Origin of the sequence: Billgrantia tianxiuensis (assembly GCF_009834345.1) — a bacterium.
GTDB lineage: Bacteria > Pseudomonadota > Gammaproteobacteria > Pseudomonadales > Halomonadaceae > Halomonas > Halomonas tianxiuensis.
The window spans coordinates 4,273,748-4,385,572 of record NZ_CP035042.1 but is presented as its reverse complement, the minus strand read 5'-3'; the positions used below and the strand labels follow the sequence as shown (position 1 = coordinate 4,385,572).

Genomic DNA, 111,825 nt, shown 5'->3' with positions numbered 1-111,825 from the left:
CGCCGTGCTGGCGATGGCACGGGGCCTGGGTCTCGACGTCGTTGCCGAGGGAGTGGAAACCCACGGCCAGCTCGACTTCCTGCAGCAGGCTGGCTGTCGGTTGGTGCAGGGCTATCTCTATTCGCGACCGGGGCCGGCCGACGTGATCGAGGCTCAGTGGCAGGCGCTGAGGTCGGATACGTCGGGACTGATGCTGCGAGCCGAGCCAACGGCCTAATACAACGTATCGGGTTGCCTAGTGAGCTGCCGGTAATGCCTTGAAGGCGTCGAGAGCTCGCTGGCGGGCAGCCTTGTGGTCGACGATAGGTGACGGATAGCCGGCTTTGGCCCGCAGAGCCTCGCCAGGTGCGTGGCGATCCCGGGGCGATAGCTCGGCTAGCTCGGGCACGTACTCGGCGATGAAGTGTCCGTCTGCATCGAAGCGATGCGACTGAGTGGTGGGATTGAAAATACGGAAGTAAGGTGCGGCGTCGGTGCCGGTGGAGGCGGCCCACTGCCAGCCGCCGTTGTTGGCACAGAATTCGCCGTCCACCAAGTGGCGGAGGAAGAACGCTTCCCCGCGCCGCCAGTCGATCAACAAGTGCTTGCTCAGGAACATCGCCGCGATCATTCGTAACCGGTTGTGCATCCAGCCGGTGTGTATCAGCTGGCGCATGGCGGCATCGACGATGGGAAAGCCAGTACGACCCTCGCACCAAGCGTTGAAACCCCTCTCGTCGTCGCGCCAGGCGAGCGCTTCGGTATGCGGCTGGAAAGCGCGATAACGACACACTCGGGGAAAGCCCGCCGCTACGTGCTGATAGAACTCCCGCCATACCAGCTCATTGACCCAGCTGACGATACCGGCATCGCCCTCTGCCAGGCTACCGTGGTTCTCGGCCAGCACGGCTTGCAGGCATTGGCGTGGGGACAGCATGCCCAACGCCAGGTAGGGAGAGAGTTCGCTGGTACCGGCGATGGCCGGGAGGTCTCGTTGGCTTGCATAGCGGCGGGCACGAAAGCGCAGGAAACGTTCCAGGCGATCCGCCGCGGCCTCCTCGCCGGCGGGCCAGAGCCTGGCATCGACCGGGGTTTCCGCACAGGGGGGCAGGGGGCGGATGCGCTCGCTTTCGATCCCGATATGGGGCTGTGGGGACGGTCTGTCGCGCAGCGCCAGGCGCGCTGCCGTCAATTGGCGATGCCAGGCACGGGCAAAGGGGGTGAAGACGCTGTAGTAATCGCCTTTTCCCGTCAGCAGCTCGCCTGGGGCGAAGGCCACGCTATCGTGATGGCCGGTTGCCGGTAGCCCTACTTTCTGAAAAGCATCGACGACGGCCGTGTCGCGGCGCTGCTCGTCGAGAGGGTATTCGTAATTGAAGTGCAGGGCGCCGGCGCCGACTTCCCGGGCGACCTGCAGCAGTACGGCAGGTGACTGCGCGAAGGTGTCGATGTCGCGATGCAGCAGGGGAATACCAAGGCCTGCGAGGGTGTCGCCCAGTGCGACGACGCCTCGATGCCAGAAATCGAGCTTGTTGATACCGTGGCCGTGCTGTCGCCACTGGGGAAGGCTGCGCAGGAATACGGCCACTACCGGGCCCTGGCGGGCCGCCGCGGCCAGTGCCGTGTTGTCATGCACACGCAGGTCGCTGCGAAACCACATCAAGGTGCAGGCCACGATCCGGTGCCTCGCGGTGGGTTCAATGTTCGAAGATCAACGACCGCATGCGCGTCATGGCCAGGGGCAGGTCGTCGCCGAGCAGCTCCACCAGGCTGTCGGCCAGGTCGCCGCTGCGAATCCGTGCAACCGGTCCGCACAGGCCGAGGGGGGCATCGAGCTGCTCGGCCAGGCGCGGAAGCTGACGCCGGATCAGATCGGCACGCTCGGCGCGGCCGCTGACGAGCACCAGGGCGGCGGCCTGCAGGCGCTCGACCGCCAACGGCAGCTCGCCGAGCGGCAGGGCGCCGTCCAGTAGGGAGACGCGATAGCCGGCGTCGCTTGCGGCCAGTGCCGCCAGCAATAGCCACAGGGCCCCGGGGTCGTCGGGCAGAGGTGCGATCAACAGCGCGGGCCCTCTGGCCTGCTGGTTGGCATGGTAGAGCCGAATGCCGATGCGGGTGCGCAGGAACGATTCCAAGTAGCGACGCTGCAGAGCGGCACCGAGCTGGTCGGCCCAGTGTTCCTCGAGTTCACGTACTACCGGCTGCCACAGTTCCGCCAAGCAGGTGGCCACAGGATAAAGTGCCAGGCTCTGGGTGAAGAGCGTTTCCATCTGGCCTTGGTCGAGCGCTTCGATGGCAGCCGTCAGCAGGCGCCGTTGGCTTGACCAGTCGCCGGAGATGGGTTCGGCCACTGGCGCGGCTTGCGGTTGGTCGATGAGTTCCTTGACCTGACTGACCGGTACCCCGCGTCCGAGCCATTGCAGGATCCGCTCGACTCGCTCGATGTCCTCGCGGGCATAGAGGCGATGCCCCTTGGGCGTACGCTGAGGGCGGATAAGGCCGTAGCGGCGCTCCCAGGCGCGCAGGGTGACCGAGTTGACACCGGTGATGCGGGACACCTCGCGAATGGGATAGAGCGGTGTGTCGGCCGGATGGGTCGCCTTTTCGGTCATTCTCGCCTGCCCTTTGTGGTGTCTTGGTCCCGTCGTTGAGGAAGTTGCCGTCTGGCCGCTACCGCAGCCCATGGTCTGGGAATATTGTACACTAAACGAGCGATGTACAACTGAAGGCGATCACGGTCAAGTTGGCAGCGGCTCCCCCGCCTGTTCGGCGATCACCGCGGCCAGGGCATCAATGAAGGCGGGGTGCTCACCGACGGGAGGCAATAGCGTTAGTTCGATGCCGGTATGGGTCGCCGCGAGAGCCTCGACCTGAGCGGGCACGTCCTTGCGCAGGTGGCGCCCGGCGGCAAAGAACAGCGGCAGGATCTCGGCGCGTTGCACGCCTGCCGAAGCGAGTTCGGCCACGGTGCTTTCCAGCGAGGGTTCGCTAAGCTCCATGTAGGCGAGTCTCAGCGAGACCTGCATGCGTGTTGCCAGGGTTTCATGAAGGCGCTCGAAAGGGGCTCGCCATGCAGGGTCGCTGGAGCCGTGGGCGAGCAGGATCAGGCTATAGGACATGGCAGTCTCCCGTGGCCAGGACATGAGCGGCGAGCGAAGTCGCAGCCAGCTCGTTTGGTTGTCCCAGAGTAGCAGAGTCGTACAATGACTGTATAACGAAAGGCAGCGAAGCGGCGAACGAGACCATTAGCCGAACGACGGGAGAGAGGCTATGCGAATCTTGATTACCGGTGGCAGCGGTTTCGTAGGGCAACGCCTGTGTTTACGGCTGAAAGAAGCAGGGCACCGCCTGCAGGTGGTGTCTCGTGACCCGGCATCCGCCCGGCGCAAGCTGCCGGAAGGTGTCGATGTGCGACGTTCGGTGCTCGACTTCGTCGACTCGCCGCCACATGCCATCGTCAACCTGGCCGGTGAGCCCATTGCTGCCCGGCGTTGGAGCGACGAGCAGAAGAATCGGCTGATCGACTCCCGCGTGAACGTCACCCGCGACCTGGTGATTCTTTGCGAACAGCTCAGGCAGGCCAACGGCAAGGCGCCGCATGTCATGGTGTCGGGATCGGCGATGGGCTTCTATGGCGACCAGGGAAGTCGCGAGGTCACCGAACAGACGCCGCCTCACGACGAATTCGCCCACCGTCTGTGTAAACGTTGGGAGGATACTGCTCTCGAGGCGGCCGATTTCGGCACTCGCGTGGCGTTACTGCGCACCGGGCTGGTGCTGGACGTGGGCGGTGGCAGCCTCGAAAAGATGCTGCCACCGTTCAAGCTGGGCCTGGGCGGACGGTTCGGCGACGGCAAGCAGTTCATGCCATGGATACACCGTGAGGATCTGGTGCGCAGCATCCTGTTCCTGCTCGAGCGTGACGACCTCGACGGGCCGTTCAACGGCAGTGCGCCGCATCCCGTCACCAACGCCGAGTTCACTCGTATCCTAGCCAGGCAGCTCAACCGCCCGGCGGCCCTGCCGGTGCCGGCATTGGTACTGGAAACCGCATTCGGCGAGATGGCGCGGCTGCTGCTGACCGGTGCGGACATGCGCCCGGCGCGCCTGCTCGAGGCCGGCTTCGAGTTTCGCTTCCCGACGCTGGAGCAGGCGCTAGCCGACATCCTCGGGAAGCGCTGATGCGCTCGGCGCTTCCCGGTCTCGGCTTCAGCGGCTCTCTTCTCCCACCGTGACGATGACCCTGACCGCATCCAGCCGCAGCCGGGTACCTTCGATGGCGTCATCGAGTTCGCGGCGTTCGCGACGCAGCGCCTCGAGTTCCTCCTCGCGCACTGCCGGATTGAGGCGTGCCAGAGCCTCCAGGCGGGCCAGCTCCCCGTCGAGCTCCCGGCGCATGCGCACCTGGGCGGATTCGACAATGCTTGGCAGCTCACGCTCGGCTTCTTGCTCGCCTTGGGTGAGCAGGTCGCGCAACTGGTCGTGACGGCTGCGAATCAGGTCGCGGGCCATGGCTTTCTTGACCTTGCGCAGGTTCTTCGACAGGCCGGTGAACGAAACCTTGTCGCTGAGTACTGCGCCCGATTCGTCGAGCAGCACGCGCACCGCGGTCGGCGGCAGGAAGCGGTTGACGTGTAGCCGCTTGGGCGCCGGACAGTAGGTGCGAAACACCAGTTCGACCATCAACCGCCCGGCCGGTATTGCGGGATGCTTGAGCAGCGCCAAGGCGGTATTGCCCATGGTGCCGTCGAGGATGCGCCCCATCATCTCGCGCAGCAGCGGATGTTCCCATGAGAGGCGCTGCACGTCGTCGCGGGCCAGGGCACGCTCGCGCGACAGGGTGGCGGTGAAGCCTTCCTCGCCCTTGGCCAGTCCGGGCAGGCCATCTAGCATCTGCGGGCTGGGCTGCAAGTGCAACAGGCCGCCACCGAGTTCCTGGCTATCGACGCCGAAGATATCCAGTGCCTGGTCGAGGTAGCGTGTCAGTGCCGGATCGTCGTCGAGCTCGCGGATTGCCGCGGTCACCGCTGCGGCGCGAGCCGGGCGACAGGCGTTGAGTTCCAGCAGGCGGTTGCGTCCCGCGTCGCGCTGGGCCAGGCGGTTCTCGAACAGTGCCCGGGTCTCGTTGATGACGTCCTCCAGCGCTTCGTCGTCGAGCAGCGCCTCGGCCAGGGCATCGCCGAAGGCGTTGAATAGTTCGCTGCCGACGCCGTGGGGCGCAGCGAAGGCATCCATCCCCTCGCTGAACCAGCGCAGCAGACGCTCGCCGGGGCTGGCCTCGAACAGCGGCACGTGGATCTCGATGGCGTGGCGTTGGCCGATCCGGTCCAGGCGACCGATGCGCTGCTCAAGCTGGTCGGGATGCTGCGGTAGGTCGAACATCACCAGATGACGGCAGAACTGAAAGTTGCGTCCTTCTGAGCCGATTTCCGAGCATACCAGCACCTGGCTGCCTTCTTCCTCATCGGCGAAGGCGGCTGCCGCACGATCGCGCTCGACCAGCGTGAGTCCCTCGTGGAACACCGGAGCATGCAGCCCGCCCAGTACCCGCAGGGCCTCGGCCAGGCCTTGGGCGGTCTCGCGACCATGGGCGATCACCAGCACCTTGTCATTGGCGAAGCCCTGCTCGCCATCGTCGGCAAGCCGCTCCAGCAGCCAGGTCACGCGTGGATCGATCTGCCACCAGGGCTCGGCATTGAGCGGGTCGTCCGAGAGTGCGCGATAGGTTGCATCGGGGTAGATCAACACATCGGGGTGGTCGAGCCCGGTCTCGATCAGCAGCTCGTCGAGGTAGTCCTCGTCGCGCTCGAGCTTGCGCAGCACGCGACGGTAGGCCGAGGGTAACGCCAGTGTCGCCAAGTGCAGGCGACGCTCGGGAAAGCCGCCCACATGACGGCGGCTGTTGCGGAACATCACCCGGCCGGTACCGTGCCGGTCGAGCAACTGCTCGCGCAGCTGGTCGCGGGCGCTGGCCTGCTGCTCTGGGCTGCTCTCGGGGTTGGCCAGGATATCCAGCAGGGCCAGGCTGTCGGACTCGTCGATCACCTCTGTCACGCTGTCGTGAGTGTCGCGGCCGCCGGCGGGGAGCTTCTCCAGAGCGTCGATGGCCTGGGCCACTTCCACATAGTGTTGTTCCTCTTCGCGGAAGGCATCGAGGCTGTGGTAGCGGTCCGGGTCGAGCAGGCGCAGGCGGGCGAAATGACTTTCGAGCCCCATCTGCTCGGGGGTGGCGGTCAGCAGCAGTACCCCCGGCACTGCCTTCGCCAGGCGCTCGACGCAGGCGTAGCCGGGGCCGACTTGGTCGGCACTCCAATCGAGGTGATGTGCCTCGTCGACGATCAGCAGATCCCAGTCGCTACTGGCGGCCTGCTCCTGGCGATGCGGATTGGCGAACAGCCACTCCTGGCTGGCCAGAATCAACTGGCCGGATTCGAAGGGGTTGCTCTCGGCCTGGGCCAGGCTCTGCTGCTCATCGAGCAGGGTCACTTCCAGGGCGAAGCGGCGCAGCAGCTCTACCAGCCACTGGTGAGTGAGGCTCGGCGGTACCAGGATCAGGGCGCGCTGGGCACGACCGGTGAGCAGCATGCGATGCAGGATCAGGCCGGCCTCGATGGTCTTGCCCAGTCCTACCTCGTCGGCCAGGAGCACGCGCGGCGCGTGGCGGCGGGCCACTTCGTCGGCGATGTAGAGCTGGTGCGGAATCAGGTCGATGCGCGGCCCGGCCAGGCCCAGAGCCGGATTCTGCTCGATGCGATGGTGATGATGCAGGGTGCGGAAGCGCAGGTCGAACCAGTCGTTGCGATCGACCTGACCGGTCAACAGGCGGTCGCGGGCCTGATCGAAACGCATGGTATCGGCCAGGCGTGCCTCGGGCAGCTCGCGCAGCTCGCCTTGATCATTCTCACCGATATACACGATCAGCCCATCGACCTCCTTGCTGTCGTCGACGGTCAGGCTCCAGCCCTCGGCGGACTGGACGCGGTCGCCACTGCCGAAAGCCACGCGGGTCAGCGGGGCCTGTCGGCTGCTGTAGGTGCGGGTTTCCTGGCTGGCGCCGAATAGCACGGTGACGCTACGGTGATCGCAACTCAGGATGGTGCCCAGGCCCAGATCGGCCTCGCCGTCGCTGATCCAGCGCTGGCCGGGTGAAAAGTCGCTCATGATGCCTCGGTCGATGCGGAATACAGTGCGCTGGCTGCTGGCGGAGGAAGTCCCGGCAGCAGCAGGGCGGGGGATTCTAACGCAAAGCCCGCCATGGCTTAAGGCTGGTGGAGAAGCGCGGGAAATGGTAGGGCGAGGTGACGGGGAGCACTGGGCGCCGCGCCGCTCAGCGATTTGCTTGCTCAGGCATGCGGGCTGCTAGTGGCGCCGCAACCAGCCGTCCAGTTGCGCTCGCGAGAGTTCACCCACGTGGCGTTCCACCGCGCGTCCGTCTCGATCGAACAGCACCGTAGTGGGCAGTCCCGGCGACTCCATGGTCTTCATCATCTCCTGGCTGGGGTCGAGCAGCGGATAGCGGAAAGCCAGCTCTTGTTCATCCAGGTAGCGCATCACTTGTAGCAGTTCTTCGCCTTGATTGATCACCACCACGGTAATGCCTTCGCGGGTATCGACCTCGGCCAGCAGCGGCATCTCACGCAGGCAGGGAGGGCACCAGGTGGCCCATAGGTTGACCACTACCAGGTCGCCGCGCAGTGCCTGCAGTTCTACCGGCTCGCCGTCGAGGTTTTCCAGGGTGACGTCGGGCAGTTCGCGAATTGGCATGTCGTCGCCCAGCGGGGCCAGGGTGACCAGTACCAGCCACAGCGCCGAGGCGCCGATGGTCAGGCCCATGGCGCCTATCATGGGCAGCAGCCGGTCGCGCAGTGCCCAGCCGGTCCAGATCAGCGCTGCGAGCAGCCCCCACAGGCCGTGATAGCCGGGTTGCCATAGCTTGAAGATATCCAACGGGGCGGCGGCATAGGCGTCGAGGTTCATGGCAACGTGGCCCAGGCGGGCACCGACCAGCCAGGCCAGCAGCAAGCCGTTGTACCAGCGTGCCCGTGCAGTCGGCGACAGCCCCAGCAGCAGCCAGGCCGAGAGCAACAGCAGCAGGGCGCAGCCAATGGCGTACAGCCGCGGCACGGATATCAGCACGGGGCCCAGGGCAAAGGCGTCCATTGGCTCAGCTCCGAGAATGAGGGTCGGCGCAAACGGCAAGACCGGGTAGAATCATTGAGTTGCATAACCTTACCGCGTCAGGCAGAGCAAGCCTACTGCTCACGACCTGCATTGTCACCCGGCGGGAGCCCTCCATGGCACACAAGTCGTTCGATCCCCTGCGCGCCCTGGCCATCGGCAGCCAGGCGCTGGGCTTCATCCTGATCATCACGCTAGAAACCGTGATGGGCGGTGAGGCCGCCCGGCCCTGGCAGGGGGTGACGCTGGCCGCCATGGTTGCGTTCGCCCTGGGCCTTGCCCTGGCCCGGCTCTATCGGCGCAACAGGGCGCGCAAGGAGATGGCTCGCCGTCTGGCGGATGACGATGACGAGCCCTGAGCGAGGCGGCATGCGACGAACCCGAAGCCGGTGCCTGGTACTCTGCGGCCTGTTGGCCTTCGTGCTGCAAGGCTGTGCCGCTGCGCCGGTACCGCGCGAGCATGGGGCCCCGTTGACCCCAGCCGAAAGCGAGGCTACCTGGTTGGGCCAATGGGCGCGGCTGAGTGCCTCGGCTCACCCCGGCAAGAGCGGCTTCGCCCTGCTGTCGAGTGGCCAGGATGCCTTCAGCCTACGGGTCCTGCTCAGCGAACAGGCCGACCGGCGGCTCGATATCCAGACCTACCTGATGGGCGATGGGCAGACGACCCGAATGTTGCTGCGTCGTCTGCTGAGTGCCGCCGAGCGGGGTGTCGAAGTGCGCCTGCTGATCGACGACATGGGCGCGGTGGGCCAGGGGCGTGAGCTGGCGGCGCTCGACAGCCATCCCAACATCCAAGTGCGGGTCTACAACCCCCTGGGCGTAGGTCGCGGGACACTGATAGGTCGCGTGCTGGCCTCCGCCCCGCAGGCTGCTCGCCAGCAGCGCCGCATGCACAACAAGCTATGGATTGCCGACGACTCCCTGGCCATTGTCGGCGGACGCAATCTGGGCGACGAGTACTATAGCGCCAGTGAGCCGCGCAACTTCACCGATCTCGATCTGCTGACTCTCGGACCGGTGGTGGAGCCGTTGTCACACAGCTTCCACCTCTACTGGAACCACGGCCTGGCCCAGCCCATCGGACGCTACCATCGTGTCGGCGGGGATGCTTGGCGGGAACTGCAAGCCTCGCTCGCCGAGTGGTTCGTGACTCATGCCGACTCGCCCTATTTCGCCGATCTGCGCCAACGCTATGCCGACGTCGAGCAGGGGTCGCTGGTGGGCAGACTGCACTGGGGGGAGGGGATCGCGCTGTGGGATGCGCCGGGCAAACCAGCCTGGCGCGGCAGGCCGGCTCTCGAGCATACCATGGCTGGCGAACTGCTCGAGCAGGCTGGCGATCCAAGCGAGCGGCTAACGGTCGTGTCCGCCTACTTCGTGCCGGGCGAGGCCGGTACGCAGTTGCTGCAACGGCTGGCCGAGTCCGGCGTCGAGGTCGAGGTGTTCACCAATTCGCTGGAGGCGACCGACGTGCCGATCGTGCACGGTGCCTACCAGCCGCGGCGCCACGCGCTGCTCGACAGTGGCGTCGCCCTGTACGAGATGCGTGCCGAGAGCGAGCCCGACGACGACATCGGCTTCGGCGTAGGCTCTTCTGCGTCCGCCTTGCACATCAAGGCGCTCGGCATCGATCGTGACCGCATCTTCGTCGGTTCGGCCAACGCCGACCCACGCTCCGTGTGGTGGAATACGGAAGTCGGGGTGCTGGCCACCAGTCCGGGGCTGGCGGCCGAGCTGCAGGCCCTGGCAGAAATCGGCAAGTTGCCGGCGCTGAGCTACCGGGTCGAGCAGGATGCGCACGGGCGACTCAACTGGCTGACGGCACACCAGGGGGAAGCGGTTTCGTTCGAGCGCGAGCCCGGCGGTTTCTGGCGTCGCCTGGGGGCCATGCTGGGGCGGCTCAAATGGCTGGAACCGCTGCTGTAGAAGCGTATGGCTCGGCGCTTCACGCCGAAGTTGATAGTGTCAGGCTAAATAGTTGGTTCATTGCCGAACCACTTATTCAACGACAGTGCAGCTTCGTCTGCGGGCTGCGGTTCGTGCATGTAAAACCCCTGAATCTGGTCGCAAGCATGACGACGCAGGTACTCTACATGCGCTGCCGACTCGACGCCTTCGGCGACCACCGTCAGGCCCAGGTTCTTGCCGAGGTCGATGATGGCCTCCGTGAGGCTGCGGTCGCCGGCGTTGTCGAGAAGGTCATGGATGAACGAGCCGTCTATCTTGATCGTGTCGAGAGGAAACGCCTGCAGCTTGGAGAGCGAGGAGTAGCCGGTGCCGAAGTCATCGATCGCGATGCGCACACCGATTCCTCTCAGCTCCTGCAGGACTCTGACGGCTTTTGGCATGTCCTGCATTATCATGTTCTCGGTGATCTCTACTTCGAGCAACTCGGGGCCATGCCGCTGGCCTGAAGCGCGCCCTTGATGTCTCTGAGCAGACCATCGTCGAGGAACTGACGGGCCGAGAGATTGACCGCCATGCTCAATGCCGGGAAGCCGGCCTTCTGCCAGGCGACATTCTGTCGGCATGCCGTGTAGATGACCCAGCGGCCGATGGGGACAATGAGACCATTTTCTTCCGCCAGCGGTATGAACTGCTTGGGCAGTACCAGCCCGAGTTCCGGATGTTGCCAGCGAAGCAGTGCTTCCATGCCGATGACGCGGCCGGTCGCCATGTCGAGCTTCGACTGGTAGTAAAGCAGGAACTCCTGGCGCTCCAGCGCCTTGCGCAGGCTCGACTCGAGAGCCAGTCGCTCCAAGGAATCTGTCTTCAACTGCTCGGAGTAGTACTGGGCGTTGTTCTTGCCCTCTTCCTTGGCGTGATACATCGCCACGTCGGCGTGCTTCATCAGGGTTTGCTCATCCTCGCCATCGGCGGGATAGCGGGCAATGCCGATGCTGACCGTGATACGAAACTCCTGGCCCACCAGTGTGAAAGGGGTGCTGACTGAGGCAAGGATCTTGTCGGCAACCTGGTTGATCTGGTTCGGCTCCGTGATCTCCGGGAGCAGAATGACGAACTCGTCACCACCCAGCCGGGCGACGGTGTCGCTTTCCCGTACCGCGCGGCCAAGTCGCCGGCTGACCTCCCGAAGCAGCTCATCGCCCGCGTCGTGGCCAAGCGAGTCGTTGATCGCCTTGAATCGGTCCAGATCGAGAAAGAGCAGCGTCAATTGCTTGTCGTAGCGGCGAGCGTGCTGTATCCCCTTGGTCAACAGACGGCTGAAGTAGGCTCGGTTCGGCAGCCCCGTCAGGTTGTCGTGGAAGGCAAGATATTCGGCACGCCTGGCGTGGTCCAGGCGCTCTTCGAGTACCCTGGCCTGCGCCCTGCGGAGCTTCCAGCTCAGCTGGCCGAGCAGTGTCAGCACGGCGAGCGCAACGAAGCTGACCAGCATCGCGCGCCAATAGTAGGTGTGCCGAAGCTCAGCGGCGGCGGCCATCTGCTCGTCCTGGGAGAGACCGACGACGATGGCAATCGGAAACTCGAACAGGGGCCTGGCCACCAGGTAACGCGGCACGCCGTCCCATTCGCTGATGCTTACCCGGGCGGGCTCTTCGAGGCCGCTGTTGCCTTCCAGCAGATGTGCATAGTCGATCTGCTCACCCGTATGCACCGTTTCGCCGGTACGGCGAACCAGAAAAATGCCCTCTTCCCCTGCCAGGGCCAGTACACCTTGTTTTTTCAGCGTATTCGGCTCGTAGCCGCTGACGAAGTACTCTGCGCTGACGAGCACGGATACCCAGCCCGGCTCTTGCTGTCCGTTTTCAGACAGGCTTCGGTGGAAGGCCAGCCTGCTGTCCTGCGCGGACGCGGCCTGATGGTGAAGCTCGACCCTCAGGCTCTCCTGCCCAGCAACGGGTGTCGTGTCATCCGTGTGCGAGGGCCCGTGCGTGCTGGCGATGACGTTGCCCTCGGCATCGCTCAGACGGACCTCGAACAGCAGGGCTGGGGGGAGCATGTCCTGCTGGCTCAGTTCATCCAGGACGGCCTGCGGCGGGCGTTCGTCGAGGCTGTAGCGCACCAGCTTGAGGGTGGTATCGATCTCGCGCAGCGCCCGGACGACCTGGGCCTCGTAGGTCTCCGCCATGTCGGCGGCCAGTACCGCCGCCCGGCGGTCGGCAGCTGACTGCTCCCGTGCGGTCAGGTTCCACGTGACCAGCCAGATGGCTGCCAGCGCCAGCAGGGCGAGGCCCATGAAGAGGGTGCCGGGCTCGACGAGGCGATGCAGCCAATGCCGCCTGGTGAGAGGTGGGCCCGTAGCGGTGCCGGCGTCTGAGGCGGATTCAATCAATGGCCACCACCCGCAGGCGCTCGTCGACGTAGGCGTCGTCCACATAGCCGATGGCAGTGGCTTGCCCCGCCACGAAGTCGGCCATGGCTTGGTGATCTGCCAAGCTGCGTGGTGGCTGGCCGCGGCCGGTGAAGATCAGGCGCGACCAGTGCATCTTGATTTGGGCGGGCGTCTGGCCCAGATAGTTGCGATAGAACGCGATGTAAGCCGGGGAGTTCTCGCGCTGGTCTACGGGCATGGCGGGTTGCCCGCCAGGGAAGCGGTTGGTCCGGCCCAGGTAGATGTCGGCCAGCTCGCTGCGGGTGAGGGTGCTCACTGGGCTTTGGGCGGAAACCACCACCACGGCATCGGCCAGGGCAAGGCTCGATGCCAGGCCGACGAGCAGGATGCAGCCGGTCTTCGTGAGTCGCGAAGGCATTCTTGTCTCCTCAGAACACGAAGTCGAGCGCTAGGCTGAACAGATTGACCGAACCGCCGGGCTCGAAGCCTGGCTGCGAGTTGACCAGGTAGCCGCGAGATCCCCCTTGTGGTTCATGTGGTCGAACTGGGCCTTGACCGCCATGTTGTTGCTGAAATCCCAGCGTACACCGACAGAAACGCTTTCCTGCTGTGGCTGCCCCTGAAGCATGGAGTTGAGCATCGCATCCAGTGGTTCGCTGCCGGGCTGTGAGAGGCCCGGGGTGGACGTCTTGCTGAGAATACGCTGACTGGCATATGTCAGATAGGGCGTGAAGGCGCCCAGGCGGTAGCCACCGGAAATGTACCAGCCGCGGTTATCCGCCAGGAAGGTGCGGCTGCTGGTCTGGGTCCATTCGCCCATCACGAACCAGTTGCCGGGATCGTAGCGAGCCCCCAGGCTGATGGCTTCAAAGGTTTTGTCATCGACATTGTAGCGATCGGCAATGGCATCTCCTTCAGGGCCAAACATTCTGAAGACATCGAATAGCGGGTTGAAATCTTCAATGCTCAGGCGGTAATGGCTGTAGGCGGCAAAGAGACTGATGCTGCCCCGCTCCACGGTATTGCTGATTGTCAGCCCTTCCCGAGCGCGTGCCTCGGCCGTGGCTCGGCTCAGCGTGGCATCGATGTAGGGAAAGGTGGCATCGTTTTGCCCATAGGTGGCCCGAAGCGTGTTGGTGACGCTTGCGATATGGGAGCGGTAGCTGACGTCCACACCGTCAGCGCTGGAAACCGGTATGGTGCGATAGACTTCCAATGGCGGGCGGATCCAGGGCGTCGCGTAGCCTACCTTGCGATATTCTGAATTCATGAAAACCGGAAGTATGACGCGGCCGACTCTCAGGCTCAGGTCGGGAGTCACATCGAAATTGATGTTGGCCCACTCGATTGCCGGCCTGAACTGGCCATCGTACTGCTGCTCGGTGACGACCTGCACCACGCTTGAGAGGCGAGGCGTAAGGTTGGCGGTAAGCTGCAGGCCCAGCCGGCTGTCGACCTCGGCACTCCAGTCACTGGTATGGCCAGCCCCTCTGGGCATCAGCATGCTCGAAACGAAATCTGCCTGGTCCTCGCTGGAATGCACCACGCCAAGCGTGCCAAAGCCATTCAGGGACAGCGAGGGGGTATTCGCTTGTGAGGCAAGGGGAAGCCCGTATGCCAGGATCAGCGAGGTGAGGAGAGCAAGAGGTAGCTTTCTCGACATATGGGAGACCACGTGCGTGGGCGGTGATACATGGCCGCCTCCGAGAGGTGGCGGAAGGCTGATCGAATGATTGACTTCGCAGGCAGGAGAGGTGCGTCTCTGCTTTCTTAAGCGAGCTATCGGCAGGGGATCGAAAAACTTGAGGTCGGAGGGACGTAAGCTGGTGACGAACGCGCGGCTGTCTTCACTACGCAAAAACCGCCACCCGGCATGATCCCCAAGTGGCGGTTTTAACTGAATTCTTTGGTCGGAGTAGCAGGATTCGAACCTACGACCTCTGCCTCCCGAAGGCAGCGCTCTACCAAGCTGAGCTATACTCCGTTGCTGCTCTCGAACTGCCGCGAAAGACCGCTCGATGCCGGCTCTCCGGGAGCCGACGGATGGGCATTATACGCAAAACCTTCGTCCTTGCAAGCCCCTGTGGCCAGGGTTCGTGCCGCTCAGCTCTGGCGTTCCACCGCCAGGCGGGCGAGGTTGGCCATGCTGTCGCGATAGCGGCTGGGAGGGAGGAAATCGAGCTGCTCCAGCGCCTTGGCCGACATCTCCTCGGCCCGTGCGCGGGTGTAGTCCAGTGCGCCGGTGTCGCGCACGATGGCAAGCACTTCGTCCAACTGCTCGAGCCCGCCCTGGCGAATGGCCTGGCGAATCGTCTTGGCCTGGTCGGGGGTGCCGGCGGCCATGGCCTGGATCAGCGGCAGGGTCGGCTTGCCCTCGGCGAGGTCGTCGCCCACGTTCTTGCCCATGGTTTGGGCGTCGCCCTGATAGTCGAGCAGGTCATCCACGAGCTGGAACGCCAGGCCCAGATAGCGGCCATAGTATTGTAGTGCCGCTTCCTGCTGTGGGTCGGCTTCGGCCAGGATGGCACCGCTGTGGGTGGCCGCTTCGAACAGCATGGCGGTCTTGCCCTGTATGGTTTCGAAGTAGACCGCCTCGTCGATGTCGGGGTTGCCCACGTTGGCCAGCTGTTGCACCTCGCCCTCGGCGATCACGCAGGTGGCGCTGGACAGAACGTCCATGATCCTGAGCGAGCCGATTCCTACCATCATCTGGAAGGAGCGGGAATAGAGGTAATCGCCTACCAGCACCGAGGGGGCGTTGCCCCAGGCTTCGTTGGCGGTGGCACGGCCGCGGCGCATATGGGACTCATCGACCACGTCGTCGTGCAGCAGGGTCGAGGTGTGCATGAACTCGATCAGCGTGGCCAGCGAGATGTGCTTGTCGCCCTCGTAGCCCAGTGCGCGGGCCGCGAGCAATACCAACAGAGGGCGCAGACGCTTGCCGCCGCTGGCAATGATGTATTGGCCGATGGTTTCCACCAGCGGAACCCGCGAAGCCAACTGTTCCATGATGGTGCGGTTGACCGCAGCGAAATCGTCGGCGACCGCTGCATGGAGCGACGAGGCGGAGGTGTTGCTGTCAGACGAGCGGGTAGAGGCGTTGGCTGGCATGGGGCAGTGTCATCGGGCTGTGGGCCGGCCTGCCGGACTTTGGCAGTGGCCTTGGGTTGCGGGTCATGCTATGGCCCCCCAAGAGAGCGTCAAGCTATGCTGCGGTGGGCCCGGAGGTACGGCAGCGCCATTCTGCCTGTAAGGCTCGAGGTCGCTTGAATGGTATGCTGGGCGCGGTTATAATGCGCGGCCCACTCATCACGCTCCCTGTCAGATGGCTGCCAAAAGGGGCGCCACTCGAAGCAGGTCGATGAAGAGCCAACCCCGATGAGTTCTGGAGAGATACGCACATGTATGCAGTAATCAAGAGCGGTGGCAAGCAGTACCGCGTTCAGGAAGGGCAGACTCTCAAGCTCGAGAAGCTGGAAATCCCGACTGGCGAAACCGTCGAGTTCGACCAGGTGCTGCTGGTTGCCGATGGCGACAACGTGACCGTTGGCGCTCCGCTGGTCGATGGTGCCAAGGTGGCTGCCGAGATCGTCTCCCACGGCCGTGGCGAGAAGATCCGCATCATCAAGTTCCGTCGCCGCAAGCACCACATGAAGCGTCAGGGCCACCGTCAGTGGTTCACTGAAGTCAAGATCACCGGGATTTCCGCCTAAGCGGCTTCCCCTTAACGAGCGAGGACTTTGCAATGGCTCATAAGAAGGCAGCCGGCTCTACCCGTAACGGCCGCGATTCAGAATCCAAACGCCTTGGTGTCAAGCTGTATGGCGGCCAGGCCGTCACCGCTGGCAACATCATCGTGCGCCAGCGCGGCACCCGCTTCCACGCCGGTACCGGCGTCGGCGTCGGCCGCGACCACACTCTGTTCGCCCTGAGCGATGGTGTGATCAAGTTCGAGACCAAGGGTCCGAAGAACCGCAAGTTCGTCAGCGTCGTCTCCGCCTGAGAACGCTCGAACCGGCAGATGGAAGGCCCCGCTCAGGCGGGGCCTTCTTGTATCATGACGGTAGAGACCGTCGGGAGAGTCACAATGCAGTTCGTCGACGAAGCCTCGATCATCGTGGAAGCCGGCAGGGGCGGCAATGGTTGCCTTAGTTTCCGCCGCGAGAAATACGTGCCCAAGGGTGGTCCCGATGGCGGCGACGGCGGGCATGGTGGCAGCGTCTACCTGGTCGGGGACGATGCCCTCAACACGCTGATCGATTTCAAGTATCAGCGTTTCTACCAGGCCGAGAGCGGACGTCCCGGCCAGGGGCGCCAGATGAGCGGCCGGGCCGGCAGCGATCTGGTGGTCAAGGTGCCGGTGGGTACCACGGTGATCGACGAGGACACCCTCGAAGTGATTGCCGACATCACCGAGATCGGCCAGCAGGTGCTGGTGGCCCAGGGTGGCCGCCGTGGGCTCGGCAACATTCACTTCAAGTCGTCGACCAACCGGGCGCCGCGCAAGACCACGCCCGGCACCGACGGCGAACGGCGCAACCTGCGCCTGGAAATGAAGGTGATGGCCGATGTCGGCCTGCTGGGCATGCCCAATGCCGGCAAGTCGACCCTGATCCGCTCGGTGTCCGCGGCCAAACCCAAGGTGGCCGACTACCCCTTCACCACCCTGGTGCCCAACCTCGGCGTGGTCAAGCTGGGTATGCACGAGCACTTCGTGATGGCCGACGTGCCGGGGCTGATCGAGGGTGCCTCGGACGGTGCCGGGCTGGGGCTGCGTTTCCTCAAGCACCTGACTCGTACCCGCCTGCTCTTCCACGTGGTCGACGTGGCGCCGTTCGACGAGTCCGACCCGGTCGAGGTGGCCCGGGCCATCGCCCACGAACTCGAGCAGTTCTCGCCGACCCTGGCCGAGCGTCCGCGCTGGCTGGTGCTCAACAAGCTCGACCTCGTGCCGGAAGAGGAGCGCGAGGCGCGAGTAGCAGCCATCGTCGAAGGGCTTGGCTGGGAAGGGCCGGTGTTCCGCATCTCGGCAATCAGTGGAGAAGGCACCGATGCCCTGGTACAGGCGGCGCATCGCTGGCTCACCGAGCAGCGCCGGTTGGAAAACGAGGATGAGGAGGCCGCCGAGCGCGAGCGCGAGATGCGTGAACGCATGGAGGCTGAGGCGGTGGCGCGCACCGAGGCGCGGTTGGGTCGCCGGCGCAAGCGCCGCGATCAGGACGAAGATGACGATGACTTCGATGATGATGATTACGATGTCGAGGTCGAATACGCTCCTTGAGGTAACAACTGGCTGCGCTCGGCCATACGGCGTTACACCTTGGCTATTTGCAACAGCAAACTCCGCTCTTTCGCCAAGGTGTGCCTTGTCTGGCCGTCGCTCGCTCAGTTTCTCTGGGTTTGAGGTTCAGCCTTTGTTGGAGAGTGAACAGGTGAGCAACGAGCGGGTTCCGGGTCGCGATGCGCTGCGTGGCGCTCGCCGGGTGGTGGTAAAGATCGGCAGCGCGCTGTTGACCAACGATGGGCGCGGGCTCGATGAGGCGGCCATTGGTGGCTGGGTGGACCAGATCGCCGCGCTGCATCGTCAGGGTCTCGAGGTGGTGCTGGTGTCGTCGGGCGCCGTGGCGGCCGGCATGGTGCGGCTGGGTTGGCAGGCCCGACCTTCGGCGGTGCATGAGCTGCAGGCCGCCGCGGCGGTGGGTCAGAACGGTCTGACCCAGTGCTACGAGCACCATTTCGCGCGCCATGGCCTGCTCACTGCCCAGGTGCTGCTGACCCACGACGACCTCTCCAACCGCAAGCGCTACCTCAATGCCCGCTCGGCGCTGCGTACCCTGGTCGACCTGCGCGTGGTGCCGGTGATCAACGAGAACGATACCGTGGTGACCGACGAGATCCGCTTCGGCGACAATGACACCCTCGGTGCGCTGGTGGCCAACCTGCTCGAGGCCGAAGCGCTGGTGATCCTCACCGACCAGGAGGGGTTGTTCGACGCCGATCCGCGCCACAACCCGGCGGCCATGCTGATCCAGGAAGGTCGCGCCGATGATCCGGCGTTGGCGGCGGTGGCCGGCGGCGGCGGTGCGCTGGGCCGTGGTGGCATGACCACCAAGGTGCAGGCGGCACGCCTGGCGGCCCGCTCCGGTGCCGTCACGGTGATCGCCAGCGGGCGCCAGCCCGAGGTGCTGACCCGACTGATCGAGGGTGAGCGACTGGGCACGCTGTTATGCCCGGAGGAAGCGCCGATGGCGGCGCGCAAGCGCTGGCTGGCCGGCCAACTGCAGGTGCGCGGCAGCCTGACGCTGGATGCCGGCGCAGTCAAGGTGCTGCGTGGCAGCGGATCGAGCCTGCTGGCAGTGGGCGTAAAGGCACTGACGGGCGACTTCGTGCGCGGCGACATGGTGCTGTGCCTCGACGAGCAGGGCGAACGGATCGCCAAGGGGCTGGTGAACTATGGCGCCGACGAAGCTCGCCGTATCCTCGGCCAGCCGAGTCACCAGATCGAGGCGATCCTGGGCTACATGGAGGCGCCCGAGTTGATCCATCGCGACAACCTCGTCGTGCTGTGAGGCAGTATTCATGGGGCCTGTAGCATGACGCCGGGTACCTGTGGTAGTATGCGCCATCCTCTCAGACACGGCCCGTCGACAACCTTCGGGTTGACGCCATGGCCAGACCGGCTGGGAAGTGAAATTTTCAGGCCGGACAAATCGTTATCGATGCCGCCCCCGATCGGGCGGCGTTAAAGTTTTCCAGGAGATAGTCAGTGGCAAACAGCAAGCAAGCCCGCAAGCGTGCCCGTCAGGCGGAAGGCCGTCGTGTTCTGAAGGCGAGCCAGCGCGCCATGGTGCGTACCTACGTGAAGCGCGTCATCAAGGCCATCAACGGTGGCGATCACGCGACTGCCATGGCCGAGTTCCAGAAGGCGCAGCCGGTCATCGATCGCATCGCCGACAAGGACGTGCTCTCCAAGAAGAAGGCTGCACGCCTGAAGAGCCGCCTGAACGCGCGAATTAAGGCGCTGGCTGCGTAAAGCCGGACGCCTTGGAGACATCGCGAGCGTTAGTGCCCCAATGCCATGCGCATCGCGATCTCTTGAAAAAACCGGCTTAGGCCGGTTTTTTTGTGCCTGCCAAGCGGGATGATCCACATCGAACGAGTCTGGTGAGGAAAGCAGAAGGTGACGGAACGCGAGCAGTTGCCCAAGCCCGAGGAAGCGGCGCCGCTCACGGTGGCCGATGACGACCGGGCCATTGCACCCAAGGCCGGGGGGCTGATGCGCTCCGGTCTGGTGGTGGGGGCCATGACCATGTTGTCGCGGGTCATGGGGCTGGTGCGTGATGTGGTGGTGGCGACCCTGTTCGGCGCCGGCAGTGGTGCCGATGCCTTTTTCGTCGCCTTCAAGATTCCCAACTTCATGCGCCGGCTGTTTGCTGAAGGCGCCTTCAACCAGGCCTTCGTGCCGGTGCTTTCCGAATACGCCACGCGCGGCAGCAAGCGCGAAGTGCGCGAGCTGCTCGATGCCGTGGCCGGGAGTCTTACTGCGGTGCTGGCGCTGATCACTGCCCTGGCGATGCTCGCCGCGCCCTGGCTGGTGTGGCTCTTCGCCCCTGGTTTCGGCCGCGATCCGGCCAAGCTGGCGCTGACCGCCGACATGCTGCGGCTGACCTTCCCCTACCTGCTGCTGGTCTCGCTGACGGCCTTCGCCGGCAGCGTACTCAACACTTGGAATCGTTTCGCCGTGCCGGCCTTCACGCCGGTACTGCTCAATCTCTCGCTGATCGGCGCCGCCGTACTGCTCACGCCGCTGATGAGCGAGCCGGCCATGGCGCTGGCCTGGGGCGTGCTGATCGCCGGTGTCGCCCAACTTGCCTTCCAGGTGCCGTTCCTCACGCGCCTGGGGCTGATGCCGCGCCCGTGGCCCAACTTCGCCCACAGCGGGGTGAAGCGCATCCTGGTGCTGATGGCCCCGGCCCTGTTCGGTGTCTCGGTATCGCAGATCAACCTGTTGCTGGATACCGTGCTGGCCTCGTTGCTCACACCCGGCAGTGTCTCGTGGCTCTACTACTCCGACCGTTTGGTGGAGCTGCCGCTGGGGGTGTTCGGCATTGCCATCGGTACGGTGATTCTGCCGGCGCTCTCCAAGCGCCACGCCGAACAGTCGGGCGAGCACTTCGCCGCCATGCTCGACTGGGCGGTGCGTGCCGTGTTGCTGCTGGGCTTACCGGCGGCGCTGGCGCTGGCGATCCTGGCCGAACCGCTGCTGATCTCGCTGTTCCACTACGGCGCCATGACCGAGCACGACATCGCCATGGCGGCGATGAGTCTGCGCGCCTATGCCTTCGGCCTGGTCGCCTTCATGCTGATCAAGGTGCTGGCACCGGGCTTCTTCGCCCGCCAGAACACCAAGACCCCGGTCAAGGTCGGCATCATCGCCATGGTGGCCAACATGGTGTTCAACCTGATTCTGATCTGGCCGCTGGCCCATGCCGGCCTGGCTTTGGCCACGGCGCTGTCGGCCTTCCTCAATGCCGGACTGTTGGGTTGGCTGCTGCGCAAGCAGGGCGTACTGGTGTTCCAGCCCGGCTGGGGCCGCTACGCCGTGCAACTGGTGGGCGGCTGTGTGGTGATGAGCGTGGGCCTGGCCTGGCTGGCGCCGGACTGGCAGCAGTGGCTCGCGTGGGGCGTATGGGCGCGGGTGCAGTGGCTGGCGCTGCTGGTAGTGGTCGGAGCGGCCGTGTACTTCGCCTGGCTGGCGGCGCTGGGAGTCAGGCCGCGACATTTCCGTATGCGGGGGTGAGGGTGCCCGATCGGTGTGGGAGCCGGAAGCCCAGTGAAGCGGATCGCCGGCTGTCAAGGGGACAGGGGTTCGCTATAATCTTCCCCTTTGTACGTTTTTCAACCAGAAGGCTTAGCGAAGACTGAATGGAAGTCATTCGAGGACTGCACAATCTGCGCGACGAGCATCGCGGCTGCGTGGCCACCATCGGCAACTTCGATGGCGTGCACCGCGGCCACCAGGCGATTCTCGACCAGTGCCGCGAGCAGGCCTCGAAGCTGCGCCTGCCAGTCACCGTGGTCGTGTTCGAACCCCAGCCCCGGGAGTTTTTCGCCGGCGATCAGGCGCCGCCACGGTTGACCCGCCTGCGCGAGAAAGTCCGTCTGTTGGGCGAGAGCGGGGTGGACTACGTGCTCTGCCTGCCGTTCAACGAGCGCCTGCGCAGCCTCACCGCGGTGGAATTCATCGATCTGGTGCTGGTCGAAGGGTTGGGCGTGCGCCATTTGGTGGTGGGCGACGATTTTCGCTTCGGCTGCGATCGGAGCGGCGACTTCAACCTGCTGGCGGAGGAGGGTGAGCGGCGCGGCGCAGAGGGGTTCGGCGTCGAGCATACCCGAACTTTTACGCTGGACGACGAGCGGGTCTCCAGCACCCGGGTGCGCACCTTGCTGGCCAGCGGCAACTTCGCCCAAGCGTCCAGGATGCTGGGGCGCCCTTACCGCCTGGCGGGGCGTGTGGTGCCCGATCAACAGCGTGGGCGTACCATCGGCGTGCCTACCGCCAACCTGCCGCTGCCGCGCCTGCCCCTGGCGCTGCGCGGCGTGTATGCGGTGGTGACCGAGCTGCCCGACGGCAGGCGTCACACCGGCGTGGCCAATGTCGGCTGGCGGCCTACCGTGGGCAGCGACAGGCCGGTACTGGAGGTGCATCTGTTCGAGTTCGACGGCGACCTCTATGGCAAACGGATCACGGTGTTTCCCTGTGCGAGGCTGCGTGGTGAGGTGAAGTTCGACGACTTCGCGGCGCTCAAGCAGCAGATCATGGCCGACCAGGCCCGTGCTCGCCGCTTCTTTGACAGCCCGGGCCATGTGGCCGGGGAGCTTGGCCTGGCAGACGACTCTCTTCCCTTGGCTTCGGCGCCGCTGGCGCGCGAAGCTGCGAATTCCGAATCCTCGGCGGGACGTTCCGCCGACCAAGACGACGGCTGACTCCCAGGATATGAGCGACTACAAGCACACACTGAACCTGCCCGAAACCGACTTTCCCATGCGCGGCAACCTGCCTCAGCGCGAGCCCGGCCGGGTGTCGCAGTGGCAGGACATGAAGCTCTACCAGCGCCTGCGTGAAGAGCGCCGCGGCCGCGAGACCTTCGTGCTGCACGACGGCCCTCCCTACGCCAACGGCAGCATTCACATCGGTCACGCCGTCAACAAGATCCTCAAGGACATCATCGTCAAGTCGAAGAACCTGGCCGGCTTCGATGCCCCTTACGTGCCTGGCTGGGACTGCCACGGCCTGCCCATCGAGCACAAGGTGGAAACCACCCACGGCAAGCACCTCGAGCCCGAGCAGGCGCGGGCACTGTGCCGCGAGTACGCCGCCTCGCAGATCCAGACCCAGCTCGCCGACTTCGTGCGCCTGGGCGTGATCGGGGACTGGGACAACCCCTACCGTTCGATGGACTATGCCAACGAGGCGGGCGAGATCCGTGCGCTGGCCGACATGGTAGCCGCCGGTTACGTATTCAAGGGCCTGAAACCGGTCAACTGGTGCTTCGACTGTGGCTCGGCACTGGCCGAGGCCGAGGTGGAGTATCAGGACAAGAAATCCGATGCCATTGACGTGGCCTTTCCGGCCGCCGACGAGGCCAGGCTGGCCGCCGCCTTCGGCCTGGCCGAGCTGCCCAAGCCTGCCGCCATCGTGATCTGGACCACCACGCCCTGGACCGTGCCGGCCAACCAGGCGCTCAACGTGCATCCCGAGTTCAGCTACGCCCTGGTCGATACCGGCGAACGCCTGCTGGTGCTGGCCGAAGAGCTGGTCGAGAGCTGTCTGGAGCGCTACGAACTCAAGGGTGAGGTGATCGCCACCGCCAAGGGCGCGGCGCTCGACCTGATCGAGTTCCGTCACCCGTTCTACGACCGCCTCTCGCCGGTCTATCTGGCCGACTACGTCGAGTCCGAGGTGGGCAGCACCGGTATCGTTCACTCGGCACCGGCCTACGGCGTCGACGACTTCGTCACCTGCCGCGCCCACGGCATGGCGTTCGAGGAGATCAAGAGCCCGGTACAGGGCAACGGCGTCTACGCCGACGACCTGCCGTTCTTCGGCGGCCAACTGATCTGGAAGGCCAATCCGCAGATCGTCGACAAGCTGCGTGAGGTCGGCGCACTGCTGGCGCACAAGGTCATCACCCACAGCTACATGCACTGCTGGCGCCACAAGACCCCGGTGATCTATCGCGCCACGGCGCAGTGGTTCGTGGGCATGGACCTCCAAGGGAAAGATGGGCGCACCCTGCGCGAGCGGGCGCTGGAGGGCATCGAGGCGACCCAGTTCACCCCGGCCTGGGGCCAGGCGCGGCTGCACGCCATGATCGCCAACCGTCCCGACTGGTGTATCTCGCGCCAGCGCAACTGGGGCGTGCCGATCCCGTTCTTCCTGCACAAAACTACCGGCGAGCTGCACCCGCGCACCGTCGAGCTGATGGAGGAGGCTGCCAAGCGCGTCGAGCGCGAGGGTATCGACGCCTGGTTCCGTCTCGACCCGGTCGAGCTGCTGGGCGACGAGGCGGCACAGTACGAGAAAGTCACCGATACCCTCGACGTTTGGTTCGACTCCGGCACCACTCACCGCCATGTGCTGCGCGGTTCGCACCCCCACGGCCACGAGAGCGGCCCGCGTGCCGATCTCTACCTGGAGGGCTCCGACCAGCACCGCGGCTGGTTCCACTCCTCGCTGCTGACCGGCTGCGCCATCGACGGCCACCCGCCGTATCGCGGTCTGCTCACCCATGGTTTCACCGTCGATGCCCAGGGTCGCAAGATGTCCAAGTCAATGGGCAACGTGGTGGCGCCGCAGGAGGTGATGGACAAGCTGGGGGCCGATATCCTGCGCCTGTGGGTCGCCTCCACCGACTATTCGGGCGAGATGGCGGTCTCTGACGAGATCCTCAAGCGCACCGCCGACGTCTACCGGCGCATCCGCAACACCGCGCGCTTCCTGCTGGCCAACCTCAACGGCTTCGATCCGGCCCGCGACAGCGTGGCCTTCGACGACATGCTGGCACTGGACCAGTGGGTGGTGGACCGTGCCGCCCAGCTCCAGGCGCGCATCGAGAAGGCCTATGAGGAGTACCGCTTCCTCGACGTCTACCAGCAGGTGCACACTTTCTGTTCGCGTGAACTCGGCGGCTTCTATCTCGACGTGATCAAGGATCGCCAGTACACCACCCAGGCCGATTCCCTGGCCCGGCGCAGCTGCCAGACGGCCCTCTACCACGTGGTCGAGGCACTCTCGCGCTGGGTGGCACCGATCCTCAGTTTCACCGCCGAGGAGATCTACGAGAACATCCCCGGCAACAAGGGCGACAGCGTGCTGCTCGAGACCTACTACGAGGGGCTCTCGACCCTGGCGCCGAATGCCGAGATGGGGCGTGAGTTCTGGGAACAGGTGCTCGAGGTCAAGCAGGCAGTCAACAAGTGTCTGGAAGATGCGCGTAACGCCAAGGTGATCAAGGGCAGCCTGGCCGCCGAGGTGACCCTGTTCGTGGACGACGAACTCCATGCCACCCTGGCCAAGCTGGGCGAAGAGCTGCGTTTCGTGATGCTCACCAGTGAGGTGCGCCTGGCACCGCTGGCGGAGGGCCAGGACATTGACGGTGCCGAGGCCACCGAGCTGGCGGGCCTGAAGGTGGCGGTGGCCGCCAGCTCGCACCAGAAGTGCGAGCGCTGCTGGCACCATCGCGAAGACGTGGGCAGCCACGCCGAGCACCCCGACCTCTGCGGTCGCTGCATCAGCAACCTGCCGGAGGGCGCCGGTGAGACTCGCCATTATGCGTAACCGTAAACCGGGCGACGACGCCTCGGTGGCGCCGATGCGCCAGCCATTGCGCTGGCTGTGGCTGGCCGCCGCCGTAGTGTTGCTGGATCTCGGCACTAAGGCGCTGATGTCCAGCCTGCTGAGCTATGGTCAGCCGGTGGAGGTATTGCCGTTCTTCAACCTCACGCTGCTGCATAACACCGGGGCGGCGTTCAGCTTCCTCGCCGGCCATCCCGGTTGGCAGCGCTGGTTCTTTGCCGTCATTGCCGTAGGCGCGAGTGTCGCGCTCACGGTGTGGATGAGCCGACTCAAGGCCGACGAGAAGCTTCTCGGCGCATCGTTGGCATTGATCATCGGCGGGGCGCTGGGCAATCTCTACGACCGCCTGGTGCATGGCTACGTGGTCGACTTTCTCTCTTTCCACGTGGCCGGCTGGTACTACCCGGCCTTCAACGTGGCCGATATCGGCATTACCCTGGGGGCGATCGGCCTGATCTGGGAATCCGTTTTCGAAGGGCGCAAGCAGGCGCGCCGGCGCAGTTGAGTCGCCTGCTATCCTGCACACCAGACACGACCGATCGAGCGAGAGCAACGATGAGCGAATATCGCATCGACGAGGGCATGGAAGTGACCCTGCACTTCACCCTCAAGCTGGAGGACGGCACCGTGGTCGACTCCACCCATGAGAAGCAGCCGGCTACCTTTCAGCTGGGTGATGGTAACTTGCCGCCCGGCTTCGAGTACCCGCTGAAGGGCATGAGCGGTGGTGAGAGCGGCAGCTTCGAGATCACTCCCGAGCACGCCTTCGGCCAGCGCAATCCGCAGAACGTGCAGATGCTGAGCCGCGACGACTTCGAGGAGATCGAGCCGGAAGTGGGCACGGTGATGTCGTTCGCCGACCCGGCTGGCGGCGAGCTGCCGGGTGTGATCACCGCCGTCGACGAGCGCAACGTGGAAGTGGACTTCAATCATCCGCTCGCCGGGCGTACCCTGACCTTTGAGGTGGAGGTATTGGATGTGAGGCCCGCGCAGACGCATTGAGTGGTTAGCTCAATGTACAACTGCCTGAAGGGCGTCGGGGGCAGGTCGTAGCGGAGGTCTTTTGCCAGGGAAGGCAAAAGTAGCGCCCAAGGATGGGGTCACAGCGCCTCCGCATAGACCTGCCGCCGAGTTAGCCCTGACGTGAAATACCATTATTGGATGCCTCGACGCATCAAGGCGACGTAACCATGCAAGCTAACTCCGTGCGAATCCGACTGGCCAATCCCCGCGGCTTCTGTGCCGGCGTCGATCGTGCCATCGAAATCGTCAATCGTGCGCTGGACGTCTTCGGCCCGCCCATCTATGTGCGTCACGAGGTGGTGCACAACCGCTTCGTGGTCGATACCTTGCGCGAACGTGGCGCCATCTTCGTCGAGGAACTCGACGAAGTGCCCGATGACGTCATCGTGATCTTCTCCGCCCATGGCGTCTCCCGGGCGGTGCAGGACGACGCCGAACGGCGTGGTCTCAAGGTCTTCGACGCCACCTGCCCGCTGGTCACCAAGGTGCACATGGAAGTACTGCGCTACGCCAAGCGGGGCCAGGAGTGCATTCTCATCGGCCATGCCGGACATCCTGAAGTCGAAGGCACCATGGGGCGCTACGACACCGCCCATGGCGGCGCCATCTACCTGGTAGAGGACGAGGAGGATGTCGCACGCCTCGAAGTGAAGGATCCCACCCGGCTTGCCTTCGTCACCCAGACCACCCTCTCCATGGATGATACCGCCCGGGTGATCGATGCCCTGCGTGAGAAATTTCCCGAGATCCAGGGGCCGCGCAAGGACGACATCTGCTACGCCACGCAGAACCGCCAGGATGCGGTGCGTGAGCTGGCTGCCGGCTGCGACCTGTTGCTGGTAGTGGGCAGCCCCAACAGCTCCAACTCCAACCGTTTGCGCGAACTGGCCGAGCGGGTTGGTACCCCGGCCTATCTGATCGACGATGCCAGCCAGATCGACCCGGCCTGGCTCGAGGGTGTCGCCGCCGTTGGTATTACCGCGGGCGCCAGTGCGCCGGAAGTGCTGGTCAAGGGAGTGATCGAGCGGCTACAAGGATTAGGTGCCGAGGCGCCGGAGGAACTAGCCGGTCGCGCTGAGACCATCACCTTCTCCATGCCTCGTGAGCTGCGTGAGCGTGTGATCGCCAGCGATTCCTTATCCTGAGGCGGAGGTTGCGCAGAAATGCCATACCGCATGCATGAGAATCCTCGTGCCATGTTGGGAAGACAAGCCGGGCCCAGCCCGGCTTTTTGCATGACGTACCTAGCAGGTCCGGTTGTCATGATACATACTGAAACTAATTGTAACCAAGCGCGGAGGAATGCTGATTGACGAACCGCGTCCGCCCGGCTCGACAGAGTCCCCGGGTACGCGCCGAGGGCAGCGGGGTTTTACTCTGATCGAGCTGATGATCGCCGTGGCCGTGGTCGCGATCCTGGCTTCGATCGCGGTGCCTGGCTATCGCAGTCATGTCGAGCGGGCTACGCGTACGGATGCCCTATCGGGCCTCATGGAGGCAGCAGGCCAGCTCGAACGCTGTTATACGGTCAATCACTCCTATATGGATTGTGGCGTGATCTCGCTATCGCCCCGTGAACATTACTCCATCACCGTGACGAGCACCGCCGCGACTTATCTCCTCACTGCCGCCTTGAGAGCCGGCCGTTCCGACGGTTGTACGGAGAACCTGACCTTGAGTCATCAAGGCGCCCGCAATCCTCCAGGCTGCTGGTAAGGCAAGCCATGCGAAATTCCTGTTCCCCGCTGATCGAGGGGTTGATGACAAGGTGTGATGCGCAATCAGGGTTCACCTTGCTGGAAGCGCTAGTCGCCATACTGGTGCTCTCCATCGGCCTGCTTGGCGTGGCGGCCATGCAGCTCAGGGCGCTGCAGAGCGCTCATATGGGGTATCAGCGGGCAGTGGTCAGCCTGGCGGCGATCGATGCGCAGGAGCGTGCGTGGTCAGAGCTTTCGAGAGATGCCAATAAAGCGTGTCCGTCAGCGAGTGCGATCGAGAGTGGCTGGCTAGGCAACTGGTTCGGTAGCGTGCTCAACGATGCCGGGAGTGGTATTAGCGGTATGGAGTGCGATTACACCGTCACCCTTCGTTGGCGGGAGGAGCGCTACTCCACCGGTGAGCAAGGGGCTCCATTTATTTACCAGTTTCGGCTGCCAGAGCTATAGGAGCGCCCAGGTGATGCCGTTATGGGACTGGCAAGGACCTGCGCCGAGACAGTCGGGCTTCACTCTGGTCGAGCTGATGGTAGCGCTGGCGGTTGGCCTGATCATCCTTCTCGGCGCTGGACAGCTGCTTCTCATGAGCTTTCAGACATTTCGCCAGATCGAACTGATGAGCAACAAGCAGGCAGCGCTGACCTTTGCGACAGAGACGCTGGTACGAGACATAAGACGTTCAGACACTATTGCCTTCAACTCGGGCAAGGGGGAGTTGAAAGTAGAGTTTCCCAACAATGGCGATACCAGCGCCTGTAGCGCTAGGGCTCAGGTGGAGCGCATTTATCGCCTGAGCAGTCGCATGGTCAGCGCCAAGGAAGGTTGGTCGCTGGATATGGGACAAAGGTGCTTAAGCGGCACCGGTGGCATGAGTTTCGAGCCCTTGGTCACCTCTTTCATGGAAGGAGGGTTCAGCGCCGAGGAAGTCATTGATGGTGTCTGGGTGATCCGGTTCTGGCTGATGGCAAACCGGGACGGTAGCTTGATGGATGAGTTTGAGTTCCGCGCCGTGAATCGCAATCAGGCCGTCAAGTGACAACGTTCGAGGACATGGATAGCATGAACAGACAGCGTGGTACCGCACTGGTGGTGGTTCTTTCCATGCTGGCAATGTCCCTTATGCTTGGCATTTCTGCTATGCAGTCGTCACAAGTCGACGAGAGACTCGCAGGTAATTATCGCGCTGCCGTCAAAGCACAAATGGCAGCAGAGCGAACTGCTGCGCAGGCACAGAAGAATCTTCGTGATGCTGGCGTCAAGCTCACCGATTGGACATGGATTGGTTGTGACGCCGGTAGTGACCTAACGAATGGGAAGCATGCTCACTGTGTGGATTTCTCGGAGGCGGCGTGGGAAGAGGAGACGTTTTCCAGTTTTCATACGGGTGGACGCTACCTTTATGTCCTGGGTGATGCGCTTGATCTTCCTGGCGAATATTATATTTATGCCTTGGGTGAAGCGTATGCAGAAGGAACGAAAGACGCCATTGCTACATCGCTGCCTGTCTACGTCGAGTTGGTTCCAGATTACTTTCCTGCGCTCTCCCATCTATCGCCTCTGACCGTTGCCAGCCGCTTTTTCAATTTTCGTCCTGGAGACTCGGAATATCTTGGTATTTCTCGGCGAGGTGAGGGAAATGCCGGAGCTGCAATAGCCGTGCCTGATGAGAGAGATGTCGACGCTGTGATGGCCAGTATTCCGAGTGGTGGGGTGGGGAACTACGCGGCCGATGAGGATGGGAATATTGTAACGGAGCAGATTTTCGATGTCTTTTCCGAGCCTGAAAAACTGAGAATGCTCGTGAATATGATAAAGAGCCACCCTGATGTAAGTGATCGGCTGGGGTCTGCTGAAGCTCCCAGGATGACTTATATCGATGGCGATTTTACCATGCCAAAAGATGTTGGGGTCGCAGGCGGCCTGCTCATTGTCAACGGCAGCTTCCGATGGAATGGCAATGATAATTTCGAAGGCCTGATCATAGTGCTTGGTCAGGAATTTACCTATACCGGTGGTGGCAGCGGCTCGGTTATAGGGGCCCTGCTGCATGCCCCTGTCGTTGTGGATCACCACTCGGGAGAGTGGTCTCACGGCATTGCCGAAGCCGATGCTTCCGAGTTCGACCCGAGGGGTGGCGGCTCAATCATCCAGCACGATGTCGATGTCCTGAACTCAGTGGCTCAGCTGATCCCCACGAGTGCCGTGAGCCTATTCAGTGCCGAGAATGGCGGGCTCATGGAGCGGAATGGCTTTTCCATCGGCACCTGGAGATAGTTGGCAAGGTACACGGCACCTGCAGCAATGTCTGCGACGATGGCCGAGCCCCTCTGTGCCGGGTTCGACGAACCCCAATCAGGACGTAGTGGGCTTGCGGTAATGGCCAGGAACGGTCACGCGTTCCCCGTCGGGGAGCTTGCGCACGTGGGTAGGAACGTAGATACGCTTGATGACGCTGCGGCGGGGCGTGCCGTCTGCCATTGCTCGACTCCTCATCCGTTCTGATACGCCGTCACTCTAGCCAGTGGCGCTTGAGCGCGCAATCCCGCCCACAGGGTACCGCTTGGTTTACGCCTAGCGTTGGGTTGCCTAGCTTAGAGAGAGGGTTGGCAAGGAGCGTAAGGAGTCGGCATGGAGCAGCTGGACGTTGCCCTGGCGGTCGTGGGCGGCCTGGTGCTGGTCGTGGGCTTGCTGTCGAGCCCATTGGATCGGTCCTGGCTCTCCGCTCCCCTGTTTGCCTTTGCCTTCGGCGTAGCACTGGGGCCGCATGGCCTGGATGCCCTCGACCCGATGGCCTGGGGTGCTGGCAAGCGCTTGCTGGAGGAGACGGCGCGGCTGACCCTGGGCATCAGCCTGATGGGCATTGCGCTGCGCTTGCCACCCAGCTACCCCTTCGTTCACTGGCGGTCGCTACTGGTGCTGTTGGGGATCGCCATGCCGGCGATGTTCCTGATCAGTTCACTGCTGACTCACTGGATGCTGGGTTTGCCCTTGCTCATGGCCCTGCTGGTCGGCGGTACCATCTGTGCAACCGACCCGGTGGTGGCTTCCTCCATCGTCACCGGCGGAGTGGCCAAGGAGAACCTGCCCGAAGGCTATCGTCATCTGCTTTCCAGTGAATCGGGGGCCAACGATGGCCTGGCTTACCCGCTGGTATTACTGCCAATCCTGCTGATGAGCCTGCCTGCCGGCGATGCCTGGCTCGACTGGCTCGGCAGAGTGTGGCTATGGGAAGTCGGCGGGGGAGTCCTCATTGGGATCGTGCTCGGCTGGTCGACAGGCCGGGCCCTGCAGTGGTCGGAGGCGCGCGGCTTTCTCGATCAACCCTCGTTCCTCTCCATCACCCTGGCACTCACGATTCTGGTGCTTGGAGTGGGAGAACTGCTCGGCACCAACAGTATTCTGGGGGTCTTCGCCGCTGGGCTGGCATTCGACCAGGAGGTCGGCGGCAAGGATCGCAGCGAGGAAGACAACGTGCAGGAGGCGGTCAACATACTGCTGACGATGCCGATCTTCGTGCTGTTCGGCCTGATCGCCCCTTGGGCCGAGTGGTGGGCGCTGGGTGCGGAAGGGCTGGTGTTGGCGCTGCTGGTGCTAGCGTTGCGTCGCCTGCCGGCCATCCTGCTGTTGCGGCCCTGGCTGCCAACGCTGCGGGATTGGCCCATTACGCTGATCATGGGCTGGTTTGGCCCCATCGGCGTGTCGGCGCTCTATTACGCCACGCTGGTGTCGAGCCGCACCGGCTACGACCTGGCCTGGACGGCCGGCACCCTGATCGTGCTGGCCTCGATGATTGTCCATGGCGTCACCGCCACGCCGTTCGCCTATCGCTACGGGCACTGGCGGCGAATGCAGCGCGAGGGCACGCAGCGATAGGCGTCGGTGCTGGGCATCAGCGCGCCTGACGGAAGCGCTGCCGCAGTCGTTCGAACTCGGCCTCGCTCCAGCCCTCCGGCTCCGTCAGCGCCATCCAGGCGTCGAGATAATGCTCGGCGGCGATGGTATGACCGTAGCCGGGTGGCGCCCTACCCACGGCCAGGTCGCCGAGCAACTGCAGCATGGTCACCACCGGATACCAGCGCAGGTCGGGTGAGACATCGGGAGCGCGGGGCTCACGCATCCAGTCGGGCTCCCGATAAAGAATGCGCGGGTCGAAGAACGTAATCGGATCGCTACCGTATTGCAGATAGGAAATGCGGAAGTCGCCCCATGCGCTCTCGGGCGCATCGAGCCCCCGGTACTGGTTCATGAATCTCACCACCGCGCCGCCACGAAAGGTGGGTAGCCAGGCCGGTGAGCCGGGATCGCGCTCACGCGTCACGGTGCGCCAGGTTTCACTGCGGAACGGCGGGCCGCTCCACAGCGCGCCATGGAAGGGGGCGTCGATGATGTCGTAGAAGTCGAACGACAGGTCGGAGTTGAGCGAACCCAGGCTGAGGCCATGCAGGTAGAGTCGCGGGCGTGCCTCCTCGGGCAGCTCGGACCAGTACTCATAAACGGTGGCGAACAGGGCGCGCGCGTTCTCGGCGCCGTACTCCCCCTCGACGATCAGCGCGAGATGGCTGGGCAGGTAGGAGTACTGCATGGTCGCCGTGGCAATATCGCCGCGATGCAGGTATTCCACCGTGTTCTGCGCCGCCGGATCGACCCAGCCTCTGCCGGTGGGGGTGGCCAGCAGCAGCACGGAGCGCTCGAAGGCGCCGACCCGCTTGAGCTCTTCCAGTGCCAGCCGGGCACGCTCGGCCGGGGTCTCGGCGGCGTTTAGCCCGACGTAGACGCGGAGCGGCTCCATGGCCTCTTCGCCGAGAAAGGCACCGATACTCTCGGCCGAAGGTCCTTGGGTAACGAAGCGACGGCCGCGCCCCCCAGCGCTTCCCAACTGATCAGTGAATGCTCGCTGCCGGTCTTCATCGGGTCGACCGGCGGTGAAATTTCATCCAGGATCAGCTCGTCGATCTGCTGGAAGGAGTTATCGGCAGCACGCAGGGCGAGGGTGAAGATGACGCCATCAATGACCGACCAGAACAGGGTGGCCGCGGCAATCACGCCCAGCAGGTTGGAAACCCGGTGCGGCACGAAGCGGCGCAGCCTGCGGGCGAGAAAGCGAAACGTCAGCCGGAACAGCCGTACCAGCAACAGCAGCAGGGCGAATACTGCCAGGGCGATAAGGGCGATGCTGAGCGGGCGTATGCCGCTTGCCTCTTCCATGTCCATCAGAGCACGCAAGCTGTTTTGCCACGCTGAGGCGCGCCACAGAAAGATCGCCGCGATGAGAGTGCAGATACCCGCCGCCGTGAGCTTGATGGTCCGCTCCGTGCGTCGACCGGGGCGGGGCAGTTGCAGGTAGTCCCACAGCCAGTGAGCGATGAAACCCAGTGCGTAACCCGCCGAGAAGGAGAGCCCCGAGACGATGCCTTGGGCATAAGTGGGGCGCGGCAACAGGCTGGGGGTGAGCGAGAAGGCGAACAGCAACGTGCCGAGCAGCAGACCTGCCGTGGAAAAGTGCCTGAGGGCATCGCGTAGGTTTGAGGAGGTCGACTTCATGAATCCCATGGTGCTCAATGATGGGCGAAAGGGCATGGCGGTGTCAGCGCAGTCCGGCTAGCCAGGCGCTTACCAGTGCAGCGACACGCTCACGCGCAGTGGGTTCTGGTGAGCGGGACTCTGGTGAGCGGGACTCTGGTGAGCGTAGGAGGCGACAGCGATCACGACAACGACATGGGCACCTCGTTGTGGAGCAGGCGCATAGCTAGCGGCAACACCTGGTCGCGAGTCAGCGCTGCGAGAGGCAGGTGGTCAGCCTCTTCAGGCGTGACCCAACGCAGCTCGGCGATTTCAGCGGCTGCCGCCACGGGTGACGGCAGCTCGGTCAGGAAGAGATGGGCATGAACCAGGCTCTCCGGCTCGTTGGCGGCAGGCGCGGTGAATTCACCCAGGTAGCGCAATGCGGTAGGTGTCTGGCCGAGTTCCTCGTGCACTTCTCTGCGCAGTGCCGCTTCGGCCGGCTCGCCGGACTCGAGCTTGCCGCCGGCCTGCATGAAGCGTTCGGTACCGCGTTTGCGCACCAGCAGCAGGCGGCCTTTGGCATCGAGGATCAGAGCTGCGGCGATGCGCAGGATGGACTGATGAGCCTGGCTCATGGACCCGTTATTCCTCAATGGTAACGGCTCGCAACACGCGTGAAGCGTACCGGCGGGCTGTATTTCTCACCATCCGGGGCGCGCTCGGGAGCCGGGCGAACCCGCCACCCCCGCGAGTTGGCCCACTCCTTGAGTTCGCGATAGTCGAGCAGCGGATACTCGCGGGTATAGGGGTTGGGCGATGACGAGGGGAAGGCGAAGGCCACATGAGGGTAGAGGGCCAGGGCGTTGGGGCCGCCGTGGGCAGCCAGGGCCTGATCCAGGGCGTGTTGCCAGTCCTGTGAGTCGCGGGGAAGATGCGTTCCACTGCGTTGGGCATCGACGTTGGCGTAGAAACTTCCCATGACGTTTACCTCGCTTTGCAGAAGGTGCCGTTAGGTTTGCCGGCTGGGCAGGCGCTTACTCGTGCATGGCTTGTTTGGGTGGCGAGCGCCGGTGAGGCCTGACGAGGACCGTCTTGGGGCCGGGCTTTGGCGAGGCTTTGGCAGGCCGGGAAGGGGATGAGCGGCGATGTGTCTTTACGGGAACGCTTTTTCTGGACATGACGCACCTCTGGGTTGGCTACCGGGGGAACTACATGAAGGCCTTCGACTCCTTTATCCAGCTTGGTAAAGCGCCCCACTCACGTTGAGTGGGGCTAAAGAGTGAGAGGGAATCAATCCCAGCTCAACGCGCCGCCGACCTGGTACTCGGTGACGCGGGTCTCGAAGAAGTTCTTCTCCTTGCGCAGATCGATGATCTCGCTCATCCACGGGAAAGGGTTCTGCGCACCGGGGAACTGCTCCTTGAGCCCGATCTGGGCCAGGCGGCGGTTGCAGATGAAGTGCAGGTACTCCTCCATGATCGCCGCGTTCATTCCCAGCACGCCGCGGGGCATGGAGTCGCGGGCGTAGGCGATCTCGAGCTCGGTGCCCTCGAGGATCATCTGGGTCACCTCGTCCTGGAACTCGGGCGTCCACAGGTGCGGGTTCTCGATCTTGATCTGGTTGATCATGTCGACGCCGAAGTTCAGGTGCATCGACTCGTCGCGCAGGATGTACTGGAACTGTTCGGCGACGCCGGTCATCTTGTTGCGCCGGCCCATGGAGAGGATCTGGCTAAAGCCGCAGTAGAAGAAGATGCCCTCGGTGACGCAGTAGAAGGCGATCAGGTTGCGCAGCAGCTCCTGGTCGCTCTCCGGCGTGCCGGTGTTGAAGTCGGGGCGCGCCAGCGACTGGGTGTGCTTGAGGCTCCAGGCCGACTTGGCGGCCACCGACGGTACCTCGCGGTACATGTTGAAGACTTCGCCTTCATCCATGCCCAGCGACTCCACGCAGTACTGGTAGGCGTGGGTGTGGATCGCCTCCTCGAAGGCCTGGCGCAGCAGGTACTGGCGGCACTCGGGGTTGGTGATCAGGCGATACAGCGCCAGCACCAGGTTGTTGGCCACCAGCGAGTCGGCGGTGGAGAAGTAACCTAGGCTGCGCATCACGATGCGCCGTTCGTCCTCGGTCAGGCCGTCCTGGCTCTTCCACAGGGCGATATCGGCGTTCATGTTCACTTCCTGGGGCATCCAGTGGTTGGCACTGCCGTCCAGGTACTTCTGCCACGCCCACTCGTACTTGAAGGGCACCAGCTGGTTGAGGTCGGCGCGGGCGTTGATCATCTGCTTGTCGCTGACCTCGATGCGCGCCGCCCCCATCTCCAGCTCCTCGAGGCCGGCCGCCACGTCGAGCTCTTCGAGCGACTTGCGCGCCCGCGCCAAGCGGTCTCTGTCGGCGGCCTGGTAGCTGCCGCGGCTTTCCTCCACGGCCGCGGGCTGCGGCTTGGCGGCAGGTGCCGGCGCGGCCTTGGCCGGCTGCTCGGCGACGGTGGCTTCGTCCTCGTGGAACTCATCCCAGTTCAGCATGTTGTCCTCGTTCCTCGGAATAGATGGAAGACATGAGAAGGAAGCGCCCTTCGGGCGGAAGAGGGGAGTACCGCATGCGCTTTCCTCTTCATCGGCGCGCAGCGCCGTCTTCCTTCTTCGCTCTTGGTCGTTACTGGCAGGCCTCGCAGCCCAGATCATCTATCTCCGCAGCACTCGGCGCTCGCGATCCGCTGCCCGCCTTGCCGGTCAGGAAGTCCTCCACGCCGCGCGGCTCGCGGGCGGGTGCGGCGGAGGGAGCCGGTGCCGGAGCGGCCGAAGGCGCCTGGTTGCTCACCGCGTTGAGCGTGCCGCGATCGACGGTGGATTTCTCCACCGAGGTGGCGCCCAGGGCACGCAGGTAGTAGGTGGTCTTGAGCCCGCGGAACCACGCCATGCGGTAGGTCACGTCGAGCTTCTTGCCCGAGACGCCCTTGATGTAGAGGTTCAGCGACTGTGCCTGGTCGATCCACTTCTGGCGCCGCGCGGCGGCCTCCACCAGCCATTTCGGCTCCACCTCGAAGGCAGTGGCGTACTTGGCCTTGAGGTCGCCCGGAATGCGCTCGATGGGCTGGGCCGAGCCGTCGTAGTACTTGAGGTCGTTGATCATCACCTCGTCCCACAGGCCGCGCGCCTTGAGGTCATGCACCAAGTAGGCGTTGACCACGGTGAACTCGCCGGAGAGGTTCGATTTCACGTAGAGGTTCTGGTACGTGGGCTCGATCGATTGCGACACGCCGCAGATATTGGAGATCGTCGCGGTGGGGGCGATGGCCATCACGTTGGAGTTACGCATGCCCTGCTCGGCGATCTTCTTGCGAATGCGATCCCAGTCCTGGGTGAACGAGGTGTCGATCTCGATGTACTTCTCGCCACGCTCCTGCTTCAGCTTCTCGATGGAGTCGATGGGTAGCACGCCCTGGCTCCACAGCGAGCCCTCGAAGCTCTCGTAGCGGCCGCGCTCGGCGGCGAGATCGCTGGACGCCTCGATGGCGTGATAGCTGACCAGCTCCATGGAGCGGTCGGCGAACTCCACTGCCTGCTCGCTGGCGTAGGCGATGTCCTGGGCGTAAAGGGCATCCTGGAAGCCCATGATGCCGAGCCCTACCGGGCGGTGCTTGAAGTTAGAGTTCCTGGCCTGGGGGACCGCGTAGTAGTTGATGTCGATGACGTTGTCGAGCATGCGCACCGCGGTGCGCACGGTACGACGCAGCTTGGCGTCGTCGAGCTTGCCGTCGACCACGTGACGGGCCAGGTTGACCGAGCCCAGGTTGCACACCGCGATCTCGTCGGCGCTGGTGTTGAGGGTGATCTCGGTGCACAGGTTGGAAGAGTGCACCACGCCCGCGTGCTGTTGCGGACTTCTCAGGTTGCACGGATCCTTGAAGGTGACCCACGGGTGGCCGGTCTCGAACAGCATCGAGAGCATCTTGCGCCACAGGTCCTTGGCACGTACACGCTTGAACAGCTTGAGCTGGCCCGAGCGGGTCATCGCCTCGTACTCCTCGTAGCGCTTCTCGAAGGCGGCGCCGTAGAGGTCGTGCAGGTCGGGGCAAGTGGAGGGCGAGAACAGCGTCCATTCCTTGTCGTCGAACACCCGCTTCATGAACAGGTCGGGCACCCAGTTGGCGGTGTTCATGTCGTGGGTGCGGCGGCGGTCGTCGCCGGTGTTCTTGCGCAGCTCGAGGAACTCTTCGATATCCAGGTGCCAGGTTTCGAGATAGGCACACACCGCGCCCTTGCGCTTGCCGCCCTGGTTGACCGCCACTGCGGTGTCGTTGACCACCTTGAGGAACGGCACCACGCCCTGGCTCTTGCCGTTGGTACCCTTGATGTAGGAGCCCAGCGCGCGTACAGGCGTCCAGTCGTTGCCCAGGCCGCCGGCCCACTTGGAGAGCAGGGCGTTGTCGCGGATCGCGCTGTAGATAGCGTCCAGGTCGTCGGGTACGGTGGTGAGGTAGCAGCTGGAGAGCTGGCTGCGCATGGTGCCCGAGTTGAACAGCGTCGGCGTGGAGGCCATGTAGTCGAAGCTGGAGAGCAGCTCGTAGAACTCGATGGCACGCGCCTCGCGATCTTTCTCGTTCAGTGCCAGGCCCATGGCCACGCGCATGAACATCACCTGGGGCAGCTCGTAGCGCACGTCATCCTTGTGAATGAAGTAACGGTCGTAGAGCGTCTGCAGGCCCAGGTAGGTAAAGGCGTTGTCGCGGGTATGGTCCAGTGCCTCGCCGAGGCGCTCGAGGTCGAACTCGGCAAGCTTCGGATCGAGCTGCTCGAACTCGATGCCGCGGGCCACGTAGGCCAGGAACGCCGGCTTGTAGAGTTCGGCCATCTCGCCGAAGGTGGCCTCCTCGGCAATGCCGAGGAACGACAGCGCCTCGCGACGCAGGCTGTCCTGCAGCAGTCGTGCGGTGACGTAGGTGTAGTTGGGTTCCTTCTCCACCAGCGTGCGCGCGGTCATCATCAGCGCCTGGGACACGCCATCCACCGAGACGCCATCGTAGAGGTTCTTCAGCGACTCCTCGACGATGCGATTGGGGTCGACGTTCTCGAGCTCCGCGCAGGCATCGAACACCAGCGTCTCGATACGGCCGAGATCCAGCGGACGGCGGCTGCCGTCGGCCAGGGTGACATTGAGCGTGGGATGTGGCTTCTCGATGTCGGCGCCGGCTGCGGCGCGGGCGCGGGCATGCTCCTCGCGGTAGAGCACATAGGCGCGGGCGACCTTCTGCTCGCCGGCACGCATCAGTGCCAGTTCCACCTGGTCCTGGATGTCTTCGATGTGCACAGTGCCGCCGTCGGGCATGCGGCGCAGGAAGGCATGGGCGATGCCTTGGCTGGCTTGCTCCACGAAGTCGCGTACCCGCGAAGAGGCGCTGACGTTGTCGCCTTCCACGGCGATGAAGGCCTTGCGCATGGCCACGGCGATTTTGCCGGCATCGAAAGGCACCACGTCGCCATTGCGCTTGATCACGCGCAGGGCCTGCGGAGCCGTGAGCGACATGTCGGTCGAATCTGGGGTCTGGAGTTCCATGGGGCCGATAATCCCTTCTGCGTGGGGATGAGTCAGGGCGATGAAGGGCATTGACAGCCGAGGCAAGGCTTGCTAAATGCACATCATCTTGTGTCGTTCTCCTTTGAGAGCACAAGATAGTGTGCTTTTTCGTCGCCTTCAAGTGGATATCCTGTGAGTGAGCTGTGACTCGGCTGGGGGCATCCTTTGGGTTGTTGCCCCAGTCCGGGCTATGCTTCGCTGGCAAGCTGCAAGGACGCGAATTGTCATGAAAGGCATGCGAAAAACCCTATTTCGGGTATCCTTGATTCAGTAATTGGCGGGACAGGGTGTCCCGATGACAACGAAGCCCAGCACGGGGATGAGTAGGATGGATGACAACCTGGAAACCAGCGACATGGAACACGTGCTGATTATCGAGGATGACGTGCGCCTGGCCGAGCTCACCCGAGACTATCTGGAGTCGAATGGCTTCAAGGTAACGGTGGAGGCCGAGGGCTCGCGAGGCGTGGAGCAGATTCTGGCACTACAGCCCGATCTGGTGATCCTCGATCTGATGCTGCCCGGTGAGGACGGACTGTCGATCTGCCGCCGGGCCCGGCCCGACTATTCCGGGCCGATCCTGATGTTGACCGCCCGCACCGACGACATGGACCAAGTATTGGGGCTGGAGATGGGCGCCGACGACTATGTGCCCAAGCCGGTCCAGCCCAGGGTACTGCTGGCGCGCATGCGCGCCTTGCTGCGCCGCGCGGAGAATGCCGAGCAGTCCGGTGATGCCCGGCTCACCTTCGGCAACCTCGAGATCGATAGCGCCACCCGCGAGGCATGGCTGCACGGCGAGCGCATCGACCTCACCAGCGCCGAGTTCGACCTGTTGTGGCTACTGGCTAGCAATGCTGGGCGCGTGCTCACCCGCGAGGAGATCTTCAGCGACCTGCGCGGCATCAAGTACGACGGCCAGGATCGCTCCATCGACGTCCGGGTATCGCGAATACGGCCCAAGATCGGCGACGATCCCAACCATCCGCACCGGATCAAGACGGTACGCAGCAAGGGCTACCTGTTCGTCAAGGATGCCTGATCGATGCAGCGGTTCCTGGCCGATGGCTCCTTCCTGCGTGTCTATCTGGCCTTGGCGCTGGCGCTGCTGTTGACCTTCGGCCTGGCCCTGATGGGCCTGGCCTTGGTCGATCGGGTGCGAGTCGAGCAGTATCGTGAACAGCTTGCCGAAGCGCCGCTGCAACTGCTGACCTGGCGGGTGGCGGCTTTGCCCGCCCACGAGCGCGGCAACTGGCTGACCCAGCAATCCGACATGCTCGACATGCGCCTTTCCCTGCGTGAGCCGGAGAGCACCGACCTCGGCTGGTTCGAGCGTCGGCGGCTGGAGCGTGGCCGCGTGCTGGTCAAGGTTCACGACGAGGAGGGCTGGCGGCTCTATCGGCGCCTGCCGCGGGAAGAGCGCATCCTGGAGGCGCGGCTTTCGGGGCTCAATGAGCGCCAGCTGCGTGGCCTGGCACAGATGCTCGGCGATTGGCTGGCAGAGGTCGACGGCGAGGCGCGTCAGCGACGCCTCGCGGGGGTGACCAGCGATGCGTTGCCGGTTCAGCTCCGCGATCTGGCCCCCGAAGGCCTCGACAGCCACCAGCTCACCCGCCTGCGCGACGGCGAGCTGGTGATTCGCCTGCTGCCGGGCCATTGGGCGCTGACGGTCCACCTGGCCGTGCCTGCCGCCGACGGCTCGCGTCAATGGTTGTCGATTGGCCCGGTCTCGGCGCTGGAGCCCACTCCCATCTCGCTGTTGCTGCTGGTGCTGGTGATCATGCTCGGCGTTCTCGCCGCGATCATCTACCTGATCGTGCGCGGCGTCGAGGCGCGCCTAGCCCGGCTCGAGCTGGCCGCGGGGCGTATCGCCAGTGGCCGCCTCGATACGCGGGTCAAGGTCGACGGTGGCGGCTTCATCGGCCGCGTGGGGATGGCCTTCAATGCCATGGCGGCCCAGGTACAGTCCCTGCTGCGCTCACAGCAGGAGATGATCCGGGCGGTATCCCACGAGTTGCGCACACCGGTGGCGCGTATCCGCTTCGCCATGCAAATGGTCGAGGACATGACCGACGATCCGGCCATTCACCGTCAACTCCATGGTATCGACAGCGACATCGAGGAGCTCGACCAGCTCATCGACGAGATCCTCACCTACGCGCGGCTCGACAGCGGCATGGTCAACGGTGCCGAGCTGGAGCGCACCCGAATCGACTGTCGGGCCCTCGCCGAACGGGTCATCGAGACCCTGGCGCCGTTGCATGCCCATCTGCGCCTTGCTCTGGCGCCGGGCTCCGAGGTGGAGGTGGAGGCCGACCCGCGCTACCTCCAACGGGCGCTGCAGAACCTGGTGGCCAACGCCTGTCGGCATGCGCAGTCTCGCGTGCTGGTACGGCTCTCGCTGGAGTCGCGCCTGGTGCGCCTGGATATCGAAGACGACGGTCCCGGCGTTCCCGCTGGTGAGCGCCAGGCAATCTTCAAGCCCTTTGCCCGACTCGATGACAGCCGAACCCGGCGTAGCGGTGGTTACGGGCTGGGCCTTTCCATCGTGCAGAAGATCATGGCCTGGCATGGGGGTAGCGTGGTGGTCGACGACAGCCAGGAGCTGGGCGGTGCGCGCTTCTCGCTGTTGTTGCCGAGGGGGATGGGCGGCAGGAACAAGCTGCCGATCAAGCCGGTTTGATGCCTTCCAGCACCGCGAAGGAGGTCTCGCGGGCCGTGCGCAGGAAATCCTCCATCCACGCCTGTTCGCGGCTCTCGTCGCGAATCGCCGCATACAGGGTGCTCCACATGCCTGCCTCGCCGAGCCCCACCGCCTTCACGTAGTCGCGTTCCAGATACTCCGTCAACGCCCAGTTGGGTAGTGCGCAGACGCCCCGACCGCTGGCCACCAGTTGCATCATCATGATCGTGAGTTCGGCGGTGCGTACCTCGCGCGGGCGCACGCCGGCGGGGTCGAGGAACTGGGTGAACACGTCCAGTCGGGCATGCTCCACGGGGTAAGTGATCAGGGTCTCCTCGGCCAAGTCCCCGGGTTCGATGTAGGCGCGATCGGCAAGGCGATGCTGGCGGGCGACGGCCAGCAGCCCCTGGTAGCGGAACAATGGCTCGTAATGCACGCTGGGCAACGGCTGGGGGTCGGCGGTGATCACCAGGTCGAGCTGCTCGCGGGCCAGTGCCGGCAGCGGATCGAAGTGATGGCCGCCGGGAATGTCGATTTCCACCTCCGGCCAGTGGTCGCGGAAGTTATCGATGGTTGGCATCAGCCACTGGAAGCAGCTGTGGCACTCGATGGCCATGTGCAAACGTCCCGGCTCATGGCCGATCAATCGGGCCACATCGCGCTCGGCCATGCGTACCAGCGGCAGCACCTGCTCGGCCAGCGACAGCAGGCGCTGGCCGGCACGGGTGAACTCCACCGGCCGCGTCTTGCGCACGAACAGCGCCGTTCCCAGGCGTTCTTCCAGATCCTTAATCTGATGAGACAGGGCAGATTGGGTCAAGTGGACCCGCTCGGCAGCCTCGACCAGCGAGCCGGCATCACGCAGGGCAACCAGAGTGCGCAGGTGGCGGAATTCGATCATGAGTTTAACTCAAGTTCTAGGTTAATATATTTAGTTTGATTCACGTGATCGTGCCGGCGAGACTCTACCGCATCTTTCATGCGTAGAGGGATTTATCATGACATTAGCTCATGTGCTTGGCTATCCGCGAATCGGCGCCCAGCGTGAACTCAAGCGAGCCGTCGAGGCCTACTGGCGCAGTGAGATCGGGCGCGACGCCCTGGAAGCCACCGGCCGCGAGCTGCGGGCGCGGCACTGGCAGGCGCAGCGAGACGCCGGCCTCGATCTGATTACCGTGGGCGACTTCGCCTTCTATGACCAGGTGCTCAACGTCACCACGCTGGTGGGTGCCGTGCCGGCACGTTTCGCCGCCCAGGATGAACTTGCCCGCGGCGAAGTCGACCTGGACACGCAATTTCGCATGGCGCGCGGACGGGCACCCAGTGGAACGTCGGCGGCCGCCTGCGAGATGACCAAGTACTTCGATACCAACTATCACTATCTGGTCCCTGAGCTGCACGAGGGCCAGGCATTCAAGCTCGCCAGTACGCGGCTGTTCGACGAGGTGGCCGAGGCGCGTGCGGCGGGGCATCCGGTCAAGGTGGCGCTCACCGGACCGCTGACCTGGCTGTGGCTGGGCAAGGCACGCGAGGAGGGCTTCGATCGTCTGAGCCTGCTCGAGTCGCTGCTGCCGGTCTATGGCGAGATCCTGGCACGCCTGGCCGAGCAGGGCGTGGAGTGGGTCCAGCTCGATGAGCCGGCACTGGTGCAGGATCTGCCGCTGGCTTGGCGGCAGGCCTTCGAGGCGGCCTACAACGTCCTGCGCTCCTCTCCGGTCAAGCTGCTGGTGGCGACTTATTTCGGCGGGCTCAAAGACAACCTGCAGTTGGCCGTGAATCTGCCGGTGGAAGGCCTGCACGTCGACGCGGTACGCGCCCCCGAGCAGTTGACCACGGTGCTCGACAACCTGCCCGGCTACAAGGTGCTGTCGGTGGGTGCCATCGATGGGCGCAACGTCTGGCGTGCCGACCTGGGTGCGCTGCATGAGCGCCTGGCCAATGCCCGCATGCGCCTGGGCGAGCGGCTGTGGCTGGCACCCTCCTGCTCACTGCTGCACGTGCCGGTGGACCTGGAAAACGAGGATGGGCTCGACGAGGAGCTCAAGAGCTGGCTGGCTTTCGCCCGCCAAAAGCTCGACGAGACCGTGACCTTGGCGCGGCTGCTGGGCAATCGCGCCAGTGCGGAGGATCGTGCCCGGGTTGCAGCCGCCACGACGGCGCTGGATGCCCGACGCGCCTCGCCGCGGCTGCATCGGCCCGAGGTGGCCGAGCGGCTGGTCCGGGTCGGCGACGCCGAGCTTTCACGTGACAACCCCTACCTGGTCAGGGCCCGGGCTCAGCGTCGCGTGCTCGACCTGCCGCTGTTCCCCACCACGACTATCGGCTCGTTCCCCCAAACCGCGGAGATCCGCGCCGCCCGCCGCGCCCACAAGGCTGGCGAACTGGGGCAGGAGGCCTATGAAAGCCAGATGCGCGACGAAATCTCCGACGCCGTACGGCGCCAGGAAGCGCTGGACATCGACATGCTGGTGCACGGTGAGGCCGAGCGCAACGACATGGTCGAGTACTTCGGCGAGCAGCTCGATGGCTACGTCTTCACCCGTAACGGCTGGGTGCAAAGCTACGGCTCGCGCTGCGTCAAGCCGCCGGTCATCGTCGGCGACGTGAGCCGCCCGGCACCGATGACGGTGGCCTGGAGCCGCTACGCCCAGTCGCTCACCCAGCGGCCGGTGAAGGGCATGCTCACGGGGCCTGTCACCATGCTGCAATGGTCCTTCGTGCGCGACGACCAGCCCCGCGAGGTGACCTGCCGGCAGATCGCCCTGGCGCTGCGCGACGAGGTGGCCGATCTCGAGGCCGCCGGTATCCCGGCGATCCAGATCGACGAACCGGCGCTGCGTGAAGGGTTGCCGTTGCGCCAGGGTGAGTGGCAGGCCTATCTCGACTGGGCAGTGGAGTGTTTCCGCCTGACCGCCTCGGTCGCGCGGGATGCGACGCAGATCCACACTCATATGTGCTATTCGGAGTTCAACGATATCATCGCCGCCATCGCCGCGCTGGATGCCGACGTCATCACCATCGAGACCTCACGCTCCAACATGGAGCTGCTCGACGCTTTCCAGGACTTCGCCTATCCCAACGAGATCGGGCCCGGTGTCTATGACATTCACTCGCCCAACGTTCCCGAGGTGGCCTGGATGGTGCAATTGATGGAGAAGGCGGCCGAGCGTATTCCCGTCGAGCGGCTGTGGGTCAATCCGGATTGTGGCCTCAAGACTCGCGCCTGGGAGGAAGTGGAGCCGGCCCTGGCCAACATGGTCGAGGCGGCACGCGAACTGCGCCGCCGCCATGGCTGACCCCGGGCAGGCAAGCTGCGTTCGCGGTGCGTGAAAGAGGCGCCGGGCCGCAGGGCACCGATGCCTGTTATGCTGTGGCCGTTCGAACTCTGCAAGGAACTGTCATGTCGCTTCGCGTCCTTACCTCTTTCCGCCCGGCTCTTTTCCTTGCCGGCTCGCTGCTGCTGGGCGGCTGTGCCGCGCCTTCTGGCGATGGACCGCGGCCCACCGACCAGGTCGCCAGCACGGCGCCGCTATTGCCCTCCTCGCTGTTCCCGGGCGGCGCCGAGCGCTTCGAGGCCTGGCGCTGCACGCCGCAGCAGGACCTGGTGACGGCCTTCGGCGAGCGCGAGCTGCGGCTGTGGTCCGCACATGGCGCCTATCGCCTGACGCCGGCGGTGGTAGCCAGCGGCGCGCGTTATCAGCAGGGTGACCTGAGCTTCTGGAACAAGGGTGGGGAGGCGGTGGTGGAGAGCGCCAACGGCAAGCTGGACTGCCGTGCCGACATGGCGCGCACGGCGCTGACGCGCGAACAGCGCCCCGGTGTGATGTTCCACGGGCGCGGCAACGAACCGGGCTGGAACGTCAATCTGGCCCACGATGCGCCAGAGCTGAAGCTGGTGCTCGACTACGGCACGCGGGAAATGACGCTGCCCTATCGAATCACCGGCATGGACAACGCCAACGGCCGGGTAGCGCTTGCCAGCGCCGCGGCACAGCAGCCCTTCGAGTTGCGCTTGGAAGCACGGGCCTGCTTCGACGACATGAGCGGCGAGCCCTTCCCGGCCCGGGTCACACTAACCTTTGAAGGGCAAACCTATCGGGGATGCGGCCAGGGCATCGCCCCTTAAACTCTCTCGATGCGATAGACGCAGCGCCGTGCGCCGCCCAGCACGTGCTCGGTGCGCTCGACGCTGACGTCTTCGCCCAGCACGGCGCGGAACACCGTCAGCTCGGAGCGGCAAAGGTCGGGGCAGGTGTGCGCGGCTCGACAGATCGGACAGTGATTCTCGATCAGCAGCAGGCTGCCGTCCTCTTCGCGCCGCCACTCTGCCATGTAGCCCTCTCGCGTGCGGATCTCGGCCAGACGTTCGACACGGGCTTCCAACGCCGTGGCGTCACCCAGAGCGTCTCGATAGAGCGCCAGGGTCTCTCCCTGGCGCGCTTCGACCAGCTTAGCCAGGGCTTCGTCGCCGAGGGTGTCGCGCACGCTGAGAATCAGCCGTGAGGCCAGATCGGCATGGCCATCGGGAAAGCGGGCGTGGCCCGCTTCACTCAAGCGCCATTCGATAACCGGCCGGCCCACACCGACAGGACGTGGGCGTTGCGCCACCAACCCTTGGCGAGCCAGCCTGGTGAGCTGCTGGCGGGCATTCTCGCCACTGGTGCCGAGCATGTCGCCCAACTGAGCGGACGAGCAAGGGCCTTGCGTCTTCAGCAGATGCAGTAGCCTGGCGGCGGTATTCGTCGTGTGGCTGGCGTTTTTTCCATCGCGATGTCTTGACATAAAGGCGGCTGGATTTAATCTAGTGATTCCTTGGAAAAATAGCGGCGGGGCGCTCACAAGGCAAGTCGGGAGCCATCGGACGGACCTTGGAAAGCCTCGCCTTCCCACCGTGAAAAGCAAGGAGCCACAATAATGGCATTCGAACTGCCGGCACTACCCTACGAAAAGAACGCTCTCGAGCCGCATATCTCTGCTGAAACCCTCGAGTACCACTACGGCAAGCATCATCAGGCCTATGTCACCAAGCTCAACGAGCTGGTCGATGGCACCGACAACGCCAACAAGTCCCTCGAAGAGATCATCAAGTCCTCTTCCGGTGGCCTGTTCAACCAGGCGGCCCAGGTATGGAACCACACCTTCTACTGGCACTGCCTCTCGCCCAATGGTGGCGGTGAGCCGACCGGTGCCCTGGCCGAAGCGATCAATGCCAAGTTCGGTTCCTTCGCCAAGTTCAAGGAGACCTTCAACGCCAATGCCGTGGCGAACTTCGGCTCCGGCTGGACCTGGCTGATCAAGACTGCTGACGGCGGTGTCGACATCGTCAACACCAGCAATGCCGATACGCCCATTGCCCATGGCCAGACTCCGCTGCTGACCATCGACGTGTGGGAGCATGCCTACTACATCGACTACCGTAATGCGCGTCCTAAGTACCTGGAGAATGTGTGGAATGTGCTGAACTGGGACTTCGTCGCCCAGAACTTCAGCTAATGAATGTCTGCGCGGGCGAATCACTGCGTTGCGCGGTGCTGGAGCGCCAGCCCGGTCGAATCCTCACCTATACCCCATAGGCTCCGGGTGACTCGCAGCCTGCGGCTTCTCGCCCCTTCGGGGCCAGCCTACGGCTGTTTGTCGCTTCGCTCGGTACTGTGCTCCGTGCGCCTTGTGCTTCATCCCGCTCGACGATTCATTATCGAGCATGGCCCTGCCGATAGGCAGGGCCTTTTGTTTTGATATATTTTCGTATTTTCCGAATGATTGGCGCGAAAATATGCGCTTTTAGTGCAAAAAAATAAACGTACCATGGCGATTAACACAACACCTCCAAAGGGAGATCGTCATGGCTAACCGTATTCTTCTCGTTACCTCCTCCATTCTCGGCGAGCACGGGCAATCCAATGCCCTGGCCAGCCATCTTCGTCAGCGTGTCGACGAGCGAGGCGAGCTGAGTCTCACCCACCGTGACCTGGCCGTCGAATCGCTGCCGCACCTCGGGCTCGAGGAGCTTTCCAGCTGGCAGGTGGCAGCCGCTGAGCGCTCCGCCGAACAGCAGGTATTGGCCCAGCGTTCCGATGAACTGATCGACGAACTGAACGACCATGATGTGCTGGTGTTGGCCGTGCCGATGTACAACTTCGGCATTCCGTCTCAGCTCAAAGCCTGGTTCGACCGGGTGATGCGCGCCGGTGTCACTTTCCGCTACACCGAGCAGGGCCCGGTGGGCTTGGTGAAAGGCAAGCGTGCCGTGATCCTGGCCGCTCGCGGTGGCGAGTATGCCGGCACCGAACTCGACACCCAGACGCCTCATCTCAAAGCGATGCTGGGCATGATCGGTATCAGCGACGTATCGGTGGTCTATGCCGAGGGGCTCGCCATGGGCGAAGGGCGCCGCGACGCCGCGCTCAAGGAGGCCCGGCAGGCCATTGATGGTCTGGTGGCCAAGCTCTAGTAGGGATGACGCTCGCCTTCAGCAGGCCTCGGGAGTGTCTTCGACCCAGCGTTCGGCGACGAAGCCACTCGTGCACAGAGTGGCTTGCGCGTCGAGAATCCGTGCTCCTAGCTGACCCAGGGCATCCAGATCCGCGCGTGAATCGGGAGCTACCATCTCGGTGACTTGCAGTGGCTGCCATGTCTCCTCCTCGCGTATCGCCAAGGCGTAGCTGAAGGCATAGAAGCCCGGGAAGCCCAGGCGCAGGTCGGTGGCGATCAGGGTCGCCCGGCCCTCCCACTCGCGCACCTCGTAGCGCAGGAAGGGGCCGGCAAACCAATCCAGCCGCTGGCCCTTTTCGAGCGCCAGGGCGGCCGGCTCGAGCTCGGCGCCGCGGCGAAAGGTCTCCACCATTGGCGGCGTACCGCCATCCAGCAGGCCAACCAGGGTTTCGTGATGACGGTCGCCATCGATGATCGTCACCCGCCACAGCAGCGTATTGAACGGAGTGGGTTGTACCAGCCGCGTTGCCTCCTCGAGGCCACGCTCGGCGAGCACCGGCGTCAGTCGATGCTCTACCACGCCCTTGGCGAGCATGGCGAAGAGCAGGTAGGCGCAGGAGAGCGACAGCCCCCAGGCGGGGCCACGAAAGCCGTTGCCGCCGATCAGCGCGATGCCGATGCCTACCAGCAGCGGCAGGGTGTAGAGCGGGTCGATGATGAAGACCACTGGCCAGGCGCTGGGGCGTACATCGAGTGGCCACCAGATCTGGGTGCCGTAGGTGGTCAGCACGTCGAGCAGTGGATGGGTCACCAGGCACAGCACGAAGTAGACCCACCAGCGACCCAGGGAAATATCGCGGGCTGGGGCGAAGCGTCTGGCGAGCAACGCCAGCAGCGTGCCGAGGCCGGTTAGCACGAACAGGGAGTGAGTGAAACCGCGATGTTCGGTGATGTTGGCCACCGCATCGCCATAGTCGAGGAAGACGTCGAGGTCGGGCAGGGTGCCCAGAACCGCGCCAATCAGCACCGCCTTGCGCCCCAGCCGTCGGCCCAGGACGGTTCCTCCTACCGCCGCGCCCAGTGCGGCCTGTGTCAGGGTATCCATGGCTTGTGTTCCTCGTACACGCGCTTGCTCGCTTAGGCTCCGTTCCAGGCTGGGCCGAGGGAGAGGATGCGCTGATGAACGGGACAATCGTCACGATGGGCACCGGGCAGGTAGCCGGTGCTCATGAGGAACTCGCCGACGATCTCCGGGCCGGTGAAGCGAAAGGTGCGGCGGAACAGCTTGACCCATTCGTCCTTCGTCAGCGGGTGATGATGGTCGAGCCAGCCGGCAAAGCTGCCATGCGTGTCGCGCAGGGTTTGAATCACTCCCGCATTGTGAATGACAGCCTCCACCTTGAGACGGTTGCGAATGATGCCGGCATCGCCGAGCAGACGCGTGCGATCGGTTTCGCCGAAAGCGGCAACTCTATCGATGTCGAAACGGTCAAAGGCACGCCGGAATGCTTCGCGCTTCTTGAGCACGGTCAGCCATGACAAGCCGGCCTGGTTGATCTCCAGCACCAGACGTTCGAACAGCGCCGTGTCGTCTGCGACGGGAAAACCGTATTCATCGTCATGGTAGGGGCCATGCCACGGGTGCCCCGGTGCCAGATCACAATAGTGTGACATTTCCGCCTCTTTCCCCTTGTAGGTATTGGCAAGGCCGTGGTGGCTTGTCACGATTCATTATCTGGCCGCAACGCTTCAGGAGCCACCCCGCATGAAGATCCTACCCGTAAACCGAAAGACCACAAAGGTAACGGCGCTGTCGCTGCTGGCCGGTGGTGCACTGGCCCTTTACCTTGCCCTGACCCCGGGTGCCAGTACCCAAGCCGGTTCGGTGGTCGAGATGTACCAGGACCCGAACTGCGGTTGCTGCACGGATTGGGCCGAACACCTCCGGGAGGCAGGCTTCGAGGTACGCCAGCACAAGACCCGCGACATGCGTTCGGTGAAGATCGAACACGGCGTCGCTCCCGAGCTGGCTTCCTGCCATACGGCGCTGATCGAGGGCTATGTGATCGAGGGCCACGTGCCGGCCGCCGACATCAAGCGTCTGCTTGATGAGCGGCCCGACGTGGTAGGACTGACGGTGCCAGGCATGCCCCATGGATCACCAGGCATGGAGACGGGGCGCTACGACGATTACGCCGTGCTGACCTGGCGGCATGAGGACCGGACGCCGGCCGTCTTCAGCGAGTATACTCACGATTGATTCGCCGAAAGCCAGGACGACAAGGAGGGCTCATGCAGTACCTGCACACCATGGTTCGAGTCAGCGACCTTGATGCGTCGCTGCGTTTCTACTGCGACTTGCTGGGGCTGAAGGAAGTGAGGCGCAAGGAGAACGAGAAGGGGCGCTTCACCTTGGTTTTTCTCGCCGCACCCGAGGACGAGTCGCGTTCCGCCGAGCTCAAGGCGCCGGAACTCGAGCTGACCTACAACTGGGATCCCGAAGAATACGGCGGTGGGCGCAACTTCGGTCACCTGGCCTATCGGGTCGATGATATTTATGCCCTGTGCGAGCGGCTGCAGAAGGCCGGCGTGACCATCAACCGTCCGCCCCGCGACGGCCACATGGCCTTCGTGCGTAGCCCCGACGGCATCTCCATCGAATTGCTGCAGAAGGGCGAGGCGCTGCCGCCCAAGGAGCCCTGGGCCTCGATGGAAAACACCGGCACTTGGTAAGGGGAAACACTCCCAAATGCCTGCGCGAGCGAATCGCTGCGTTGCGCGGTGCCGAAGCGTCGGACCGGCGGATCCTCACATATACCCCATATGCTCCGGTTGACTCGAAGCCTTCGGCTTCTCGCCCCTTCGGGGCCAGCCTACGGCTGTTTGTCGCTTCGCTCGGTTCTGTGCTCCGTGCGCCTTGCGACCCACATGGATGTGGGAAGTGCGTTGGTTCGTCGGGAACGAACCTAGCCGCTTCATCTCGCTCGTCAATTTGTGCAGCGCTTCCCAAGATCGATGTAAAGCAATAAGGAACGAATCTCTCGATGATCAAGACTCTGCCTGGCCGAGCGCTGCTGTTGGCGTTCGTCGCCATGACCCTGGCCGCCTGCGGCGGCAAGCCGACCGAGCCCGCTCGTCAAGACGCCCCGCGTGCCAGCAGCGACCATCCAGTCGTGGGGCAACGCTGGAACCTGCTACTGATGGGGACGGACGAGCGGCTCTCCATGCCGGAGACGCCTCACTTCGTGGTTTCCCCCGATGGCCGCGTGTCCGGCAGCGACGGCTGCAACCAGATCAATGGGCGGGTAAACCTCGACGAGGGCAACCGCATCCAGTTCAGTGAGCTGGGGACTACCCGCCGGGGCTGCCCGCAGCTAGAGGATGCCCGGCGTGTGACCGGGATGATGGAGAACGCCTACCGCTTCCTCATCGATCATGACCGGCTGGTGTTCTTCGGTCGCGACCAGCGGGTCTTGGGCGGCTGGCGCAAAGCCAACTGACGAAAGGGTGGGGTTGCGCGTAACGCAACTCCACCTCTTCGTATTGGGGTGAAATCAACGTGAGATCAGCGTCTTGGGAGAGCGTTGCGCGCCTTCACCAGTCCCGCGGTGATCGCCCGTGCCAGTCCCGGCCCGACCGGAGTGAGCAGTATCCACGGCGTGACGATCAGGTTGATCGCCAGTGCGGCGAAGAATACGTCGCTGAACCAGTGGGCGCCGCTGAGGATGCGCGGGGCACTGAGCAGCACCGCAAAGACCGCACTGACCAAGGCAACACGCAGGCCGACGAAGCGCCACATGAAGGCGGTGAACAGGAACAGGTTGATGCCATGGTCGCCCGGAAAGCTGCTGCCTGAGCTGTCCTTGGTGGAGAAGTCGACCAACTCCGTCACCAGGTTGACGTTGTCGTACACCACGGTGGGGCTGGGATGAGTGTAAGGCACCACCATGCGGAAACCCTGGGCAATGACGACCGCCGAGATCAGCATGGTGAAGCCGATGCCGCCCCAGCGCATCAGACGGTGCTGGCGCTGGGTATCCTGGCTCATGGCCCACAGGTAGATGGCTAGCAGGACCAACAGGCTGATCACATCGAACAAGCGATTGTTGATGGCCGCCACGAACAGCACCCAGGCTTCGTTGTCTTCGCTCAGCCAGGCATTGGTGGTGAAGAAGACGGCGTCGTCCAACTCGGTCCAGAACAGCAGGCCGGGCGAAAGCCAGGACCACACCAGCAGGGCGCCCAGCAGGTTGAAGAGCAGGATGCGCCCTGGCGCGAAGGTCGGTTCGGTATGAGGCATGAGGGCATCGGCACGCGTTGATGAACGGTACCCTCATTCTATGTGAAAGCCGTGTTGCAGAACAGCGTTCCCTAATGCTCTCGCTTTGCTTAGGAAGCGCTGCACAAGTCGACGAGCGCTTCGCCCGCGCAGGCATCTGTGCAGGGTTTCCTTACTGCATATACCACCCGTGGCTGGCCACCACTGACTGCCCCGTCAGCGCCGCCGTGGGAAAGGCCGCCAAGTGCAGCGCCACTTCGGCAATATCGTCCAGCGTGGTGAACTCGCCATCGACGGTATCCTTGAGCATCACGTTGCGTATCACCGCTTCTTCGGAGATACCCAGCGCCTCGGCCTGCTCGGGAATCTGCCGATCCACCAGCGGCGTGCGCACGAACCCCGGACATATCACGTTGGCCCGCACCCGGTGCGCCGCACCTTCCTTGGCCACGCTGCGGCACAGCCCCAGCAGGCCATGCTTGGCGGTCACGTAGGGGGCCTTGAGCGGCGAGGCGAGCTTGCTGTGCACCGAGCCCATGTAGAGCAGGCAGCCGCCACTCGGTTGCCGGTACATCTGGCGCAGGGCGGCGCTGGTGACCAGGAAGGCGCCATCCAGGTGTACCGCCATCACCCTGCGCCAATCGGCATACGCGAGGGTGTGCAGCGGTGCGATGTGCTGGATGCCGGCATTGGCCACGGCGATGTCCAGTCCGCCCCACTCGGCCACCAGGCGTTCCACTCCGGCATCGACCGCCGCCTCGTCGGTGACGTCCATGGCCAGCGCCATGGCCTGGCCACCGCTCGCGCGGATCTGCGCGACGGTGGCCTCGGCGGCGGCCAGATCGAGATCGGCCACCGCGACCCTGGCCCCCTCGCGGGCATAGCGCTCGGCAATGGCGCGGCCGATGCCGCCGGCGGCACCCGTGATCAGTGCCGTCTTGTCAATGAGTTGCATAGTTCATCTCCCTGTCGAGAAACCCCTACCGAAAAGTCAGCGACCGCCATAGATCTCGCTGGGCAGCCAGGTCGCCAGCGGGGCGAAGAAGAACACCAGCAATAGCCCAAGCAACTGAATGGCCACGAAGGGCGCCACGCCGAGATAGATGTCGCGGGTAGTGATACCCGGCGGACAAACGCCCTTGATGTAGAAGAGGGCGAAGCCCACTGGCGGCGTCAGGAACGAGGTCTGCAGGCAGATGGCAAAGAGGATGGCGAACCATAGCGGATCCACGCCCAGGCTCATCACCACCGGTGCCACCAGCGGCAGAATGATCAGGGTGATCTCGACCCAATCGAGGAAGAAGCCGAGCAGGAACACCACCGCCAGGATCGTCAGCACGATGCCGGTTTCACCGAAGGGCAGCCCGGTAAGGGCGAAACGCACCACGTCGTCACCGCCCAGCCCACGCAGCACGGCAGCGAACACCGTGGCGCCGATGAAGATGGCGAAGATGAAGGCCGTGGTACGGCTGGTCTGGTAGAGCGCCTGGCGCAGGGTGGCAAGGCTGAGCCGACGGTTGACCAGGGCCAGCAACATGGCGCCCAGCGCACCCACTGCCGAAGCCTCGGTGGTGGTGGCGAAGCCGGTGAAGATCGAGCCGAGCACCGCCAGGATCAACCCCAGCGGGGGCAGCACCGCCTTGAATACCTGCAGGAAGGCGCGCGCGTCGAGCGGCTCGCGGTCCTTGGGGGCCGGCGCCAGGTCCTTGTTCAGATAGGCGGCGATCAGGATGTAGGCGATATAGAGCACGCCGAGCATCACGCCGGGAACCAGCGCGGCCATGAACAGCCGCCCCACCGAAGCGTCGGAAGTACCCATGCGGTCCGCCATCAGCACCAGCATGATGCTGGGTGGCACGAGAATGCCGAGCGTACCTACCGAACAGGCGGTGCCCACCGCCAGCGACTTGTTGTATTGGGCGCGCATCATTGGGCCCAGCGACAGCATGCCGAGCAGCACCACCGAGGCGCCGACGATACCGGTGGAGGCGGCCAGCAGTACGCCGACGATGACCACGGTGACGGCGTAACCGCCGCGCAGGCCGCCGAGCACGCGGACCAGCGATGTGACCAGGCGTTCGGCGATGCCGGAGCGGTCGAGCATGATGCCCATGAAGATGAATAGCGGCAGGGCCACCATCAGTTCATTGGCGACGATGCCGTAGATACGGCGGTCCAGCACACCAATGGTGCCGCTCCAGGAGAACCACAGGTCGGCGCCAAGGAATTCCACCAGCACGTGGCCGATGACGGCGAAGACGAAACCGATACCGGCCAGCGACCAAGCCACCGGGAAACCCAGCAGCAGCAGGCCCATGAAGCTGGCGAACATCGCCAGCACGAGAAATTGTTCCAGTCCCATAGTCGATCTCGCTAGATGAACGTGGCGTATTCCGGATAGGTCGTGGGCGATTACTGCCGTGGGGTCGTCTTGTTGACGCGCCGGGGGTAACCGAACAGCAGGGTGGAGCAGCGCAGTGCCCGGGAAAGCAACGCCACGGCGACCAGCGTGAGTCCGATGGGGATCAGGGTCTTGATGATGAAGCGGTAGGGCAGGCCGCTGGGTGCCTGGGAGCGCTCGCCGCGCGCGAAGGAGCGGTAGCCGTATTCGAACAGCGCCTCGGCCATCAGGTAGAGCACCGGCAGGGCCAGTAGCACGATGGCGATGATCTCGATCCAGGCCTGGGTACGCAGCGAGAATTTCTCGCGGATCACGTCGACGCGCACATGGTCGTCGCTGACCACGGCATAGGCCAGGGTGAGGATCATGGTGGCACCGAACAGGTGCCAGGAGAGTTCTTCCACGGCGATCGAGCCGCGGCCGAGGATGAAGCGATTGACCACGTTGGTCAGCACTACCGCCAGGGTAGCGAGCCACAGCCAGGAAACGGCACGGCCGAACAACAGGATGGCCATGTCGAGACGATAGCTGAGGCGGTTGGTGGGCAACTCTGGCGTGGAGTGGCCCTCCGGCCCCTGGGGAGAGGCCGCCGAATCGTTGACGCTCATTGGGGTGACTCCGGGGCGTGGGAAAACGGGGCGGCCCCGCCATACGGCGGGGACCGCTGTCACTCATGGCTTGGAGAGGCTGCCCGGTAGCGGGCGGCCAGCTCAGTTTTCGAGGTTTTCCGGCGCGTAGTAGGAGCGCGGCAGGTGGCCCTTGACGTGCCAGTTGCCGTGCAGCTTCATGAACTCCCGCTGGCTCTCGAGCACGCGACCGAACATCTCATCCTCGGCGGCGATCTCGGCCTGCACCTCGTTGGTCACCCGGCGCAGCTCGCCGAGAATCTCGTCGGAGAGCACCTGGGCATTGACGCCTTCGGCCTCGAAGTCGCGCAGTGCCTTGGGCGTCTCGATCTCGCTCTCGGAGTAGCCGTAGAGGGTCGCCGCACGGCAGCCCATGTCGATCATCGCCTGGGTCTGCGGTTCCAGCGCCTCCCAGCTGTCCTTGTTGACCAGCAGGTGCGCAGTGGTGAAGGTCTGGTGCCAGCCCGGCATGATGTAGTTCTGCACGATCTCCTGCATGCCGAGGATGCGGTCCACCGCCGGGGCGGAGAACTCCATGGCGTCGATAGTGCCGCGCTCCATGGCCTGGTAGAGCTCACCCCCAGGAATCATCGTCACGGAGGCGCCCAGGCGCTCCATCACCCGGCCGCCGATACCGGCGAAGCGAATGCGTAGGCCATCGATCTGGTCGAGATTCTCCAGTGGCTCGGCGAACCAGCCGGCGGCTTCCGGGCCGATCATGCTGCACAGCAGCGGCTGGACGTTGTAGTCAGCGTAGATCTCTTCGAGCAGCTCCTGGCCGCCGCCGAAGTAGTGCCAGGCCAGGTAGGCAGGCGGCTCCATGCCGAACGGCGCACCGGCGAACAGCGGCAGAGAAGGAATGCTGCCCTGGTCGTAGCCGACCCAGGTGAAGCCGGCGTCATAGCGGCCTTCGGAGACGGCGTCGAGGATTTCGAACGGCGGGATCAGCTCTCCCGGCTCGTAGTAGCGCAAGTTAATGTTGCCACCGGAAGCCTGCTCCAGCGATTCGCTGAGGAAGCGTACCGGCGTGCTCAGGCCGACCAGATGCGAGGGGAAGGCGATGGGAACCTGCCAGCGCACTCGCTCCTGGGCTGCGGCGGTACCGGTGGTGGTGAGCCCCGCCATCAGGGCGGCAGCAGCCACGCCGAGGGTGAGCGGGCGAAGGCGAGCGGCGAAAGTGGGAGTGAACGACATGAAGACTCCTGATGAAGTTGTTGTCGGTACAACGCCTGGTCGATTCCTGGCGGTTGGACGTTTTATGGATCGCCCTGCGAAGCGACCGTCAGCACCGCTCGAGCGGCACATGCCCCAACGTAGTGCAGTCTTCATGCCATATTGAAAAATGCCTTAACTAACAAATAGTTAAATTATTTGTGAGGAAGGAAGGTTGAGAGGTATGTCCGATTTTACGGACATTTTTAGACCTTGGTCGCAGCGGGATTTGACTGAAATCCGGTCAGATGTCCGTTTTAACGGACAGGCGAGAGAGCTTGTCGTAAAGCACCGAGCGGGGAATACCCAGCAGGCGGGCGGCACGGGACTTGTTGCCACGGCAGGCTGCGAGGGCATTGGTCAAGGCGGTGCGCTCGGCTTCGGCGACGATCTCGGCCAGCGGGCGAACGCTGGCGGTGGGCATTGCAACGTCCCCGGCCTGGGTGGGAAGGTGCAGAGCGGCGCGCAGCTCCGGTACGTCGATGACACTACAGGCCTCGTTCAGGGCCAGGGTCTGTTCGAGCACGTTGCGCAGCTCGCGGATGTTGCCGGGCCAATCGTGACGCTGAAGCAACGCCACGGCCTCGGCGCTGATCTCAGCGCGGGGCTCGCCGCTTTCCGCCGCGATACGGCCGAGCAGGGTCTCGCACAGGATGCCCAGGTCGGCCAGGCGGTCGCGCAGTGGAGGGACCTGGATGCGCAGCACGTTGAGGCGATAGTAGAGGTCGGAGCGGAAGCTGCCCTCGGCGACCATGGCTTCCAGGTCGCGGCTGGTGGCGGCGATCACGCGCACGTCGATGCGCTTGATCTCGTTGGAGCCGAGCGGCTCCACCTCGCCCTCCTGCAGCGCGCGCAGCAGCTTGGCCTGCAGCGCCAAGGGCATGTCGCCGACTTCGTCGAGGAACAGGGTGCCGCCGTCGGCGAGCTGGAACTTGCCCTGTCGGGTACGCTTGTCGGCGCCGGTGTAGGCCCCCGGTGCAACGCCGAAGAACTCCGCCTCGAGCAGGTTCTCGGGCACCGCGGCGACGTTGACGGCAACGAAGGGACTGGCCCCCCGCGGCGAGTCGCCGTGGATGGCCTGGGCCAGCACCTCCTTGCCGGTGCCGGTCTCGCCCAGCAGCAGTACCGGCGTGGCGCGGGCGGCGGCCAGGCGGGCACGGCGCTTGACCTCGAGTACTGCCGGGCTGGCGCCGACGAAATCGGCCAGCGCGTAGCGTGAGCCGCGGCTTGCCAGGGCGCGCCGGGCCACCGCCAGGTCGTGCTGCAGGCGGCGGTACTTGCCGATCAGCGGCGCCAAGGGGCCCAGGTCGTCGAATACGATGAAGGCCACGGCACCGTTGACCCGGCCGCTGGCCGGATCGTGCAGCGGCAGCCGCGTGACGACCAGTTGCCGTGCCTGGTATTCCATGATGTCGAGCAGAATGGGCTGCCCGCTGCGTACTACCTCGGGCATGCGTGTGTGCGGGATCACCTCGCCCACGGGGCGGCCGATCACGCTGGCCGGATCGTCGATGCCCAGCAGCCGACAGTAACAGGCGTTGATCCAGATAAGACGGCTCGATTCGTCGACCAGGATCGCTCCGGCGCTGTTGCGCTCAAGCAGCGGAAACAGCGGGCGGATCGCCTCGAGGGTCAAGCCTTGGCTCTGGCTGGCCATGCTGTTGTCCTCTCGAGGCATTGGCGTCATCTCCGGGCCGCTATGAATCACCACGCGGCGGTTTCGGGCCGCTGGGTCACAGCGCGGCGATCTTGTCGCGCTGTTCGAGCAGCACGGCGCGGGCCGCCTGGTACTCCTTGAGCTTGCCGCGCTCTTTCTCGACCACCGCCTCCGGCGCCTTGGCGACGAAGCTCTCGTTGGAAAGCTTCTTCTCGATGCCGCCGATCAGCTTGTCCTGCTTGTCGATCTCCTTGGCCAGGCGGGTGAGCTCGGCGTCCTTATCGATCAGGTCGGCCATCGGCACCAGCACCTCCATGTCGCCGACCAACTGCGTGGCCGACAGCGGCGCCTCGCTCGGGTCGTCGAGCCAGGTAGCGCTCTCCAGCTTGGCCAGCTTGGCGAGGAACAGGCGGTTGGCCTCGAGGCGTTCGCGATCCGCCTGCGAGCCCTTGGTCAGCAGCACGTCGAGCGGCTTGCCCGGAGCGATGTTCATCTCGGCGCGCACGTTGCGCACCGCCACGATCACGCCCTTGAGCCACTCGATGTCGCGGGTGGCGGCTTCGTCGAGCTTGTGGTTTTCCGGCTGCGGCCAGGGCTGCGCCATGATCGATTCGCTGCCGTCGCCCGCGGCCTTGCCCGCCAGCGGCGCCACGCGCTGCCAGATCTCCTCGCTGATGTAGGGCATCATCGGGTGGGCCAGGCGCAGGATCGCCTCCAGCACCCGCACCAGGGTGCGGCGGGTACCGCGCTTGGCCGCCTCGCTGGCGCCCTCGTCCCACAGCACCGGCTTGGAGAGCTCCAGGTACCAGTCGCAGTACTCGTTCCAGACGAACTCGTAGAGTGCTTGCGACGCATGATCGAAGCGGAACTCCTCCATCGCTTTGGTCACCTGGGCCTCGGTCTGCTGCAGACGCGAGACGATCCAGCGGTCGGCCAGCGACAGTTCGACCTCGCCACCTTGCGCACCGCAGTCCTGGCCCTCGGCGTTCATCAGCACGTAGCGCGAGGCGTTCCATAGCTTGTTGCAGAAGTTGCGGTAGCCGTCGAGGCGGCCCATGTCGAACTTGATGTCGCGCCCGGTGGTAGCCTGGGAGAGGAAGGTGAAGCGCAGCGCATCGGTGCCGTGGGGCTCGATGCCCTCGGGGAACTCGTCGCGGGTGGCCTTGGCGATGGCCTTGGCCTTCTGCGGCTGCATCATGTTGCCGGTGCGCTTCTCGAGCAGCGCGTCCAGGGTGATGCCGTCGATCAGGTCGATGGGGTCGAGCACGTTGCCCTTCGACTTGGACATCTTCTGGCCCTGGCCGTCACGCACCAGGCCATGCACGTAGACGGTCTTGAACGGCACCTCGCCGGTGAACTTGAGGGTCAGCATGATCATCCGCGCGACCCAGAAGAAGATGATATCGAAGCCGGTGACCAGCACGCTGGAGGGGTGGAAGGTCGCCAGCTCCGGGGTCTGCTCCGGCCAGCCCAGGGTGCCGAAGGTCCATAGGCCCGAGCTGAACCAGGTGTCGAGCACGTCTTCGTCCTGGGTCAGGGCGACGTCGGCGGAAAGACCATGCTTCTCGCGCGCCTCGGCCTCGGTGCGGGCGACATAAACGTTGCCGGCTTCGTCGTACCAGGCGGGAATGCGGTGGCCCCACCACAACTGGCGCGAGATACACCAGTCCTGCAGGTCGCGCATCCACGAGAAGTACATGTTCTCGTAGTTCTTGGGCACGAACTGGATGTCGCCGTTCTCCACCGCGGCGATGGCGGGCTTGGCCAGGCTCTCCACGGCGACGAACCACTGGTCCGTGAGCAGCGGCTCGATGACGTCGCCGGAGCGGTCGCCGTAGGGCAGGGTATTGTTGACCGTCTCGATCTGCTCGAGCAGCCCGGCGGCCTCCATGTCGGCGACGATCTGCTTGCGCGCCTCGAAGCGGTCGAGGCCGGCGTAGGCCTGGGGCAGGCTCGGGTCGATCTCGGGCAGCGGGCGGCCCTGGATGTCGAAGGCCTCGGCCTGGGGCAGGATCGCTGCGTCCTGGGTGAAGACGTTGATCAGCGGCAGGCCGTGGCGACGACCCACCTCGTAGTCGTTGAAGTCATGAGCCGGGGTGATCTTCACGCAGCCGGAGCCCTTCTCCATGTCGGCGTGCTCGTCGGCGACGATGGGGATGCGCCGGCCGACCAAGGGCAGCTCGACGAACTTGCCGATCAGCGAGGCGTAGCGTGGGTCATCGGGATTCACCGCCACGCCGGTATCGCCGAGCATCGTCTCGGGGCGGGTGGTGGCGACGACCAGGTAGTCGAGGCCGGCGTCGGTCTTCACGCCGTCGGCCAGCGGATAGCGGAAGTGCCAGAACTGGCCCTGCTGCTCGCGGTTCTCGACTTCGAGATCGGAGATGGCGGTGTGCAGGGTGGGGTCCCAGTTGACCAGGCGCTTGCCGCGATAGATCAGGTTCTCTTCATAGAGCCGCACGAAGACTTCCTGCACCGCCTTGTAGAAGCCGTCGTCCATGGTGAAGCGTTCGCGCGACCAATCAACGCTGGCGCCCATGCGGCGCAGCTGGCGGGTGATGTGGCCGCCGGATTCGTGCTTCCACTCCCATACCTTGTCGATGAAGGCGTCGCGGCCCAGGTCGTGGCGGCTCTTGCCCTCTTCGGCGGCGACCTTGCGCTCGACCAGCATCTGGGTGGCGATGCCGGCGTGGTCGGTGCCCACCTGCCACAGGGTGTTGTTGCCCTGCATGCGGCGCCAGCGGATCAGCGTGTCCATGATGGTGTCCTGGAACGCGTGGCCCATGTGCAGGCTGCCGGTGACGTTGGGCGGCGGGATCATGATCGAGTAGGGTTCGCCCTCGCCCGAGGGGGCGAAGCGGCCGTCGGCCTCCCAGCGCTCGTACCAGCGGGATTCGATCTGCTCGGGTTGGTAGGTCTTGTCCATGGGGCGTTCCGGGTCCAGAAATGATCGCCGCCGGGTCGTGGGCCGGGCGGCGGGAAGTCATCGAAAGCGTGCGAAAAATGGGCTCGATTATAGCGCGATGGGGCGCTTGGCGTCAGCCAACCAAGTGGCCATTCCCAGCGAAGCTGCACGGAGTCGGGGCTGATCCGGGGGCAGGCCTGCGAGGAGGCGCTGTGAACCCATCCCTGGGCGCTACTTTTGCCCTGCTTCGCTCTCGCATCCTGCTCCACTCGCAGGACCGGGGCTGGCCATCCATGGCCAGCCCGTTCGGAGCAGTGCTCCTCACCCATGGCAAAAGACCTCCTCTTCGGCCTGCCCCCGGCGCCCCTCACCTCGGCGCCCCTCACCTCGGCGCCCCTCGCTTTGGTGCCTTGGGGCTCAGCCGCGTAGCTGATGCGCTTTCACGGGATAGCCGCGCTGCTTGTAGGTCTGCCAGCACTCGCGCTTGGCGACGAGCACCTGCTGATGCTGGTTGATGATCTCGGCGACCCGCTCGAAACGCGAGAACCACTCGGGATGCCCGGGTCGAGGTTGAGCAGCGCCATGGGTGCTTCGGCACTCGGCTCGGGCGGCTGCTCCCAGCCGATGGTCACCGCCACGCTCTCGGCCATCTCGCTGCCGAGCAGGGCGTGGGGCAGGTAGGCCTCGGGGCGGAAGGTCCACAGCCGCTCGTCGAGATCACTGGCCATGGCCTCGTCCTCGGCGTGCAGGTGCAGCCGGTAGCCCTTGCCGGCGATGGTCTCGGCCAGCCGGCAGGCGAAGTCGAGCCGTGCCTCGAGGGTTGTATCAGGCAAAATGTAGAAGTCGACCTGGGTCATGTGGACTCTCTGACCTCGGTGGCAGAGGGGCTTTGTCGGCGACAGGGTTACGAGGAGGCGCTGTGAACCCATCCCTGGGCGCTACTTTTGCCATCCATGGCAAAAGACCTCCTCTTCACCCTGTCCCCGACGCCCCTCGTCTAGGTAGCAGACTCAAATGTCATTAACGAAGCGTGGATTCCCGTCGCGAGCGATGAGAGGCTGGCCGCCGCCGGAGCGGAGCGACCGGAGTTGACTGTTGCTCAATGAGGATCGTGAGCACCGCCGGCGGCCAGGATCTCGAGCGCAGCAGGGAATCCTTGTTAGATCAGCTTGGTCAACCAGCCATGCTTGTCTTCGGCCCGGCCGTACTGCAGATCGAGCAGCTTGCCGCGCAGGCGCTTGGCGATCTCGTTGCCGGCGTCGGGCATCTGGATGGTGCCGTCCTCGGTGACTAGCTGGCCCACCGGGGTGATCACCGCGGCGGTGCCGCAGGCGAAGACTTCGGCGATATCGCCGGAAGCCACGCCGTCGCGCCACTCGTCGATGCTGATGGCGCGCTCCTCCGGGGTGAAGCCTTCGTCGCGGCCGAGGGTGAGCACCGAGTCGCGGGTCACGCCCTCGAGGATGGTGTCGGTCAGGCGCGGGGTGACCAGGCGGCCGTCCTTGTAGACGAAGAACAGATTCATGCCGCCCAGCTCCTCGACCCACTTGTTCTCGGCGGCGTCGAGGAAGGCGACCTGGCTGCAGCCGTGTTTTTCGGCTTCCTTCTGGGCAGCCAGCGAGGCGGCGTAGTTGCCGCCGCACTTGGCGAAGCCGGTGCCGCCGGGGGCGGCGCGCTTGTAGTGCGAGGAGAGCCAGATCGACACCGGGGCGATGCCGCCCTTGAAGTAGGCGCCAGCGGGGGAGGCGATCACGTAGTAGTCGACCTCCTGGGCCGGACGCACGCCGAGGAACTTCTCGCTGGCGATCATGAACGGGCGCAGGTAGAGGCTCGATTCATCGGCCTCGTTGCGGGGCGTCGGCACCCAGGCGTGGTCCTGGGCGAGCAGCGCCTTGAGCGAGCCGACGAAGTCTTCGTTGCTGAGTTCGGGCAGCGCCAGACGACGGGCGCTGCGGCGGAAGCGCTCGGCATTCTTCTCCGGGCGGAACGACCACACCGAGCCGTCGGCGTGGCGGTAGGCCTTGATGCCCTCGAAGATTTCCTGGCCGTAGTGCAGCACGGCCGCCGCCGGGTCTAGGGTCAACGGGCCGTAGGGGCGCACTTCGTGGCCATGCCAGCCGGCCTCGGCCGTCCAGCGCACGTGGGCCATGTGGTCGCTGAAGTAGCGGCCGAAACCGGGGTTGGCGAGGATGTCGTCGCGAATGTTGGCTGCCGTGGGCATGGCGCTTGGCAGTGTCTCGAAGGTTGCGTTGGGCACGGCAAAAGGGTCTCCGCTATGCCGGGATTCCGGCGTTTTCTTGGGCTTCTCGTGCGCCTCGGACCCGGCGGCCCGAGGCTTGTTGCGTCAGATGTAACGGTTGCCGAAGAGGATGGCAACCTTGGCGGTGTCAGCTGTCGCTTTCGACCTGGCGCGCTTCCTCCTCGCGGTCGAGCAGGTACTGGGTCAGCAGCCCCACCGGGCGGCCGCTGGCGCCTTTCTGCTTGCCCGAGGTCCAGGCAGTGCCGGCGATGTCCAGGTGTGCCCAGGGGAACTTGTCGGCGAAGCGCGAGAGGAAGCAGGCTGCGGTGATGGTGCCAGCCGGGCGCCCGCCGATGTTGGCCATGTCGGCGAAGTTGGAGTCGAGCTGCTCCTTGTACTCGTCCCACAGTGGCAGGTGCCAGGCGCGATCCCAGGCGGCCTCGCCGGCGTCGAGCAGGTCCAGCGCCAGGTCGTCGTCGTTGGAGAGCAGGCCGGTGGCGTGGTGGCCCAGGGCGATGATGGCAGCGCCGGTGAGGGTGGCGATGTCGACCACGCTGGCAGGCTCGAAGCGTTCGGCGTAGGTCAGCGCATCGCACAGCACCAGGCGGCCCTCGGCGTCGGTGTTGAGCACTTCCACGGTCAACCCCTTGAGGGTCTTGATGATATCGCCGGGCTTGGTGGCGCGGCCGTCGGGCATGTTCTCGGCGGCGGCGACGATGAACACCAGGTTGAGCTTGGGTCGAATGCCGAGCATGGCCTTGGCGGTGCCGAATACGCTGGCGGCGCCGCACATGTCGAACTTCATCTCATCCATGGCTTCGCCGGGCTTGAGCGAGATGCCGCCGGTATCGAAGGTGATGCCCTTGCCCACCAGTACGTGGGGCGCCTCGTCGGCGCTCTCTGCGCCCTGGTACTTCATGACGATCAGCCGTGAGGGCTGTTCGCTACCGCGGCCCACCGATAGCAGGCTGTGGGCGCCAAGTTCCTCCAGGGCGGCTTCGTCGAGGATCTCGACCTCGAGAGTTCCACTCGACTCGCGGCCGAGCTGTTCGGCCTGCTCGGCCAGATAGCTCGGCGTGCAGACGTTGCCCGGCAGGTTGCCCAGGGTGCGGGTATAGGCCACGCCCTGGCCCACGGCATCGCCGATGCGCGCACCCTCGCGTGCCTCGTCCGTGGTGTCGGCGTCGCTGAGCAGCAGAGTGACCTTGTCGAGCCGCGGGCGCGGGGCCTTCTCCGACTTGAACTCGTCGAAACGGTAGACGGCGCGATGTACGGCCTCGGCGGTCATGCGGCTCTTCCAGGCCACGCTGCGCTCCGGCACCGGCACGTCAGTGAAGGCCACCGCAACGTCCTCGATCATCATCCCGGCAACGCTGGAGAAAGCGGCGTCCAGCGCCTTGATGAAGGCACGTTCCTGGCACTTGTCGCGCTCACCCAGGCCCACCAGCAGCAAGCGATCGGCGCCGAGACCGGGGGCAAAAGGAATCAGCTGTACGTTGCCCAGCTTGGCGTCGAAGTCGCCGCGCTCGATCAGTTGGCCGATCAGCCGCTCGCTGGCATCGTCGAGCTTGGCGGCGGCGGGCAGCAGGTCGCCGTCCTTGAAAACCGGTACCACGAGGCAGGCCGCTTCGGCCTTGGCGGGATTGGCCGTCTGAACTGGGAATTCCATGGTGACTCCACAAGACAAGCGATGGGGGATTCTGGATAATGCCGGCACGGCTCCAGGCCACTGCCGAATCACCCAAGTGTACTCAAGGCATGGCGCCATTGCATGGAAGACCGCTGCATGATCATTTTTCGTTACCTGGCCCGTGAAATCCTGCTCACCATGGCCGCCGTTGCCGGCGTGCTGTTGCTGGTCATCATGGGCAGCCGGTTCATCCGCTATTTCACCGATGCCGCGGAGGGCGACATTCCCGCCACCATCCTCGGCAACCTGATGCTCTACCACCTGCCCGGCTTTCTCGAGCTGATTCTGCCGTTGGCCTTCTTCCTCGGAATTCTACTGGCCTATGGACAGCTTTACCTGAACAGCGAGATCACCGTGCTGGTGGCCTGCGGTATCAGCCCCGTGCGCTTGCTGCAGGTCAGCCTGGTGCCGGCCACCCTGGTGGCAGTGCTGGTGGGGCTGTGCAGCCTGTGGCTGACGCCGGCGGGTGCTCTGCACAATGCGGTGATGCTCGAGGAGCAGCGCAGCCAGCTCGACTTCACCGCTCTGGCGCCAGGACGCTTTCAGGACTTCGGCGGTGGCCGTACCGCTTATACCGAGGCCTTCAGCGACGACGGCAGCCGCATGGTCGAGGTGTTCATCAGCGAGCGCCAGCGGCGCCGCGACGGTACTCCGGAAACCGCCGTGACGCGTGCCGGCAGCGGCTATCAGACCGTTGATCCCGAAACCGGAAGCCGTTTCCTGGTGCTGGCCGACGGTGAACGTTACAGCGTCGATCCGGGGCGTTTCGAAGCCGAGCGCCTGGAGTTCGATACCTATGCCGTGCGGCTCTCGCTAGGCGGTGAGAGGCGCGAGCTGGAGTCGGCGGAATATGCCACTACCGGTGACTTGCTGTACGACGACTCCGACCGTGCCCGCGCCCAACTGCAGTGGCGTCTCTCGCTGCCGGTGATGGTCTTCATCCTGACCCTGCTGGCGATGCCGCTCTCACGAGTCAATCCGCGTCAGGGGCGTTTCGCCAAGCTGTTGCCGGCCATCTTCCTGCATGTGTGCTATCTCAGCCTGCTGCTCGCTGCGCTGGATGCCATCGGTCGCGGGCGCTGCCGGCGGCGATCGGCATGTGGCCGATTCATCTTCTGTTCCTGGCACTGGGCCTGGGCCTGCTGATGCACAACCAGCGCAGGGGGATGCGTTGATGCTGACGGATCGTCTCGATCGCTATATCGCTCGCAACGTGCTGGGCGCGATCATCGTCGTCCAGGTGGTGCTGCTCGGCCTCGACCTGGTGATTTCGTATATCAACGACCTCGACGACGTGGAGGGGGGGTACGGCGCCTTCCAGGTGCTGCTCTACCTGTTGATGCGCCTGCCCTGGCGCTTCTACCAGTACGCCCCGGTGGCGGTGTTGATCGGGGCACTGATCGGCCTGGGCAGCATGGCCTCGAGCAACGAGCTGACGGTGATGCGTGCCGCGGGGCGCTCGCTGACGCGCATTCTATGGGGGGTGATGAAGCCCATCATCCTGGTGGTGGCGGTGGTGCTGCTGATCGCTGAATACGTCAGCCCGCGCACCGAGCAGTTCGCCAGCGCTTGGCGTCTGGAGCAGATGCAGGGTGAGGGAGCGGTGCTGGTTCAGCATGGAGGCTGGCAGCGGGAGGGCGACAGCGTCTACCGCTTCGGCGCCATTCGTGCCGACGACACCGTACTCGACCTGACCCGCTACCGCTTCGAGGGGCGTGAGCTGCGCGAGGCTACCACGGCGGAGCGTGCCGTGTGGCGCGACGGCGACTGGATGATGGAGGAAGTGGCCACCACCCGCTTCTTCGATGACCGCACCGAGGCTGAGCGTCTTGCCGAGCAGCCGTGGCAGACCAACCTGACGCCTGCCCAACTCAATCGTTTGCTGCTGCCGATCAACAGCCAGGCCCCCAGTGAGCTGTGGGCCTATGCACGCTTCCTGCACAGCCAGGGGCTGCAGGCGACCCAGCCACTGCTCTACTTCTGGCAGAAGATGCTGATGCCATTGACCATGGCCTCGCTGGTCCTGGTGGCGGCTTCGTTCGTGTTCGGCCCGCTGCGCACCGTGGCGGCGGGCACGCGGGTGTTTTACGGGGTGGTCGTCGGGCTGTCGTTCAAGTACCTGCAGGACCTTCTGGCACCGGCCTCGACGGTGTTTGGTTTCTCCCCTGTCTGGGCGGTGCTGGCGCCGACCCTGCTCAGCGCGGCACTGGGACTTTACCTGCTGCGCCGCACCGGCTGACAACGGCGTGGCGCAGTGGATGGCACCTGCGTCTTTCGGATCGACCGAAAGGCGTGCTAGGAAGAGATAGCAATGCAACGACGTTTCGATCAACTCGACGATGTGTGGCCTGCCGGCCTCGCCCGTCGCTTGGGCGCCATGCTCTATGATGCCTTTCTGGTGGCGGCGATCTGGATTCTGATTACCGTGCTGCACGTGGCATTCGTGCGCTACGTGCTGGGCATGGGCGCCGAGGAGGTTGGGGCGGGAACGCCGCAGCGTCTTACGCTGCAGTTGCTGCTGCTGGTGGGCGCCTTTCTGTTCTTCGCTTTCTCCTGGATGCGGGGCGGCATGACGCTGGGCATGCAGGCCTGGCGCCTGCGCGTGCAAACCCGCGACGGTCATTCGATCACGCTGGCGCAGAGCCTGGTGCGCTATGTGGTGGCCTGGCTGTCGCTGGCCGCCTTTGGCCTCGGTTATCTCTGGGTGCTGTTCGACACCGAGCGCCGCAGCTGGCCGGATATCGTCTCGGGAACGCGCGTGGTGGTGTTGCCCAAGGCGAAACGCGGACGGAAATGATCCTGATCAAAAAATAGTCGCTTCACCTCTTGCGATAGGCTATGCGAATCATTTACATTAACTATCGTAAGCACAGCGAGGTGATGTCGATGTATGTATGTCTTTGCAAGGGCGTATCGGACCGTAAGATCCGCGAGAGCGTGGAGAGCGGTGCGCGTAGCTGGCGGGAAGTGCAGCAGGAGACCGGCTGCGGTACCCAGTGCGGCAAGTGCGCCTGTGTCGGCAAGACCATCACTCGCGAAGCGATCAAGGCCGAAGTCATGGCCTCGGCCTGTGACCTGGCCTACGCCGTATAGCATTTGGTGCCTGTCACTGACTCACCACTGCCAATCTCTCTCATTCTTGTTGCCATTAATCCAACCGACTGTCCCGGTTGGATTTTTTGTTTCTTTGGGCTAATACTATCTACAATATTCCACCAAGCGTAAGTTACGGCAAGGCAAGGCCCAAGGTCGACGAGAGACCGACGAGACAGGGGAGACAGTCAATGAAAGGCGATGCCAAGGTCATCGAGCACCTCAACAAGGCCCTCGGCAATGAGCTCGTGGCGATCAACCAGTACTTCCTGCATGCCAAGATGTACAAGGACTGGGGCCTCAAGGCGCTGGCCAAGTGGGAGTACGACGAATCCATCGACGAAATGAAGCATGCCGACAAGCTGATCGAGCGCATTTTGTTTCTCGAGGGCATACCCAACCTTCAGGATCTCGGCAAGCTGCACATCGGCGAGAACGTGCGCGAAATGCTCGAGTGCGATCTCAAGATCGAGCATGAAGGACGCGAGGGCTACATCGAGGCCATCGCCTACTGCGAGAAGGTCAAGGATTACGTCTCACGCGATCTGTTCCGTGAGATCCTGGCCGACGAGGAAGAACACATCGATCATATCGAGACCGAACTCGGCTTGATCGACAAGGTGGGCATCGAGAACTACATGCTGCGCCAGATGCAGGAAGCCGGCGACGAGTGAGGTCGCGGCCGCTTGCCATGCCACCGGCGCCTGAGGGCGCCGGTTTTTTATAGAGCCTCTGTGACTGGCACCTGTGCCTAGAATGCCTTTTCGAGATCGAAACGCGGTACCGGCTCGCCGCGCACTTCCACGGTTTCGGTGAACATGGCCAGCGGTCGCACCCACAGGCCGTAGTCGCCGTACAGCGCGCGGTAGACCACCAGTGGCTCCTCGGTTTCGCTGTGATGAGCGACACCGAGTACCTCGTAGCGGTTGCCCTTGTAATGGCTGTAGATGCCGGGAACGGGGAGGGGGTGGGTCATTGCGTTGGGCTCCAGTTCAAGGGTCCTTGTCGTTATTGGCTGCCATCCTGGGCAGCTCGTTTGGCCAGGCGTGCCAGCACCCTCGAGGCGGCAACGAAGCCGAAGCCGCCGGTAACGAAGGTGGCCGCGCCTACGCCGGAGGCGCAGTCGAGCCGGGTCGACTCGCCGCTGCCGGGCTTTTGCAGGCAGACTTCGCCATCCGAGCCCGGGTAGACCAACTGTTCGTCAGAATAGACGCACTCCACGGAGAAGCGACGCTTGGGATTGCGCGAGAAGCCGTAGTCGCGACGCAGGCGAGCTCGAACCTTGGCCAGCAGTGGGTCGTGCTCGGTACGCGCGAGATCCGCCACCTTGATGCGTGTGGGGTCGGTCTGGCCTCCGGCGGCACCCGCCACCACGATGGGCAACTTGCGTCGCCGGCACCAGGCGATCAGCGCGGCCTTGGCCACCACGCTGTCGATGGCGTCGACCACGTAGTCGGCATCCACGGGGATGCGCTCGGTCAGGTTGGTCGGGGTGACGAAGGCTGTGTCTGCCACCACCTCGATGCCCGGCTGGATCGCCCGGCAGCGCTCGGCGAGTACGTCTACCTTGGGTCGGCCAATGGTACCGTCGAGAGCCGGGAGTTGACGATTGACGTTCGACACGCAGACATCGTCGAGATCGATCAGGGTGAGCCGGCCAATGCCCGAACGGGCCAGCGCCTCTACCGTCCAACTGCCAACGCCACCCACGCCTACCACCACGACATGGGCGCGACGAAAGCGCTCGAGGGCGCGAGTGCCGTAGAGGCGCCGAATGCCACCGAAGCGAAAATCGTAGTCGTCCTGGGGTGGCGGTGCGGCGTGCGGTGGGTGTGACGAAACAGTCATGGCAGTGTAGGTGATCTCCGGCTCGGGTGTGTCAGGTGATGGGCAGCATGGCGGCTTCGAGGCGGCGGGCCGAGGCGACCGGCAGGTGGCCGGCCCAGCCGAAGCGCTGGAACAGCGTCGTCATGGCGTTATCCAGACAACAGCTCACGGCCAGCCGGTAACCCTCGACCGGGTGCTCGAAACTCAGGCCCACGGCGGCCAACAGCAATCGCGGGCAATCCAGGCGCTCGGCGAAGAAGCGGTTGTGGTTGCCCTTGCCATGCTTGGCGTCGCCGATAATCGGGTAGCCGCGTCGCGAGAGATGGCGGCGAATCTGGTGACGCCGTCCGGTCATGGGCAGGACCTCCATCAGCGAGTAGCGGCTGGTGGGGTAGCGGTCCACTTGGACCGGCAGCTCCACGCTGTCGAGCCGCCTGATCTCGGTGATGGCTTCCAGCGCGGGCATCTCCGCCTTGGGCCGGCTGCCGTCCTCCTCGCGCAGGGCGTAGTCGAGACGCTCATGTTCGGGACCGATGCCGCGCACCACGGCCAGGTAGCGCTTGCGCGTCTGGCGCTGGGCGAAAGCCTCGCCCAGCCGAGCCGCGGTGGACGGATCCAGGGCAAAGACCATCACCCCCGAGGTGGGGCGATCGAGGCGGTGCACCGGATAGACACGCTGGCCGAGTTGGTCGCGTAGCCGCTGCAGCAGGAAGACGCTCTCGCCTTGCGCCAGCTTGGAGCGGTGGACCAGCAATCCCGACGGCTTGTGCACGGCCACCAGGTAGTCGTCCCGATGTAGAAGGGTCAAGGGTTCCGTCATGGCGGCCCGGGTCGTCTCGCAAGGGGTCGCCATTGTCGCCCTCCGCCACCGTTCTTGTCACCTTGCGTCGAACGCTAGCCCGAGCGTGAGCCGCAGCGCTCATTCGCTATCCTGACAATTTCCGCGCAGCTGAATGGCTTCGGCAATGCGCTCGATGCCTTGGCGGTAGGCGGCCTTGCGATAGGAGATTTCCTCTCGCTCGGCGCGCTCGAAGATCAGCTGGCTCTGGCGCTCCAGGCGTTCGGCCAGCCGCGCGTTGACGTTCTCCTCGGCCCAGCGTTCCCCGTTGCGATTCTGTACCCATTCGTAATAACTGACGATCACCCCGCCGGTATTGGCCAGCACGTCGGGCAGTACCGGCACGCCGCGCTTCTCGAGGCGCTCATCGGCCTGACTAGTGACGGGGCCGTTGGCGATTTCCAGTACGGCGCGGGCCTTGACCTGGTCGACGTTGTCCTCATGGATCTGGTTCTCCAGCGCCGCCAGGGCGAGGACATCGACTTCGAGAGTGAGCAGCTCATCGCGCTCGAGTTTTTCCACGTCGTCGGCGATGCATACCGAGTCGTCGCAGTAGACCATGTCGTGCAGGCGCTGGTTGTGGGTCTTCTGCTCCATGATGGGGTCGGGGTCGAGGCCTTCGCGGCTGTAGATGGCACCCTTGGAGTCGGACACGGCGACGATACGGTAGCCCCGCTCATGGGCCAGGCGGGCGAAGTGATAGGCGGCGTTGCCGAAGCCCTGGATGGCCACGGTAGTCTCCTCGGGTTTACGCCGCTCGCGGGCAGCCCACAGGTCCAGAACGTGCAGGGCACCGCGCCCGGTGGCGGCGACACGGCCCAGCGAGCCGCCCAGGGCGGGTGGCTTGCCGGTGATGGCGGCAGGCACCTTGCCGCGGGCCAAGTGGTCGAATTCGTCGGCCATCCAGCCCATGACCGTGGCATTGGTGTTGACGTCGGGGGCGGGGATGTCGCGGTCGGGCCCCATGATGTCGGCGATGGCGCGTACGTAGCCGCGTGCCAGGCGTTCCAGCTCCAGTTTCGACAGCTGCTTGGGGTCGACCTTGACGCCTCCCTTGCCGCCACCGTAGGGCAGGTCGACTACGGCGCACTTGACCGCCATCCAGAAGCTCAGCGTGGTCACTTCCTCCTGGCTGACCTCCGGGTGGAAGCGAATGCCGCCCTTGGCCGGCCCCAGGATGTTGTTGTACTGCACGCGCCAGCCGGGAAAGACCCTCAGGCTGCCGTCATCCATGCGCACCGGCACACTCACCTGCAGGGACAGGCTGGGCTGCCTCAGGCGCTCCCTGGCGTCGCCCTGTACGCCGATGGCGTCGAACACCTCCTCCAGACGGGAACGGGCATCGTCGAACAGGTTGGCATGATCCATTTGCCCAGACATCGGCTTCCTCCTGATGAACGTGATCCGTCGTTGCCAAGTTCAGCGTAGCAGGCTCGAGTCACGAGAGGTCTATCGTGGGCGTCATCATCCCAGCCACTCGTGGCGCTCCAGGCGATAGATCCAGCAGATGTCGCCACCCATGCGGCGCTGTTCGAGGAAGTGAAAGCCGAGTCGCTCGTAGAAGCGGTGGGCGCGGCGATTGTCGGCAAGGGGATCGACCAGCACTGCGTTGACTTCCGCGACGGCGAAGCAGTGTGCCAAGGCCAGTTGCATCATGGTGGTGCCGTAGCCTTTGCCTAACTGGTCGGGCTCGCCGATCCAGATATCGATGGCACGCAAGCCAGGGACCGCCTCTCCCCAGAAGCCGCTCTCTTCGCGGGCGGGATCAATGATCTGGACGAAGCCGATGGGGTGTCCATCGTGTTCGGCAATGTACTGGCGGCACCAGTCGGTTGGATGACCCAGTTCGGCCTGCCAGTTCCACCTCTCGTTGGGGTTGGCAGCGATGACCTGGGGCTGGCTGTCCCAGTGTTCCAGCAGGGACTTGTCGCTCCATGTTACGGGGCGCAAACGAAGCCTGCGCTTTACGCTCACATCCATATGTCGAGGGGCAAATGAGATTGCCGTCTCCCAAGCATGACGAACTCATGCACAGCATAGCAGCTGTCGCGCCTGTCAGCCGATGGGGCGTTGGCGGGTCATGGAATTGTCATGAGGATGACGCACTGTAACTCATCTTTGGGGGAACAGGGGGGGACGGCATGTCCTGCCGAGAGGAACAAGAGCTCAGGGCGATCATCGAGGGCGAGCGGCTAACGCCCTGTTTTCAACCGATCGTCGATGTGGGGCGGCAGCGGGTGCACGGTTATGAGGCGTTGATCCGCGGACCGGAGGGGCGCGGCTGCATTCGCCGCTGGCGCTGTTCGATGCGGCGATGCGGCAGGGCCTGCTGGTGGAGCTGGACCTGATGTGTCGGCGCCTGGCGATCGCTGCCTTCGTTCGGCTTGGCCTGCCAGGAAGACTGTTTCTCAATGTCATGCCATCGACGATCGTCGAGCGCGACTTTCGCGAGGGGCTTACCCTGGGCTATCTGCGCGAGCATGGGCTGGCACCCAACCGGGTGGTGATCGAGCTGACCGAACACGTGCCGATCCACGATTACGCCCTGATGCGGCAAGCCGTGGCCCACTACCGGGACATGGGTTTTCAGGTGGCACTGGATGATCTGGGCGCCGGGCACTCCAGCCTGCGCCACTGGGCCGAGCTGCGCCCCGACTTCGTCAAGCTGGATCGTCACTTCATCGCCGGCATCGATCGCGAGCCTGGTAAGCAGGAATTCCTGCGTTCGATTCTCGACGTGGCGCGCAGCCTGGGTTGCCTGTTGATCGCCGAAGGCGTCGAGACCGCCGAAGAGTACCGCTGCCTGTGGGAGCTCGACCGCAGCCTCTCGCTGTTGCAGGGCTATTACTTCGCCCGGCCCAGCCTGGTCCCGCCGCAAGTGATCGAGCGCTTTCTTCCCGGCGGGGCGCCGCTGCGCCAGGAAAAGATGCGCAGTGCCCGCGCCGTGCTCAGGCCGCTGGATCCCATCACGCCACGCTGGCCAGTGCTCAACCTGGCGGAGCGCTTTCGTGCCGATCCCAATTTGCGCTGCGTGGCTGTCGTCGACGAAGGACGCCCGGTGGGTGTAATTCGGCGCAACGAGTTCCTGACGCTATTCACCAACCCCTACAGTCATGCCCTGTTCGCCAAGCGGCAGGTGAAGGAGCTGATCGATCCGCGTGTGCCGATCGCCATCGACGAGACGCCGTTGACCGTGCTCAGCCAGCAGATCACCGACAATCGGGACGCGCCTCAGGAGGATTTCGTGATCGTCGATGCCCAAGGGTGTTACCAGGGCATGGGCAATATCGTCGATCTGTTGCGCGAGATCACCGCGATCCAGGTACGCCAGGCACGCCATGCCAATCCCCTGACCGGTCTGCCAGGCAACCTGCTGATCAACGAGACGCTTGGGGAATGGCTGGAGGCTGGGGCGGCCTTCACGGCGGTCTATTGTGACCTGGATAACTTCAAGGCTTACAACGATGCCTACGGCTACGCGCGTGGCGACCGTGTCATCGTGGCATTGGCGCAGTTGCTCGACCAGGAGATGGGGCGGGATGATTTCCTCGGTCATATCGGTGGCGACGATTTCATGCTGCTGCTCGCCGGCGACAGCTGGGAGCGACGTTGTCACGCGATACTCGAGGCGTTCGGCGGCATGGCGCCAGGGTTCTACGATGCCGAGGAACGGCGAGCCGGTGGCGTACGGATCAAGAACCGGCAAGGGCAGGTCGCTTTCTATCCTTTCGTCAGCCTGTCGCTTGCCGCTCGCCCGGTCCGGGATGGGCGCGGTTGCGATCCCCTCGCCATTGCTGCCGAACTCTCCGAGCTCAAACAGCAGGCCAAGCGACGCCCCGGCAATAGCCTGTTCGTCGAGCGTCGACGACTTGTGGGTGAAATGACTGCCCGCCGCATGGGACGGGGCAGCCCGGCTAGGGTCACCTCACTCGCGATACAGCTGCAACGTATAGTTGCCGCTCTCGCTGTTGCTGTAGGACCTGGCGATGGCGCGATAGGTGCCCGGCTCCAGGCGGGTGCTGATACGGGCGTTCAGGTCACCGGCTCCGTCGTCGTCGCTCAGGAACAGGCCCTGGCCTTCCAGCTCCAGATAGGCGTCGAAGTCGTCCGAGAGCAGATCCAGGCGATAGTGTCCGGCACTTTCCACTACCAGCTCGTAGTAGTCGCGGGCGCCCGACTCCAGTCGGGCCTGCACGGGGCTGTCGACCTCCAGTTGGCCGTTGCTGGGCAGGTCGTCGATGTCGATGGCGCTGGCACGCAGCTCGAACAGGCCGCTGCCATGTCCACCGTGGCTGCGGGCGGTCAGCTGGTAGCTGCCGGCCTCCAGCGAGGCGTAAAGGCGCGCGTTGAGCCCTTCGCCGCCGTCATCGTCACTGAAATGGACGTTGTTGCCACTCAGTTCGAGATAGGAGTCGAAGTCGGAAGAGAGCATCTCGATGGTGACTGCCGCCGGCGACTCGAGGGTGAACTCGTAGTTCAGCGACTCGCCGCTGAACCAGCCATGCAGCGGTTCGTCGATAGCGAGTTCGCCACTGTTGCGCAGCGTCTCTCCGCTAGCCAGCTCATGGGGGCCGAGTTCCAGCGTGTAGAGGCCACTGTTCTGCCCGTAAGCGGAGCGTGCGGTGAGGCGGTATTCGCCGGGCTCGAGGAAATCGGCGATGCGGGCATCGAGGTTGCCGGCGCTGTCGTCGTCCTCGCGGCGATAGCCGTTGGGGCCTTCCAGCACGAGGTAGGCATCGACATCGCTGGAACGCATTTCGATCTGGTACAGCCCGCTCTCTTCGATCGTCAGCGTGTAGTCGTCGCTACCGTCCTGCAGCCAGCCGTCGGCACGCGAGGGCATCTCCAGGGTATCGCTGGTGATGAGTTCCATCTCCCGGCTGGTGAGCGTGAAGGGACCGTAGCTATGCAGGTCATGGCCGCTGACCACCAGCAGGTAGTCGCCGTCGGCATCGATGCGGCGGCGCAATGAGGCAGCGGCCGGCGCATCGTAGTAGGCGACGTTGGAGCTCGAGGCGAGCAGCTGCTGTTCGGCATCGTAGAGCGCCAGCGTTCCCTGCAGAGGTCCGCCGAGCTCGATCTCGATCAGGGTTCCCTCCTCCAGTGGCAGGAGGAAGCGGTCGAAGCGACTGCCGTCCTTGCCGTTGAGCTCGCTGGCAGAGGTGATTTCGCCACGCTGGCGTTCGCCCAGTTGCAGAGTGGGCAGCTCGTTACCTTCGGCGACGGCATCGTCAACGACCGGGGGCGTCGTGGCGTTGGGCAACTGCCAGCCCACGACCAGGCCGACGGCGACACCGCCCAGGGCGGCAAGAGTGACGGTTGAGGCGCTTTTGGCCATGAAAACGTCCTTTTTCAATGGCGGGCATCGAAATGCATGAGGCCTGCCGGGCAGGTGGTTTACATTGGGTAACCATTATATGGCGTTTGCGCATTAAGCGATATGTGCTGAATCAGCGCTTGCACTCTTTCTTTCGAGCACCACACTGGGAAGCTCAGTCATCCACCAAGGAGGGAACGCCATGACTTCCAGAGTCCTGATCACAGGGGCCAACCGCGGCATCGGCCTGGCGCTGGCCCGGCATTACCACACCGAGGGCTGGCGGGTGATCGGCGTATGCCGCAGCGTGTCGCCCGAACTCAGCGAGATCGCCGAACAGGTGATCGATGGTGTCGACGTGACCCGGGCCGAGGACGTTGCGCGTCTCGCCGAGGCCGTTCGCGGTCAACGCCTGGACCTGCTGATCAACAATGCCGGCCTGCTGCACGACGAGTCGCTGGGCTCGCTCGACTTCGACACCATCCGTGAGCAGATGGAAGTCAATGCCTACGGACCGCTGCGAGTGACCGAGGCACTGCTGGACAACCTTAGCGCAGGTAGCAAGATCGCCAACGTCACCAGTCGTATGGGCTCCATTGCCGACAACGACTCCGGCGGGCGCTACGGTTACCGGGCCTCGAAGGCGGCCCTGAACGCCTTCGGCAAGTCGCTGGCCATCGACCTCAAGCCCAGGGGAATCGCTGTCGCCCAGCTCCACCCGGGCTACGTGCAGACCCGCATGGTCAACTTCGGCGGGCTGATCCCGCCCGAAGAGGCCGCTGCCGGTATCGCCGCACGCATCGCGGCGCTGACGCTGGAGAACAGCGGCGGTTTCTGGCACAGCAACGGTGAGCCATTGCCCTGGTAGCGCTTTCCCGCTGCCGTCAGACACGGCGAAGGCTGCCTTCGCCAATGGCGTTGGCGATTCCGGAAAATTTGTGTGTAGGCTAACGGTTTCGTCATCGTGACCGGAGTCTGCCATGACTGCCTCGCCCCCGACGCCTTCGACATCGACATCCCGAGCGGAAGGCTGGTGGGTCCTGGCGGCGACCACCTGGGTGCAGGTGCTGTGCAGTGGGGCCATGCTGCTGGTACCGACTCTCGCTCCCCAGGTGGCGGCGGCCTTCGGCGTGCCTACCGGCTGGGTCGGGCTGCAGGTCAGCCTGCTCTACGGTGTGGCGATGCTCGCCTCGCTGCAGTCGGCAGTAGTGGCGCGGCGTCTGGGCGGTTGCCGGGCCAGCCAGCTGGCCATGGCCCTGGTGTTGGCCGGCTGCATGCTGGCCTTGCTCGGCACGCCCTGGGCACTGCTTGGCACCACCGTGATGCTGGGCCTGGCCTATGGCCTGACCAGCCCAGCGGCGGCGGAGCTGCTGACCCGCTATACGCCCGCCGGGCGGCGCAACCTGGTGTTCTCCATCAAGCAGACCGGTGTACCCTTGGGCGGGGTGCTGGCTGGTCTGCTGGCGCCGACCCTCACGGCGTACTGGAGCTGGCATACAGCTTTCCTGGCGGTGGGGTGGCTTGCCTGAGCATGTTGCTGCTGTTGCAGGTTCGTCGCGCTCTCTGGGACCAGGCGCGCCAGCCCACCGCACCCATGCGCGGCAGCGGCAGCCTGGCCGTGCTGCGCAGCCAGCCCCCGATGCGCTGGCTGGGGGCCGCCGGTTTCTGCCTCTCGGCGGCCCAGCTCTCGCTGCTCAGCTTTGCGGTGGCCTTCATGGTCGAGGAGAGACTGCTTGCCCTGGTTACCGCCGGGGTCGTCGTCTCGGTGGTGCATGTCGCCGGGGTCACGGGGCGCATCGGCTGGGGGGTGCTGGCCGACTACCTGGGCCGCAGCCTGCCGGTACTGCTCGGCTTGGCTTTTACCATCACGCTCGTGTTCCTGGTTCTGGCGCTCCTCGGTGCGTTGCTGCCCACCTGGACGGTCGTGATGCTGCTGGTGCTGGCGGGCGCCACCTCGGTCGGCTGGAACGGCGTCTATCTGGCCGAAGTGGCCAGGCGCTGCCAGCCCGGCGAAGTGGGCGAAGCCACCGCCGCCGTACTGGTGCTCACTTACATGGGGGTGCTGGTGGGGCCCGCACTGTTCAGCCTGATCGTCTGGGTCACCGGAAGCTACGCCGTAGGTTTCTTGCTGCCTGCCGCCACCGGCGGGCTCGCGATACTCAGCCTGCAGCGATACCGCGGGGCAGGCCAAGCCGCCGAAGCCCCCGCGACCCTCAGATGATGCATGATGCACCCGAGCAGAGATCCACCCCGAGGCTGGCAACGGAGCTCAATCGGCGATGGGCAAACGTCCTCGACTGAACGCGGTGAGTGCCACCAACAGGGCCGTGGTGGTGAAGATCGCCACTGCGCTCATGGCCATGCCGACGCCGGGGGAGCCCTGCTCGAACTGGCCGAACACGAAGGTCGAAACGGTGCGCATCCCTGCTGGAGCGACCATGAGTGAAGCGACCAGTTCCCGGGAGGCAATGGCGAACACCAGCAGCATGGCGACGATCAGGCTCGGTGCCAGGGCCGGAAGCAGTATGCGGTGGAAAGTGGTGAAGAAGCCGGCACCGCACACCCGGGCGGCGGCTTCCAGGCTTTCGCTCATCTGGCGGAAGGCCGCCGAGGCGTAGCGTACCGGGTAGGGCAGCAGCAGGCAGGCGTAGGCGAGCAGTAGCATGGCACCGGTATTGTAGACTTGGATCGGCCACCAGCTCTGATTCCAGGCCAATATCAGCCCCACTGCCACCACGATACCGGGCATGGTGTTGGGTAGCAGAGAGAGTAAGTCGAGCACGCCCTTGCCGCGAATGCGTGTACGCACCACCAGGTAGCCGGTCAGCGCGCCAAGTACGCCGGTCAGCAGGGCCGCGCCGATGGCGAGCCCCAGGCTGGTGGAAAGCGCCTGCACGGCGCCGCCGCGGTTGGACAGCAGCGCTTCGAAGTGACGCAGCGAAAGATTCTCCCAGCTCAGCCCGCCGGAGAGGGTGGCGGTGAAGGCGGTGGCCAGCACGGCGAGAATCGGTACCGCCACGGCGGCCAATGCCACCAGGGAGAAGAAGAACAGCGCAGGCCACTTCCAGGGGCCCAGCTCGGCGCGCTCGGCTTGGGCGGGCTTGCCGGTCTGGCTGACATATGAGCGGCGGGTGACCAGCCAGTGCTGAAGGTAGAAGGCGACCATGGCCAGCAGCACCAGCAGCAGTGAGAGCACCGCCGCGCCGGGAATGTCGATGGGCCAGTCCGAGAAGCGTTGATGAATGCCGGTGACCAGCACCGGGAAGCCGGCCTGGGCGCCAAGGGTGGCGGGAGTGCCGAACTCCTCGATGGTCAGCGCGAAGACCAGCAGCAGGCTGGCGGCGATGCCCGGCGTGGAGAGCGGCAGGGTGATGCGCCACAGGGTACGCCAGGATCCGGCGCCATTGACCCGCGCGGCGGCGGCGTAGCGCCCGCCGACGCTCAGCATGGTGCGCGAGACGGCAAAGTAGACCACCGGAAAGACATTGAGCGTCATCACCAGGACGATACCCGAGAAGGAGAACAGGAAACCGCTGGCATTGAGCCCGAGGAGCTGCTCCGCATAGCCGCGAGGTTGCAACGTCAGCATCCAGGAAAGCGCGGCGATGTAAGGCGGGATCATGAAAGGGACCAGAAAGATCAGATCCCAGGCTGCGCCACCGGGAACCCGGGCCAGAGCACGCAGCGCACCCAGCGGGATTGCCAGCAGTGCGCAGACCACTACCACTGCCACGCCTAGGCGTAGGGTGTTACCGAGCAGGCGCAGCAGCGCCGGGTCGGAGAGCGTCGGTGCGAACAGCGTGAAAGCGCCGCCGAGTTGGCCTCGGCTCCAGCCCGGGAAGACCGCTTGCAGGATCACGTAGAGCAGCGGCAGCCCCACCAGCAACAGCAGGGCCACCGCGGTGAACGGCAGGATGATGCCCGCCCCGTTGAGCTGGGGCAGCCGGCCTCGGAGCGAAGACGAAGCGGGTGTCGCCATCAGTTGCCGATGACCTCGCGGAAGCGTGCCAGGATCGCTTCACGGCGTGCTCCCATCTCCTCGGCATCGACCTCGATCAGGGTCAGCTCATCGAGCAGCGGCCGGTTGGCTTCGATATCGCTACGCGCCGGCATCAGATAGCTGGCGGCCACCCGCTCCTGGCCCTGCTCGGACAGTACGAAGTCGATGAAGCGCTCGGCGGCTTCCGGGTGCTGGGTAGAGGCGAGAATCATCATCGGACGCGGGGCAATGACGGTACCGCTTGACGGGAAGATCACCTCGATGGCCTCGCCATCGGCCTGCTGGCCCAGGGAGATATAGTCCACCGCGCCGAACACCACCGACTTGGCGCCTTGCAGCACCGGGTTGAGGGCGCGGGCGTTGGGGCCAGGAACGATCATGCCGTTGTCGCGCAGCCCCTCGAGCAAGGCCCAGGTCTGCTCCTCGCCCATGGCGGTGAGCAGGCCGGTAACCAGCTCGAAGGCGGCGCCGGACTGGGCCGGGTCGGGCATGGTCACCTGGTCGCGGTAGGCCTCGTCGGTCAGGTCGCTCCAGTCGGCGGGTTGGGGAACGTCACTGTCACGGTTCCAGACCAGGGCCAGGGCGGAGATACCCTGGGCGATGTAATGATCGCTCGCGAGGAAGTCCGGCACCGTTTCGGCATTGGGTGAGCGATACGCATGCAGCAATCCCTGCTCGTGCAGCGACTCGGCACTCTCCCAGGAGGCGGAGATCACCACGTCCGCCAACGGATTGGCCTGCTCCGACTCCAGCCGGGCCATCACCTGACCGGTGGTGCCCTGGAAGACATCGACGCGAATGCCGGTCTCGGCGGTGAAATCGGTGGCGAGACCTTGGATCAAGGCATCGGGACCGGCGGAATAGACGGTGAGCGATTCGGCGGCTGCGAGCCCCGGCAGTGCCAGCAGGGCAGCACCGGCGGCGAAGGACTTGAGCGGAGAAGCGTTCATGTTGGCTCCTTGAGTCGAGTCACAGAGTGGCGGAATGAGGGTGTCAGGCGGTGCTGGTGGCTTTCGCTGCCAGCGGCTGTAGCTCGAGGGGGTGCTGCCGGTCGTCCCAGGCACGCAGGGCGGCGAGATCGAGAGCGATGCCGACCCGGCTATTGCGGGCTGGCGCCTCGGTGCAGTACAGCTTGAGATGCTGGCCGCCGGGAAGCGCAAGACGCAGGCTGAAGTGGTCGCCCTGGAACAGCCGGCCCTCGATAAGGGCCTGCAGCTCTCCTTCTCCCGCTGGCGCCAGATGCATCGCGCGGCGCGGCAGCAGCAGCGTGGCCTCGCCCCGATGGTGGCGGGGAACGAGCGGCAGCCGCTGATCGCCGAGGTAGAGCCCCGTTGTGTCGCAGCGTACGGAAAGCAGCGCACCGGAATCGACGAACTCGGCAATGGCGGGCGTGGCCGGTGCCCGGAACAGCGCTTCGGGGGTGTCGATCTGGCGTAGCCGGCCCTGTTGCAGCACCGCGACGCGATCGGCCAGGGCGAAGGCCTCATGCTGGTCATGGGTGACGAAGACGGCAGTGAGACACAGCTCCTCGATCAGAGCGCGAATCTCCAGGACCAGGCTTTCACGCAGCCCCTTGTCGAGATTGGAGAGTGGCTCGTCCATCAGCAGTAGGCGCGGCTTGCCGACGATGGCGCGGGCCAGGGCCACGCGCTGCTGCTGGCCGCCGGAGAGCGTGCCAGGTGCGCGGTCGGCGTATTCGCCCAGGCCCACCAGGGAGAGCGCCCACTCCACCTGAGGGCGGCGGGCGCTGCCCCGGACTCCCTGCATCTCCAGCGGGAAGGCGACATTCTGGGCCACGCTCATGTGTGGCCACAGGGCGTAATCCTGGAACACCATGCCCAGGCGCCGGGCTTCGGGGCTGAGCTGGCGGCCCGCTGCAGCCACGCATTCGCCTTCCAGGAGAATCTGGCCCGCATCGATGTCATGGAGCCCGGCAATGGCACGCAGCAGTGTGGTCTTACCGCAGCCGGAGGGGCCCAACAGCGCCAGCACCTCACCGCGCGGTAGGCTGAGGTCGATACCATCCAGCGCCAAGGTATTGCCGAAGTGCTTGCGCAGCCCTTCGATCCTGAGTGCTTCGATGGTCACTTAGCACACCTCGTCAATGGTAAACGGCCAACGTAATCACGTCGGATGACAGCAAAATGACGCCCTCGTGACGGACAAGGCGCAGCGAAGCTTTTGTCAGATGATGGCATGACGCACTCGAGCCGAGATCCACTCCGAGGCCAGCACCGTGGCGAAGATCATCAGGAAGATCACGCTGACCTGGTTCCAGGCCAGGCTGTTGATCGCCGCGTTGAGCTGCAGGCCGATGCCGCCGGCGCCCACCAGGCCCAGCACCGTGGATTCGCGGATGTTGATGTCCCAGCGGTAGACGCTTATCCCGGCGAAGGCGGGCAGTACCTGGGGCAGCACGCCGTAGTTCAGTACCTGCATGCGGCTGGCGCCGGTGGCGCTGATCGCTTCCACCGGGGTTGGATGGATCTCCTCGATGGCCTCGTAGAGCAGCTTGCCGACGAAACCAATCGAGCGCAGGGCGATGGCGATAATGCCGGCCAGCACCCCAGGGCCGAGAATGGTGACCAGCAGCATTGCCCAGATCAGCGAATTGATGGAGCGAGAGGAGACGATCACCACTAGCGCGGCGCTGCGCACCAGCGGATGAGGCGAGGTATTGCGCGCAGCGAGGAAGGCCACCGGAAAGGCCATGGCGATGCCCAGCAGGGTGCCGAGCGTGGCGATGTTGAGGGTATCCCACATCGGCTTCCACAGCCGCTCGGCGTAGCTCCATTGCGGCGGCAGCATGCGGCTGATGAGATCGCTGCCCTGGCGGCCGGCATCCTCGACGAACACCCACATGGTGTTGTCCGAGATCACCTTCCAGCACAGCAGGAACAACGAGATGCCACCGAGCCAGGCGAGATAGCCGAGCCACTGGGCGCGGGTGGTGCGCAGGCGCCAGATCGGCGTGCCCTGCGGAGTGGTCGAAACGGGCATGAGGCACTCCTTCCTTTCACGCGCACGCAATGAGCGATTCATGCGCGCAGCCATGGCATCACTGTGTCCAGCGGCGGACATGACTGGAGCCGTACTCGCACAGCAGCACGATGGCGATGATGATCAGCAGGATCGCGGCCGAGGTGTCGTACTCGTAGCGACCGATGGAGGTGTTCAGGGTGGCGCCGATGCCGCCGGCACCGACGATGCCGATCACCGCCGATTCGCGGAAGTTGATGTCCAGGCGATACATGGAGAGTCCGATCAGGCGTGGCATCACCTGGGGCTGCACGGCATGGTTCATCACCTGCCACCAGTTGGCCCCGGTGGCGCGAATCGCCTCGACCTGTCGCCAGTCGAGATCCTCGATGTCCTCTGCCAGCAGCTTGGCCATGAAGCCGATGGTGGCGAAGGCCAGGGTGATCATGCCGGCCAGCGGGCCGAAGCCGAACATCACCACGAACAGGATGGCGATGATCACCTCTTGGAAGGTCCGCGAGACGGTGATGATGCCGCGGCAGATCAGGTAAATCGGCAACGGGGCGATGTTGCGCGCTGCTCCCAGACCCACCGGGATGGCCAGAGCCACACCAATCACGGTGGAGGTCAGTGTCATGGTCAGGCTCTCGAGCAGGCCAGCGATGATGTCGCCGCGACGGCTGACGAAGTCGGGTTGGGCGAAGGCGGCAAGAAAGTTGAGCCCTCGCCCCAGGCCCTCGGCAACCCTGGCCCAGTTGACCTGGACGCTGGCCAGCGCCAGTACCAGGTAGACCACGGCGCCACCGATCAGCAGCCAGCGCAGCCGGGCATCGGCGATAGACGGCTGTCGACGCCAATGGCCCACCCGGGCCAGCTGCTCCCGGCTCATTGCATGCCCCCGGCAGTTACGGCGGTCAGCGGCTGATGCAGAGGACGAACCGGTGAAGCAGGCACCTGGTTCGGCGTGGCTTCGCCTTGGGTGTCCCACTCCTCCTCACCATAGATGGTGGTCAGGATGTCGGCGTCGAGCTCACCGGGAGTGCCGTCGAAGACGATACGACCGGCGCGCAGGCCGACGATGCGGTCGGCGAACTGGCGGGCCAGCGCCACGTCGTGGATGTTGATGATGGCGGCCAGTTCGTGTTCGGCGCACAGCTCGCGGATCAGGCGCATGATCTGGCGCGACGTCTTGGGGTCGAGGCTCGCGGTGGGCTCGTCCACCAGCAGCAGCTCGGGGCGCTGCAGCAGCGCGCGAGCAATACCCACCCGCTGGCGCTGACCGCCCGAGAGGGCGTCGGCCCGCTTGTCGAGGGCATGGGGCAGTCCGACGCGTTCGAGCAGGTGAAACGCCTCGGCTACGGCCTCCCGGGGATAACGGCGCAGGAAGCTGCGCCAGAAGCCGACATAGCCCAGGCGTCCGGAGAGCACGTTCTCCATCACCGTGAGGCGATCGACCAGGGCGTATTCCTGAAAGATCATCGCCATGGCGCGTCTCGCCTCGCGCAGGCGCCGGCCGGATAGGCGCGTCAGCTCCACGCCGTCGAGGGTAATGCTGCCCGAGGTGGGTTCCACCAGGCGATTGACGCAGCGGATCAGGGTGCTCTTGCCGGCGCCCGAGGGGCCGATCAGGGCGAGCACCTGCCCGCGGGGCAGGGTCAGGTCGATGTCGCTCAGCGCGTGGTCACCGGTGGGGTAACGCTTGCAGACACTGTAAAGGGTGAGCATGGGCGGCTCCCTTCATTCCTGTATGGCGTCAGCCGGGGCAATGCCCCGGCTGATCGCGCTTGGTCGATCAGGGCGTGCCAAGCACGGCCTGCTTCGCACGATCAGTTGCAGTCGTAGGTGACGCCGTTGGCCTCATCGATGGTGCGAATCACCTCCCAGTGCTCCTGGTAAGTGATGGGAATGAACTGGGCCTCGCCGGAATTGGCGAACTCTGCCTGCAGGGCGCTGCCTTCCCAGTCGAAGGTGAAGAAGGCTTCCTTGACCTGCTCGGCCAGCTCGGGATGCAGGTTGTAGACATGCCCGTAGCCGGTGGTGGGGAAGGTCTGCGAGGTATAGAGAACCTGGTAATCGCCCTCGTTGACCACGCCCCGGGAGATCATGCGATGCGCCACCGAGTTGGCGATGGCCGCCGACTCGTAGTCGCGATTGACCACGCCGAGGATCGAGTTGTCGTGGGAGCCGGAGAAGTCGGTGGTGAAATCCTCGTCGGGCACCAGGCTGAATTCGCTGGTCAGCAGAGCCGAGGGCGCCTTGAAGCCCGAGTTGGAAGTGGGCGAGGTGAACGCCATGCTGCGCCCGGCCAGGTCTTCCATGGTCTCGATGCCACTGCCTGGGTAGGTGATGATCTCCATCTCATAACCGAAGCTGCCATCCTCGGCGGCCATCATGGCGAAGGGCACGAAGCCCGAGCAGTTCACTGCCATGGGGTTGGAGCCGGTGTTGAAGCCGGCAACGTGCAGGCGCCCGGCGCGCATCGCCTCGAGCTGGGCGGCATTGGACTGTACCGGGAAGAACTGCACGCGCTTGCCGGTGAGTTGCTCCATGTGCTCGAGGAAGCCGGCCCAGACCTCGGCGTAGACTGCCGGATCCTCCACCGGGGTGTAGGCGAAAACCAAGGTGTCGGGATCGACCCACTGGGATTCGTCGGTGGGTGTGTCGGCCACCAGGTTGCCGTCGGCATCGGTGAAACGGGGGGCGAGTTCGGCGTTGGCCTGCAGGGCCATGGTGGCCAGCAGGCCGGCAATGGTGCTACGAAGCAGAAGAGGGGCGAAACGCTTGGGTTGCATGTCGGTCACCTGGGTTGCGGACGGTAGCAATCGGTTACGGCTGCCATCCTGCCGTTGGGGGATGACGACTTGCGGTCGATCGCATGACCGTTGCATGACGTGGCCATGACGGTGCCTTCAGCCCGCCAGGTAGAGACTGGCCAGGCCGAAGCCGTAGCCGATGGCTGCGCCGGCGGCGACGTCGCTGATGTAGTGCAGCCCCAGGCCGACCCGTGAGAGCGCAATGAGTGCGGCCAGCGGTACCAGCAGCGGCAGCAGCCAGGGCGCGTGGGCGGCGATCAGCACGCAGAACATCACCGCGTGCATGGTGTGTCCGCTGGGGAAGCTATAGCGGTCGCGGGCCGGCTCGCCGCACTGAATGAGATTGACGAAGGTGATGAAGGGGCGCTCGCGGCACAGCCGGGTCTTGATCACCCGGTAGACGAGGATGGCAACGATCCCCGTCGTGGCGTACTGCAGCAGGTAGGCGAAGCCGGCCTCGGGCTGGAGTAGCGGCTGGGCCGCGATCAGCAGCACCCACACCGGCCAGTCGCCCAGGCGACTGGCCAGGCGCAGGGTGGCGAGCCACGGGGCGTAGAGACTGAGGCTGGCGAAGCGCTGGCACAGGCGCCACTCCAGCAGGTCGAGGCGGTCAAATACCGCAAGCGCGCGTGGACGCATGATTCACCTCCCGGGCTTGTTCGAGTACGGCAAGGAACGTGTCGGCGATGGCCGGCCAGCGGCAGGCCTGGGTGCGCAGGCGTGCGGCGCGGCCTATCTGGGCATAGCGGGCGGGCTGCTGGCACAGCTCGACGGCGGCGGTACGGAATGCCTCGGCATCGCCGGCGGGTACGGTCACGCCGTCGATTCCACTGTCGATGAGTTCGGCGGCGGCGGCATGGCGATAAGCCACCACGGCCAGGCCGCTGGCCATGGCTTCGGGCACTACATTGCCCCAGGTCTCGGAGAGCGAGGGGAACAGGAACAGATCGGCGCTGGCGTAATGCCGGGCCAATGCCTCCGGCGAGATGAAGCCGGTGAAGTGAACGTCGGGCAGCGCCTTCTCCAGCGAGCGGCGTGCCGGGCCGTCGCCGACGATCACCTGTGCCATGTCGGGGCGTGCGCTGCGCATGGCGTGCAGGGTCTCGCGCAGCAGGGTGAGGTTCTTCTCCGCTGCCAGCCGGCCGACATGCAGCGCCACCGGGCGGTGTTCGTCCACACCCCAGCTACGGCGCAGCTCGGAACAGCGCAGCGCGGGCGAGAAGCGCTCATGCTCGATGCCGCGTCCCATCACTTCGAGCCGCTCGAAGCCTTGGCGAACAAGCTCGCCGGCCTGCTGGCGGGTAGGTACCAGGGTGGCCTGGCAACCGTTGTGGAAATGACGCAGCGCCCGCAACAGGGCCGGGGCCAGCCAGGGTACGCCATAGTCGCCGCAATAGTGGTCGAAGTTGGTGTGCCAGCCAGCGACGAGTGGAATGCCCATGCGCCGAGCCACGCGCCTGGCCGACCAGCCCAGCGGGCCCTGGGTGGCCAGGTAGACCACGTCGGGACGCTGCTTCTGCCACAGCCGCTGGATGCGCCGCGCGGCGGGCAGGCCAATGCGCACGGCACGATAGCCGGGCATCGCCATGCCCATTACCCGCAGTTCGCTCTGCATTCCCGGCGTACGCCTAGGGGCATCGGCAGCCGCAGGGTGGGGGCGAATGAGTTGCAACGATACGCCTCGCGCCAGCATTTCGCGGCTCAGCTGTGCAAGGGTGTGGGCGACGCCATTGATCTCGGGTGACCAGGTCTCGCTGACAAGACAGATGCGCATGACATTCTCGCTGCCTGAGTGCTTGTAGGCGAGAGTGGCAGTCGTGAATGACGGCCCGACGACAGAACAATGATGAAAGGATGACGGGTGTCGCCGCACTACAGCATGCCCCACCATGGTCGCCTCGCGCGGCCGGCGAGAATTGGTGAAGCTGGTGGCCTACGCTGCCCGGAGTCTGCCATGAAGCATTCGCCTGCCTATCGCCTCGCCGCCACCATCCTGCACGGCTTCGACGAGTACCGTACCCGCTTCAAGGAGATCACCGCCGATGCCAGCCGGCGTTTTCGCGACGCCGCCTGGCGCGAGGCTCAGCAGGCCTCGGCCGAACGCATCAACCTCTACGAGGAGAAGGTCGGCGAGACCCTGGGACGGCTGAAGCGGGCCCTGGACGAGGACGACCTGACCCACTGCGAGTGCTGGCGCGAGGCCCGCAATCACTACGCCGAGTTGATCAGCGAACGGCTTGACTACGAACTCGCCGAGACCTACTTCAATTCGCTGTTCTGCTCGATCTTTCACCACCGCCACATCCGCAACGACTGGATGTTCGTCTACAGCTCGCGGGATGCGGCGGCTCACCACTCGGGGCTGGAGCCGTGTCGTCGCCTGCGCGTCAGGGGCGACTGGAACGAGGCGATTCGTTGGGCACTGGCCGAGGCGCCGTTCGAGACCCCCTTCGAGGATCTGGAGAGGGACGTGCGCCTGGGCGGTGAATTTCTGCGCGATCACCTGCCCCGAACGATCCTCGATGCGCCGGATGCCGAGGTCGAGCTGCTCAAGAGCGTGTTCTATCGCAACAAGGGCGCCTACCTGGTGGGGCGGATTCACGGCGACGGCGCCCAGGTGCCGCTGGTGCTGCCGATCCTGCACGAGCAGGGCGAGGGGCTGCACCTGGATACCGTGCTGATCGAGTCGGACGAGGTATCGATCATCTTCTCCTTTACCCGCGCCTACTTTCAGGTCGAAGTCCAGGTGCCGGGTGAGTTCGTCGACTACCTGCAGCAGCTCATGCCCGACAAGCCGGAGGGCGAACTCTATTCGGCGATCGGCTTCTTCAAGCACGGCAAGACCGAGTTCTTCCGCGCCCTCAATCGCCAGGTGGCCAAGCGCGAGGACCAGTTCATCATCGCCCCGGGGGTGCGCGGCATGGTCATGGCGGTGTTCGTGCTGCCCTCGTTTCGCACCGTGTTCAAGATCATCAAGGACCGCTTCGACCCCTCCAAGGAGATGACCCACGACACGGTGCGCGAGAAGTACCGGCTGGTGAAGCGCCACGACCGGGTCGGACGCATGGCCGATACCCAGGAATTCTCCAACTTCATCGCACGCAAGGACCACTTTGCCCCGGAGTGCCTCGAGCACCTGCTCGAGGTGGCGCCCTCCACCGTGCAGCTCAGGGGCGACAAGGTGATCATCAAGCACTGCTACACCGAGCGCATGATGACGCCGCTCAACCTCTATCTGGAGCGGTGCGGTGAGGAAGAGACCCAGGCGGTGCTCAAGGACTACGGCAACGCCATCAAGCAGATGGCGGCGGCCAACATCTTTCCCGGCGACATGCTGCTGAAGAACTTCGGCGTCACCCGCCATGGCCGGGTGATCTTCTACGACTACGATGAGGTGTGCTACCTCACCGAATGCAACTTCCGCCACATCCCCGAGCCGATGTACCCGGAGCAGGAGCTGTCCGGCGAGCCTTGGTACTCGGTGGGGCCGAATGATATTTTCCCCGAGGAGTTCGGACCCTTTCTGTTCGCCGACCTCAAGCTGCGCAAGCTCTTCTATCAGCTCCACCCCGAGCTGTTCGACGCCGACTACTGGAAGAGCGTGCAGCAGGCAATCCGCGATGGGCGAGTGATCGACGTCTACCCCTATCGCAACAAGCAGCGCTTCAGCGCCAGCGAGGGGAACGGCCTGGTCTATTAGGCCGAGCGCATTTCAACGACATGAGGAGGCTCATGGCTGACGACAGGCGGCCTCATCTGGTGGTCTTCAGCGGCTCGGGCATCAGTGCCGAGAGCGGCATCCAGACCTTTCGTGCCGGCAATGGCCTATGGGCCGAGCACCCCATCGAGGAGGTCGCCACGCCCGAGGCCTGGCGCCGCGATCCCGCTCGTGTATTGAACTTCTACAACCTGCGCCGTGAGCAGGTGCGTCGGGCACGCCCCAACGCCGCGCACAAGGCCCTGGCGGATCTCGAGCGGCAGGGCTTTCGGGTCAGCATCATTACCCAGAACATCGACGACCTGCACGAGCGCGCCGGCTCGCGTAGCGTGCTGCACCTGCACGGCGAAATCCTGAAGGCGCGCTCCACGGTGGATGCCCGCATGCAGTATCCGCTGCCGCGCGGTGGGATCGAGCTGGGCGACATCTGCGACAAGGGCAGCCAACTGCGCCCCGACGTGGTGTGGTTCGGCGAGAGCGTGCCTTACTTCGGCGAAGCTTGTGCGCTCGTCGCCGAGGCCGATCTGCTGTTGGTAGTGGGCACATCGCTGGCCGTGATGCCCGCGGCCTCGCTGCTCGAACACACGCCGCTGGATGCGCCCAGCGTGCTGGTCGACCCTGAGGCCGAGACACTGGCACCGCCCGGCGTGACCCGCATCAGCCAGCCCGCCGGCAAGGGCGTGCCGGCACTGGTGCGCCATTGGCAGCGCGAGGGAGGCTGTGGGTGCCGGAAACCCTGCTGGGATGAGCGTCAGGATGCTAGAATGCCGCTCCCGCCGCCCCTGGATACGTGATGATGTTGGATGAGACTGGCCAGGCCGACCTTGCCGAGCGTGACTCCACCGCCGGATTGGGTCAGGAGCCCGCTCCCGGGCTTTCTCATGACCCCGCTACCGGCCTCGTTCGTGACCCCGGTACAGGTCATCCACGCCCGCCGCGGCGTGAGTTCAAGGCGCGCGGCAGTTTCACCGAGCGCTGCCTCGGCTGTAACCTTCCGGTGCTCAACTGTCTTTGTCCCTATCGAGTCAACGCCGGGAGCGAGTCGCGGGTTTGGCTGATCACGCATCCGCTCGAGCACCTCAAGCCGACCAATACCGGACGTCTGATCCGTGACGTGCTGCCGGAAACCGAGGTCTTCACCTGGTATCGCACGACGCCGGACGAGCGCCTGCTGGCGCTGCTCGACGACCCGTGCTTCTCCCCTTTCGTGATCTTTCCCGACGACCAGCCCGACTATGCCGACCGCGTGGTGGGAATGGGCGCCGTCGGCGAGGCCAAGGCCAGCGGCAAGACGCCGGTATTCATCCTGCTCGACGGCACCTGGCGTCAGGCGCGACGCATCTTTCGCAAGAGCCCCTACCTCGACCGGCTACCGGTGCTGCCGCTGGCCACCTCGCGGCTGACTCGCTACCAGTTGCGCAAGCCGGCCTCCCGAGCCCATCTGTGCACCGCCGAGGTTGCCGCCGAACTGCTGCGCCAGAGTGGCGATGCCGCAGCGGCCCAGGTGCTGGACGACTATTTCGATGCCTTCAACGTCAGCTATGCCGCCAGCCGGCGCTACGAGAAGATCGAGCAGCCGACGCCGGCGATGCGTCGACTGCTGTCATATCGTGGGCAATGATGGCTGCTAGGCACCGATCTCCGGCGTTCGCACGCAGGCGCGTCCCGCCCGCTTGGCCCGATACATCGCCAGGTCGGCACGCCGTACCAGCCGCCTGCAGCTATCGCCGGACTGGCAAGCAGCGACACCGAAGCTGGCGGTAACCTGACCCACGGGCTCGATAGGGCTCTGGGCAAGGGCGCGACACACGCGCCAGGCCAATTCCTGTGCCTGGGTTAGATCGCAGCCGGGCACCACGGCAATGAATTCTTCGCCGCCCCAGCGCCCGAGATAATCGCTGTTGCGCAGATGTGACTGGGCCTCCTGGGCTACTCGATGCAGTACCCGATCGCCTACCTCATGCCCATAGGCATCGTTGATCGATTTGAAGCGATCGACGTCGAACAGCAATACTGCCAAGGGGCTGCCATTCCGACTGGCCGCCGCCAGCTCGGTCTCGAGCACCTGTTCGATACGGTGACGATTGGCCACCTGCGTCAGCGGGTCGGTGTAGGCGAGCCGTTGAAGCCGGGTGTTGCGCTCATGCAGCAGGCGGTAACGGTGCTGGGTCTGCTGCTTTTCGTGCAGCAGCGCCCGGCGTAGCGTGGCCACCTGGGTGAGCTGAAGCAGCAGGTGTCGCAAGGGCGGTGCCAGATGACGCGGCTGGCGATCCCGACATACCACCAGGCTGCGCCCCGGGGTGGCCTCATACAAATCTAGGATGAGCGCCGCACGGGCCTGCCGGCCGCTCAGCCAGTCGCGCAGCTTCGGCGGCGGCAAACATAGCGGGCAGCCGGACAGGTCGGGAAGCGAGCCGGGCGAACCGACCAGCTCGGCTGGCTTCGCCTGGCCATCGATCAGCATGAGCGGTACGCGGGCACTGCGATCCACGGTGCAGGGAAAGGATTCGATGGGAATACCCTGTTGCTCCAGGTGCGGGTCGCGGCCGTCGTTGTCGTGGCCAAGCAGGGTGCAGGATTCGAAGCCGGTCAACACCTGGAGAGCCTGCAGGAGCTGGGCGTAGAGCTCACTTGTGCTGCTGGCACGGGCGATGCGCGTTCCCCATGTGTAGCCGAGCCCCGGCAGGTCGTGGCCTGCCTCCTCCTGCTGCGGCTCGACTTCCAGGATCACGTGTCGCCCTGTCGCGTGGAGAGAGAGATAGAGCCGCTGCGAGGTGCCGTTCCCGCGCCCGAAGAGGGCCGTGATACCGGGCGATCCCCTGGCCAATGCCCGGGCCAGGGCCGTTACGGTATCGGCGCCCAGCACCTGTTCGGGCGAACGGCCAAGCGCCTCGGTGGGGATAGTCCGAAGAAACGGGGCAGGTTGCTGCTGGCCAGGCACACGCCCTGCCAGTTGTTGTCGAAAGCAATGAGACAGCCATGCGGCTGTACCGCGGCGCCAGTGGGCGGCACCGTCGGGCAGACGCTCGCATCGAGTTCCTTATCAAGCGAGTCCGGCATGGGATTTCCTGTTGTGTGTTACGGCAGCCAAGGTTGGCTGCCGTCCCTCCTGTTGCGTGCCATGTCATCCGGACGGTCGGCATGGTCCAGAGGGTACCCTGACGTGAAGAAAGTAAACCATTTGTTGTCGTTTAAAAGCAACCTGAGGTTTAACTGTGGAGATGGCGCGCGCGGCACATTTGGCCGATGAATGAGAAGATTGCGTTTGCCGAACGGTTAGCCGCCGCCATGCGCGCTGCCGGCTACGAGCCGCGGCCAGCCGTGCTGGAGCGCGAATTCAACCTGCGCTACTGGGGAAAGCCCGTCACGCTGCAGGGTGTACGGCGTTGGCTATGCGGCGAGACCCTGCCTCAGCAGGAAAAATTACAGGTGCTGGCTGAATGGCTGGGAGTCGAGCCGCAGGCGTTGCGCTTTGGCGATGACGGCAAGAGCCGGATAGGCGAGACGCGCGGTGATTGGGAGATGCCGATCAGCGCCGAAGAGCGCCGCGTGCTGCGGCGCTACCTGGCCCTGCCGGTGGAACAGCGCAAGGTGGTGGCCCAGATCATCGAAGCGTTCTCCCTCGCGGAACGGAGCGACTCGGAAGAGCGCCGGGCCAGCTATGCGGTGAAGCGCGACGAGGAAGGAGGCGGCTAGCCTCCGCTCCCCAACAATGCTCCGGCGATGCGGAAGCCTGCCACCCAAGTGCCGGCGGCGGAACCCAGGGTAGCGAACAGGAACACCAGCAGCGTGCGCGAGACGCGGTTGCGCCACCAGCCCTTCAGCTCGGTGACATCGTGGCGCAGCATCGAGAAATCCTGCACCTTGGGTTTGCGCATCCATAGTTCGACCCCGGCGGCCACGAAGCCGGCGCCGATGGTGGGGTTGAGCGAGGTCAGCGGTGCGGCGAACATGGTGGCCACGACGGTGACCGGGTGGGCCAGGGCGATCAGTGTGGCGAGCCCCGAGAGCACACCGTTGATCAGAAACCACTCTGCGACCAGTTGCCAACCGAGTTCGGTGTTGCGCGAGAAGCCAATGGCGAACCCGGTCAACACCAGTGCCGTGATCAGCCATGGCAGGGCGCGCCACAGTTTCGAGGGTGGCGGCGTGGCTTCCAGGGCTCGACGTTCCACTTCCGGCTCGGCGGGCAGGGGGGCGTCGAAGTGCTCGACCATACCCTTCATGTGCCCGGCACCGATCACTACCAGCACGTTGCGGTAGCGCCCGGGAGGCGCCTGCTCCGCCAGACGCAACACCATGTAGCGATCGCGTTCCGAGATCAGCGGGACATAGAGCGCTTCCGATTCGGCGGCGAACTCGCTGAAGGTCGATTCCAGCACGTCCCCTTCCTTGAGTCGCTCGATCTCTTCGGGCTTGATCTCCTGGCGCGACATCACGCTGCCGAGCAGGCCGGTGAACAGCGACATACGCTGCCACCACGGCACGTTGCGGTAGATACGCTTGAGCGTGACGCCCACGTCGCGGTCGATCAGCAGCAGCGGCAGCTCGTGTGCCCGCGCTTCCTCCAGGGCGGCACGCATCTCGGCCCCCGGTTCGATGCCGGACTGCTCGGCGACGCGCTGCTGGAAGGCGCCCAGCGCCAGGTTGGCGGCAACCATGCCGGCCTTGCCCTGGCGGAAGATCTCGAACAGGTCCTGCTGGGCCAGGGCGTCCGGGTTGCTGAGGTTGTGGTGGCGCGCATCGCACAGCTCGATGGCGACGGCATCGAATTCACCGGAGCGAATCATCCGGCGCACGTCTTCGGCGCTTTCGGCAGAGACATGTGCGGTGCCCAGCAGGGTATAGCGGCTGCCGCCCACCTCGACGACGCGATGGGGGCCGCTGAAGGCGCCTTCCTGGCGGGGGTCGGTCACGGAATCCTGGGAGTCGGTCATGAACGCTCGGGTCGCAAGGAGTGAAGAGTTCGATTATCCACGAAGCCCGCTGACGGGCCAAACCCGAAGCGTTCGTCAGCGCTTTACCGTGGCTTCCACTACTTGCGCCAGAAGGCAGGCGTAAACAGTACCAGCACGGTGAAGATCTCCAGACGGCCGAGCAGCATCGCCACCACCAGGATCCATTTGGCCGCGGCGGGCAGGTCACCGTAGTGGGCGGCCGCTTCACCCAGGGCGGGGCCCAGGTTGTTCAGGCAGGAGGCGACCGTCGACCAGGCGGTGACCTGGTCGACACCGGTGGCCATGACGCCCACCAGCATCAGGAAGAACAGCATCAGGTAGGCCGAGAAGAAGCCCCATACCGCCTGGGCGATGCCGTCGGGTACGCTCATCTTGCCCACCTTCACCGCGATCACCGCGCTGGGGTGGATGAGGCGCATTACCTCGCGCATGCCCTGCTTTATGATCAGGATGATACGGATCACTTTCATGCCGCCACCGGTGGAGCCGGAGCAGCCCCCGACGAACGCGGCCATGAACAGCAGGAAGGGCAGCGCCCCTGGCCAGGCCGAGAAGTCGTCCACGCCGAAGCCGGCGGTGGTGGCGATCGAGACCGCCTGAAATAGCCCATGGCGTAGACCGAACTCGGTGTCGTGGGTACCGGTCAGCCATAGCGAGACCACGGCGATGACGACGAGCCCGGCGAGGAAGATCAGCAGGAAACGTGCCTCGGGGTCGTGCAGGTAGTGGCCGAGTTGCCTGCCGCGCCAGGCCAGGAAGTGAAGGCTGAAACTCATGGCCGAGATGATCAGGAAGAAGACGCAGATCAGCTCGATCAGGGCGCTGTCGAAGTGGCCGATGCTGGCGTCGTAGGTGGAAAAACCACCGATGGCGACGGTGGAAAAACTGTGCCCGAGAGCATCGAACCAGTTCATGCCGGCGACCATGTAGGCCAGGAAGCAAGTCAGTGTCAGCGCCGCATAGATGTACCACAGCGCCTTGGCCGTTTCGGTGATGCGCGGGGTCAGCTTGGAGTCCTTCAGCGGTCCCGGGATCTCGGTGCGATAGAGCGCCATGCCGCCGACCCCCAGCGTCGGCAGGATGGCCACTGCCAGCACCACGATCCCCATGCCGCCGAGCCACTGCAGCTGCTGGCGGTAGTAGAGTACCGACTCGGGCAGGAAGTCGATGCCGGTGATCACGGTGGCGCCGGTGGTGGTCAGCCCCGAGAACGATTCGAATACCGCATCGGTGGGAGCCAGCGCGGCATCGCCGGTCAACATCAGCGGCAGCGAACCGAACAGGCCCAGGACGCTCCAGAACAGCGCGGCGATGAGGAAGCCGTCGCGAATGCGCAACTCCTTGTGGGCGTTGCGGTTGGGCAGATAGATCACCAGGCCGGTCAGCACGGTGATCAGGATGGCGATGGTGAACGCCTGCCACTGCTCGTCGCCGAACAGCAGCGAGATCAGGATCGGGGGCAGCATGGTCAGACTGAACATCATCAGCAGTAGACCGAGGATGCGCAGGATGACTCGCAGGCTCATCGGGCGGCGTTCCTTGCGTCGCGAAGTGTCATGTGACCAAGCATCAGAAGAAGGTCAGGCCGACCTGGAACAGTCGCTCGACGTCGCGAATACGCCGCTTGTCGATCACGAACAGGATCAGGTGGTCGCCGGTTTCCACCACCACGTCATCGTGGGCGATCAGCACCTCCTTGCCGCGCACGATGGCGCCGATGGTGGTGCCGCGGGGCAGGTCGATCTCACCGATGGCGCGCCCCACCACCTTGGACGATTGCGTGTCGCCGTGGGCAATTGCCTCGATCGCCTCCGCCGCGCCACGGCGCAGCGAGTGCACGTTGACGATGTCGCCACGGCGCACGTGGGTCAGCAGGCTGCCGATGGTGGCCTGCTGCGGTGAGATGGCGATGTCGATCTCGCCGCCCTGGACCAGATCGACGTAGGCGGCGTTGTTGATCAGTGTCAGCACCTTCTTGGCGCCCATCCGCTTGGCCAGCATCGACGACATGATGTTGACCTCGTCGTCGTTGGTCAGCGCACAGAAGATGTCGCACTCCTCGATGTTCTCCTCCTCCAGCAGGCGCTTGTTGGTTGCGCTGCCGTGCAGAACCACGGTGCGGTTGAGACGCTCGGAGAGGACGGTGCAGCGCTCCAGGCCGTGCTCGATGATCTTGACCTGGTGGCTGTGCTCGAGATGTTCGGCGAGTCGCTCGCCGATGTTGCCGCCACCGGCGATCACCACCCGGCGAAAATCCCGGTCGACCCGGCGCAGCTCGCTCATCACCGCGCGGATGTCGCGCCGGGCCGCAATGAAGAATACCTCGTCATCGGCCTCGATCACGGTGTCGCCGCGGGGAATGATCGGGCGGTTACGGCGGTAGATGGCCGCCACCCGGGTGTCGACGCTGGGCATGTGGCGGCGCAGGAAACCGAGGTCCTGGCCGACCAACGGGCCGCCGTAGTAGGCCTTGACCGCTACCAACTGCACCAGGCCGCCGGCGAACTCCAGCACCTGCAACGCGCCGGGATGCTCGATCAGGCGGCGGATGTGGTCGGTGACCACCTGTTCGGGCTGATGAGCACGTCGATGGGCACCGCGTCGTGGGCGAACAGCCCCTTGCGGGTCAGGTAGGCGGTGGCGCGGACTCGGGCGATCTTGGTCGGCGTGCGGAACAGGGTGTGGGCGACCTGACAGGCGATCATGTTGACTTCGTCCTGGCTGGTCACCGCGATTAGCATGTCGGCGTCTTCGCAGCCGGCCTGACGCAGTACCACCGGAAAGGAGGCGGGGCCGGTCACGGTGCGGATATCGAGGCGGGTGTGCAGCTCGCGCAGACGCTCGCCGTCGACATCCACGACGGTGATGTCATTCTCCTCACGGGCCAGATGCTCGGCCAGCGTGCCGCCGACCTGGCCGGCGCCCAGGATGATGATTTTCATATGCTATCGGGCCTTCAAACGACTCTGCGACGCCGATATGGCGCCGCAGCATCCGTGGCTAGCATAAACCAGCCGAAGGTGATGTAACAGGTTCACGCGGCAAGGCCGTTGTCAGTCGAGGGTGAAGCCCACCTTGAGCGTGACCTGCCAATGGCCGACGCGGCCATTCTCGATGTGTCCGCGGGTATCCACGACCTCGAACCAACGCATGCCGTGAAGGGATTGGGAAGCCTTGTCGAGGGCGCGCTGGATGGCGTCCTCGATGCCTTTCTCCGAAGAGCCGGTCAGTTCGATGTGCTTGTAGACGTGGTCGCTCATGGGGGCTCCTTGCTCAAGTGATCGAAGATGGCGGGGCCGGTTCAGCCCAGCTTCCTCAGTCTGGCATAAAAGAAGCCGTCATGACTCTCGGGTTCCGGTAACAGTTGTCGTCCTGGTCCGGTCAAACGTCCCCAGTTCACTTCCTCGGGTGTAGTGACCTCGGCGTTGCCGGTGCGCTCGAGGAAGGCGCGCACCTGCTCGTCGTTTTCCTCGCGCAGCACCGAGCAGGTCGCATAGAGCAGCGTGCCGCCCGGACGCAGCAGTGGCCACAGATTATCGAGCAGGCGTGCTTGCAGCTCGGCCAGCCTGGGGATGTCGGAGGAACGCCGCAGGCGCTTGATATCGGGATGGCGTCGAATCACGCCGGTGCCGGAGCAGGGGGCGTCGAGCAGAATGGCATCGAACGGCGTGCCGTCCCACCAGTCGCGCTGTGTGGCGTCGGCGTGCGCCAGCGTGGCCGAAAGGCCGAGGCGCTCGAGCGTCTCCTCGACCCGGGCCAGGCGTACGGCATCGCTGTCGAGTGCCAGCAGCTCGATGTCGAACAGCTCGAGTAGATGAGCCGTCTTGCCGCCGGGGGCGCAGCAGGCATCCAGCACGCGACCGCCGGGGCGTGGTGCCAGCGCCGGCCCGAGCAGCTCGGCGGCGAGCTGTGCGGCTTCGTCCTGCACGCTGACGTCACCCTCGGCGAAACCGGGTAGCGCCTGGACGTCGCAGGGTTTCTCCAGTACCAGCCCATCGGGAGAGTGTGCACACAGGCGTGCTTCGATACCGCTGACCTGAAGCCTGGCCAGGTAGGCTTCGCGGTCGCCGTGCCGGCGATTGATGCGCAGGGTCATGGGGCCGGGCTGGTTGTTTGCCTCGGCAATGGCTCGCCAGTCGTCGGGCCAGGCCTGGCGCAGGGCCTTGAGCAACCAGCGCGGATGTAGCAGCGCTACGGCGGGATCCTGATCGACCTCGGCCTGCAGTGCGGTGGACTCGCGGGTCAGCCGGCGCAGGCAGCCGTTGAGTACCCGAGTGGCCCACTCCTTGCCTAGCAGGCGGGCGGCGCCGGCGGTTTCGCCCACGGCGGCGTGCGCCGGGATGCGCAGGTAGAGCAATTGGTAAATGCCCAGCAGCAGCAGGGCTTGGACGTCGGCGTCGCGGGCCTTGAACGGGCTTTTCAGCAGTCGCTCGGCCAGTGCCTCGAGGCGCGGCAGAGTGCGACACACGCCGTAGCACATCGCCTTGAACAGTGCCCTGTCGCGTATCACCACCTGGTGATCGTCCAGCTCGCTGAGCGATCCCTTGCCGGTGATGACGGGCACCAGGGCACGTGCGGCGCTGGCGCGCACCGCCTGACCGCCGTCCTGGACGCTCTTGCCGGCACGGGTGGAAGGGGTGGAACGATGCATCAGACGCTCTCCTCGTTCGCACTGCCCAGACGGCTGCCGGCTCGCAGGCGCTCGCTGCGGGCATTGAGCAGGTCGCGGCCGGCAGTGGCTTGCCGCCTGGCAACTGAGCGCGCGTCACGCGCAGCACTTCGTTGCCCTGCGGGCCGCAGGCGATGCGCAGGGCGTCGGCTTCGGGCTCGAGCAGGGTGCCCGGTACCACGGCGGGTTCGCCCTCGTGGCGTGGAGCCGCCTCGGCCATCAACAGACGCAGGCGCTCATCGCCGCAGACGCACCAGGCGACCGGCCAGGGGTTGAAGGCGCGTACCTTGGCGGCCAGTTCGACGGCGGGGCGGGAGAAATCCAGCTCGGCCTCGGTCTTGGAGAGCTTGGCGGCATAGGTCACGCCCTCCACCGGCTGTGGCGTGGCGGCAAGCCCCTCGCCTGCCAGTGCATCCAGTGCCTCGACCAGAGCCTCGCCCCCGAGTTCGGCCAGGGTGTCGTGCAGCTCGCCGCCGGTGGTGGCAGCGGTGATCGGCGTGCGTCTCACCAGCAGCATGTCACCGGTGTCGAGCCCGGCGTCCATCTGCATGATGGTCACGCCGCTCTCGCCGTCGCCGGCCTCGATGGCACGCTGGATCGGGGCGGCACCACGCCAGCGTGGCAACAGCGAGGCATGAACGTTGAGACAGCCGAGCCGGGGGATGTCGAGCACTGCCTGCGGCAGAATCAGCCCGTAGGCGACCACCACCATGATGTCGGCGTCGAAGGCGGCCAGCTCGGCCTGTACCTCGGCGCTCTTCAGCGTCTCGGGCTGCAGGACCGGCAGCCCGTGCTCGAGGCGAGCGATTTGACGGGGCTGGCAGTCAGTTTGCGGCCCCTGCCGGCCGGGCGGTCGGGCTGGGTATACACGGCGACGACCTTATGCCGGCTCTCCAGCAGGGCTCTCAGACTGGCCGCGGCAAAATCAGGAGTGCCGGCGAAGATGACGCGCAGAGATCGGGACATGTTTCGAGCCTTGCCAATGGACGATTGCCCTCATCATAACGGAGGCAGCCCACAACGACGAAGGCCGACGCAGGACGTCGGCCTTCTGAAGCGTATCGCGGAGCGGATCAGGCGGACTGCATCAGCTTGTGGCGCTTCTGCATCTTTTTCAGCACACGATCGCGCTTGAGCGGCGAGAGATAGTCGACGAACAGCACGCCCTCGAGATGATCGCATTCATGCTGGATGCAGTGGGCCAGCAGGCCGTCGGCCTCGAGTTCGTAAGGCTTGCCGTCGCGGTCCAGTGCCTTGAGATTGACCTTGAGCGCGCGGGGCACCTCGGCGTAGTACTCGGGAACCGACAGGCAGCCCTCGGACATCAGCTCGCGCTCTTCGCCGATGGGCGTGTACTCGGGGTTGATCAGCACGAGGGGGCTGGCCCGCTCTTCGCTGACATCCATGACGATCACGCGCCGGTGAACGTCCACCTGGGTGGCGGCCAGCCCGATGCCGGAAGCGTCGTACATGGTTTCGAGCATGTCATCGACCAGCCGGCGCACCTCGTCATCAACCGTCTCGACCGGTGCTGCCTTGGTGCGCAGCCGCTCGTCGGGAAATTCGAGGATAGTCAATTTGGCCATGGCGTTGGAACCACCGTTTATGCTGTCATTCGGGAATTGCCCCTATTCTAGGGGGTGGCAAGCCAGGGTGAAACCGCTGGCGCACATATCAATTCGATAGCATTGGACTATAACACGGCATGCCAGTTCCCGGTGGGGTGAAGCGTGCCGAGTAGGACATCTCGGACAAGGGAGTGGGGATGGTGGGGAATGCGCAGCGGCGCCAGGGCAGCTCTCGGAACGCAGGGCGGGCCTGGCTTGGTGGCTTCGTGCTGCTGATGACGACAAACATGGCCCAGGCCCAGGGGGACGTGGCTCTTTCCCCCGAGGTGCAGCGCGTCCCGGTACGCGAGGCGATCGAGCCGATTCCACTGGATAACGTACGCCATTTCCTGCGCGACCACCGCGTGGTCGATGACCCAGCGGCGCTGGACGAGCTGGCCTACGTGGTGGCCGGTAATGACCGGCGTATCATCAGCGGTCCCGGCGACCGCATCTACGCCCGCGGCGAGCTGCAGCACGGGCAGCGTTACGGCCTTTACCGCGTTGGCGACCGTTACAGCGATGCCGCGACAGGCGAGATCCTGGGGCTCGAGCTGATCGGCATCGGCCAGGCCCGTGCCGAGCGTAGCATGAACGATATCGCCGTTATGGAGATCCTGTCCGCCAGCCAAGAGGTGCGCAACGACGATATCCTGCTGCCGCTGGAAGAGCGAGAACCGATCAGCGAATTCATGCCCCGTGCGCCGGACCGCGACGTCGACGGGACCATCCTCGCTGTACCAGGCGGGGTGCGCTTCATCGGCCGGCTGCAGGTAGTGGCGCTGGACCGGGGCCGGCGTGACGGTCTCGAAACGGGGCATGTACTCGAGGTCGAGCAGCAGGGTGAACGCGTCATCGACCCCCGTACCGGTGAGTCGCTGCGCCTGCCGGGCACGGATGCCGGATTGATCATGGTGTTCCGGTCCTACGAGAAGATGAGCTATGGACTGGTGATGCAGGCGAGCCGCGCGCTGGAGGTCGGCGATCGCATTCTCAATCCTCGTCGCGGGGTGGCTCTGCAATGAGTACCGCGCAGCGAATGCCGACTCAGCGCGACTGGCTGGCGCTGATACGACTGCCGGGCATGGGCACGGCTCGGCTGGCCGAGATGGTGGCTGCCACCCCGGACTGGCCCGAAGGGTGGTTGGGTTGCCTGCCGCGTCAGGCGGCGACGATGCTGCGCCTGTGGCTCGACCATCCTGCCCACAGTCCATTGCTCCAGGCAGTCGAAGCCGACCTGGCCTGGCTGGCGGCTGCGCCCGGGCGCCATCTGCTCCACCCGGGACACTCCGCCTGGCCGGCACTGCTGGAGCAGATCGGCGATCCGCCGCCGATGCTTTGGGCTCTGGGCGACCTGGCTGCCCTGCAGCCGCCCAAGCTTGCCATCGTCGGCTCGCGCCGGCCCACCCGTGAGGGATTGGCCAACGCCGCTGCTTTCGGTCGCGAGCTGGCCAGTCGCGACTGGTGCGTCGTCAGCGGCTTGGCGCTGGGTGTCGACGGGGCGGCCCAGCAGGCCGCGTTGGAGGCCGGCGGGCGCAGCGTGGCGGTACTCGGCTGCGGTGTCGACGTGATCTACCCACCGCGCCATGCGCGCCTCTACCAGCAACTGCTCGAGCGAGGCGGGCTGATCCTCTCGGAGCATCCGCCTGGGACTCGAGCGCGGGCGGGTTTCTTTCCCCGTCGCAACCGCATCGTCACCGGCATTTCGTTGGGTGTGCTGGTGGTGGAGGCCGCCGAGAAGAGCGGCTCACTGGTCAGCGCACGGCTGGCCATGGAGCAAAACCGCGAGGTCTTTGCGCTGCCCGGCTCGATCCACAATCCCCAGGCCAGGGGGTGTTTGAAGCTGATTCGTGAAGGTGCCGTGCTGGTGCGTCATGTCGACGACATGCTCGAGGAGCTGAGCCAGTGGGCGGTATCGGTCGCCCCGTTCGCCTCGGTCGAGAGAGCGAATCACGAGAATGACGTTGGCGATCCGCTGCTGCGCTGGCTCAGCGACGCGCCCTCACCGCTCGATGCGCTGGTAAACCTGACTGGCCTGAGCGTGCCCGATTGCCAGCGGCGGCTGCTGGAGCTCGAACTCGAAGGGCGTGCCGCTCAAGCGCCTGGCGGCTGGGTACGCCTGCCTGAGAACGCCCAGGCGTGCTAGCATGACAACCCTCTCACGGGGTGCCGTGGCAAGGTCACGGCACCCTTAATTGACGAATCAGCAGGCAGGAGAGCCATGACCGTGGCCGAATCACTCGATGCCGCCGTTGCCGCGCTGCGTGCCGGCGGCGTGATTGCCTATCCTACCGAGGGCGTATGGGGCTTGGGCTGCGACCCCGATAACGACGAGGCCGTGGCGCACTTGCTGCGTCTAAAGGAACGCGACCCTGCCAAGGGGCTGATCCTGGTGGCGGCATCCATCGAGCAGTTCGGCCCCTGGCTCGAGGGGTTGGCGCCGGAGCTGCATGCCCCGCTGGTGGCCAGCTGGCCGGGCCCCAATACCTGGCTGGTCCCGGACAATGGCCGTACCCACCCGCTGGTGCGTGGCGCGCACGACTGCGTGGCGCTGCGCGTCAGTGCTCATCCCGGCGTGGCGGCTCTGTGCCGGGCCTTCGGTGGGCCGGTCGTTTCGACCTCGGCCAACAAGGCCAGCGAGCCCTCGGCCATGAGCGCCGCGGAGGTCCGCGAGATCTTCGGCGATGAACTCGACGCCATCGTCGAGGGTGAGCTGGGCGGGCGTGACAAGCCCAGCACCATTCGTGATCTGATCAGCGGCCAGGTGCTGCGCGCCTGACCGGTAACGCTGCCGAACGGCCGTACCTGGCCATTCGGCAATGAACGGCGACATGAGCGGGGAGTGACATGGCGCGAGCCAATCTCGAAACGGTGAAGAGCTATCTTCTCGACCTCCAGGACCGGCTGTGTGCCGGCCTGGCCGGGGAGGATGGCGGTGCCGGCTTTCGCGAGGAGAGCTGGCAGCGCGAAGCGGGAGGGGGTGGCCGCTCGCGGGTGATCGAGCACGGCCGGGTATTCGAGAAAGGCGGGGTCAATTTCTCCCACGTCTACGGCGACCAACTGCCGCCCTCGGCCACGGCGGCACGGCCCCAGCTTGCCGGGCGTGGCTTTCATGCGGTGGGGGTCTCCTGGGTGCTGCATCCCGAGAACCCCCACGTGCCGACCAGCCACGGAAATGTGCGCTTCTTCCTTGCCGAGAAGGAGGGCGAAGCGCCGGTGTGGTGGTTCGGCGGTGGCTTCGATCTCACCCCCTACTATCCGGTACGCGAGGACGTGGTGCACTGGCACCGGGTGGCCCGCGACGCCTGCGCCCCCTTCGGCGCCGAGGTCTACCCGCGCTTCAAGGCGTGGTGCGACGAGTATTTCTACCTGAAGCATCGCGACGAGACCCGCGGTGTGGGTGGGTTGTTCTTCGACGACTTCAATGAGTGGGATTTCGACACCAGCTTCGCCTTCCAGCGTGCGGTGGGAGATGCCTTTCTCGATGCCTACCTTCCCATCGTACGGCGCCGGCGCGATACGCCATGGAGCGAACGTGAGCGCGACTTCCAGCTCTACCGCCGCGGACGCTACGTGGAATTCAATCTGGTGTGGGACCGCGGCACCCTGTTCGGGCTGCAGAGCGGTGGACGCACCGAATCGATCCTGATGTCGATGCCGCCATTGGCGCGCTGGGAGTATGGCTGGACGCCCGAACCGGGCAGCGCCGAAGAGGTGCTGTACGAGGAGTATCTGCGCCCCCGCGACTGGCTGAGGGAAGAGGAACAAGATTCATGACCGACCGTTACTGCGTCTTTGGCAATCCCATCTCGCACTCGAAGTCGCCGGCGATCCACGCCGCCTTCGCCGCGCAGACGGGCGAGGTAATGGAATATACCGCCATCGCGGCGCCACTTGACGACTTTACCGGCGCCTGGCGCAGGTTCACGGCCGAAGGCGGGAGGGGTTCCAACGTCACCGTGCCGTTCAAGGAGGAGGCCTTTCGCCTCTGCGACACCCTGAGCCAGCGCGCCCAACGGGCCGGTGCGGTGAACACGCTGGTGCTGGGCAAGAACGGTCTTACGTACGGCGATACTACCGACGGCATCGGCCTGGTGCGCGACCTGGCACGCCACGGAGTGAATCTGGCCGGTGCTCGTATCCTGGTGCTGGGAGCCGGAGGGGCTGTGCGTGGCGTGCTGGAACCTCTGCTGGCGGCTGGGCCGCTGAGCGTGCGGATCGCCAACCGAACCGCGGCCAAGGCCGCGGCGCTGGCACAGGATTTCACCGATCTGGGTGAGGTCCATGGCGGTGGCTTCGACGCGGTGTCAGGCCCCTTCGATCTGGTGATCAACGGCACCAGTGCCAGCCTGGCTGGCGATCTGCCGCCGCTACCCGACGACCTCTTCGCGATCGGCGCCACCGCCTATGACATGATGTATGGCGCCGAGCCTACCGTATTCCTGCGTTGGGCCGAGGCCCGCGGTGCCCGCACCGTCGATGGCCTGGGCATGCTGGTGGAGCAGGCCGCCGAATCGTTCTTCCAGTGGCGCGGCAAGCGCCCCGATACCGAGCCGGTGCTGGCCGAGCTGCGCCGCTCTCTGTAGGCAGCATGCCTGTTTCGACCTTGTGCTGGCATCTCGCGCGGCGCCCGGAGGGTATTCCCGAGACCTCCGATTTCGTACTGCGTGAGATGCCACTGCCACCGCTCCCGTGGGGCCAGGTGGAACTCGAAGTGCACGGGCTCTCCGTGGACCCCTATATGCGCACCCGCATGCAGCCCGAAGGCTACGGCTACCTGGCCAAGTGGGGGCCGGGAACGCCGCTCTCCGCTTGGGGGCTTGCCCGTATTCGGCGTAGCCGTGGGCGCTGGCGGGAGGGCGACTGGGTGGTGGGTCACCTGCCGGTAGCCGACCGGGTACACTTGAGGGTGCCCGAGCCGGATGCCCTGTTGCCGCTCTGCCTGCCCGCCACGACCCCGTTCCCCGAGCGTTGGCTCCACGAACACGGAATGACCGGTTTCACTGCCTGGCTGGGCATGCGTCACTATGGCCGGCCGCAGCCCGGCGAGACGGTGTTGGTGTCAGCGGCTGCCGGAGCAGTAGGCAGTTTGGCCGTACAATTGGCCCATCGGGCCGGCGCACGGGTGATAGCGAGTGCCGGCAACGCCGCCAAGCGTGCTTGGCTGCGCGAGAGGCTGGGCGTGGCGGCAACCCTCGACGATCGCAATCCGGACGGCTTCGCCGATGCCTTGGCCGAAGCGGCCCCGGAGGGAATCGACCTGGATTTCGAGAGCCTGGGTGGGGCCGTCTTCGAGGCGGCCGTCGAGCGGCTGCGACCCTGCGGGCGGGTGGTGCTGTGTGGCTTGATCAGTCAGTATCACGACCCCGAACCGCGCCGGGCGCCGCCCAACCTGGCTCGCTTGCAGGTGGTCGGTGCTAGACTCATACCCTTCGTGGCACCGGGCCACGAGACCGAGCATTGGGCCCGCTTCCAGACCGAGATGGCTGGGCTCGAACCGGTGGCGCCGCTTGATGTGCTTCACGGTCTAGAAGCCTGGCCCCGCGCCTTCTGCGGTCTTTTCACCGGCAAGGGCATCGGCAAGCGGGTGGTATGGCTGAGAGAGGATAGCAGCCTCTTGGCCTAGAGCCTTCAGCGTCTTTGACGAGGAACCTTTCAGCGTCTTTTGACGTACAGCCCCATCATGCACATCACCATGCCGGCTACCGACAGCAGCATGCCGCCGTTGACCAACCAGGGCTGACGCTCGACCCAGGGCACGAAGGGCTGGGGCGACTCGCGGCATACGCCCGCGAGATAATCCCAGTGGCCGTCCTGAATCAGTGCGCACTCGCGCACGCTACTGAGTTCCCAGAAATAGACGCCCATCAGTACGAAGAGGGGCAGGATCAACAGCAGCAGTCCGAGTCGTAGCATCAGCGTTCCAAAGTCGAAATAAAGCGCAGCAAAACCTAGGGGCGCGGGCAGTTGGGCTGTCTCCCTGCCTGCCGTGCCTGTTCGTAGCGGGCCACGGCGTTGTCCATCTCGGCCTGCAGGCCCTGCATGCGTTGGCCATGACTGGGGTGGGTGGACATCCAGGCCGGTGGGCGGGCACCGCCCTGAGCGCTCATGTTGTCCCACAGTTCCAGGCTGGCGCGCGGGTCGAAGCCGGCGTCGGCCATCAGGCGCAGGCCGATGACGTCGGCTTCGCTCTCGTGACGGCGCGAGAAGGGTAGCAGGATGCCGTACTGGGCGCCTAGGCCCAGCGCGCCCATCAGTTGTTCACCTCCCGGCCCCTGCATGCCGGCGGCCGACGACAGCACCGACAGCGCGAGCTGTGTCGAAGTCTGGGTCGAGACGCGTTCGTTGGCATGGCGGGCAAGCACGTGACCGACCTCGTGGCCAATGACCGCAGCGAGCTGGTCCTGATTGACGGCCACGTCGAACAGCCCGGTGTTGACCCCCATGTAGCCGCCGGGCAGGGCGAAGGCGTTGGCCTGCTCCGACTCGAACACACGGATCTGCCAGTCCTGGTTACGCTCCTGCTCCGGCAGCGCGGTGATGATGGCACTGGCTACGCACTGGGCGTAGCGCTGCTGGGCCTGGCCGGCCGCGGGGAGATCCTGCTGGTATTGATCGTAAGCCTCGCGGCCCATCTGGTTGAGCTGCGCATCGGACATCAGCGTGAACTGCTGGCGGCCAGTCGGCGAGGTGGTACAGGCGGTAATGGTGAGGGCCAGGGTGGCCACGGCAGCACAGCGAATCCAGCGCATCTTCAGATACCTCGTTCGTTCAGATCCCTTGAGACCCTGGACGGGGGGTGACGGTTCGCCACAAGATACCTTGAACCGTAACAAGGTCAACATCAAACCGAGCAAGAGAACCCCAAGGAGATGCCGATGGATGCCGAGCTGAGCAGGCGACTGAGCCGCCTGCTGGATCATGTGGAGCACTGGCTGCCGCCCGCGCCGCAGGAGGTCGACTGGGAGCGCGACGTGGCCGCCCTGTGGCAGCGTCATGTCCTGGGAGGGCGGCTGCTGCCGGTGCCGCCACGGGACAGCCTGGCCCTGGACGACCTGCTGGGGATCGAGCGCCAGAAACTGGCGCTGGTCGACAACACGCGCGCCTTCCTGCGGGGGCTGCCGGCCAACCACGCCCTGCTGTGGGGCTCGCGCGGCAGCGGCAAATCGTCGCTGATCCGTGCCCTGCTCAACAGCCTGGCGCCGGAAGGGTTGCGCCTGGTACAGGTCGACCGCCATGACCTGGCCGGCCTGCCCATGCTGGTCGAGCAGTTGCGCCGGCAACCGCATCGCTTCGTGGTCTATTGCGACGACCTCTCCTTCGAGGGGCATGACGATGCCTACAAGGCGCTCAAAAGCGTGCTTGATGGCGCGCTCACCGGACCGCCGCCCAACGTGCTGCTCTACGCCACCTCGAACCGTCGCCACCTGCTGCCTGAGTCCATGGCCGACAACGAGGGCTCGCGCCTGGTGGGGGAGGAACTACACCACGGCGACGCGGTGGAGGAGAAGATTTCGCTCTCCGACCGCTTCGGCCTATGGCTCGGCTTCTACCCCTTCAACCAGGATACCTATCTCGAGGCCTGCTGCCACTGGGTGACGCAGCTCGGTAGCGAGCGGGATTGGAACGCCGAGGCGCGCGCCGAAGCGATCCGCTATGCCACCCTGCGTGGCGGCCGCAGCGGCCGGGGCGCCTGGCAGTTCGCCAGCCAGTGGGTCGGCCAGCGGCGGCTTCACGAGACCTAGCGCAAGACGGAGCGATCAGCGCTGCGGAGTCAGCTCGCCGTCCTGTCCCACGGCAAAGCGCAGGGTCGGAGTCCACAGCCCGGCTGGCAGCGTCACGCCCAGGCCACGCAGGCTGCCCGGTGTGATGGCCAGTTCGCTGCCCGCGGGGAGTTCGCCCTGGCTGGCCAACTGAGTGGCGAGTTCCACCATGGGCGCCAGGCGCCGAGTGTCAGTGGCCAGCACGTCGAAGGCCACCGGCAGGCGTAGCTTGGTGTCGTCGCCGGAGGTCAGGGTCACGTCCTGCTGGTAGTTGCCGCTGACCGGCTCCGCACCGGGCACGTCCAGGGTCCAGCGAAAACCCGACATCTCCACCGCCGGCATGCCGACGGGCAGTGACAGGCCCATGGCCAGGGTGGCCTGAACCGGCAGGCTACCCATGCCCAGGCTCGAGGCCACCAATGACGCAATGTCGCTGGTGTCGAGGCCGGCCTGAATCGAGTAGGGGCCGATGCGCACGTCCTCCACGCCCAGGGAGGTCACCGCCAGGCGGAAGGCGAACAGGCCGGTCTGGGGCAGGGCGAGACAGCCGCTGAGCAGCATGGCGAGACCGAGCGGGACGAACAAGCGCCGACGACGGCGCGGTACGACGAACGAGAGTACACGATTCAGGAACATCCTCTCCTCCTGTTGGACGAGGCAGATCGGTAAACGGGGTAGATGACAAGTTCGGCCAGGGGGGCCATCGGTAGGATCATGGCCCGGCCTTTGCAGCCGGGCATCTTGGACAAGGGTCAGCGACGTTTGTTGCGTGCGGCACGAGTGCGCCCCAGCTCGCGCTGCTTGGCTTTCTCCCGGTCGCTGGCGCCGGCCAGCGGGTCGTAGGGATTCCTGCCGGAGCGAAATTCGAAGCGGATCGGCGTGCCCTTGACCTTGAGCACCTTGCGGAAGGTGTTGGTCAGGAAACGCTTGTAGGCTTCGGGCAGGGCCTCGGTCTGGTTGCCGTGGACCACGATGATCGGCGGATTGCTGCCGCCCTGGTGGGCCATGCGCAGCTTGATCCGGCGGCCATGCACCAGCGGCGGCGGGTGCTGGCTCACGGCGTCCTGCAGCAGGGTGGTGAGCCGGTTGGTCGACCAGTGGCTGTTGGCCGAGGCGAAGGCGCGCTCGATGGAGGGGTAGAGATCGCCCACGCCGGTGCCATGCAGCGCTGAGATGAAGTGCAGGTCGGCATAGTCGGCGAAGCCCAGGCGACGCTTGATCTCGGCGCGCATCTTCTCCTTGGCTTCGCTCTCCAGGCCGTCCCACTTGTTGACGGCCAGCACCAGGGCGCGGCCGGTGGTCAGCACGTAGTCGAGCAGGTGCAGATCCTGTTCCACCAGCCCGCTGCGAGCATCGAGCACCATGACCGCGACGTGGCACTCCTTGATCGCCTCCAGGGTCTTGATGATCGAAAACTTCTCGGCGATCTCGCGGACATTCTTGCGCCGCCGTATGCCGGCGGTATCCACCAGCACATAGGGCTTGCCACGTCGCTCGAAGGGAATCTCGATGGCATCGCGCGTGGTGCCGGCCTCGTCGAAGACCACGACCCGCTCCTCACCGAGCAGGCGGTTGACCAGCGTCGACTTGCCGACGTTGGGGCGGCCGATGACGCCGATGCGGATGCCTTTGGTGCCGGTGTCCACGGGAATGCTTTCGTCCCGCTCGGGGAAAGGGGCAAGTACCTCTTCGATCAGCGTGGTGACGTTGCGACCGTGGGCGGCGGCGATGGGGTGTGGGTCGCCCATGCCGAGTTGCCAGAAGTCGGCCATGGCCGAATGCTCTTCCAGGCCGTCGGTTTTGTTGACCACCAGCCAGGTTTTCTTCTGGTTGACCCGCAGGTGGTTGGCAATCGCTTCGTCGGCCACGTGGAGACCGGCACGGGCATCGACCAGGAACAGCACGATGTCGGCTTCGTCGATGGCGGCCAGAGACTGTTCGGCCATGGCCGCGTCGATGCCTTCCTCGTCGCCGCTGATGCCGCCAGTGTCGATCACTGTGTAGGCCTTGCCGCCGAGCGCCCCGTTACCGTACTTGCGGTCGCGGGTGAGCCCGGGGAAGTCTGCCACCAGCGCGTCGCGCGAGCGGGTCAGGCGGTTGAACAGGGTCGACTTGCCCACGTTGGGGCGGCCGACCAGGGCGATCACGGGTGTCATCGTTTGATTTCCAGGGCCTCCAGGCGGCCGTCGTTGGCCAGCACGTAGATGCGGCGGAAGTCGGTGACGGGACGTAGGCTGATGCCGGAGCTGTCGACCCGGGTGCGGGCAGTGAAGCGTCCGTTCTGGATATCGAGCAGGTGCAGGTAGCCCTCGAAATCGCCCAGCACCAGGTTGCCGTCGGCAAAGGCCGGTGAGGTCAGCCAGCGGCCCTCGAGGTCACGGTTGCGCCATACTTCCTCGCCGGTGCGGGCGTCGAAGGCGATGACGTGGCTGGCTTCATTGACGGTGAACAGGCGGTCGCCGACCAGTACCGGGGTCTGGTAGCTGGAGTGCTCGCGCTCCCACAGGATCTCGCCGCTGGGCGCTTCCAGGGCGACCAGACGACCGTTATAGCTGGTCACGAACAGCCGGCCATCGGGCGTGAGTACCGGCTGGCCACCGAGGTCGACCATGCGGTCGATCTCGCTACGCCCGCGAGGCACGGCGATGCGCCTTTCCCACAGCGGCTGGCCGCTGCGGTTGTCCAGCGTGACCAGGCGGCCATTGGCGAAACCGGCAAAGGTGACCGGATCGATCACTGTGGGGGTGCCGGTGCCGCGCAGGGTCAGGGCGGGCTCGGTGGTGGTGTGCACCCAGCGCTCGCGGCCGGTCTGCCGGTCAAGCGCGGTGACCACGCCGTCGACGCTCTGGACCACGAGCAGTTGCTGGTTGGGCTGCGGTGCAGCGAGGACTTCGCTGGAGACGCGCGTGCGCCAGCTGACGTCGCCGTTGGATTGGTTCAGTGCCAGCACCTCGCCGTTACGGGTGCCGAGGTAGACCTGCCCGGCCACGGCGG

101 protein-coding genes, 1 tRNA gene and 6 pseudogenes (2 of these 108 only partly in view) are annotated in these 111,825 nt (G+C 64.9%); 49 read left to right on the top strand and 59 right to left on the bottom strand.

Going from position 1 to position 111,825, the window contains the following annotated elements; translation table 11 throughout:
- On the top strand, window positions 1-217 hold the final stretch of the coding sequence (locus EKK97_RS20440; RefSeq protein WP_159554775.1) for a putative bifunctional diguanylate cyclase/phosphodiesterase. It extends 1,646 nt beyond the left edge of the window; 217 of the gene's 1,863 nt are visible here — the last part of the coding sequence; its start codon lies beyond the left edge, outside the window; the stop codon is at window positions 215-217.
- Between the two features lie 18 nt (window positions 218-235).
- Here EKK97_RS20440 and phrB read toward each other — a convergent pair whose 3' ends face one another.
- The 3 genes from phrB to EKK97_RS20425 form a co-directional block, all read right to left on the bottom strand.
- Window positions 236-1,639 (bottom strand): deoxyribodipyrimidine photo-lyase, encoded by a 1,404-nt coding sequence (gene phrB / locus EKK97_RS20435; protein WP_267964101.1) that lies wholly within the window; start codon window positions 1,637-1,639, stop codon window positions 236-238.
- A 37-nt stretch (window positions 1,640-1,676) separates the two neighbouring features.
- Entirely contained in the window at window positions 1,677-2,591 is a 915-nt protein-coding gene (locus EKK97_RS20430; RefSeq protein WP_159554771.1) for a MerR family transcriptional regulator, read from the bottom strand.
- A 126-nt stretch (window positions 2,592-2,717) separates the two neighbouring features.
- Complete coding sequence (locus tag EKK97_RS20425; RefSeq protein WP_159554769.1) at window positions 2,718-3,098, bottom strand: sirohydrochlorin chelatase; 381 nt, start codon at window positions 3,096-3,098, stop codon at window positions 2,718-2,720.
- Window positions 3,099-3,249: 151 nt separating this feature from the next.
- On the opposite strand from EKK97_RS20425, the gene EKK97_RS20420 reads away from it, so the two are divergent.
- Window positions 3,250-4,161, top strand: coding sequence for a TIGR01777 family oxidoreductase (locus EKK97_RS20420; RefSeq protein WP_159554767.1), 912 nt, complete (start codon window positions 3,250-3,252; stop codon window positions 4,159-4,161).
- A 27-nt stretch (window positions 4,162-4,188) separates the two neighbouring features.
- On the opposite strand, the gene rapA is transcribed toward EKK97_RS20420, so the two are convergent.
- Entirely contained in the window at window positions 4,189-7,140 is a 2,952-nt protein-coding gene (gene rapA / locus EKK97_RS20415; RefSeq protein ID WP_159554765.1) for an RNA polymerase-associated protein RapA, read from the bottom strand.
- A 198-nt stretch (window positions 7,141-7,338) separates the two neighbouring features.
- Window positions 7,339-8,139: a TlpA disulfide reductase family protein gene (locus EKK97_RS20410; RefSeq protein WP_159554763.1), complete on the bottom strand. Its 801-nt coding sequence runs from the start codon at window positions 8,137-8,139 to the stop codon at window positions 7,339-7,341.
- Window positions 8,140-8,273: 134 nt separating this feature from the next.
- Here EKK97_RS20410 and EKK97_RS20405 point away from each other — a divergent pair, with 134 nt between their 5' ends.
- Window positions 8,274-8,516 carry a hypothetical protein gene (locus EKK97_RS20405; RefSeq protein ID WP_159554761.1) on the top strand — a complete coding sequence of 81 codons (243 nt, stop codon included), beginning with the start codon at window positions 8,274-8,276 and terminating at the stop codon, window positions 8,514-8,516.
- Window positions 8,517-8,526: 10 nt separating this feature from the next.
- Window positions 8,527-10,083, top strand: coding sequence for a phospholipase D family protein (locus EKK97_RS20400; protein ID WP_234286718.1), 1,557 nt, complete (start codon window positions 8,527-8,529; stop codon window positions 10,081-10,083).
- Between the two features lie 44 nt (window positions 10,084-10,127).
- On the opposite strand, the pseudogene EKK97_RS25090 reads toward EKK97_RS20400, so the two are convergent.
- The 5 genes and pseudogenes from EKK97_RS25090 to ispB all read right to left on the bottom strand — a co-directional run bounded on the left by EKK97_RS25090 (window position 10,128) and on the right by ispB (window position 15,562).
- Window positions 10,128-11,554, bottom strand: a pseudogene (locus tag EKK97_RS25090) (putative bifunctional diguanylate cyclase/phosphodiesterase).
- Window positions 11,555-12,443: 889 nt separating this feature from the next.
- Window positions 12,444-12,869, bottom strand: a complete 426-nt coding sequence (locus EKK97_RS20390) for a type 2 periplasmic-binding domain-containing protein (protein WP_159554759.1) — start codon at window positions 12,867-12,869, stop codon at window positions 12,444-12,446.
- Window positions 12,870-12,899: 30 nt separating this feature from the next.
- Window positions 12,900-14,309 carry a porin gene (locus tag EKK97_RS20385; RefSeq protein WP_159554757.1) on the bottom strand — a complete coding sequence of 470 codons (1,410 nt, stop codon included), beginning with the start codon at window positions 14,307-14,309 and terminating at the stop codon, window positions 12,900-12,902.
- Window positions 14,310-14,358: 49 nt separating this feature from the next.
- Window positions 14,359-14,435 (bottom strand) — tRNA-Pro (locus tag EKK97_RS20380).
- 119 nt (window positions 14,436-14,554) lie between these two features.
- A complete protein-coding gene (gene ispB, locus EKK97_RS20375; protein WP_159554755.1) occupies window positions 14,555-15,562 on the bottom strand; it encodes an octaprenyl diphosphate synthase in 1,008 nt (335 codons plus the stop codon).
- Window positions 15,563-15,852: 290 nt separating this feature from the next.
- On the opposite strand from ispB, the gene rplU reads away from it, so the two are divergent.
- The 16 genes from rplU (at window position 15,853) to EKK97_RS20295 (ending at window position 31,921) form a co-directional block, all read left to right on the top strand.
- On the top strand, window positions 15,853-16,164 hold the full coding sequence (gene rplU / locus EKK97_RS20370) for a 50S ribosomal protein L21 (RefSeq protein ID WP_104204423.1): 312 nt from the start codon (window positions 15,853-15,855) through the stop codon (window positions 16,162-16,164).
- Window positions 16,165-16,196: 32 nt separating this feature from the next.
- A complete protein-coding gene (rpmA, locus tag EKK97_RS20365) occupies window positions 16,197-16,454 on the top strand; it encodes a 50S ribosomal protein L27 (RefSeq protein WP_111413374.1) in 258 nt (85 codons plus the stop codon).
- A gap of 84 nt (window positions 16,455-16,538) precedes the next feature.
- Window positions 16,539-17,732 carry an Obg family GTPase CgtA gene (gene cgtA / locus EKK97_RS20360; protein WP_159554753.1) on the top strand — a complete coding sequence of 398 codons (1,194 nt, stop codon included), beginning with the start codon at window positions 16,539-16,541 and terminating at the stop codon, window positions 17,730-17,732.
- Between the two features lie 151 nt (window positions 17,733-17,883).
- Window positions 17,884-19,020: a glutamate 5-kinase gene (gene proB / locus EKK97_RS20355; protein ID WP_159554751.1), complete on the top strand. Its 1,137-nt coding sequence runs from the start codon at window positions 17,884-17,886 to the stop codon at window positions 19,018-19,020.
- A 197-nt stretch (window positions 19,021-19,217) separates the two neighbouring features.
- Window positions 19,218-19,484 carry a 30S ribosomal protein S20 gene (rpsT, locus tag EKK97_RS20350; RefSeq protein WP_159554749.1) on the top strand — a complete coding sequence of 89 codons (267 nt, stop codon included), beginning with the start codon at window positions 19,218-19,220 and terminating at the stop codon, window positions 19,482-19,484.
- A gap of 147 nt (window positions 19,485-19,631) precedes the next feature.
- Entirely contained in the window at window positions 19,632-21,251 is a 1,620-nt protein-coding gene (gene murJ, locus EKK97_RS20345; protein ID WP_422672912.1) for a murein biosynthesis integral membrane protein MurJ, read from the top strand.
- Window positions 21,252-21,376: 125 nt separating this feature from the next.
- On the top strand, window positions 21,377-22,438 hold the full coding sequence (ribF, locus tag EKK97_RS20340; protein ID WP_159554747.1) for a bifunctional riboflavin kinase/FAD synthetase: 1,062 nt from the start codon (window positions 21,377-21,379) through the stop codon (window positions 22,436-22,438).
- A 10-nt stretch (window positions 22,439-22,448) separates the two neighbouring features.
- On the top strand, window positions 22,449-25,292 hold the full coding sequence (gene ileS, locus EKK97_RS20335; protein ID WP_159554745.1) for an isoleucine--tRNA ligase: 2,844 nt from the start codon (window positions 22,449-22,451) through the stop codon (window positions 25,290-25,292).
- A complete protein-coding gene (lspA, locus tag EKK97_RS20330) occupies window positions 25,285-25,815 on the top strand; it encodes a signal peptidase II (RefSeq protein WP_159555888.1) in 531 nt (176 codons plus the stop codon). Before ileS ends, lspA begins: the two co-directional genes overlap by 8 nt.
- Window positions 25,816-25,865: 50 nt before the next feature.
- A complete protein-coding gene (gene fkpB / locus EKK97_RS20325; RefSeq protein WP_159554743.1) occupies window positions 25,866-26,312 on the top strand; it encodes an FKBP-type peptidyl-prolyl cis-trans isomerase in 447 nt (148 codons plus the stop codon).
- A 188-nt stretch (window positions 26,313-26,500) separates the two neighbouring features.
- Window positions 26,501-27,478, top strand: coding sequence for a 4-hydroxy-3-methylbut-2-enyl diphosphate reductase (ispH, locus tag EKK97_RS20320; protein ID WP_159554741.1), 978 nt, complete (start codon window positions 26,501-26,503; stop codon window positions 27,476-27,478).
- Window positions 27,479-27,635: 157 nt separating this feature from the next.
- Complete coding sequence (locus EKK97_RS20315) at window positions 27,636-28,049, top strand: type IV pilin protein (RefSeq protein WP_159554739.1); 414 nt, start codon at window positions 27,636-27,638, stop codon at window positions 28,047-28,049.
- An 8-nt stretch (window positions 28,050-28,057) separates the two neighbouring features.
- A complete protein-coding gene (gene pilV, locus EKK97_RS25530; protein WP_340162902.1) occupies window positions 28,058-28,498 on the top strand; it encodes a type IV pilus modification protein PilV in 441 nt (146 codons plus the stop codon).
- On the top strand, window positions 28,449-29,084 hold the full coding sequence (locus EKK97_RS20305; RefSeq protein ID WP_159554735.1) for a PilW family protein: 636 nt from the start codon (window positions 28,449-28,451) through the stop codon (window positions 29,082-29,084). The genes pilV and EKK97_RS20305 overlap by 50 nt, the downstream gene beginning before the upstream one ends.
- A 23-nt stretch (window positions 29,085-29,107) precedes the next feature.
- Window positions 29,108-30,322: a pilus assembly PilX family protein gene (locus EKK97_RS20300; protein ID WP_159554733.1), complete on the top strand. Its 1,215-nt coding sequence runs from the start codon at window positions 29,108-29,110 to the stop codon at window positions 30,320-30,322.
- Window positions 30,323-30,676: 354 nt separating this feature from the next.
- Window positions 30,677-31,921 carry a cation:proton antiporter domain-containing protein gene (locus EKK97_RS20295; RefSeq protein ID WP_159554731.1) on the top strand — a complete coding sequence of 415 codons (1,245 nt, stop codon included), beginning with the start codon at window positions 30,677-30,679 and terminating at the stop codon, window positions 31,919-31,921.
- Window positions 31,922-31,937: 16 nt separating this feature from the next.
- Here EKK97_RS20295 and EKK97_RS25080 read toward each other — a convergent pair whose 3' ends face one another.
- The 6 genes from EKK97_RS25080 to EKK97_RS20270 form a co-directional block, all read right to left on the bottom strand.
- Window positions 31,938-32,837, bottom strand: coding sequence for an alpha/beta-hydrolase family protein (locus tag EKK97_RS25080; protein WP_236551299.1), 900 nt, complete (start codon window positions 32,835-32,837; stop codon window positions 31,938-31,940).
- Window positions 32,807-33,589 (bottom strand): alpha/beta-hydrolase N-terminal domain-containing protein, encoded by a 783-nt coding sequence (locus EKK97_RS25075; RefSeq protein ID WP_236551298.1) that lies wholly within the window; start codon window positions 33,587-33,589, stop codon window positions 32,807-32,809. The genes EKK97_RS25080 and EKK97_RS25075 overlap by 31 nt, the downstream gene beginning before the upstream one ends.
- A gap of 161 nt (window positions 33,590-33,750) precedes the next feature.
- The gene (locus EKK97_RS20285; RefSeq protein WP_159554729.1) at window positions 33,751-34,185 is read right to left on the bottom strand and encodes an NUDIX hydrolase; all 435 of its coding nucleotides are present in this window, start codon (window positions 34,183-34,185) and stop codon (window positions 33,751-33,753) included.
- A 14-nt stretch (window positions 34,186-34,199) separates the two neighbouring features.
- A complete protein-coding gene (locus EKK97_RS20280; protein ID WP_159554727.1) occupies window positions 34,200-34,529 on the bottom strand; it encodes a hypothetical protein in 330 nt (109 codons plus the stop codon).
- 311 nt (window positions 34,530-34,840) lie between these two features.
- Window positions 34,841-36,073, bottom strand: a complete 1,233-nt coding sequence (locus EKK97_RS20275; RefSeq protein WP_159554725.1) for a ribonucleotide-diphosphate reductase subunit beta — start codon at window positions 36,071-36,073, stop codon at window positions 34,841-34,843.
- A gap of 130 nt (window positions 36,074-36,203) precedes the next feature.
- Complete coding sequence (locus EKK97_RS20270) at window positions 36,204-39,104, bottom strand: ribonucleoside-diphosphate reductase subunit alpha (RefSeq protein WP_159554723.1); 2,901 nt, start codon at window positions 39,102-39,104, stop codon at window positions 36,204-36,206.
- A gap of 349 nt (window positions 39,105-39,453) precedes the next feature.
- On the opposite strand from EKK97_RS20270, the gene EKK97_RS20265 reads away from it, so the two are divergent.
- Together EKK97_RS20265 and EKK97_RS20260 are read left to right on the top strand one after the other, a co-directional pair.
- Complete coding sequence (locus EKK97_RS20265; RefSeq protein WP_159554721.1) at window positions 39,454-40,167, top strand: winged helix-turn-helix domain-containing protein; 714 nt, start codon at window positions 39,454-39,456, stop codon at window positions 40,165-40,167.
- 3 nt (window positions 40,168-40,170) lie between these two features.
- Window positions 40,171-41,808 (top strand): ATP-binding protein, encoded by a 1,638-nt coding sequence (locus EKK97_RS20260; protein ID WP_159554719.1) that lies wholly within the window; start codon window positions 40,171-40,173, stop codon window positions 41,806-41,808.
- Here the strand turns inward: EKK97_RS20260 and EKK97_RS20255 are convergent.
- A complete protein-coding gene (locus tag EKK97_RS20255) occupies window positions 41,795-42,709 on the bottom strand; it encodes a LysR family transcriptional regulator (RefSeq protein ID WP_159554717.1) in 915 nt (304 codons plus the stop codon). The two genes, EKK97_RS20260 and EKK97_RS20255, sit on opposite strands and share 14 nt — an antisense overlap.
- Window positions 42,710-42,806: 97 nt before the next feature.
- On the opposite strand from EKK97_RS20255, the gene metE reads away from it, so the two are divergent.
- Both metE and EKK97_RS20245 read left to right on the top strand, forming a co-directional pair.
- On the top strand, window positions 42,807-45,104 hold the full coding sequence (metE, locus tag EKK97_RS20250) for a 5-methyltetrahydropteroyltriglutamate--homocysteine S-methyltransferase (RefSeq protein WP_159554715.1): 2,298 nt from the start codon (window positions 42,807-42,809) through the stop codon (window positions 45,102-45,104).
- 104 nt (window positions 45,105-45,208) lie between these two features.
- Window positions 45,209-45,934, top strand: coding sequence for an MliC family protein (locus EKK97_RS20245; protein ID WP_159554713.1), 726 nt, complete (start codon window positions 45,209-45,211; stop codon window positions 45,932-45,934).
- Here EKK97_RS20245 and EKK97_RS20240 read toward each other — a convergent pair.
- A complete protein-coding gene (locus EKK97_RS20240; protein ID WP_159554711.1) occupies window positions 45,931-46,590 on the bottom strand; it encodes a helix-turn-helix transcriptional regulator in 660 nt (219 codons plus the stop codon). The two genes, EKK97_RS20245 and EKK97_RS20240, sit on opposite strands and share 4 nt — an antisense overlap.
- Before the next feature lie 132 nt (window positions 46,591-46,722).
- On the opposite strand from EKK97_RS20240, the gene EKK97_RS20235 reads away from it, so the two are divergent.
- On the top strand, window positions 46,723-47,301 hold the full coding sequence (locus EKK97_RS20235; protein WP_159554709.1) for a superoxide dismutase: 579 nt from the start codon (window positions 46,723-46,725) through the stop codon (window positions 47,299-47,301).
- Between the two features lie 349 nt (window positions 47,302-47,650).
- Complete coding sequence (locus EKK97_RS20230; protein ID WP_159554707.1) at window positions 47,651-48,259, top strand: FMN-dependent NADH-azoreductase; 609 nt, start codon at window positions 47,651-47,653, stop codon at window positions 48,257-48,259.
- An 18-nt stretch (window positions 48,260-48,277) separates the two neighbouring features.
- Here EKK97_RS20230 and EKK97_RS20225 read toward each other — a convergent pair whose 3' ends face one another.
- Entirely contained in the window at window positions 48,278-49,345 is a 1,068-nt protein-coding gene (locus EKK97_RS20225; protein ID WP_159554705.1) for a metal-dependent hydrolase, read from the bottom strand.
- Between the two features lie 32 nt (window positions 49,346-49,377).
- On the bottom strand, window positions 49,378-49,914 hold the full coding sequence (locus tag EKK97_RS20220) for a DNA-3-methyladenine glycosylase I (RefSeq protein WP_159554703.1): 537 nt from the start codon (window positions 49,912-49,914) through the stop codon (window positions 49,378-49,380).
- A gap of 91 nt (window positions 49,915-50,005) precedes the next feature.
- Here EKK97_RS20220 and EKK97_RS20215 point away from each other — a divergent pair, with 91 nt between their 5' ends.
- From EKK97_RS20215 to EKK97_RS20205, 3 genes are all read left to right on the top strand, one after another.
- Window positions 50,006-50,500 carry a DUF411 domain-containing protein gene (locus tag EKK97_RS20215; protein ID WP_159554701.1) on the top strand — a complete coding sequence of 165 codons (495 nt, stop codon included), beginning with the start codon at window positions 50,006-50,008 and terminating at the stop codon, window positions 50,498-50,500.
- Between the two features lie 32 nt (window positions 50,501-50,532).
- Window positions 50,533-50,973 carry a lactoylglutathione lyase gene (gene gloA, locus EKK97_RS20210; protein ID WP_159554699.1) on the top strand — a complete coding sequence of 147 codons (441 nt, stop codon included), beginning with the start codon at window positions 50,533-50,535 and terminating at the stop codon, window positions 50,971-50,973.
- Between the two features lie 311 nt (window positions 50,974-51,284).
- Window positions 51,285-51,740, top strand: coding sequence for an META domain-containing protein (locus tag EKK97_RS20205; protein WP_159554697.1), 456 nt, complete (start codon window positions 51,285-51,287; stop codon window positions 51,738-51,740).
- A gap of 65 nt (window positions 51,741-51,805) precedes the next feature.
- Here EKK97_RS20205 and EKK97_RS20200 read toward each other — a convergent pair whose 3' ends face one another.
- The 10 genes and pseudogenes from EKK97_RS20200 to EKK97_RS20155 all read right to left on the bottom strand — a co-directional run bounded on the left by EKK97_RS20200 (window position 51,806) and on the right by EKK97_RS20155 (window position 65,228).
- Window positions 51,806-52,540, bottom strand: coding sequence for a phosphatase PAP2 family protein (locus EKK97_RS20200; protein WP_159554695.1), 735 nt, complete (start codon window positions 52,538-52,540; stop codon window positions 51,806-51,808).
- Window positions 52,541-52,691: 151 nt separating this feature from the next.
- Complete coding sequence (locus EKK97_RS20195) at window positions 52,692-53,474, bottom strand: 3-hydroxybutyrate dehydrogenase (RefSeq protein WP_159554693.1); 783 nt, start codon at window positions 53,472-53,474, stop codon at window positions 52,692-52,694.
- Between the two features lie 36 nt (window positions 53,475-53,510).
- Window positions 53,511-54,881 (bottom strand): TRAP transporter large permease, encoded by a 1,371-nt coding sequence (locus EKK97_RS20190; RefSeq protein WP_159554691.1) that lies wholly within the window; start codon window positions 54,879-54,881, stop codon window positions 53,511-53,513.
- 50 nt (window positions 54,882-54,931) lie between these two features.
- Window positions 54,932-55,528 (bottom strand): TRAP transporter small permease subunit, encoded by a 597-nt coding sequence (locus EKK97_RS20185; RefSeq protein ID WP_159554689.1) that lies wholly within the window; start codon window positions 55,526-55,528, stop codon window positions 54,932-54,934.
- 102 nt (window positions 55,529-55,630) lie between these two features.
- The gene (locus tag EKK97_RS20180; protein WP_159554687.1) at window positions 55,631-56,740 is read right to left on the bottom strand and encodes a TRAP transporter substrate-binding protein; all 1,110 of its coding nucleotides are present in this window, start codon (window positions 56,738-56,740) and stop codon (window positions 55,631-55,633) included.
- A 262-nt stretch (window positions 56,741-57,002) separates the two neighbouring features.
- On the bottom strand, window positions 57,003-58,415 hold the full coding sequence (locus EKK97_RS20175; RefSeq protein WP_159554685.1) for a sigma-54 interaction domain-containing protein: 1,413 nt from the start codon (window positions 58,413-58,415) through the stop codon (window positions 57,003-57,005).
- 76 nt (window positions 58,416-58,491) lie between these two features.
- The gene (locus EKK97_RS20170) at window positions 58,492-61,341 is read right to left on the bottom strand and encodes a valine--tRNA ligase (RefSeq protein WP_159554683.1); all 2,850 of its coding nucleotides are present in this window, start codon (window positions 61,339-61,341) and stop codon (window positions 58,492-58,494) included.
- A gap of 396 nt (window positions 61,342-61,737) precedes the next feature.
- Window positions 61,738-62,177, bottom strand: a pseudogene (locus tag EKK97_RS20165) (DNA polymerase III subunit chi).
- A 302-nt stretch (window positions 62,178-62,479) separates the two neighbouring features.
- Complete coding sequence (locus EKK97_RS20160; protein WP_159555887.1) at window positions 62,480-63,541, bottom strand: branched-chain amino acid aminotransferase; 1,062 nt, start codon at window positions 63,539-63,541, stop codon at window positions 62,480-62,482.
- A 166-nt stretch (window positions 63,542-63,707) separates the two neighbouring features.
- A complete protein-coding gene (locus EKK97_RS20155; RefSeq protein ID WP_159554681.1) occupies window positions 63,708-65,228 on the bottom strand; it encodes a leucyl aminopeptidase in 1,521 nt (506 codons plus the stop codon).
- Window positions 65,229-65,345: 117 nt separating this feature from the next.
- Here EKK97_RS20155 and lptF point away from each other — a divergent pair.
- From lptF to bfr, 5 genes and pseudogenes are all read left to right on the top strand, one after another.
- Window positions 65,346-66,424 (top strand): annotated as a pseudogene (lptF, locus tag EKK97_RS20150) (LPS export ABC transporter permease LptF).
- Window positions 66,424-67,488 (top strand): LPS export ABC transporter permease LptG, encoded by a 1,065-nt coding sequence (gene lptG / locus EKK97_RS20145; protein WP_159554679.1) that lies wholly within the window; start codon window positions 66,424-66,426, stop codon window positions 67,486-67,488. Before lptF ends, lptG begins: the two are co-directional and overlap by 1 nt.
- Window positions 67,489-67,560: 72 nt before the next feature.
- Window positions 67,561-68,046 (top strand): RDD family protein, encoded by a 486-nt coding sequence (locus EKK97_RS20140; protein WP_159554677.1) that lies wholly within the window; start codon window positions 67,561-67,563, stop codon window positions 68,044-68,046.
- A gap of 89 nt (window positions 68,047-68,135) precedes the next feature.
- Window positions 68,136-68,342 carry a (2Fe-2S)-binding protein gene (locus EKK97_RS20135; RefSeq protein WP_159554675.1) on the top strand — a complete coding sequence of 69 codons (207 nt, stop codon included), beginning with the start codon at window positions 68,136-68,138 and terminating at the stop codon, window positions 68,340-68,342.
- 191 nt (window positions 68,343-68,533) lie between these two features.
- Complete coding sequence (gene bfr / locus EKK97_RS20130) at window positions 68,534-69,016, top strand: bacterioferritin (RefSeq protein WP_159554673.1); 483 nt, start codon at window positions 68,534-68,536, stop codon at window positions 69,014-69,016.
- A gap of 77 nt (window positions 69,017-69,093) precedes the next feature.
- On the opposite strand, the gene EKK97_RS20125 is transcribed toward bfr, so the two are convergent.
- The 5 genes from EKK97_RS20125 to EKK97_RS20105 all read right to left on the bottom strand — a co-directional run bounded on the left by EKK97_RS20125 (window position 69,094) and on the right by EKK97_RS20105 (window position 72,957).
- Complete coding sequence (locus EKK97_RS20125) at window positions 69,094-69,318, bottom strand: DUF1653 domain-containing protein (RefSeq protein WP_159554671.1); 225 nt, start codon at window positions 69,316-69,318, stop codon at window positions 69,094-69,096.
- Between the two features lie 32 nt (window positions 69,319-69,350).
- Entirely contained in the window at window positions 69,351-70,190 is an 840-nt protein-coding gene (tcdA, locus tag EKK97_RS20120) for a tRNA cyclic N6-threonylcarbamoyladenosine(37) synthase TcdA (protein WP_159554669.1), read from the bottom strand.
- 31 nt (window positions 70,191-70,221) lie between these two features.
- On the bottom strand, window positions 70,222-70,989 hold the full coding sequence (locus EKK97_RS20115; protein ID WP_159555886.1) for a pseudouridine synthase: 768 nt from the start codon (window positions 70,987-70,989) through the stop codon (window positions 70,222-70,224).
- A gap of 99 nt (window positions 70,990-71,088) precedes the next feature.
- Window positions 71,089-72,387, bottom strand: a complete 1,299-nt coding sequence (locus EKK97_RS20110) for a Glu/Leu/Phe/Val family dehydrogenase (protein ID WP_159554667.1) — start codon at window positions 72,385-72,387, stop codon at window positions 71,089-71,091.
- Between the two features lie 84 nt (window positions 72,388-72,471).
- Window positions 72,472-72,957: a GNAT family N-acetyltransferase gene (locus EKK97_RS20105; RefSeq protein WP_234286712.1), complete on the bottom strand. Its 486-nt coding sequence runs from the start codon at window positions 72,955-72,957 to the stop codon at window positions 72,472-72,474.
- A gap of 364 nt (window positions 72,958-73,321) precedes the next feature.
- Here EKK97_RS20105 and EKK97_RS20100 point away from each other — a divergent pair.
- Window positions 73,322-74,554 (top strand): annotated as a pseudogene (locus EKK97_RS20100) (GGDEF domain-containing protein); the annotation flags it as partial.
- A 378-nt stretch (window positions 74,555-74,932) separates the two neighbouring features.
- Here the strand turns inward: EKK97_RS20100 and EKK97_RS20095 are convergent.
- Window positions 74,933-76,345, bottom strand: coding sequence for a hypothetical protein (locus EKK97_RS20095; protein ID WP_159554663.1), 1,413 nt, complete (start codon window positions 76,343-76,345; stop codon window positions 74,933-74,935).
- 181 nt (window positions 76,346-76,526) lie between these two features.
- Between EKK97_RS20095 and EKK97_RS20090 the strand changes: the two genes are divergently transcribed.
- The 3 genes from EKK97_RS20090 to EKK97_RS20080 all read left to right on the top strand — a co-directional run bounded on the left by EKK97_RS20090 (window position 76,527) and on the right by EKK97_RS20080 (window position 78,545).
- Complete coding sequence (locus EKK97_RS20090) at window positions 76,527-77,192, top strand: SDR family oxidoreductase (RefSeq protein WP_159554661.1); 666 nt, start codon at window positions 76,527-76,529, stop codon at window positions 77,190-77,192.
- A 112-nt stretch (window positions 77,193-77,304) separates the two neighbouring features.
- Entirely contained in the window at window positions 77,305-77,853 is a 549-nt protein-coding gene (locus tag EKK97_RS20085) for an MFS transporter (protein WP_159554659.1), read from the top strand.
- A gap of 2 nt (window positions 77,854-77,855) precedes the next feature.
- Entirely contained in the window at window positions 77,856-78,545 is a 690-nt protein-coding gene (locus EKK97_RS20080) for an MFS transporter (RefSeq protein WP_159554657.1), read from the top strand.
- A 48-nt stretch (window positions 78,546-78,593) separates the two neighbouring features.
- On the opposite strand, the gene EKK97_RS20075 is transcribed toward EKK97_RS20080, so the two are convergent.
- The 9 genes from EKK97_RS20075 to EKK97_RS20035 form a co-directional block, all read right to left on the bottom strand.
- Window positions 78,594-80,303, bottom strand: coding sequence for an ABC transporter permease (locus tag EKK97_RS20075; RefSeq protein WP_159554655.1), 1,710 nt, complete (start codon window positions 80,301-80,303; stop codon window positions 78,594-78,596).
- Window positions 80,303-81,274: an ABC transporter substrate-binding protein gene (locus EKK97_RS20070; protein ID WP_159554653.1), complete on the bottom strand. Its 972-nt coding sequence runs from the start codon at window positions 81,272-81,274 to the stop codon at window positions 80,303-80,305. Before EKK97_RS20070 ends, EKK97_RS20075 begins: the two co-directional genes overlap by 1 nt.
- Before the next feature lie 43 nt (window positions 81,275-81,317).
- Complete coding sequence (locus EKK97_RS20065; RefSeq protein ID WP_159554651.1) at window positions 81,318-82,412, bottom strand: ABC transporter ATP-binding protein; 1,095 nt, start codon at window positions 82,410-82,412, stop codon at window positions 81,318-81,320.
- Between the two features lie 96 nt (window positions 82,413-82,508).
- Window positions 82,509-83,324 (bottom strand): phosphonate ABC transporter, permease protein PhnE, encoded by an 816-nt coding sequence (gene phnE / locus EKK97_RS20060; protein WP_159554649.1) that lies wholly within the window; start codon window positions 83,322-83,324, stop codon window positions 82,509-82,511.
- Between the two features lie 58 nt (window positions 83,325-83,382).
- Window positions 83,383-84,192, bottom strand: coding sequence for a phosphonate ABC transporter, permease protein PhnE (phnE, locus tag EKK97_RS20055; protein WP_159554647.1), 810 nt, complete (start codon window positions 84,190-84,192; stop codon window positions 83,383-83,385).
- A complete protein-coding gene (gene phnC, locus EKK97_RS20050; RefSeq protein WP_159554645.1) occupies window positions 84,189-85,028 on the bottom strand; it encodes a phosphonate ABC transporter ATP-binding protein in 840 nt (279 codons plus the stop codon). The genes phnE (EKK97_RS20055) and phnC overlap by 4 nt, the downstream gene beginning before the upstream one ends.
- 101 nt (window positions 85,029-85,129) lie before the next feature.
- The gene (gene phnD, locus EKK97_RS20045) at window positions 85,130-86,095 is read right to left on the bottom strand and encodes a phosphate/phosphite/phosphonate ABC transporter substrate-binding protein (protein ID WP_159554643.1); all 966 of its coding nucleotides are present in this window, start codon (window positions 86,093-86,095) and stop codon (window positions 85,130-85,132) included.
- A 117-nt stretch (window positions 86,096-86,212) separates the two neighbouring features.
- On the bottom strand, window positions 86,213-86,755 hold the full coding sequence (locus tag EKK97_RS20040) for a phosphatase PAP2 family protein (protein ID WP_159554641.1): 543 nt from the start codon (window positions 86,753-86,755) through the stop codon (window positions 86,213-86,215).
- On the bottom strand, window positions 86,727-87,890 hold the full coding sequence (locus tag EKK97_RS20035; RefSeq protein ID WP_159554639.1) for a glycosyltransferase family 4 protein: 1,164 nt from the start codon (window positions 87,888-87,890) through the stop codon (window positions 86,727-86,729). The genes EKK97_RS20040 and EKK97_RS20035 overlap by 29 nt, the downstream gene beginning before the upstream one ends.
- 180 nt (window positions 87,891-88,070) lie before the next feature.
- Here EKK97_RS20035 and aceK point away from each other — a divergent pair, with 180 nt between their 5' ends.
- From aceK to EKK97_RS20020, 3 genes are read left to right on the top strand one after another with little or no spacing between them, the layout of a single operon-like run.
- Window positions 88,071-89,816 carry a bifunctional isocitrate dehydrogenase kinase/phosphatase gene (gene aceK / locus EKK97_RS20030; protein WP_159554637.1) on the top strand — a complete coding sequence of 582 codons (1,746 nt, stop codon included), beginning with the start codon at window positions 88,071-88,073 and terminating at the stop codon, window positions 89,814-89,816.
- Window positions 89,817-89,848: 32 nt separating this feature from the next.
- On the top strand, window positions 89,849-90,628 hold the full coding sequence (locus EKK97_RS20025; RefSeq protein ID WP_159554635.1) for an SIR2 family NAD-dependent protein deacylase: 780 nt from the start codon (window positions 89,849-89,851) through the stop codon (window positions 90,626-90,628).
- Between the two features lie 2 nt (window positions 90,629-90,630).
- Window positions 90,631-91,455, top strand: coding sequence for a tRNA-uridine aminocarboxypropyltransferase (locus EKK97_RS20020; RefSeq protein WP_159554633.1), 825 nt, complete (start codon window positions 90,631-90,633; stop codon window positions 91,453-91,455).
- Window positions 91,456-91,461: 6 nt separating this feature from the next.
- On the opposite strand, the gene EKK97_RS20015 is transcribed toward EKK97_RS20020, so the two are convergent.
- Both EKK97_RS20015 and EKK97_RS26195 read right to left on the bottom strand, forming a co-directional pair.
- Entirely contained in the window at window positions 91,462-92,775 is a 1,314-nt protein-coding gene (locus EKK97_RS20015) for a GGDEF domain-containing protein (RefSeq protein WP_236551297.1), read from the bottom strand.
- Entirely contained in the window at window positions 92,679-92,894 is a 216-nt protein-coding gene (locus tag EKK97_RS26195; RefSeq protein ID WP_159554629.1) for a hypothetical protein, read from the bottom strand. The genes EKK97_RS20015 and EKK97_RS26195 overlap by 97 nt, the downstream gene beginning before the upstream one ends.
- 186 nt (window positions 92,895-93,080) lie before the next feature.
- Here EKK97_RS26195 and EKK97_RS20005 point away from each other — a divergent pair, with 186 nt between their 5' ends.
- A complete protein-coding gene (locus EKK97_RS20005) occupies window positions 93,081-93,530 on the top strand; it encodes a transcriptional regulator (RefSeq protein WP_159554627.1) in 450 nt (149 codons plus the stop codon).
- Here EKK97_RS20005 and EKK97_RS20000 read toward each other — a convergent pair.
- The 7 genes and pseudogenes from EKK97_RS20000 to def form a co-directional block, all read right to left on the bottom strand.
- Window positions 93,527-94,771: a TraB/GumN family protein gene (locus EKK97_RS20000; protein ID WP_159554625.1), complete on the bottom strand. Its 1,245-nt coding sequence runs from the start codon at window positions 94,769-94,771 to the stop codon at window positions 93,527-93,529. The genes EKK97_RS20005 and EKK97_RS20000 overlap by 4 nt on opposite strands.
- Before the next feature lie 98 nt (window positions 94,772-94,869).
- A complete protein-coding gene (locus tag EKK97_RS19995) occupies window positions 94,870-96,318 on the bottom strand; it encodes a TrkH family potassium uptake protein (protein ID WP_159554623.1) in 1,449 nt (482 codons plus the stop codon).
- Window positions 96,319-96,361: 43 nt separating this feature from the next.
- Window positions 96,362-97,734 (bottom strand): annotated as a pseudogene (gene trkA / locus EKK97_RS19990) (Trk system potassium transporter TrkA).
- A gap of 111 nt (window positions 97,735-97,845) precedes the next feature.
- Window positions 97,846-98,052, bottom strand: coding sequence for a dodecin (locus EKK97_RS19985; protein WP_159554621.1), 207 nt, complete (start codon window positions 98,050-98,052; stop codon window positions 97,846-97,848).
- A 41-nt stretch (window positions 98,053-98,093) separates the two neighbouring features.
- Entirely contained in the window at window positions 98,094-99,443 is a 1,350-nt protein-coding gene (gene rsmB, locus EKK97_RS19980; protein WP_159554619.1) for a 16S rRNA (cytosine(967)-C(5))-methyltransferase RsmB, read from the bottom strand.
- A gap of 133 nt (window positions 99,444-99,576) precedes the next feature.
- A pseudogene (gene fmt / locus EKK97_RS19975) lies at window positions 99,577-100,427 on the bottom strand (methionyl-tRNA formyltransferase); the annotation flags it as partial.
- A gap of 107 nt (window positions 100,428-100,534) precedes the next feature.
- A complete protein-coding gene (gene def, locus EKK97_RS19970) occupies window positions 100,535-101,047 on the bottom strand; it encodes a peptide deformylase (RefSeq protein WP_159554617.1) in 513 nt (170 codons plus the stop codon).
- A 179-nt stretch (window positions 101,048-101,226) separates the two neighbouring features.
- Here def and EKK97_RS19965 point away from each other — a divergent pair, with 179 nt between their 5' ends.
- The 6 genes from EKK97_RS19965 (at window position 101,227) to EKK97_RS19940 (ending at window position 106,694) form a co-directional block, all read left to right on the top strand.
- On the top strand, window positions 101,227-102,093 hold the full coding sequence (locus EKK97_RS19965; protein ID WP_159554614.1) for a peptidoglycan-binding protein: 867 nt from the start codon (window positions 101,227-101,229) through the stop codon (window positions 102,091-102,093).
- A complete protein-coding gene (gene dprA, locus EKK97_RS19960; RefSeq protein ID WP_234286705.1) occupies window positions 102,090-103,214 on the top strand; it encodes a DNA-processing protein DprA in 1,125 nt (374 codons plus the stop codon). Before EKK97_RS19965 ends, dprA begins: the two co-directional genes overlap by 4 nt.
- Window positions 103,215-103,289: 75 nt before the next feature.
- The gene (gene tsaC / locus EKK97_RS19955; RefSeq protein ID WP_159554612.1) at window positions 103,290-103,847 is read left to right on the top strand and encodes an L-threonylcarbamoyladenylate synthase type 1 TsaC; all 558 of its coding nucleotides are present in this window, start codon (window positions 103,290-103,292) and stop codon (window positions 103,845-103,847) included.
- A gap of 68 nt (window positions 103,848-103,915) precedes the next feature.
- Window positions 103,916-104,845, top strand: coding sequence for an oxygen-dependent coproporphyrinogen oxidase (hemF, locus tag EKK97_RS19950; RefSeq protein WP_159554610.1), 930 nt, complete (start codon window positions 103,916-103,918; stop codon window positions 104,843-104,845).
- Entirely contained in the window at window positions 104,842-105,654 is an 813-nt protein-coding gene (aroE, locus tag EKK97_RS19945; protein ID WP_159554608.1) for a shikimate dehydrogenase, read from the top strand. The genes hemF and aroE overlap by 4 nt, the downstream gene beginning before the upstream one ends.
- A 5-nt stretch (window positions 105,655-105,659) precedes the next feature.
- Entirely contained in the window at window positions 105,660-106,694 is a 1,035-nt protein-coding gene (locus tag EKK97_RS19940; protein ID WP_159554606.1) for an MDR family NADP-dependent oxidoreductase, read from the top strand.
- A gap of 29 nt (window positions 106,695-106,723) precedes the next feature.
- Here the strand turns inward: EKK97_RS19940 and EKK97_RS19935 are convergent, their stop codons facing one another.
- On the bottom strand, window positions 106,724-106,984 hold the full coding sequence (locus EKK97_RS19935) for a hypothetical protein (protein WP_159554604.1): 261 nt from the start codon (window positions 106,982-106,984) through the stop codon (window positions 106,724-106,726).
- A 35-nt stretch (window positions 106,985-107,019) separates the two neighbouring features.
- Complete coding sequence (locus EKK97_RS19930) at window positions 107,020-107,820, bottom strand: M48 family metallopeptidase (RefSeq protein WP_159554602.1); 801 nt, start codon at window positions 107,818-107,820, stop codon at window positions 107,020-107,022.
- 126 nt (window positions 107,821-107,946) lie between these two features.
- Here EKK97_RS19930 and EKK97_RS19925 point away from each other — a divergent pair, with 126 nt between their 5' ends.
- Entirely contained in the window at window positions 107,947-108,813 is an 867-nt protein-coding gene (locus EKK97_RS19925) for an ATP-binding protein (protein WP_159554600.1), read from the top strand.
- Window positions 108,814-108,828: 15 nt separating this feature from the next.
- Here EKK97_RS19925 and EKK97_RS19920 read toward each other — a convergent pair whose 3' ends face one another.
- From EKK97_RS19920 to bamB, 3 genes are all read right to left on the bottom strand, one after another.
- Window positions 108,829-109,467, bottom strand: coding sequence for a hypothetical protein (locus EKK97_RS19920; protein ID WP_422672911.1), 639 nt, complete (start codon window positions 109,465-109,467; stop codon window positions 108,829-108,831).
- Between the two features lie 116 nt (window positions 109,468-109,583).
- Window positions 109,584-110,987, bottom strand: a complete 1,404-nt coding sequence (gene der, locus EKK97_RS19915; RefSeq protein ID WP_159554598.1) for a ribosome biogenesis GTPase Der — start codon at window positions 110,985-110,987, stop codon at window positions 109,584-109,586.
- On the bottom strand, window positions 110,984-111,825 hold the 3' portion of the coding sequence (gene bamB / locus EKK97_RS19910; protein ID WP_159554596.1) for an outer membrane protein assembly factor BamB. 325 nt of this gene lie beyond the right edge of the window; only the last 842 of its 1,167 coding nucleotides appear in the window; its start codon lies off the right edge, out of view — the gene reads right to left on this strand; the stop codon is at window positions 110,984-110,986. Before bamB ends, der begins: the two co-directional genes overlap by 4 nt.

What these genes read in the sequence shown, in the direction of transcription:
- EKK97_RS20095 (WP_159554663.1), bottom strand. Translation starts at nt 76,345, where the DNA reads ATGGCCAAAAGCGCCTCAACCGTCACTCTTGCCGCCCTGGGCGGTGTC.
- EKK97_RS20275 (WP_159554725.1), bottom strand. Translation starts at nt 36,073, where the DNA reads ATGCTGAACTGGGATGAGTTCCACGAGGACGAAGCCACCGTCGCCGAG.
- pilV (WP_340162902.1), top strand. Translation starts at nt 28,058, where the DNA reads ATGCGAAATTCCTGTTCCCCGCTGATCGAGGGGTTGATGACAAGGTGT.
- EKK97_RS20040 (WP_159554641.1), bottom strand. Translation starts at nt 86,755, where the DNA reads ATGCGTCCACGCGCGCTTGCGGTATTTGACCGCCTCGACCTGCTGGAG.
- EKK97_RS20270 (WP_159554723.1), bottom strand. Translation starts at nt 39,104, where the DNA reads ATGGAACTCCAGACCCCAGATTCGACCGACATGTCGCTCACGGCTCCG.
- EKK97_RS19940 (WP_159554606.1), top strand. Translation starts at nt 105,660, where the DNA reads ATGCCTGTTTCGACCTTGTGCTGGCATCTCGCGCGGCGCCCGGAGGGT.
- EKK97_RS20295 (WP_159554731.1), top strand. Translation starts at nt 30,677, where the DNA reads ATGGAGCAGCTGGACGTTGCCCTGGCGGTCGTGGGCGGCCTGGTGCTG.
- rapA (WP_159554765.1), bottom strand. Translation starts at nt 7,140, where the DNA reads ATGAGCGACTTTTCACCCGGCCAGCGCTGGATCAGCGACGGCGAGGCC.
- EKK97_RS20425 (WP_159554769.1), bottom strand. Translation starts at nt 3,098, where the DNA reads ATGTCCTATAGCCTGATCCTGCTCGCCCACGGCTCCAGCGACCCTGCA.
- ribF (WP_159554747.1), top strand. Translation starts at nt 21,377, where the DNA reads ATGGAAGTCATTCGAGGACTGCACAATCTGCGCGACGAGCATCGCGGC.
- EKK97_RS20265 (WP_159554721.1), top strand. Translation starts at nt 39,454, where the DNA reads ATGGATGACAACCTGGAAACCAGCGACATGGAACACGTGCTGATTATC.
- EKK97_RS20430 (WP_159554771.1), bottom strand. Translation starts at nt 2,591, where the DNA reads ATGACCGAAAAGGCGACCCATCCGGCCGACACACCGCTCTATCCCATT.
- EKK97_RS20025 (WP_159554635.1), top strand. Translation starts at nt 89,849, where the DNA reads ATGGCTGACGACAGGCGGCCTCATCTGGTGGTCTTCAGCGGCTCGGGC.
- EKK97_RS20180 (WP_159554687.1), bottom strand. Translation starts at nt 56,740, where the DNA reads ATGTCGTTCACTCCCACTTTCGCCGCTCGCCTTCGCCCGCTCACCCTC.
- EKK97_RS20315 (WP_159554739.1), top strand. Translation starts at nt 27,636, where the DNA reads ATGCTGATTGACGAACCGCGTCCGCCCGGCTCGACAGAGTCCCCGGGT.
- EKK97_RS20410 (WP_159554763.1), bottom strand. Translation starts at nt 8,139, where the DNA reads ATGGACGCCTTTGCCCTGGGCCCCGTGCTGATATCCGTGCCGCGGCTG.
- lspA (WP_159555888.1), top strand. Translation starts at nt 25,285, where the DNA reads ATGCGTAACCGTAAACCGGGCGACGACGCCTCGGTGGCGCCGATGCGC.
- EKK97_RS20035 (WP_159554639.1), bottom strand. Translation starts at nt 87,890, where the DNA reads ATGCGCATCTGTCTTGTCAGCGAGACCTGGTCACCCGAGATCAATGGC.
- EKK97_RS20205 (WP_159554697.1), top strand. Translation starts at nt 51,285, where the DNA reads ATGATCAAGACTCTGCCTGGCCGAGCGCTGCTGTTGGCGTTCGTCGCC.
- aceK (WP_159554637.1), top strand. Translation starts at nt 88,071, where the DNA reads ATGAAGCATTCGCCTGCCTATCGCCTCGCCGCCACCATCCTGCACGGC.
- EKK97_RS20400 (WP_234286718.1), top strand. Translation starts at nt 8,527, where the DNA reads ATGCGACGAACCCGAAGCCGGTGCCTGGTACTCTGCGGCCTGTTGGCC.
- EKK97_RS20300 (WP_159554733.1), top strand. Translation starts at nt 29,108, where the DNA reads ATGAACAGACAGCGTGGTACCGCACTGGTGGTGGTTCTTTCCATGCTG.
- EKK97_RS20000 (WP_159554625.1), bottom strand. Translation starts at nt 94,771, where the DNA reads ATGACCGACTCCCAGGATTCCGTGACCGACCCCCGCCAGGAAGGCGCC.
- lptG (WP_159554679.1), top strand. Translation starts at nt 66,424, where the DNA reads ATGCTGACGGATCGTCTCGATCGCTATATCGCTCGCAACGTGCTGGGC.
- phrB (WP_267964101.1), bottom strand. Translation starts at nt 1,639, where the DNA reads ATGTGGTTTCGCAGCGACCTGCGTGTGCATGACAACACGGCACTGGCC.
- EKK97_RS20280 (WP_159554727.1), bottom strand. Translation starts at nt 34,529, where the DNA reads ATGGGAAGTTTCTACGCCAACGTCGATGCCCAACGCAGTGGAACGCAT.
- EKK97_RS20390 (WP_159554759.1), bottom strand. Translation starts at nt 12,869, where the DNA reads ATGCCTTCGCGACTCACGAAGACCGGCTGCATCCTGCTCGTCGGCCTG.
- EKK97_RS20230 (WP_159554707.1), top strand. Translation starts at nt 47,651, where the DNA reads ATGGCTAACCGTATTCTTCTCGTTACCTCCTCCATTCTCGGCGAGCAC.
- der (WP_159554598.1), bottom strand. Translation starts at nt 110,987, where the DNA reads ATGACACCCGTGATCGCCCTGGTCGGCCGCCCCAACGTGGGCAAGTCG.
- phnC (WP_159554645.1), bottom strand. Translation starts at nt 85,028, where the DNA reads ATGCTCACCCTTTACAGTGTCTGCAAGCGTTACCCCACCGGTGACCAC.
- aroE (WP_159554608.1), top strand. Translation starts at nt 104,842, where the DNA reads ATGACCGACCGTTACTGCGTCTTTGGCAATCCCATCTCGCACTCGAAG.
- EKK97_RS20160 (WP_159555887.1), bottom strand. Translation starts at nt 63,541, where the DNA reads ATGCCCACGGCAGCCAACATTCGCGACGACATCCTCGCCAACCCCGGT.
- EKK97_RS20420 (WP_159554767.1), top strand. Translation starts at nt 3,250, where the DNA reads ATGCGAATCTTGATTACCGGTGGCAGCGGTTTCGTAGGGCAACGCCTG.
- ispB (WP_159554755.1), bottom strand. Translation starts at nt 15,562, where the DNA reads ATGCCAGCCAACGCCTCTACCCGCTCGTCTGACAGCAACACCTCCGCC.
- rpmA (WP_111413374.1), top strand. Translation starts at nt 16,197, where the DNA reads ATGGCTCATAAGAAGGCAGCCGGCTCTACCCGTAACGGCCGCGATTCA.
- phnD (WP_159554643.1), bottom strand. Translation starts at nt 86,095, where the DNA reads ATGCAACCCAAGCGTTTCGCCCCTCTTCTGCTTCGTAGCACCATTGCC.
- tcdA (WP_159554669.1), bottom strand. Translation starts at nt 70,190, where the DNA reads ATGACTGTTTCGTCACACCCACCGCACGCCGCACCGCCACCCCAGGAC.
- EKK97_RS19995 (WP_159554623.1), bottom strand. Translation starts at nt 96,318, where the DNA reads ATGAGCCTGCGAGTCATCCTGCGCATCCTCGGTCTACTGCTGATGATG.
- ispH (WP_159554741.1), top strand. Translation starts at nt 26,501, where the DNA reads ATGCAAGCTAACTCCGTGCGAATCCGACTGGCCAATCCCCGCGGCTTC.
- EKK97_RS19965 (WP_159554614.1), top strand. Translation starts at nt 101,227, where the DNA reads ATGGTGGGGAATGCGCAGCGGCGCCAGGGCAGCTCTCGGAACGCAGGG.
- EKK97_RS20225 (WP_159554705.1), bottom strand. Translation starts at nt 49,345, where the DNA reads ATGGATACCCTGACACAGGCCGCACTGGGCGCGGCGGTAGGAGGAACC.
- EKK97_RS20075 (WP_159554655.1), bottom strand. Translation starts at nt 80,303, where the DNA reads ATGGCGACACCCGCTTCGTCTTCGCTCCGAGGCCGGCTGCCCCAGCTC.
- EKK97_RS20175 (WP_159554685.1), bottom strand. Translation starts at nt 58,415, where the DNA reads ATGGCCAGCCAGAGCCAAGGCTTGACCCTCGAGGCGATCCGCCCGCTG.
- EKK97_RS20155 (WP_159554681.1), bottom strand. Translation starts at nt 65,228, where the DNA reads ATGGAATTCCCAGTTCAGACGGCCAATCCCGCCAAGGCCGAAGCGGCC.
- fkpB (WP_159554743.1), top strand. Translation starts at nt 25,866, where the DNA reads ATGAGCGAATATCGCATCGACGAGGGCATGGAAGTGACCCTGCACTTC.
- phnE (WP_159554649.1), bottom strand. Translation starts at nt 83,324, where the DNA reads ATGCCCGTTTCGACCACTCCGCAGGGCACGCCGATCTGGCGCCTGCGC.
- EKK97_RS20005 (WP_159554627.1), top strand. Translation starts at nt 93,081, where the DNA reads ATGAATGAGAAGATTGCGTTTGCCGAACGGTTAGCCGCCGCCATGCGC.
- EKK97_RS20240 (WP_159554711.1), bottom strand. Translation starts at nt 46,590, where the DNA reads ATGTCAAGACATCGCGATGGAAAAAACGCCAGCCACACGACGAATACC.
- EKK97_RS20115 (WP_159555886.1), bottom strand. Translation starts at nt 70,989, where the DNA reads ATGACGGAACCCTTGACCCTTCTACATCGGGACGACTACCTGGTGGCC.
- EKK97_RS20185 (WP_159554689.1), bottom strand. Translation starts at nt 55,528, where the DNA reads ATGAGCGTCAACGATTCGGCGGCCTCTCCCCAGGGGCCGGAGGGCCAC.
- EKK97_RS20140 (WP_159554677.1), top strand. Translation starts at nt 67,561, where the DNA reads ATGCAACGACGTTTCGATCAACTCGACGATGTGTGGCCTGCCGGCCTC.
- EKK97_RS20220 (WP_159554703.1), bottom strand. Translation starts at nt 49,914, where the DNA reads ATGTCACACTATTGTGATCTGGCACCGGGGCACCCGTGGCATGGCCCC.
- EKK97_RS20255 (WP_159554717.1), bottom strand. Translation starts at nt 42,709, where the DNA reads ATGATCGAATTCCGCCACCTGCGCACTCTGGTTGCCCTGCGTGATGCC.
- EKK97_RS19930 (WP_159554602.1), bottom strand. Translation starts at nt 107,820, where the DNA reads ATGCGCTGGATTCGCTGTGCTGCCGTGGCCACCCTGGCCCTCACCATT.
- EKK97_RS20110 (WP_159554667.1), bottom strand. Translation starts at nt 72,387, where the DNA reads ATGTCTGGGCAAATGGATCATGCCAACCTGTTCGACGATGCCCGTTCC.
- EKK97_RS20190 (WP_159554691.1), bottom strand. Translation starts at nt 54,881, where the DNA reads ATGGGACTGGAACAATTTCTCGTGCTGGCGATGTTCGCCAGCTTCATG.
- EKK97_RS19920 (WP_422672911.1), bottom strand. Translation starts at nt 109,467, where the DNA reads ATGTTCCTGAATCGTGTACTCTCGTTCGTCGTACCGCGCCGTCGTCGG.
- EKK97_RS20135 (WP_159554675.1), top strand. Translation starts at nt 68,136, where the DNA reads ATGTATGTATGTCTTTGCAAGGGCGTATCGGACCGTAAGATCCGCGAG.
- EKK97_RS20405 (WP_159554761.1), top strand. Translation starts at nt 8,274, where the DNA reads ATGGCACACAAGTCGTTCGATCCCCTGCGCGCCCTGGCCATCGGCAGC.
- EKK97_RS20200 (WP_159554695.1), bottom strand. Translation starts at nt 52,540, where the DNA reads ATGCCTCATACCGAACCGACCTTCGCGCCAGGGCGCATCCTGCTCTTC.
- cgtA (WP_159554753.1), top strand. Translation starts at nt 16,539, where the DNA reads ATGCAGTTCGTCGACGAAGCCTCGATCATCGTGGAAGCCGGCAGGGGC.
- gloA (WP_159554699.1), top strand. Translation starts at nt 50,533, where the DNA reads ATGCAGTACCTGCACACCATGGTTCGAGTCAGCGACCTTGATGCGTCG.
- EKK97_RS25080 (WP_236551299.1), bottom strand. Translation starts at nt 32,837, where the DNA reads ATGGAGCCGCTCCGCGTCTACGTCGGGCTAAACGCCGCCGAGACCCCG.
- EKK97_RS25075 (WP_236551298.1), bottom strand. Translation starts at nt 33,589, where the DNA reads ATGAAGTCGACCTCCTCAAACCTACGCGATGCCCTCAGGCACTTTTCC.
- def (WP_159554617.1), bottom strand. Translation starts at nt 101,047, where the DNA reads ATGGCCAAATTGACTATCCTCGAATTTCCCGACGAGCGGCTGCGCACC.
- EKK97_RS20235 (WP_159554709.1), top strand. Translation starts at nt 46,723, where the DNA reads ATGGCATTCGAACTGCCGGCACTACCCTACGAAAAGAACGCTCTCGAG.
- EKK97_RS20090 (WP_159554661.1), top strand. Translation starts at nt 76,527, where the DNA reads ATGACTTCCAGAGTCCTGATCACAGGGGCCAACCGCGGCATCGGCCTG.
- rplU (WP_104204423.1), top strand. Translation starts at nt 15,853, where the DNA reads ATGTATGCAGTAATCAAGAGCGGTGGCAAGCAGTACCGCGTTCAGGAA.
- EKK97_RS20195 (WP_159554693.1), bottom strand. Translation starts at nt 53,474, where the DNA reads ATGCAACTCATTGACAAGACGGCACTGATCACGGGTGCCGCCGGCGGC.
- rsmB (WP_159554619.1), bottom strand. Translation starts at nt 99,443, where the DNA reads ATGCATCGTTCCACCCCTTCCACCCGTGCCGGCAAGAGCGTCCAGGAC.
- EKK97_RS19935 (WP_159554604.1), bottom strand. Translation starts at nt 106,984, where the DNA reads ATGCTACGACTCGGACTGCTGCTGTTGATCCTGCCCCTCTTCGTACTG.
- EKK97_RS20170 (WP_159554683.1), bottom strand. Translation starts at nt 61,341, where the DNA reads ATGGACAAGACCTACCAACCCGAGCAGATCGAATCCCGCTGGTACGAG.
- EKK97_RS20285 (WP_159554729.1), bottom strand. Translation starts at nt 34,185, where the DNA reads ATGAGCCAGGCTCATCAGTCCATCCTGCGCATCGCCGCAGCTCTGATC.
- EKK97_RS19985 (WP_159554621.1), bottom strand. Translation starts at nt 98,052, where the DNA reads ATGAGCGACCACGTCTACAAGCACATCGAACTGACCGGCTCTTCGGAG.
- EKK97_RS20070 (WP_159554653.1), bottom strand. Translation starts at nt 81,274, where the DNA reads ATGAACGCTTCTCCGCTCAAGTCCTTCGCCGCCGGTGCTGCCCTGCTG.
- metE (WP_159554715.1), top strand. Translation starts at nt 42,807, where the DNA reads ATGACATTAGCTCATGTGCTTGGCTATCCGCGAATCGGCGCCCAGCGT.
- EKK97_RS20085 (WP_159554659.1), top strand. Translation starts at nt 77,305, where the DNA reads ATGACTGCCTCGCCCCCGACGCCTTCGACATCGACATCCCGAGCGGAA.
- EKK97_RS20125 (WP_159554671.1), bottom strand. Translation starts at nt 69,318, where the DNA reads ATGACCCACCCCCTCCCCGTTCCCGGCATCTACAGCCATTACAAGGGC.
- EKK97_RS20245 (WP_159554713.1), top strand. Translation starts at nt 45,209, where the DNA reads ATGTCGCTTCGCGTCCTTACCTCTTTCCGCCCGGCTCTTTTCCTTGCC.
- EKK97_RS26195 (WP_159554629.1), bottom strand. Translation starts at nt 92,894, where the DNA reads ATGCCGGACTCGCTTGATAAGGAACTCGATGCGAGCGTCTGCCCGACG.
- ileS (WP_159554745.1), top strand. Translation starts at nt 22,449, where the DNA reads ATGAGCGACTACAAGCACACACTGAACCTGCCCGAAACCGACTTTCCC.
- tsaC (WP_159554612.1), top strand. Translation starts at nt 103,290, where the DNA reads ATGACCGTGGCCGAATCACTCGATGCCGCCGTTGCCGCGCTGCGTGCC.
- phnE (WP_159554647.1), bottom strand. Translation starts at nt 84,192, where the DNA reads ATGAGCCGGGAGCAGCTGGCCCGGGTGGGCCATTGGCGTCGACAGCCG.
- dprA (WP_234286705.1), top strand. Translation starts at nt 102,090, where the DNA reads ATGAGTACCGCGCAGCGAATGCCGACTCAGCGCGACTGGCTGGCGCTG.
- EKK97_RS20080 (WP_159554657.1), top strand. Translation starts at nt 77,856, where the DNA reads ATGTTGCTGCTGTTGCAGGTTCGTCGCGCTCTCTGGGACCAGGCGCGC.
- EKK97_RS20260 (WP_159554719.1), top strand. Translation starts at nt 40,171, where the DNA reads ATGCAGCGGTTCCTGGCCGATGGCTCCTTCCTGCGTGTCTATCTGGCC.
- EKK97_RS20215 (WP_159554701.1), top strand. Translation starts at nt 50,006, where the DNA reads ATGAAGATCCTACCCGTAAACCGAAAGACCACAAAGGTAACGGCGCTG.
- EKK97_RS19925 (WP_159554600.1), top strand. Translation starts at nt 107,947, where the DNA reads ATGGATGCCGAGCTGAGCAGGCGACTGAGCCGCCTGCTGGATCATGTG.
- bfr (WP_159554673.1), top strand. Translation starts at nt 68,534, where the DNA reads ATGAAAGGCGATGCCAAGGTCATCGAGCACCTCAACAAGGCCCTCGGC.
- EKK97_RS20020 (WP_159554633.1), top strand. Translation starts at nt 90,631, where the DNA reads ATGTTGGATGAGACTGGCCAGGCCGACCTTGCCGAGCGTGACTCCACC.
- hemF (WP_159554610.1), top strand. Translation starts at nt 103,916, where the DNA reads ATGGCGCGAGCCAATCTCGAAACGGTGAAGAGCTATCTTCTCGACCTC.